Origin of the sequence: Ichthyenterobacterium magnum, assembly GCF_003610635.1 — a bacterium.
GTDB classification, from domain to species: domain Bacteria; phylum Bacteroidota; class Bacteroidia; order Flavobacteriales; family Flavobacteriaceae; genus Ichthyenterobacterium; species Ichthyenterobacterium magnum.
The window spans coordinates 1-115343 of the sequence record NZ_RAQJ01000004.1 but is presented as its reverse complement, the minus strand read 5'-3'; the positions used below and the strand labels follow the sequence as shown (position 1 = coordinate 115343).

The 115343-nt window shown below is 31.3% G+C and carries 112 protein-coding genes and 2 tRNA genes (1 of these 114 running past the window's edge); 60 read left to right on the top strand and 54 right to left on the bottom strand.

Translation table 11 applies throughout. The annotated features are described in order from the left end of the window. The 6 genes from BXY80_RS10690 to BXY80_RS10665 all read right to left on the bottom strand — a co-directional run. Positions 1-110, bottom strand: the beginning of a protein-coding gene (locus BXY80_RS10690; protein WP_120201782.1) for a DUF58 domain-containing protein. It extends 1222 nt beyond the left edge of the window; the window shows 110 of its 1332 coding nt (coding positions 1-110); its start codon is at positions 108-110; its stop codon lies beyond the left edge, outside the window. Between the two features lie 111 nt (positions 111-221). Next, on the bottom strand, positions 222-1217 hold the full coding sequence (locus tag BXY80_RS10685; protein WP_120201779.1) for an AAA family ATPase: 996 nt from the start codon (positions 1215-1217) through the stop codon (positions 222-224). Between the two features lie 9 nt (positions 1218-1226). Continuing rightward, a complete protein-coding gene (locus BXY80_RS10680) occupies positions 1227-2438 on the bottom strand; it encodes a DUF4350 domain-containing protein (RefSeq protein WP_120201777.1) in 1212 nt (403 codons plus the stop codon). Then, the gene (locus BXY80_RS10675) at positions 2435-3169 is read right to left on the bottom strand and encodes a DUF4129 domain-containing protein (protein WP_120201775.1); all 735 of its coding nucleotides are present in this window, start codon (positions 3167-3169) and stop codon (positions 2435-2437) included. Before BXY80_RS10675 ends, BXY80_RS10680 begins: the two co-directional genes overlap by 4 nt. Then, entirely contained in the window at positions 3170-4045 is an 876-nt protein-coding gene (locus tag BXY80_RS10670; protein ID WP_120201773.1) for a hypothetical protein, read from the bottom strand. Between the two features lie 18 nt (positions 4046-4063). Beyond that, positions 4064-5041 carry a stage II sporulation protein M gene (locus BXY80_RS10665; protein WP_120201771.1) on the bottom strand — a complete coding sequence of 326 codons (978 nt, stop codon included), beginning with the start codon at positions 5039-5041 and terminating at the stop codon, positions 4064-4066. A gap of 35 nt (positions 5042-5076) precedes the next feature. On the opposite strand from BXY80_RS10665, the gene BXY80_RS10660 reads away from it, so the two are divergent. Beyond that, positions 5077-5793 (top strand): RDD family protein, encoded by a 717-nt coding sequence (locus tag BXY80_RS10660; RefSeq protein WP_120202028.1) that lies wholly within the window; start codon positions 5077-5079, stop codon positions 5791-5793. 187 nt (positions 5794-5980) lie between these two features. Beyond that, the gene (locus BXY80_RS10655) at positions 5981-6586 is read left to right on the top strand and encodes a trimeric intracellular cation channel family protein (protein WP_120201769.1); all 606 of its coding nucleotides are present in this window, start codon (positions 5981-5983) and stop codon (positions 6584-6586) included. Positions 6587-6776: 190 nt separating this feature from the next. Here BXY80_RS10655 and BXY80_RS10650 read toward each other — a convergent pair whose 3' ends face one another. The 6 genes from BXY80_RS10650 to BXY80_RS10625 all read right to left on the bottom strand — a co-directional run bounded on the left by BXY80_RS10650 (position 6777) and on the right by BXY80_RS10625 (position 13442). Then, positions 6777-7412: a hypothetical protein gene (locus tag BXY80_RS10650; protein ID WP_162843306.1), complete on the bottom strand. Its 636-nt coding sequence runs from the start codon at positions 7410-7412 to the stop codon at positions 6777-6779. A 12-nt stretch (positions 7413-7424) separates the two neighbouring features. Then, on the bottom strand, positions 7425-8027 hold the full coding sequence (locus BXY80_RS10645; protein ID WP_317124932.1) for a DUF6705 family protein: 603 nt from the start codon (positions 8025-8027) through the stop codon (positions 7425-7427). 13 nt (positions 8028-8040) lie between these two features. Further along, positions 8041-8646, bottom strand: coding sequence for a DUF6705 family protein (locus BXY80_RS10640; protein ID WP_147376127.1), 606 nt, complete (start codon positions 8644-8646; stop codon positions 8041-8043). A gap of 1 nt (position 8647) precedes the next feature. Next, entirely contained in the window at positions 8648-10252 is a 1605-nt protein-coding gene (locus BXY80_RS10635; RefSeq protein ID WP_120201762.1) for a hypothetical protein, read from the bottom strand. A 261-nt stretch (positions 10253-10513) separates the two neighbouring features. Continuing rightward, the gene (locus tag BXY80_RS10630) at positions 10514-12673 is read right to left on the bottom strand and encodes a M3 family metallopeptidase (protein ID WP_120201760.1); all 2160 of its coding nucleotides are present in this window, start codon (positions 12671-12673) and stop codon (positions 10514-10516) included. A gap of 64 nt (positions 12674-12737) precedes the next feature. Next, positions 12738-13442: a peptidylprolyl isomerase gene (locus BXY80_RS10625; RefSeq protein ID WP_120202026.1), complete on the bottom strand. Its 705-nt coding sequence runs from the start codon at positions 13440-13442 to the stop codon at positions 12738-12740. Positions 13443-13444: 2 nt separating this feature from the next. Between BXY80_RS10625 and BXY80_RS10620 the strand changes: the two genes are divergently transcribed. Both BXY80_RS10620 and BXY80_RS10615 read left to right on the top strand, forming a co-directional pair. Continuing rightward, a complete protein-coding gene (locus BXY80_RS10620) occupies positions 13445-14086 on the top strand; it encodes an NUDIX hydrolase (protein ID WP_120201758.1) in 642 nt (213 codons plus the stop codon). A gap of 48 nt (positions 14087-14134) precedes the next feature. Next, the gene (locus tag BXY80_RS10615) at positions 14135-14932 is read left to right on the top strand and encodes a lysophospholipid acyltransferase family protein (protein WP_120201756.1); all 798 of its coding nucleotides are present in this window, start codon (positions 14135-14137) and stop codon (positions 14930-14932) included. A gap of 46 nt (positions 14933-14978) precedes the next feature. Here BXY80_RS10615 and BXY80_RS10610 read toward each other — a convergent pair whose 3' ends face one another. Together BXY80_RS10610 and BXY80_RS10605 are read right to left on the bottom strand one after the other, a co-directional pair. Continuing rightward, positions 14979-15590, bottom strand: a complete 612-nt coding sequence (locus tag BXY80_RS10610) for a hypothetical protein (RefSeq protein WP_120201753.1) — start codon at positions 15588-15590, stop codon at positions 14979-14981. Positions 15591-15594: 4 nt separating this feature from the next. Then, positions 15595-16089: an RNA polymerase sigma factor gene (locus BXY80_RS10605; RefSeq protein WP_120201751.1), complete on the bottom strand. Its 495-nt coding sequence runs from the start codon at positions 16087-16089 to the stop codon at positions 15595-15597. Positions 16090-16223: 134 nt separating this feature from the next. Here BXY80_RS10605 and BXY80_RS10600 point away from each other — a divergent pair, with 134 nt between their 5' ends. Beyond that, positions 16224-17495: an NAD(P)/FAD-dependent oxidoreductase gene (locus BXY80_RS10600; RefSeq protein WP_120201749.1), complete on the top strand. Its 1272-nt coding sequence runs from the start codon at positions 16224-16226 to the stop codon at positions 17493-17495. Positions 17496-17653: 158 nt separating this feature from the next. Here BXY80_RS10600 and BXY80_RS10595 read toward each other — a convergent pair whose 3' ends face one another. Next, entirely contained in the window at positions 17654-18388 is a 735-nt protein-coding gene (locus BXY80_RS10595) for a lysoplasmalogenase (protein ID WP_245977263.1), read from the bottom strand. Between the two features lie 118 nt (positions 18389-18506). Here BXY80_RS10595 and BXY80_RS10590 point away from each other — a divergent pair, with 118 nt between their 5' ends. The 3 genes from BXY80_RS10590 to BXY80_RS10580 all read left to right on the top strand — a co-directional run bounded on the left by BXY80_RS10590 (position 18507) and on the right by BXY80_RS10580 (position 22499). Continuing rightward, positions 18507-20657 carry a TonB-dependent receptor gene (locus BXY80_RS10590; RefSeq protein ID WP_120201744.1) on the top strand — a complete coding sequence of 717 codons (2151 nt, stop codon included), beginning with the start codon at positions 18507-18509 and terminating at the stop codon, positions 20655-20657. Between the two features lie 91 nt (positions 20658-20748). Further along, positions 20749-21474 carry an energy transducer TonB gene (locus BXY80_RS10585; protein ID WP_120201742.1) on the top strand — a complete coding sequence of 242 codons (726 nt, stop codon included), beginning with the start codon at positions 20749-20751 and terminating at the stop codon, positions 21472-21474. Positions 21475-21695: 221 nt separating this feature from the next. Continuing rightward, positions 21696-22499: a dienelactone hydrolase family protein gene (locus tag BXY80_RS10580; RefSeq protein ID WP_120201740.1), complete on the top strand. Its 804-nt coding sequence runs from the start codon at positions 21696-21698 to the stop codon at positions 22497-22499. A gap of 15 nt (positions 22500-22514) precedes the next feature. On the opposite strand, the gene BXY80_RS10575 is transcribed toward BXY80_RS10580, so the two are convergent. The 6 genes from BXY80_RS10575 to htpG form a co-directional block, all read right to left on the bottom strand. Beyond that, positions 22515-23150: an MOSC domain-containing protein gene (locus BXY80_RS10575; protein ID WP_120201738.1), complete on the bottom strand. Its 636-nt coding sequence runs from the start codon at positions 23148-23150 to the stop codon at positions 22515-22517. Between the two features lie 24 nt (positions 23151-23174). Continuing rightward, the gene (locus BXY80_RS10570; protein ID WP_120201736.1) at positions 23175-23867 is read right to left on the bottom strand and encodes a helix-turn-helix transcriptional regulator; all 693 of its coding nucleotides are present in this window, start codon (positions 23865-23867) and stop codon (positions 23175-23177) included. A gap of 60 nt (positions 23868-23927) precedes the next feature. Further along, entirely contained in the window at positions 23928-24305 is a 378-nt protein-coding gene (locus BXY80_RS10565; RefSeq protein ID WP_120201734.1) for a VOC family protein, read from the bottom strand. A 216-nt stretch (positions 24306-24521) separates the two neighbouring features. Next, complete coding sequence (locus BXY80_RS10560; protein ID WP_120201733.1) at positions 24522-25106, bottom strand: Crp/Fnr family transcriptional regulator; 585 nt, start codon at positions 25104-25106, stop codon at positions 24522-24524. Positions 25107-25264: 158 nt separating this feature from the next. Continuing rightward, a complete protein-coding gene (locus tag BXY80_RS10555; RefSeq protein ID WP_147376125.1) occupies positions 25265-25453 on the bottom strand; it encodes a hypothetical protein in 189 nt (62 codons plus the stop codon). 16 nt (positions 25454-25469) lie between these two features. Then, a complete protein-coding gene (gene htpG, locus BXY80_RS10550; protein ID WP_120201729.1) occupies positions 25470-27380 on the bottom strand; it encodes a molecular chaperone HtpG in 1911 nt (636 codons plus the stop codon). Between the two features lie 134 nt (positions 27381-27514). On the opposite strand from htpG, the gene BXY80_RS10545 reads away from it, so the two are divergent. Further along, positions 27515-28519 (top strand): 3-oxoacyl-ACP synthase III family protein, encoded by a 1005-nt coding sequence (locus BXY80_RS10545; RefSeq protein ID WP_120201728.1) that lies wholly within the window; start codon positions 27515-27517, stop codon positions 28517-28519. Between the two features lie 636 nt (positions 28520-29155). On the opposite strand, the gene BXY80_RS10540 is transcribed toward BXY80_RS10545, so the two are convergent. Next, a complete protein-coding gene (locus BXY80_RS10540; protein WP_120201727.1) occupies positions 29156-31627 on the bottom strand; it encodes an outer membrane beta-barrel family protein in 2472 nt (823 codons plus the stop codon). Positions 31628-31801: 174 nt separating this feature from the next. Between BXY80_RS10540 and BXY80_RS10535 the strand changes: the two genes are divergently transcribed. Next, positions 31802-32164 carry a CoA-binding protein gene (locus BXY80_RS10535; protein WP_120201726.1) on the top strand — a complete coding sequence of 121 codons (363 nt, stop codon included), beginning with the start codon at positions 31802-31804 and terminating at the stop codon, positions 32162-32164. Here the strand turns inward: BXY80_RS10535 and BXY80_RS10530 are convergent. After that, a complete protein-coding gene (locus BXY80_RS10530) occupies positions 32148-33620 on the bottom strand; it encodes a sodium:solute symporter (RefSeq protein ID WP_120201725.1) in 1473 nt (490 codons plus the stop codon). The genes BXY80_RS10535 and BXY80_RS10530 overlap by 17 nt on opposite strands. A gap of 150 nt (positions 33621-33770) precedes the next feature. On the opposite strand from BXY80_RS10530, the gene BXY80_RS10525 reads away from it, so the two are divergent. From BXY80_RS10525 to rimO, 15 genes are all read left to right on the top strand, one after another. Beyond that, entirely contained in the window at positions 33771-36773 is a 3003-nt protein-coding gene (locus tag BXY80_RS10525; protein ID WP_120201724.1) for a VPS10 domain-containing protein, read from the top strand. Positions 36774-36871: 98 nt separating this feature from the next. Further along, positions 36872-37489, top strand: a complete 618-nt coding sequence (gene recR / locus BXY80_RS10520) for a recombination mediator RecR (protein ID WP_120201722.1) — start codon at positions 36872-36874, stop codon at positions 37487-37489. Positions 37490-37496: 7 nt separating this feature from the next. Further along, positions 37497-38594: a glycosyltransferase family 2 protein gene (locus BXY80_RS10515; protein ID WP_120201720.1), complete on the top strand. Its 1098-nt coding sequence runs from the start codon at positions 37497-37499 to the stop codon at positions 38592-38594. A gap of 90 nt (positions 38595-38684) precedes the next feature. Beyond that, on the top strand, positions 38685-40019 hold the full coding sequence (locus tag BXY80_RS10510; protein ID WP_120201718.1) for a dihydrolipoamide acetyltransferase family protein: 1335 nt from the start codon (positions 38685-38687) through the stop codon (positions 40017-40019). Between the two features lie 82 nt (positions 40020-40101). Beyond that, positions 40102-40878 carry a 3'-5' exonuclease gene (locus BXY80_RS10505; RefSeq protein WP_120201717.1) on the top strand — a complete coding sequence of 259 codons (777 nt, stop codon included), beginning with the start codon at positions 40102-40104 and terminating at the stop codon, positions 40876-40878. 83 nt (positions 40879-40961) lie between these two features. After that, positions 40962-41573: a fumarylacetoacetate hydrolase family protein gene (locus BXY80_RS10500; RefSeq protein WP_120201715.1), complete on the top strand. Its 612-nt coding sequence runs from the start codon at positions 40962-40964 to the stop codon at positions 41571-41573. Then, positions 41574-41915, top strand: coding sequence for an Hpt domain-containing protein (locus BXY80_RS10495; RefSeq protein WP_120201713.1), 342 nt, complete (start codon positions 41574-41576; stop codon positions 41913-41915). It begins immediately after the preceding gene. A gap of 5 nt (positions 41916-41920) precedes the next feature. After that, positions 41921-43168 carry a competence/damage-inducible protein A gene (locus BXY80_RS10490; protein WP_120201711.1) on the top strand — a complete coding sequence of 416 codons (1248 nt, stop codon included), beginning with the start codon at positions 41921-41923 and terminating at the stop codon, positions 43166-43168. A 170-nt stretch (positions 43169-43338) separates the two neighbouring features. Further along, positions 43339-43575, top strand: a complete 237-nt coding sequence (rpmB, locus tag BXY80_RS10485) for a 50S ribosomal protein L28 (protein ID WP_120201710.1) — start codon at positions 43339-43341, stop codon at positions 43573-43575. A gap of 26 nt (positions 43576-43601) precedes the next feature. Then, on the top strand, positions 43602-43784 hold the full coding sequence (gene rpmG, locus BXY80_RS10480; protein ID WP_007648529.1) for a 50S ribosomal protein L33: 183 nt from the start codon (positions 43602-43604) through the stop codon (positions 43782-43784). Between the two features lie 44 nt (positions 43785-43828). Next, on the top strand, positions 43829-43981 hold the full coding sequence (locus BXY80_RS10475) for a DUF4295 domain-containing protein (protein ID WP_008271041.1): 153 nt from the start codon (positions 43829-43831) through the stop codon (positions 43979-43981). Between the two features lie 142 nt (positions 43982-44123). Beyond that, entirely contained in the window at positions 44124-45077 is a 954-nt protein-coding gene (gene ftsY, locus BXY80_RS10470) for a signal recognition particle-docking protein FtsY (RefSeq protein WP_120201708.1), read from the top strand. Positions 45078-45223: 146 nt separating this feature from the next. Beyond that, positions 45224-45463, top strand: coding sequence for a hypothetical protein (locus BXY80_RS14105; RefSeq protein WP_317124931.1), 240 nt, complete (start codon positions 45224-45226; stop codon positions 45461-45463). Beyond that, positions 45444-46886, top strand: coding sequence for an amidase family protein (locus BXY80_RS10465; RefSeq protein ID WP_317124930.1), 1443 nt, complete (start codon positions 45444-45446; stop codon positions 46884-46886). Before BXY80_RS14105 ends, BXY80_RS10465 begins: the two co-directional genes overlap by 20 nt. Before the next feature lie 55 nt (positions 46887-46941). After that, positions 46942-48243, top strand: coding sequence for a 30S ribosomal protein S12 methylthiotransferase RimO (gene rimO, locus BXY80_RS10460; RefSeq protein WP_120201706.1), 1302 nt, complete (start codon positions 46942-46944; stop codon positions 48241-48243). Between the two features lie 12 nt (positions 48244-48255). Here the strand turns inward: rimO and BXY80_RS10455 are convergent, their stop codons facing one another. Continuing rightward, the gene (locus BXY80_RS10455) at positions 48256-48810 is read right to left on the bottom strand and encodes a thioredoxin family protein (RefSeq protein ID WP_120201704.1); all 555 of its coding nucleotides are present in this window, start codon (positions 48808-48810) and stop codon (positions 48256-48258) included. 47 nt (positions 48811-48857) lie between these two features. On the opposite strand from BXY80_RS10455, the gene BXY80_RS10450 reads away from it, so the two are divergent. After that, positions 48858-49193: a tRNA-binding protein gene (locus tag BXY80_RS10450; RefSeq protein ID WP_120201702.1), complete on the top strand. Its 336-nt coding sequence runs from the start codon at positions 48858-48860 to the stop codon at positions 49191-49193. A 2-nt stretch (positions 49194-49195) separates the two neighbouring features. Here BXY80_RS10450 and BXY80_RS10445 read toward each other — a convergent pair whose 3' ends face one another. From BXY80_RS10445 to BXY80_RS10435, 3 genes are all read right to left on the bottom strand, one after another. Next, on the bottom strand, positions 49196-51700 hold the full coding sequence (locus BXY80_RS10445; protein WP_120201700.1) for a M14 family metallopeptidase: 2505 nt from the start codon (positions 51698-51700) through the stop codon (positions 49196-49198). A gap of 79 nt (positions 51701-51779) precedes the next feature. Then, positions 51780-52175 carry a PUR family DNA/RNA-binding protein gene (locus BXY80_RS10440; RefSeq protein WP_120201698.1) on the bottom strand — a complete coding sequence of 132 codons (396 nt, stop codon included), beginning with the start codon at positions 52173-52175 and terminating at the stop codon, positions 51780-51782. 75 nt (positions 52176-52250) lie between these two features. Next, complete coding sequence (locus BXY80_RS10435) at positions 52251-54005, bottom strand: ABC transporter ATP-binding protein (protein WP_120201696.1); 1755 nt, start codon at positions 54003-54005, stop codon at positions 52251-52253. A 135-nt stretch (positions 54006-54140) separates the two neighbouring features. On the opposite strand from BXY80_RS10435, the gene BXY80_RS10430 reads away from it, so the two are divergent. From BXY80_RS10430 to yajC, 4 genes are all read left to right on the top strand, one after another. Next, complete coding sequence (locus BXY80_RS10430; protein ID WP_120201694.1) at positions 54141-55244, top strand: Glu/Leu/Phe/Val family dehydrogenase; 1104 nt, start codon at positions 54141-54143, stop codon at positions 55242-55244. Between the two features lie 102 nt (positions 55245-55346). Further along, on the top strand, positions 55347-56291 hold the full coding sequence (nusB, locus tag BXY80_RS10425) for a transcription antitermination factor NusB (RefSeq protein WP_245977261.1): 945 nt from the start codon (positions 55347-55349) through the stop codon (positions 56289-56291). Positions 56292-56413: 122 nt separating this feature from the next. Next, the gene (locus BXY80_RS10420; protein WP_120201691.1) at positions 56414-56911 is read left to right on the top strand and encodes a DUF1573 domain-containing protein; all 498 of its coding nucleotides are present in this window, start codon (positions 56414-56416) and stop codon (positions 56909-56911) included. 9 nt (positions 56912-56920) lie between these two features. Beyond that, positions 56921-57205, top strand: a complete 285-nt coding sequence (yajC, locus tag BXY80_RS10415; protein WP_120201689.1) for a preprotein translocase subunit YajC — start codon at positions 56921-56923, stop codon at positions 57203-57205. Positions 57206-57283: 78 nt separating this feature from the next. Here yajC and BXY80_RS10410 read toward each other — a convergent pair whose 3' ends face one another. Beyond that, a complete protein-coding gene (locus BXY80_RS10410) occupies positions 57284-57880 on the bottom strand; it encodes a YdeI/OmpD-associated family protein (RefSeq protein WP_120201687.1) in 597 nt (198 codons plus the stop codon). Between the two features lies 1 nt (position 57881). After that, positions 57882-59120, bottom strand: a complete 1239-nt coding sequence (gene pepT / locus BXY80_RS10405; protein WP_120201685.1) for a peptidase T — start codon at positions 59118-59120, stop codon at positions 57882-57884. A gap of 129 nt (positions 59121-59249) precedes the next feature. Between pepT and BXY80_RS10400 the strand changes: the two genes are divergently transcribed. Further along, positions 59250-60272, top strand: coding sequence for a quinone-dependent dihydroorotate dehydrogenase (locus BXY80_RS10400; RefSeq protein WP_120201683.1), 1023 nt, complete (start codon positions 59250-59252; stop codon positions 60270-60272). A 41-nt stretch (positions 60273-60313) separates the two neighbouring features. On the opposite strand, the gene BXY80_RS10395 is transcribed toward BXY80_RS10400, so the two are convergent. Together BXY80_RS10395 and BXY80_RS10390 are read right to left on the bottom strand one after the other, a co-directional pair. After that, positions 60314-62245 (bottom strand): T9SS type A sorting domain-containing protein, encoded by a 1932-nt coding sequence (locus BXY80_RS10395; RefSeq protein ID WP_120201681.1) that lies wholly within the window; start codon positions 62243-62245, stop codon positions 60314-60316. Between the two features lie 107 nt (positions 62246-62352). Next, positions 62353-63303, bottom strand: a complete 951-nt coding sequence (locus BXY80_RS10390) for a T9SS type A sorting domain-containing protein (protein ID WP_120201679.1) — start codon at positions 63301-63303, stop codon at positions 62353-62355. A 139-nt stretch (positions 63304-63442) separates the two neighbouring features. Here BXY80_RS10390 and BXY80_RS10385 point away from each other — a divergent pair, with 139 nt between their 5' ends. The 6 genes from BXY80_RS10385 to guaB all read left to right on the top strand — a co-directional run bounded on the left by BXY80_RS10385 (position 63443) and on the right by guaB (position 69097). Beyond that, the gene (locus BXY80_RS10385) at positions 63443-64306 is read left to right on the top strand and encodes a hydroxymethylglutaryl-CoA lyase (protein WP_120201677.1); all 864 of its coding nucleotides are present in this window, start codon (positions 63443-63445) and stop codon (positions 64304-64306) included. Between the two features lie 182 nt (positions 64307-64488). Continuing rightward, positions 64489-65646, top strand: a complete 1158-nt coding sequence (locus BXY80_RS10380; RefSeq protein ID WP_120201675.1) for a porin — start codon at positions 64489-64491, stop codon at positions 65644-65646. 134 nt (positions 65647-65780) lie between these two features. After that, complete coding sequence (locus BXY80_RS10375) at positions 65781-66308, top strand: FMN-binding protein (RefSeq protein ID WP_120201673.1); 528 nt, start codon at positions 65781-65783, stop codon at positions 66306-66308. Next, the gene (locus BXY80_RS10370; RefSeq protein ID WP_120201671.1) at positions 66309-66800 is read left to right on the top strand and encodes a hypothetical protein; all 492 of its coding nucleotides are present in this window, start codon (positions 66309-66311) and stop codon (positions 66798-66800) included. It abuts the gene before it with no gap. A gap of 47 nt (positions 66801-66847) precedes the next feature. Beyond that, positions 66848-67546: an Insecticidal toxin complex protein gene (locus tag BXY80_RS10365; protein ID WP_120201669.1), complete on the top strand. Its 699-nt coding sequence runs from the start codon at positions 66848-66850 to the stop codon at positions 67544-67546. Positions 67547-67624: 78 nt separating this feature from the next. Continuing rightward, positions 67625-69097 (top strand): IMP dehydrogenase, encoded by a 1473-nt coding sequence (guaB, locus tag BXY80_RS10360; protein ID WP_120201667.1) that lies wholly within the window; start codon positions 67625-67627, stop codon positions 69095-69097. A gap of 9 nt (positions 69098-69106) precedes the next feature. On the opposite strand, the gene BXY80_RS10355 is transcribed toward guaB, so the two are convergent. From BXY80_RS10355 to BXY80_RS10340, 4 genes are all read right to left on the bottom strand, one after another. Further along, positions 69107-69694, bottom strand: a complete 588-nt coding sequence (locus tag BXY80_RS10355) for a phosphatase PAP2 family protein (RefSeq protein WP_120201665.1) — start codon at positions 69692-69694, stop codon at positions 69107-69109. Positions 69695-69757: 63 nt separating this feature from the next. Beyond that, a complete protein-coding gene (locus tag BXY80_RS10350) occupies positions 69758-71608 on the bottom strand; it encodes a M1 family metallopeptidase (protein ID WP_120201663.1) in 1851 nt (616 codons plus the stop codon). Positions 71609-71709: 101 nt separating this feature from the next. After that, positions 71710-71946: a hypothetical protein gene (locus BXY80_RS10345; RefSeq protein WP_120201661.1), complete on the bottom strand. Its 237-nt coding sequence runs from the start codon at positions 71944-71946 to the stop codon at positions 71710-71712. Beyond that, complete coding sequence (locus BXY80_RS10340) at positions 71939-72394, bottom strand: SRPBCC family protein (protein WP_120201659.1); 456 nt, start codon at positions 72392-72394, stop codon at positions 71939-71941. Before BXY80_RS10340 ends, BXY80_RS10345 begins: the two co-directional genes overlap by 8 nt. A 158-nt stretch (positions 72395-72552) precedes the next feature. Here BXY80_RS10340 and BXY80_RS10335 point away from each other — a divergent pair, with 158 nt between their 5' ends. From BXY80_RS10335 to BXY80_RS10305, 7 genes are all read left to right on the top strand, one after another. Continuing rightward, entirely contained in the window at positions 72553-74499 is a 1947-nt protein-coding gene (locus BXY80_RS10335; protein WP_120201658.1) for a peptidylprolyl isomerase, read from the top strand. 2 nt (positions 74500-74501) lie between these two features. After that, positions 74502-75356 carry a peptidyl-prolyl cis-trans isomerase gene (locus BXY80_RS10330; RefSeq protein WP_317124929.1) on the top strand — a complete coding sequence of 285 codons (855 nt, stop codon included), beginning with the start codon at positions 74502-74504 and terminating at the stop codon, positions 75354-75356. After that, complete coding sequence (locus BXY80_RS10325; protein ID WP_317124928.1) at positions 75340-76773, top strand: peptidylprolyl isomerase; 1434 nt, start codon at positions 75340-75342, stop codon at positions 76771-76773. The genes BXY80_RS10330 and BXY80_RS10325 overlap by 17 nt, the downstream gene beginning before the upstream one ends. A gap of 1 nt (position 76774) precedes the next feature. Beyond that, on the top strand, positions 76775-77728 hold the full coding sequence (locus tag BXY80_RS10320; protein WP_120201654.1) for an AAA family ATPase: 954 nt from the start codon (positions 76775-76777) through the stop codon (positions 77726-77728). A 97-nt stretch (positions 77729-77825) separates the two neighbouring features. Then, a complete protein-coding gene (locus tag BXY80_RS10315; protein ID WP_120201652.1) occupies positions 77826-78254 on the top strand; it encodes a hypothetical protein in 429 nt (142 codons plus the stop codon). Between the two features lie 97 nt (positions 78255-78351). Continuing rightward, on the top strand, positions 78352-79434 hold the full coding sequence (locus BXY80_RS10310) for a MauE/DoxX family redox-associated membrane protein (protein WP_120201651.1): 1083 nt from the start codon (positions 78352-78354) through the stop codon (positions 79432-79434). Next, positions 79434-80555, top strand: coding sequence for an acyltransferase family protein (locus tag BXY80_RS10305; RefSeq protein WP_120201649.1), 1122 nt, complete (start codon positions 79434-79436; stop codon positions 80553-80555). The genes BXY80_RS10310 and BXY80_RS10305 overlap by 1 nt, the downstream gene beginning before the upstream one ends. Here BXY80_RS10305 and BXY80_RS10300 read toward each other — a convergent pair. Both BXY80_RS10300 and BXY80_RS10295 read right to left on the bottom strand, forming a co-directional pair. Continuing rightward, positions 80547-81134, bottom strand: a complete 588-nt coding sequence (locus BXY80_RS10300) for an SCO family protein (RefSeq protein ID WP_120201647.1) — start codon at positions 81132-81134, stop codon at positions 80547-80549. The two genes, BXY80_RS10305 and BXY80_RS10300, sit on opposite strands and share 9 nt — an antisense overlap. Then, the gene (locus tag BXY80_RS10295; protein ID WP_120201645.1) at positions 81135-82283 is read right to left on the bottom strand and encodes a hypothetical protein; all 1149 of its coding nucleotides are present in this window, start codon (positions 82281-82283) and stop codon (positions 81135-81137) included. A 381-nt stretch (positions 82284-82664) separates the two neighbouring features. Between BXY80_RS10295 and BXY80_RS10290 the strand changes: the two genes are divergently transcribed. The 4 genes from BXY80_RS10290 to BXY80_RS10275 all read left to right on the top strand — a co-directional run bounded on the left by BXY80_RS10290 (position 82665) and on the right by BXY80_RS10275 (position 87289). Further along, positions 82665-84932, top strand: coding sequence for an aconitate hydratase (locus BXY80_RS10290; RefSeq protein WP_120201643.1), 2268 nt, complete (start codon positions 82665-82667; stop codon positions 84930-84932). A gap of 114 nt (positions 84933-85046) precedes the next feature. Then, positions 85047-85718: a Crp/Fnr family transcriptional regulator gene (locus BXY80_RS10285; protein WP_120201641.1), complete on the top strand. Its 672-nt coding sequence runs from the start codon at positions 85047-85049 to the stop codon at positions 85716-85718. Between the two features lie 73 nt (positions 85719-85791). Further along, positions 85792-86655, top strand: a complete 864-nt coding sequence (locus BXY80_RS10280; RefSeq protein WP_120201640.1) for an anti-sigma factor — start codon at positions 85792-85794, stop codon at positions 86653-86655. Positions 86656-86731: 76 nt separating this feature from the next. Next, positions 86732-87289 carry a TlpA family protein disulfide reductase gene (locus BXY80_RS10275; protein WP_120201638.1) on the top strand — a complete coding sequence of 186 codons (558 nt, stop codon included), beginning with the start codon at positions 86732-86734 and terminating at the stop codon, positions 87287-87289. Here BXY80_RS10275 and BXY80_RS10270 read toward each other — a convergent pair. From BXY80_RS10270 to BXY80_RS10240, 7 genes are all read right to left on the bottom strand, one after another. After that, complete coding sequence (locus BXY80_RS10270; protein WP_120201636.1) at positions 87266-87970, bottom strand: lycopene cyclase domain-containing protein; 705 nt, start codon at positions 87968-87970, stop codon at positions 87266-87268. The two genes, BXY80_RS10275 and BXY80_RS10270, sit on opposite strands and share 24 nt — an antisense overlap. Positions 87971-88041: 71 nt before the next feature. Beyond that, complete coding sequence (locus BXY80_RS10265) at positions 88042-88491, bottom strand: sterol desaturase family protein (protein WP_120201634.1); 450 nt, start codon at positions 88489-88491, stop codon at positions 88042-88044. 9 nt (positions 88492-88500) lie between these two features. Continuing rightward, positions 88501-89340: a phytoene/squalene synthase family protein gene (locus tag BXY80_RS10260; RefSeq protein ID WP_120201632.1), complete on the bottom strand. Its 840-nt coding sequence runs from the start codon at positions 89338-89340 to the stop codon at positions 88501-88503. A 5-nt stretch (positions 89341-89345) separates the two neighbouring features. After that, complete coding sequence (locus BXY80_RS10255; RefSeq protein ID WP_120201631.1) at positions 89346-90845, bottom strand: phytoene desaturase family protein; 1500 nt, start codon at positions 90843-90845, stop codon at positions 89346-89348. 50 nt (positions 90846-90895) lie between these two features. Beyond that, a complete protein-coding gene (locus BXY80_RS10250; protein WP_120201629.1) occupies positions 90896-91792 on the bottom strand; it encodes a MerR family transcriptional regulator in 897 nt (298 codons plus the stop codon). A gap of 101 nt (positions 91793-91893) precedes the next feature. Next, a tRNA-Leu gene (locus tag BXY80_RS10245) sits at positions 91894-91977 on the bottom strand. A 59-nt stretch (positions 91978-92036) separates the two neighbouring features. Further along, a tRNA-Lys gene (locus tag BXY80_RS10240) sits at positions 92037-92109 on the bottom strand. Positions 92110-92238: 129 nt separating this feature from the next. Here BXY80_RS10240 and BXY80_RS10235 point away from each other — a divergent pair. Next, complete coding sequence (locus BXY80_RS10235; protein WP_120201627.1) at positions 92239-92757, top strand: shikimate kinase; 519 nt, start codon at positions 92239-92241, stop codon at positions 92755-92757. Here BXY80_RS10235 and BXY80_RS10230 read toward each other — a convergent pair. Together BXY80_RS10230 and BXY80_RS10225 are read right to left on the bottom strand one after the other, a co-directional pair. Beyond that, positions 92749-93252, bottom strand: coding sequence for a phosphoribosyltransferase family protein (locus tag BXY80_RS10230; protein ID WP_120201625.1), 504 nt, complete (start codon positions 93250-93252; stop codon positions 92749-92751). The two genes, BXY80_RS10235 and BXY80_RS10230, sit on opposite strands and share 9 nt — an antisense overlap. Positions 93253-93304: 52 nt before the next feature. Next, entirely contained in the window at positions 93305-93676 is a 372-nt protein-coding gene (locus tag BXY80_RS10225; RefSeq protein ID WP_120201624.1) for an RNA-binding S4 domain-containing protein, read from the bottom strand. Between the two features lie 137 nt (positions 93677-93813). Here BXY80_RS10225 and BXY80_RS10220 point away from each other — a divergent pair, with 137 nt between their 5' ends. Then, the gene (locus BXY80_RS10220; protein WP_120201622.1) at positions 93814-94803 is read left to right on the top strand and encodes an FKBP-type peptidyl-prolyl cis-trans isomerase; all 990 of its coding nucleotides are present in this window, start codon (positions 93814-93816) and stop codon (positions 94801-94803) included. 76 nt (positions 94804-94879) lie between these two features. Here BXY80_RS10220 and BXY80_RS10215 read toward each other — a convergent pair whose 3' ends face one another. From BXY80_RS10215 to BXY80_RS10205, 3 genes are all read right to left on the bottom strand, one after another. Then, positions 94880-95521: an outer membrane beta-barrel protein gene (locus tag BXY80_RS10215; protein ID WP_120201620.1), complete on the bottom strand. Its 642-nt coding sequence runs from the start codon at positions 95519-95521 to the stop codon at positions 94880-94882. A gap of 133 nt (positions 95522-95654) precedes the next feature. Continuing rightward, positions 95655-96608 carry a transketolase family protein gene (locus tag BXY80_RS10210; protein WP_120201618.1) on the bottom strand — a complete coding sequence of 318 codons (954 nt, stop codon included), beginning with the start codon at positions 96606-96608 and terminating at the stop codon, positions 95655-95657. An 18-nt stretch (positions 96609-96626) separates the two neighbouring features. Continuing rightward, positions 96627-97472: a transketolase gene (locus BXY80_RS10205; RefSeq protein WP_120202022.1), complete on the bottom strand. Its 846-nt coding sequence runs from the start codon at positions 97470-97472 to the stop codon at positions 96627-96629. Between the two features lie 259 nt (positions 97473-97731). On the opposite strand from BXY80_RS10205, the gene tgt reads away from it, so the two are divergent. The 10 genes from tgt (at position 97732) to BXY80_RS10155 (ending at position 108459) form a co-directional block, all read left to right on the top strand. Next, entirely contained in the window at positions 97732-98862 is a 1131-nt protein-coding gene (gene tgt, locus BXY80_RS10200; protein ID WP_120201617.1) for a tRNA guanosine(34) transglycosylase Tgt, read from the top strand. Next, on the top strand, positions 98862-99941 hold the full coding sequence (locus tag BXY80_RS10195) for an LptF/LptG family permease (RefSeq protein ID WP_120201615.1): 1080 nt from the start codon (positions 98862-98864) through the stop codon (positions 99939-99941). The genes tgt and BXY80_RS10195 overlap by 1 nt, the downstream gene beginning before the upstream one ends. Beyond that, on the top strand, positions 99928-100827 hold the full coding sequence (locus tag BXY80_RS10190) for a DMT family transporter (protein ID WP_120201613.1): 900 nt from the start codon (positions 99928-99930) through the stop codon (positions 100825-100827). The genes BXY80_RS10195 and BXY80_RS10190 overlap by 14 nt, the downstream gene beginning before the upstream one ends. A 150-nt stretch (positions 100828-100977) precedes the next feature. Next, positions 100978-101931 (top strand): acetyl-CoA carboxylase carboxyltransferase subunit alpha, encoded by a 954-nt coding sequence (locus BXY80_RS10185; RefSeq protein WP_120201611.1) that lies wholly within the window; start codon positions 100978-100980, stop codon positions 101929-101931. Between the two features lie 168 nt (positions 101932-102099). Beyond that, positions 102100-103641, top strand: a complete 1542-nt coding sequence (gene dnaB, locus BXY80_RS10180) for a replicative DNA helicase (RefSeq protein ID WP_120201610.1) — start codon at positions 102100-102102, stop codon at positions 103639-103641. Positions 103642-103707: 66 nt separating this feature from the next. Beyond that, positions 103708-104754 (top strand): AI-2E family transporter, encoded by a 1047-nt coding sequence (locus tag BXY80_RS10175; protein WP_120201608.1) that lies wholly within the window; start codon positions 103708-103710, stop codon positions 104752-104754. A gap of 174 nt (positions 104755-104928) precedes the next feature. After that, positions 104929-106113, top strand: a complete 1185-nt coding sequence (locus BXY80_RS10170; RefSeq protein ID WP_120201606.1) for an asparagine synthetase B — start codon at positions 104929-104931, stop codon at positions 106111-106113. A gap of 101 nt (positions 106114-106214) precedes the next feature. Then, the gene (locus BXY80_RS10165; protein ID WP_120201604.1) at positions 106215-106970 is read left to right on the top strand and encodes a DUF6090 family protein; all 756 of its coding nucleotides are present in this window, start codon (positions 106215-106217) and stop codon (positions 106968-106970) included. A gap of 114 nt (positions 106971-107084) precedes the next feature. Beyond that, the gene (locus BXY80_RS10160) at positions 107085-107363 is read left to right on the top strand and encodes an EF-hand domain-containing protein (RefSeq protein ID WP_120201602.1); all 279 of its coding nucleotides are present in this window, start codon (positions 107085-107087) and stop codon (positions 107361-107363) included. Between the two features lie 10 nt (positions 107364-107373). Continuing rightward, a complete protein-coding gene (locus BXY80_RS10155; RefSeq protein ID WP_120201600.1) occupies positions 107374-108459 on the top strand; it encodes an adenylate/guanylate cyclase domain-containing protein in 1086 nt (361 codons plus the stop codon). Between the two features lie 15 nt (positions 108460-108474). On the opposite strand, the gene BXY80_RS10150 is transcribed toward BXY80_RS10155, so the two are convergent. From BXY80_RS10150 to thrS, 5 genes are all read right to left on the bottom strand, one after another. Then, positions 108475-111735 (bottom strand): amidohydrolase family protein, encoded by a 3261-nt coding sequence (locus tag BXY80_RS10150; RefSeq protein ID WP_120201598.1) that lies wholly within the window; start codon positions 111733-111735, stop codon positions 108475-108477. Positions 111736-111893: 158 nt separating this feature from the next. Beyond that, positions 111894-112238, bottom strand: coding sequence for a 50S ribosomal protein L20 (gene rplT, locus BXY80_RS10145; protein ID WP_120201596.1), 345 nt, complete (start codon positions 112236-112238; stop codon positions 111894-111896). 102 nt (positions 112239-112340) lie between these two features. Further along, positions 112341-112538: a 50S ribosomal protein L35 gene (gene rpmI / locus BXY80_RS10140; protein WP_019388182.1), complete on the bottom strand. Its 198-nt coding sequence runs from the start codon at positions 112536-112538 to the stop codon at positions 112341-112343. A gap of 66 nt (positions 112539-112604) precedes the next feature. Continuing rightward, positions 112605-113150, bottom strand: coding sequence for a translation initiation factor IF-3 (gene infC, locus BXY80_RS10135; RefSeq protein ID WP_120201594.1), 546 nt, complete (start codon positions 113148-113150; stop codon positions 112605-112607). Between the two features lie 41 nt (positions 113151-113191). Further along, complete coding sequence (thrS, locus tag BXY80_RS10130) at positions 113192-115132, bottom strand: threonine--tRNA ligase (protein WP_120201592.1); 1941 nt, start codon at positions 115130-115132, stop codon at positions 113192-113194. Between the last annotated feature and the right edge of the window lie 211 nt (positions 115133-115343).

Genomic DNA, 115343 nt, shown 5'->3' with positions numbered 1-115343 from the left:
GCAATTGGATATAACAACTTTATCCAAAATGACATAAGAAAGCATACAGATGCTACAGCCAAGTAGATGTAAAATTGTTTGTGTATATATAACGATTTAATAAATTTCACTTTATGAGTTTATGAGTTTATGAGTTTATGAGTTTATGAGTTTATGATGTTTTTTTATTTTGCCAACAGCCAACAGCCAACAGCCAACAGCCAACAGCCAACAGCCAACAGCTATCGCGGCACTTCAACAGATTGAACAATCATATTAATAACATTTTCTGTACTCATACCTTCCATTTCACGTTCTGGAGTTAGTATAATTCTGTGGTTTAAAACTGGAGCAACAGATTTTTTTACATCTTCAGGGATTACAAAATCACGACCACTAATAGCAGCAAAAGCTTTTGATGTATTTAATATTGCAATAGACGCTCTTGGCGAACCACCTAAATATAAATGAGGATGATTTCGTGTTTTAGAGACAATCTCAGCAATGTATTTTATGATTTTTTCTTCAACTAAAATAGATTGTGTTTTGTCTTTAAACTCAGCTAATTTGCTAGCATCTAATATCGGGTTTATGAGTGTTTGAGGTAATTTTCCTTTGCGTTGATGATGCGTTTCAATAATTTTAATTTCATCTTCAAGTGTTGGATAATCAACTTTTATTTTAAAAATAAATCTGTCTAATTGTGCTTCTGGCAATGCATAAGTTCCTTCTTGTTCTATTGGGTTTTGAGTTGCCAACACCATAAAAGGTGCTTCAAATTTATAGGTTGTTCCATCAATTGTAGCCTGACGTTCTTCCATAGTTTCAAATAACGCCGCTTGTGTTTTTGCAGGAGCTCTATTAATTTCATCAATTAAAACTATGTTTGAAAAAATAGGCCCTTTTTTAAACTCAAATTCAGAGGCTTTCATATTTAAAATAGAAGTCCCTAAAACATCACTTGGCATTAAATCTGGTGTAAACTGTATACGACTAAAATCTGTTTTTAAAACCTTTGCAAATAGTTTTGCAGTAATTGTTTTTGCAATTCCTGGAACACCTTCTATTAAAACATGGCCATCGGCTAATAAAGCTACAATAAGTAATTCTACAAACTTGTCTTGACCAACAATTACTTTTTGTAATTCTGATTTAATGTTTTCTACCGCGGTTTTTAAATCGTCTAATGGTATTCTGTTATTAAAATCTAAATCTTGGTTCTCTTTTTGCTCGTCCATAGTAATATATTATGCGTTATTATTTTTATAAGCTTCAATGCGTGTGTTTAAACGCTCAAGCTCTGTGATATTAAGGTTTTGTTTTTTGCTAAGCTGTTCTATAGTTGTAAACAACTGTTTTGTGTCCTCTATAGTATTATTACTTCTTGCAGCTAGATTTTTAATAAACTCATCATTTATAGTATTAGTACTTAAATGAAGCTGAGTTCTAATATAATCTAGAAAATGCTGAATTTTATGCTGTGCAATTTCATGGTGTTGTCCTTTTTCATAATACATATTTGCTACAGTTCTTGTAAAATCTACAGTTTGATTGCGTAATGGTTTTACAATAGGAATTGCACGTTGTTTACGTTTTCCTTCAAATAAAATATAAACAGCAACACCAATAAGCATAATGTAATATGCCCATTTTAGCTCTTTAGTGTTAAGTAAAATATATAAAGGTGAAGTGTAATATGATTTTCCAGATTTATAATGTGCATCTAAGTAAATTGGTTTTGTGCTGTCTATGTATGATAAAAGCCCAGAAGTATAATTTTGATTTGGGCTATTTAAAATAAAATAGTTAGTAAATGCCTGCGGAAACGTGCTTAGTATAATTTGACCATCACCAAAAGGTTGTTTGATGACATTTACAAATTCTTCATCAAAAAAAGTGTCACCATTAAAATTACCAACTGTACTTACAATAGAAGTGTTTAGTGTATCTATTTTTTTGAAATGATATAGATATCTGGCCTTATCAAAATCTACAATTGTAGTGTCTAGATTCTTGTTTTTAAGTTGAAACTGATAGTGATTATTAAAATTATCTAAAGTACTTATAACAGAAGTATCAAGATGCAATGTATCTAAAAGTTGGTCTTCAAAATCTGCTGAAGCTATTAAGAGTGTATTTCCGTTAGATGTCCAATCTAAAAGTGATTCTAATTCCTGTTCTCCAAAAGCAATATTATCGTTAATAAAAATGTAAGTCCCTTCATGTATAGTACCTTCATTTAAAGCCTCATATGGTGGACGTTCTAGGTTAATAATGTTTTCTTTAGAAAATATACGTTTTAATTGTTCGTAAAAAACAAGTGAGCCAAACGGAATTTTATGTTGCTTTACATAAGAGGGAAACCAATTAATATCTTTAGGTTTTGAGTACTCTAAGGCAACAATTCCTAAAATTGCAAGTGCAGTTAATATAATATATAGTTTTCCGCGTTTACTCACTGCGTTTTAATTGTTGTGTTTAAGGTTTCGAAAGACGATTTTAAAGTCTCAAATTTTAGCTCATCAATACTAAACTCGCCATACCAAACATAATCGTAAATTCTAGTAATTGTTTTGAAGCCTGTTTTTATAGTGTCTTTTTTAATTTCTGAAATATAATCGACATTGGTTTTTTGTTGTTCCCAATTAATGTGTTGTTTTTCTGCTAAAAACTTTAAGGATTGTAAATAATAATAGCGAATGGCTAATCTGAAGTTTTTCTGCTTTATAGCATCATTAATAAGCTTATTAATGTCTTCATTTTTTATGATTTGTTCGTCCTCAGTAAATTGAACAGTTCCCGGGTTTTGCTGCCCAGAAATAATAGATTTTGAATTTACTTTTAAGAAAAACTTAATGAGTAAAAAGATTAAAAAAGCGAGTAGTAGGTACGGCAAAATATTAAATATAAAGTATAAAATGCCACCAGCTTTTCCAACACCAAAAATGGCTTCAAATATTTTAGTTAAAATGTTTGCTAACCAACGTTTAATTCTTGAAAAAATAGATTCTTCTGTTTCAACTTCGGTATAATTAAATTCAGGATTTTCTTTGTAGCTTGATAAATCATCTTCACTTATGTCATGTTTTTCTAATTTAGATTCGTCGTAGTGTACCACAAGAGCATCTTGTTGTGCAAAAGACAACGTTGTAAATAAAAAAACAGCAAAAACAATTTTTAGTAAATGCATTTAGTTATCAGAATTACCTAATGTATTTATTCTTTCTAAAGTTCCAGAAAAGTGTTTTCTTTCATTTAAATTAAAATAGATAAAAGCAGAACCAACAACAACAACAATATTTAATGCATATTGAAAAAACGAACTTAAAACATTTAAAAATATATAAACGGGATCTACCAATGAGTCTAAATTTGACGGATCTACTTCGCCACTAAAAACACCCATTTTTAGCCAAGTATAAATTACTGTTGGTACAGCAATAATACTTCCAATAACACTTATTATAATATACAGTACAATTAGGGTTGCTAAAGTAATCCAGAACTCGTCTTTTATTAGTGTAAAACCTTCACTATAAGCATCTGTAGCATTCATACTTTTAAATACTAATATTGGTAATACAATTGCCATTGGCACTATAGCATAAAACACAGGTAAACAACAAATAAGCACTGCAACAAAAAGTGTTAGACCTTTTAAAAATGAAAGTCCTAAAAAACTCCAAAAGGTTTTGTTTACATTCTGCTTTATTTCATTTACATCAACCTGACCTTGGTTGTCAGTATACGACTTTATGTAAAACAGTGTAGCAGATGTAGTAAAGGTATAAGCTAATATAGCTGCAACTAAATAAAGTAAGTATGCTGCAACCATTGCTAATGGGTTTTGATAAGGAAATACGTCTGAGTTTAAATCAAAAGAAAATTGATCGCCTACAATGTAAATGTAAAATACTAAAGCAATTAAAAACAGTACAATGTATGGTCCAGCTATATTAGTTATGGTTTTTAAAAGCGGCTTAAACTCACTTCTCAAAAACGCAAAAGTATCTGCTAGTATGTCTCCAAATTCGCGCTGTTTTTTTAATTCTATAAATTTTTTCATATCAATTGTATTTGGCTTTTAATTTGATTTATTTGAGATTAAGTTCTGCTTTTTATGCAATTGTCTAGGATAAATTACATAGTAAAAAATAATTATAGATAGTGAACCTGCTATTATAAGTATAGCTAACCAATCTGGCATTTCTGTATGACGTGTTACAAAGCCTTCTAAAAAGCCTGCAATAATAAAAAAAGGTATTGTGCTTATTAAAATTTTTAAACCATTAATCACGCCACGTTTAAAAGATTCTAATCTAGTATAGGTTCCTGTAAATAGCATGCCATTACCTAAAACTAAACCAGAACATCCAGCAATAATAATTACCGAAATTTCAAAAGTACCATGAATCCAAATAGTTCTAACAGATTCCCATAACAATCCTTTTTCGTAAAAGAAGTATTGAAAGCTGCCAAGCATAATTCCGTTTTGTAGCATTATAAAAAGAGAACCAATGCCACATAAAATGCCATAAGCAAATGCCATAAGTGCAACTTTTATGTTGTTGATTGTAATTCCTAAAAACATATTAAACTCTCCCATTTTTTTATAAACAGCCATTGGATCGTTATTTTCAATGTTTTCTAAAGTCATATTTACATAGGCATCACCAAGAATTGAGCGCACAAAATCAACTTCGGTAGCAGCAGAATAAGCACCAACAATTACAAATAGAGAAAATACTAAAAATGAAACCAATAACTCACGTTGGTGGTAGTAAAATAGCAACGGAAACTCTGTTTTAAAAAACGAAATAAGTCTGTTTTTTGATTCTTTTTTTGTTTTATATATTTTTTGGTGTGCTTGAGATGCTAACTGATTAAGATAATGTTCTGTATTACTTTTTGCGTAAAATGTTTTAGCAAAACTTAAATGATCTGTAATTTCAATATAAAGATCTGATAATTCATCTGGATCTATTGTAGTATTATTTGAAAGAACGCTTTCAAATCTTAACCATTTATCTTTATTTTGCTTCACGAAAGCAGCTTCACGCATTGGGTAGAACTATTTGCTTTCAAAGAAAAGAAAATATGCAAGAATTTCAAATAGAAACCGCTCAAAATGTAGGCATTCAACAAAACGTTGCTAACCTTGGTGACAGAATGTTGGCCTATCTATTAGATAGCCTCATTATTATAGTATATATATTTATTTCATTCTTATTATTAATTTCACTTGACTTTGATCCAGGAGACTCTTGGGCGATATATTTACTACTCTCTTTACCTGCATTTTTATATTATGTATTACTAGAAACATTTTGGAATGGAAAAACAGTAGGGAAATTTGCTTTAAAAACTAGAGTGGTAAAGCTTGATGGTTCTAAACCTAGTTTTGCTAATTATTTTGTGCGTTGGCTTTTAAGAATTGTGGATGTTGTTTTAACAAGTGGTGGCGTTGCGGTATTATCTATTTTAATTAAAGGTAATGGACAACGTGTTGGAGATATTGCTGCTGGTACAACAGTTATTAGTGAAAGGTTAAAGGTGTCGTTTCAAGATACCATTTTAAAGCAGATTCCACAAGATTATAAACCAACTTATAGTCAGGTTACGCTTTTTAAAGATGATGAAATGCAGATGATTAAAAACCTGTATGATGATGCTAGACGTAAAGGACAACATAATATCATTGTATCTTTACATAATAAAATGATAGAAGTCATGCAGGTTGAACCATTGCAGAAACCAATAGATTTTGTAGATACAGTAATTAAAGACTATAATTATTATACACAAAACATGTAAGTAGAGAACCAATTTTGTGCGGCAAAATTGAGTGAGTCACTTATACTGAGCTTGTCGAAGTATTTATAGATATTTACCATACTTAATAAGAGAACCAATTTTTAAATCGAAAAAATGGGTGAATCACTTATGCTGAGCACAGTAGAAGTATCTTTTAAATATTAATTATACAATACGATTTAAAATTATGTTTTTTCAAATTATAGACATACTTGGTACTATTGCATTTGCAATTTCTGGTGTTTTAGTTGCGCTAGATAAAAAGATGGATCCATTTGGCGTTTTAATCATTGCTTTTGTAACTGCTGTTGGTGGAGGAACATTACGAGATGTTTTAATAGGGCAAACACCAGTGTCATGGATGACAAATATGACCTATGTTTATGTTATTTTTGCGGCTACAGTTTTTGCGGTTGTTTTTCGCAATAAAATAAATTACCTACGTAAATCTTTGTTTTTATTTGATACCATTGGTATTGGTTTATATACTGTTGTTGGTATAGAAAAAGGATTAGTTGCTGAATTGCATCCTATAATTTGTATTGCATTAGGAACCATGACTGCATGTTTTGGTGGCGTTATTCGTGATATTTTATGTAACGAAATTCCTGTGATTTTTAGAAAAGAAATTTATGCTACAGCGTGTATTTTAGGTGGCTTAACTTATTTTGGTTTGCGAGAGCTTCCAATTTTAAATAATTGGGTATTTGTTATTGCTGGTGCTGTGGTGATTATAGTAAGACTAATTGTTGTGAGATTTAAAATTAGTTTGCCAAGTTTGTATAAAGAATAAAAAAAGCTGTCTAAAAAGTGTCATTCTGAATGAAAATGAAGAATCTCTATAAAATCAAATTTCTAATTTTTAGATATTTGAGATTTTTCGACTTCGCTCAAAATGACAATAAAATCACTTTTTAGACAGCCTTTTTTTAAGTAAATATGTTGGGATTATAGTAAAAACAAAGCACGAATTTTAATCTATATTAAATTCGTATAGTTTTTAATTTCTTAATTATTCGTTTTGATAAAAATTCATGTAAAATGTTTTCATAATTTGTTCCTAAACCAAATAACATCTCTTTTCTTCTAGGAATAAATTTCCATAAATTATTTGAATCTTTTAATGCTAAAACTCTATCATACGAAACTATTGTAGCTATTTTATTAATGGAATCATAAGAAGCTATTCTTGATTGAAAGCTTTGTTTCCTATTGTATTTTTTAAAATGTTTTTTTCTATAGTAACCTTCATTGGTTGTAATATTTTTAGAGTTTAAATCTAACTTTATCTCACGAACCATTAAATAGTCAATAAAGCGGTAGTGCATATTTTTTAGCTTACCTAACTTAGAAATGTTTTTTGCTACCATGAAGCTCTTTGTAGATGTTTCTTTTCTATACTTTTTTAGCCCTTTTAAATAGGTTCTTGATATTTCTTTTCTGTTTTTTCCTTTAAAAAGCCTAGGATGAATTAAATATAAATATTCATCTAAATCCATTTCAATAATTGAATTAGAATATTCTTCAAAAGCAACTTCAATATCTGGTCTTTCGCTTTGAGCATATGGATACTTAAAAGTCAAGAACAGCAAATAGAAACAAAAAATCTTGATTTTCATTTATAAAAAAAATTATTGCTTTATTAATACCATATTCATTGGTAATTGATAGTTGTTAACTCTAATATTTGTAATATAATCAAGTACTTCACTTACTTTATTCGTCCAAATTAATTGCGCAGGACTCCCTAAGCTAAATTGATATTCTAATTTTAAGTCTGATGCCAATACATCATCTTCAATATTAGGCTCAGCAAAACTGGCTATATACATATTTACGTTTGATTCTGTATAAATAAATTCATCATTTTCGAAACCTTCTTCGTAGCTATTAAATCCACCAGGTATAAAACAGTCTTCACATATTGTGGTATAGGTATTGTATTGCTCAATACCATTAATTATTAATTTGAATTGGGCAGAAAGCTCATCGGCATAATTATCAAAAATTTGTTCTTGATTTATTAATTTACTAAATGTAATTTCAAAGACTAAATTGTTAGATGCATCTTCGTATTTCCAAGTCCCTAAAAATTTATTTAACACGTTATTTACGTCTTTAAAATAGGTGTCTCGTTCAGAAATATTTGACTGATCCCATTCAGTTTCTATTGGTTTAATGGTTTGTCCAAATCCTAAAAAATCAAAGAAAAATAGTATTGATAATATGAAAATATAGCGTTTCAGGCTATTGTTTAATTAATACCATATTCATTGGCATTTGGTATACATTCATATGTTGTCCTGTAGCTATTCTTTTTACTGTCCCTGTTTTATTCGTCCAAATTAATTGCGCTGGACTCCCTAAGCTAAATTGATATTCTAATTTTAAGTCTGATGAGAGCACATATCTCTCAATATTAGGCTCGGCAAAATTAGCGACATACATATTTACGTTTGGTTCTGTATAAACAAATTCATCATTTTCAAAACCTTCTTCGTAAGAGCAAAACCCTTTGGGTATAAAACAATCATTACAAAGAGTATTATATGTGTTATATTGCTCGACACCATTAATTATTAATTTGAATTGGGCAGAAAGCTCATCGGCATAATTATCAAAAATTTGTTCTTGATTTATTAATTTACTAAATGTAATTTCAAAGACTAAATTGTTAGATGTATCTTCGTATTTCCAAGTTCCTAAAAATTTATTAAGCACGTTATTTACGTCTTTAAAATAGGTGTTCCGCTCAGAAATGTTTGATTGGTCCCATTCTGTTTCAATAGGTTTTATTTGTGCATTACAAATAGTACTAATTAAAAGGAGTGTGATTATTATATAGTGTTTCATTTTATTCTTGTTTTTTAAGTTTACAAAATTTAGTAATGTTTCCATCACTATCGTATTCGGCTTTTAATAAATCTAAATAAGGAAATTCATCTGTCAAAAAATTTGTTATAGCGGTTTCATGTCCAGTATAATCGAGTGCATTAATTGGTTTAAGAATCTCAATTACTTTCTCCCATATTGTTGTTCTATTCTTTTTTCTATTATAGTTTTTAGTATTATTAACAATATTAAACACATTATTAGCTCGTAAAACGTATGTAATGCCTCCAGAGCCTCCAGAAATAATAAAATTAGTAACTTGGGTTGCTGCTACTGGATTTGTGGCATATACTTTTTTTATCATATTAATATGCTCAGCAATATCTGTACCACTTGGTACTTTACGAATTGGTTTACCATTAATATCAGCTGCAGGATGAAAATGTGCACCAACCAATGTGTTGTTTTGTAATGGAGGGAAATCTAAATTACTATCGTCAGCATCAATTGGCAATTGTTCATCAAAATTAGCATCGTTATAAGTATTTGGGTCGTTTATGTTTGCACCTGTATAAATAAAACGTTTACCATCTTCTTCTGTAGCAAAGCCCATATTGTTTTTTAAACGGTCTAATTCAGTTTTTATTTCTGGCGTGTTGGCAATTTCGGTCAAACCAGGTATGTTTTCTTGGCAATCTGGCTCGTTATCATTTGTGCCACCTTTAATAAGGATTCCGCCCATATCACCAACACAACTGCCAGTAGCATCTAATTGCAAGCAATCTTCATTCTCTGCTTGCGAACCATCATTAGGGTTGTCATTATTACCATTATCATCTGGATTGGTGTTTGGGTTGGTTGAGCTTCCGTCACTACTGCCACCACCTCCAATAGGGTTGCCATAATCGTCATATATTTGTCCAGCTGGGTCAGTAGGATTAAATCCTCCACCACCATCTTCTGGACACTCGATAAAACTTGACACTAGATAAGGCTGAGGAACAGTGTACCCTTGATTATCAAAACTACAATTTGCACCATTCTCAATATCTTTTGCAGTATGTTCGCCACTATATGGACATGTTGGTGTAATAGTTACCCATTCGTGACAAACACCATTATCACCTAGGCGTTGAAAAATTGTATTTGCCCAATCTTGATCTTGCAAAATGGTGTAAGTAACTTTATCATCTAAATTAATAAGTTCATTATTTTGTATTTGTGTTTTTTCTTCTTCAGTAATATCATATGCAACTAAGTAGGCTAAATAAGTGCCATCATTTTGTAAACTTAATAGTACATTCTCTGTTAGTCCATTTTCTTCAGCTCTGTTTACCAAAAAAGTATATGAATGATAGGCCCCATATTCAATATAATTAGCTACATCAGTGTCAATAGTGAAATCAAGCTCTGGGTTATAGACTTCTCTTAGTTGTATATTTGAATCAAAGGACATAGGTTGACGAACGATTGATTTAATTTTATCTGAGAGTGCTTTATTTTCAGAAATTGGAGGATTATCAATACGCTTAAGTGTAAAACTTGGTGAACTGCTTAAAACTGTTGAAGAGTTACTAGTATTAATATTTTCTTTTTCACAGTTAGTAAAAAAAAACAATAACTCCAAAGAGTAAAATACCTAGTTTGATATAGTTTTTGAAATGGTGTTTTCTCATAGTCACTTACTGGTTTAAATTTAACACAATTATTCTTTCTCAAAGTAAAGTATTATAATAATGCTAAACAATACGTAGTTCTACGTATATTTTGTCTTGCTATCCTAGTAAATGTGTTTCAATTAACAAACATTGCAAAAAAAGAATACTAAAAGTTGAAATAAAAAAGCCTCGTTTATCACGAGGCTTTTTAAATATAATATTATTTTTATTTATTCCTTAGGAATTGGGAATCCTCTGTCTCTCATTAATGCTTCAATTTTAGCATCACGACCTCTAAATAGTTTATAAGCTTTAGCTGGATCCATTGAGTTTCTTGGAGCAAATAAATACTTCACTAATTTATCAGCAACAGCTTTATCATAAAATCCGTCAGGAGCTTCAGCAAATGCTTCTGCTGCATCTGCAGTTAATACATCTGCCCACATATAACCATAGTATGCAGTTGCATAACCTTCACCAGAAAACACATGTCCAAAGTGAGGCGTTCTGTGACGCATTGGTAATGCTGCAGGCATTTTTAATTCTGCTAAAGTTTCACGTTCAAATTTATCAATATCGATATCTGTTGGATCTGCAAGGTGTAATTTCATATCCATTAAAGCAGATGCTAAATATTCAGTCGTTCCAAAACCTTGATTAAATGTAGATGCTTTTTTAATTTTTTCTACTAAATCTTCTGGTATTGGTTCTCCAGTTTTATTATGAACTAAAAATTGATTAATAACTTCGTCTGTAGATAACCAACGCTCTAATAACTGCGATTGAAACTCTGTATAATCACGAACGCCTCCATTTAATGTTGGGTATTTTACATTTGCAGAAAAGAAGTGTAATGCATGACCAAACTCATGGAAAAATGTGTTTGCATCATCCCAAGATACTAATACAGGCTCACCAGGAGCTGGTTTTACAAAGTTTGAATTGTTAGAAGCTAGTACATTTTTTTCGCCTTCAAAAGAGGTGTAACTTCTGTAAGTTGTTGCCCAAGCTCCAGAACGTTTTCCTTCTCTTGCAAAAGGGTCTAAATACCATAAACCAATATGTTTTCCTGTGTCTTTGTCTGTAACTTCCCAAACCTTAACATCTTCATGAAATACAGGAACTTTACCTTCTTCAATTGGTGTAAATTTATAATTGAATAAGCGTCCTGCTGTATAGAATAAAGCATCAGTTAATTTATCTAATTGTAAATACTGTTTTACTTCTTCGCTATCTAAATCGTATTTCTTTTTACGTACTTTTTCAGCATAAAATCTATAATCCCATGGTTCTATAGTAATTTTGTCGCCATTTTCGTCTGCAACTGTTTGCATATCTGCAACTTCTTCTGCCACACGACCTATAGCTGCTGGCCAAACTGCCATCATTAAATCCATAGCGTTTTTAGGGTTTTTAGCCATACGATCTTGTAATCTCCAATCGGCATAATTATCGTATCCTAAAAGGGCAACACGCTCCTTACGAAGTTTTAATATTTTTGCAATTAGCTCATTGTTATCATACTCATCACCATTATCTCCTCTAGAGTAATAATTACTCCATACTTTTTTACGTAATTCTCTTTCGGTAGAATACTTTAAAAAAGGATCCATAGACGAGCGCGTATTAGTAATAGCATATTTACCATCATGACCTTTATCTGTAGCAATTTTAGCCGCAGATTTTATAAATCCTTCAGATAAACCACCTAATTGGTCTTTTGTTAAATAGGTAACATAGTTTTCTTCATCATGTAAAACATTTGCAGAAAAATCGTTGTATAAGCTAGATAGTTCTTTGTTAATTTCTGCATAACGCTTTTTCTTTTCGGCGTCAAGATTAGCACCATTCATCTCAAAACGTTTATAAACTAAATCTAAAACACGTTGTTGGTCGGCTTCTAAAGGTTTTATTTGTGATGCATCATAAACAGTTTTAATACGTTTGAATAGTTTTTCGTTTTGAGAAATTTTTGAACTATAATCTGATAATTTAGGAGATAATTCTGTTCTAATATCTCTAAACTCTTGAGATGACATATTACTACTTAAAATACCATAATATGTAAAAACTCTATCAAGTTCTTTACCAGAACTTTCCATAGCAACAATAGTGTTTTCAAAAGTTGGATCATCTGTATTGTTAGCTATTTTTTCAATATCAGCTAATCCTAGTTCCATTCCTTTTTCTACAGCTTCTTTAATATCTGAAGCTTGCATTTTATCAAAAGCAGGAAGACCTTCATAAGGACCAGTCCATTCTTGTAGTAATACATTGTCTGTTGTCATTGCTACGTCATCTTTTTTTTCGTCTTGTTTACAGCTTGTAAACGCTATCAAAGCACATAAGCTTAAGCTGGCTACGTGTTTTGAAACATAGAGTGTTTTCATTAGTGTTTTTAGTTTTAATTTGAAAGGTCTCAAGGTATTAAAATTCTATAAAAGAATATCTTAATTAATTTATAATTTCTACCTTTTTAATATAGATGTTATGTAACGGCCACTCAGCATTATCTGTTTCTTGAGATGCAATTTTATCAACAACGTTCATGCCTTTTATAACTTTACCAAAAATGGTGTAATCACCATCTAAATGAGGTTGATTGCTTTGTGTGATAAAAAACTCATAAGGAGACGCTAGTTTATGTGGATTTTCATTTTCACTACTTGGCATACTAATAACACCGCGTTTATGCGTGTAACCTTGTCTTGTATCGTTTGGCAATAAGTAACGCCCTATTTGTTTACGTTTGTTAGCAATTTTGCGTTCGTCACTGTTACCACCTTGAATTATAAAGTTTTTAACCACACGATGAAACTGTGCACCATCAAAATACTTTTGCTTAGTTAAAAACACAAAATTTGCACGATGGTATTTTGTTTTGTTGTAGAGTAAAATATCTATGTCGCCATAATTTGTGGTAATACGAACCTTATTTTCTTTATTTTCTTTTTCATACTCTTGAAAAAATTCAACAGCATTTTTATCTGTTAAATATGGGTATTTACGTTGAGACTCTGCACGTGTTTCTTCTTGTTTTTGTTGCTCTTTTTTAATAGCTGCTGAATCTATAGCTATAGTATTGGTTTTCTTTTGAGATTGTTTATCTTCACAATTAAGAATAAAACAACAAAGACAAATTAATATAAAGGCTCTCATAAATGAATTTTGATACGTTTTTAAAATCAATATCAAAAATAGAAAATCTAGATCTTCCTGGAGAGGCTTCTCAAATTAAAATGTCGCCTCCATATCGTTTAGAACTTATGGAGCGAAATAGAGAAGCAATGAAAACAGCAAGAATGGCTGGTGTTATGGCTTTGTTTTATCCGAGTGTTACTAATGAAACGTATTTAATATTAATTTTAAGAAAAACCTATAAAGGCGTGCATTCTGCACAAGTAGGTTTTCCAGGTGGGAAGTTAGAAACAGACGATTCATCATTAGAATTTGCTGCACTTCGCGAAACCTATGAAGAAGTTGGTGTGCCTATAAAAATGATGAAGGTTTTGAAGGCAATGACACCAATGTATATTCCGCCAAGTAACTTTACAGTAAATCCTTTTTTGGGCGTTACACATACAACACCAAATTTTGTAAAACAGGATGAAGAGGTTGAAGATTTAATTGAAGTTTCGTTATCTCATTTTTTAGAAGAAAATAATGTGGTGAGTACTTCTGTAGCAACGTCTTATAAAGTAAAGGTTGATGTACCAGCATTTAAACTCAATAATCATATAGTTTGGGGAGCAACAGCTATGATGCTTAGTGAATTAAAAGACTTGTTAAAAACAGTGTTGTAAGTCGTTGATTTTTGTAGTTTTGTTGTTCTCTCAAAAAATTAAAAGTGAATGGGATTATTTAAAAGAAACCCTTTTGGACATATACTTTTTATAAAAAAATGGCTCATCAGAATTCTAGGTGCACTTACACACAGACGTTTTAGAGGTTTTAATGAATTGCAGATTGAAGGCTCAGATGTAATTAAAAACCTGCCAGATACACATGTATTATTTATATCTAATCATCAAACGTATTTTGCTGATGTGATAGCTATGTTTCATGTGTTTAATGCTAGTTTAAGTGGGCGTTTAGATAATATTAAAAATGTTGGCTACCTATGGAATCCAAAACTTAATATGTATTATGTTGCTGCTAAAGAAACTATGAAATCTGGGTTGTTGCCAAAAATTCTAGCTTATGTTGGTTCGGTAAGTATTGAGCGCACATGGAGAGCAGAAGGTAAAGATGTTAATCGCCAGGTGAAAATGAGTGATATTTCTAATATTGGTAAGGCATTAGATGATGGTTGGGTTGTTACGTTTCCGCAAGGTACAACAACACCTTTTAAGCCTATTAGAAAAGGAACAGCACATATTATTAAACGCTATAAACCTGTAGTGGTACCAATTGTTATTGATGGCTTTAGACGATCTTTTGATAAAAAAGGATTGCGTGTTAAAAAGAAAAACGTATATCAATCTTTTGAAATAAAAGAACCTTTACAAATTGATTATGAAAACGAATCGATAGCAGAAATAGTTGAAAAAATCGAATATGCTATTGAGCAACATCCATCATTTCTTAAAGTAATTCCTCAAAAAGAATTAGAAGAAAAAGAAGCGTTGAACAAAAAACGTGAGTGGTAAATTTGTAAGCTAAGATTTTTTTTTGCAAACAGCTAACAGCTATTATTTATGCTTCAAGTTTTTTAAGCTCTTTATAATTTCTATTAAGGCGCTTTAATAAAAGGCCATAAAGTAAATAATAGATGCCAAGTATAAATCCTATAAAAAGAGCAGTAGCTAAAATAATAGCTCCAATTAAAACTGCGTATTGTTTGGTTGATACTTCGCCGCTAAAATCAATACCACCTGGTATTGTAGTAAAGGCAATGTATAAACCTGTTGCAAAAATTATAGCAGCAAAAAAGAGGTTAAAAATTACATAATACTTTACAGTTTTACGTGTTTTTATAATATTGGCTATTAGAGATTTTACACTATCTGTAGCAGATATAGTTTTGTAGTTGGTATAAAATCTATAAATAAAAAATATAATTATGGGATACGTAGCATAAACCAAAATATTTACCCATTGCGGAAACACAACTTGGGATTCTATACTTGGGTTTATAAGCGCTAAAATTAAACCTAAGCTTAATTCAATAACACTTATTATAAAAATCCATTTTACAATGCTAGATGATTTTGCATGTATCATCTTATAAATTTCGTTGTAAGAAAGGACAGGAAAATGCACTTCTTTTTTCTGCCAATCTTTTTTTAATAATTCTAATTCATCCATAGTATCACGGATTTAATATTGTTCTTAATTTTGTTTTTACCCTATTCATTTTCACTCTAGCATTTACTTCAGTTATACCAAGGGTTTCACTTATTTCGCTATAATTTTTATCTTCTAGATATAAAAAAACCAAAGCTTTTTCAATATCATTTAATTGGTGTACTGCTTTATACATTAATTTTAATTGCTGTTCTTCAGTATCATCATATTCTACAGCTTTAATTTTAAATTGTACACTTTCAAATTCTTGCGTATTAATAGTTCGTTTTGATTTTCGATATAAGGTAATAGCAGTATTTAAACCAACACGATACATCCAGGTACTAAACTTTGCTTCGCCACGAAACTTAGGGTACGCTTTCCATAATTGTATTGTTATCTCTTGAAACAAATCATTATGCGCATCTTGATTATTGGTATATAATCGACATACTTTATGCACAATGTTTTGATGCTTTTCGAGCAATTCAACAAAACTATGTTCTAATTCTTTATTCAATTGTGATGGGTTAGTTACCTATATGTAGTTTATTAATTTAAAATGTTACATATGTGTTAAACATTAATTCAAAAATAGTGTTTTCAGGCGCTTAAATTGTATCTTTGTAAGTGTTATTTTAAGAGACTTTTCTTATGAATATTCCTGAATCAAAATTTCCTAGAGTTGTTATTGTTGGTGGTGGATTTGCTGGTGTTAATCTTGCAAAAACATTAGCAAATAAAGATGTACAAGTCGTTATGTTAGATAAACATAACTATCATACATTTCAACCCTTATTATATCAAGTATCTAGCTCAGGTTTAGAACCAGACTCAATTGCTTACCCACTTAGAAAAATAATTAAAAAGCATAAAAATTCTTTTTTTCGTTTAGCAGAAGTTGAGCAAATCAATCCTGAAACAAATGAAATAAAAACGAGTATTGGTAATTTAAGATATGATTACCTCGTAATAGCAACAGGAACAAAAACTAATTATTTTGGTAATTCTGCTATCGAGAATAATAGTATGCCAATGAAAAGTGTTCCGCAGGCATTAAATATTAGAAGTTTAATACTTCAGAATTTTGAAAAAGCTGCAATAGCAAAAACAAAAGAAGAACGTAACTCTTATTTAAACTTCGTGATAGTTGGTGGCGGTCCAACAGGTGTAGAGTTAGCTGGTGCAATAGCAGAATTAAAAAACCATATATTGCCTAGAGATTATCATGATTTAAACCCAGATGATATGCAAATTCATTTGTTAGAAGGCAATAACCGAGTATTGCCTCCAATGAGTGAACATGCTTCAAAAAAAGCTGAAGAGTTTTTAAAAGCTTTAGGTGTGCAAGTACATTGTAATACTTTTGTTAAGGATTATGATGGAAAAATAGTAGCTACAAATTCTAGTTTAGTAATGCAATCTGAAACTTTAATTTGGGCGGCAGGCGTTACTGGAGCTCCTGTAAAAGGTCTGCAAGCAAATGCTTTAATAGCACAAGCAAATCGTTATAAAGTAAATCGTTTTAACCAAATTGAAGGTTATGATAATATATTTGCGCTTGGAGACATTGCATTAATGGAAACAGAAAAGTATCCTAAAGGACATCCACAAGTAGCACAACCTGCAATTCAGCAAGGGCAACTTTTAGGTAAAAACTTAATTAAACTTATTAAGGGCAAAGCATTAAAACCTTTTACATATTATGATAAAGGCTCTATGGCAACTATTGGTCGTAATAAAGCTGTTGTAGACTTAAAACATTATAAATTTGGTGGTTTTTTTGCTTGGTTTATTTGGATGTTTATTCACCTTATGTCTTTGGTAGGTTTTAGAAATCGGGTGATTGTATTATTTAATTGGACCTACAATTATATAAATTTCGATAAAGCAGCTCGACTCATTATTAGACCTTTTAAAAAGTAGTTTTGGCGTTACCTCTCGTTGCACTCAAGGTCAGGCTGTTCATTATATCTTTTTAATTAAAAACTTTTCGTTTTGCTCAGCAAGCTATCTTCTTACAAAATATATTTTGAGCTCGATAATGCTCAAAGAGACAATTAAAAAGGATGCCATTTCCATCCTTAACGCGGAGATTCACTAAGTTTCAAAATTCCAATAACAATAAAATATTGAGCCAAAGCATAAGTTAGCATAATAGTAATATTGCTATAAGCTAAAGATTGGTAGAATTTATTTAAAGCTAAAAGACTATCAGACATCATAAATAAAACGGCTCCTAAAAACACAAAATTATAGCTTGAAGTATTTACTTCACTTTTTCTTAAAAAGGCAGTAGTTGCCATAGATAAAATAATAATCATATACACAATAACAGGAATGAGCATATCTCCTAAACCGTCTTTTAGTAAATAAAATAGCCCAGCAGCATAAATGAGTAACAAGCCAACAAAACCTATTGGGTTTTTATTTTTGTTTCTATGTTTTAAAAACACAAATGCATACATAAGATGCGCAATTAAAAAGGATACCAAACCAAGCATAAAATAGTTGGGAGAATGCTCAACAAACATTAACAGAATATCGCCAATTACAGAGAAAATTAAAGCCAAAGCTGTTGTCAATCGTAATCTGTTATTTAAATGTTGGCTTTGTTTCCAAAAAAATATAAGTAACGAAACAACTATTGCGGGTTTAGTAATATAATGTAGTTGTGAGAGGTTAGTACTGCTATCAAAAATTAGTTCAGCTAAAACGATTAAAAAGAAAATAATACTAAAGGGTTTTATGTGTTTTATTGACATAGAAATAATACTAATTGTGCATAATGTATCAAATATATTCAATTCGTCAGTCATTTTTAACAATTCGGTTAAATAGAATTTATTTAAAAGGTTTTCTAAGTCAAATTTGCGCTATCAACATGTGCTGAACTTGTTTCAGTATCAAAAACAACAGTTTTAAATTACTAGCCAAATGAAAAATTTATTATCCTTTTTAATCTTATCTATAGTTACAACATCCATTGCACAAACATCTATTAACGGAAAAGTAGTCGATGCGCAAAACCAACCATTGGTAGGCGCAAATGTATACTTAGATGGTACTTACGATGGCGCAACAACAAACGATTTAGGTGAGTTTTTATTCTCAACAGAAGAAGTAGGTACGCAAGCATTAGTGATTTCTTTTTTGTCATATGAAACTAAAACGATTACAAATGATGTTTCGCAGTTAACAAATTTGCAAATTAAGTTAAGAGAAGATGTAGATGCATTAGATACTGTTGTAATTTCTGCAGGTACATTTGAAGCAAATGATAATAGTAAAGTCTCAGTTTTAAAACCTTTAGATGTGGTAACCACAGCAAGTGCTTTAGGCGATTTTGTTGGCGCATTGCAAACACTTCCTGGTACATCAACAGTAGCAGAAGATGGGCGTTTATTTGTAAGAGGTGGCGCTGCTGATGAAACACAAATCTTTATTGATGGCATTCGAGTATTTACACCTTATGCACCAACAGCAAACAACACACCAACACGAGGTCGCTATTCACCATTTTTATTTGATGGAATTACGTTCTCAACTGGAGGTTACTCTGCTGAGTATGGTAATGCTTTATCTAGTGTGTTACTTTTAAATACAATTGATGAACCAACACAAGAAAAAACAGATATAGGAATAATGACTGTTGGAGGAAGTTTAGGTCATACAGAAAAATGGAATAAAACCTCATTAAGTGTTAATGCATCATATATAAACTTAGCACCTTATAATGCTTTGTTTCCTGATAGAAACGATTGGGAGACACCATATAGAGGTGCTCAAGGTGAAGCTGTATTTAGACAGAAGTTGAATTCTGGAATGCTTAAATTTTATGCAGCTTTTGATTCAGGAGATTTTGAACTTACTCAAGAAGATATTAATGACCCTAATGGCGCACATTTTAAGTTAAATAACAGTAACTTTTATGCAAATACATCTTACCAAGGTGTTTTAAATAACAATTGGGCGTTGCAAACAGGTTTGAGTTATACAATAGCAAATACTAAAGTTGGATTTGATGAAAGCAATGTTAAGGATAAAGAAAACTCTGCACATGTTAAGTTAAAGCTTAAAAAGAGATTCAGTAGTAGATTTAAACTTAATTTTGGAGCCGAACATTTTACAACTAAGTTTGATGAAAATTTTACTGAAGATAATTTGGATGTGTCTTATGGTTTTGCAAACTCTATAAGTGCAGCATTTGTAGAGTCAGATTTAATATTTAGTAAAAAACTAGCTTTTAAAGTAGGTCTAAGATCTGATTATTATAATTTATCTAGCGACTTTAAAATTGCACCTAGAGTTTCAGTTGCGTATAAAACTTCAAAAAATGGGCAGCTATCATTAGCATATGGTAACTTTTATCAGAATGCACCTAATACAACATTAAAGTTTAATTCAGAGGTTGAAGCGCAAAGTACATCACATTATATTATGAACTATCAGTATGTCAATAATGGTAGATTATTTAGAGCAGAAGTATATAAGAAAAACTATGATAACTTAGTTAAGTTTGATTCAGACTTTGAAAGTTTTGATGCTAACTACACAAATAATGGAGATGGATATTCTCAAGGTTTAGATTTGTTTTGGAGAGATAATAAGAGCATTAAAAATACCGATTATTGGTTAAGCTATTCATATTTAGATACCGAACGTGATTATAGAAATTATCCAGAAAAAGCAAGACCAAATTTTGCTAATACACATAATTTTTCTGCCGTTGCAAAGTATTGGATAGATGACTGGAAAAGCCAAGTCGGGTTTAGCTATAACTTTGCATCCGGACGTTCTTATACTAACCCCAATACAACTGGTTTTTTAAACGAAAAAACAAAAAGTTATAATAGTATTAGTCTTAATTGGGCTTATTTATTAAGTCCTCAAAAAATTCTATACCTATCTGTAAATAATGTTTTAGGGTTTAAAAATATAAATGGTTATCAGTATGCAAATTCGCCAGATATAAATGGTAATTTTGCTAGACAAACCTTGCAACCTGCAGCAGATCAATTTTTCTTTGTAGGGTTCTTTTGGACTATTAGCGAAGACGGTAAAGATAATCAGCTAGACAATCTATAATATAGCGATTATTAGCAGATTTTAAAATGATAATTATCATAGGAATAGTTTAATGTTTATTCTAATTTAAGGTAATAAACGCTTAATTATCATGGAATTAAAAAAGAACCCAAATATGGATATTGGTAGAAATAGCAGCCTTTATTTTGCAATTGGCTTAAATTTAATGTTGTTATTTACTTGGCAAATGTTGGAGTATAAAACTTACAACAAAAAAGAAGTTGCTTTAGAGACTTTAAATATTAATAAAATTATTGAAGATGATATTCCGATAGTAAACTTTGAAGCACCGCCACCACCGCCACCATCTCCAGTTGTTGTGCAAACTATTGTTATTGTTGAGGATCTTGAAGATGTTGAAGAAACAATTATAGAAAGTAGCGAAACTGGTCAAGATGAAGCTATTGAAGAATATATTGCAAAAGTAGAAGAAGTAGAAGTAGAAGAAGTCGAGGAATATGTTGAAATTCCGTTTGCAGCACTTGAGAGTGTGCCAATTTTTCCTGGATGTGAAGGCGGTACAAAAACAGAGGTTAAAAAATGCTTTCAGCAAAAGATACAAGAGCATGTTGCCAAAAATTTTAACTACCCAGAATCGGCATTAGAGATGGGAATTTATGGTAAGGTATATGTGTTATTTCTAATAGATAGTAATGGAGTGGTTTCAAGAATAAAATCTAGAGGACCAGATAAAGTATTAGAAAAAGAAGCAGAACGCATTATAAAACTATTGCCTAAAATGATACCTGGAAAACAACGCGGTAAACCTGTTAACGTTCCGTATAGTATACCAATAAATTTTCAAATTAAAAGTTGAGTTTAGTATTATAATTATCAGATAGATTTAGCGTGTATTATTTTAGAACAAATGCTAAGTATTTTTAAGAGTGTTTTAAAAAACCAATTCTCATTAAATAGATAGCTTTTTTGAATTTAAGACTTAAAATCTCTCCAATTTTAATGAATTACTAATCATTTTAACAGACGAGATTTTGAAGATATACTTTTTAAACATAAATTTATATAAAAATTTATGTCATGAAAAAATCTTACAAGTACTTTGGTGTTTTATTTATAGCAGTTTTATTTTTTAATTGTAGTGGTAGTGATGATGATGGAGGAACACCTATCAATCCAGGGCGAACTGAAGCAGATGTAAGAGTCGATTTTCAAAATTTAGTAGTTAATACTGGAATTAATGATTTTACTTTAGAATCAAATAATGAAAACTTTTTTTGGGATTTTAGAATAATAGCGCCAGTAGGTGCAAGTTCTACAAATAAAAGGCCTTTAATAATAAGTTTGCATGGTGATGCAACTACAGTGTCTGAAGCCTATAAAGCGACTGCTTGTTTAGCAGAACCTGGATTAGACGGATTAGGAGCATATATTATAAGTCCGAGTAGTAAAGGATTTCTTTGGTTTGATGCACCAAATCAAAATCAAATTTTGGCATTAGTCGATTTAGCGAGTAGTTATTTATCTGTTGATACAAATAAAATTGCTATTACTGGATATAGCGATGGAGGAAATGGAAGCTGGTTTTTTGCTCAATTTTACCCTAGTTTATTCTCTGCATCTATACCAATGGCTAGCTCGTATAACCCTATAAATAATGTTGGAGTTGTGCAACAAATAACAATACCAATGCGTGTTATTCATGGGTCTGACGATGCGTTGTTTCCAATTGCTACAACCGAAGGCTATGTAAATGATTCAAATGCAGCGGGTTCTAATATAGAGTTTGTCACCGCGACAGGCTTGGGTCATCTTGAACCGTGTAATTATGTGCCATACTTACTAAGTGCTTCATCTTGGTTAGAAGAAGAAGTATGGAATTAATAAAACTTTAGTTTTTTAAAGAAACTTTGCTAACTTCTCTCTTTTTTTAAGTGGCAAGGCTTCATTTTTTAGGACTAATTTTAGTAAGTTGTTATTTTTATTTTTTGCGTAAAGTAAATTAAAAAATTCCCAGGTTGTTATACTATTATTGGCACGTTCAATAAGGGTTATGGTATCTCCTTTAGAAACTAAACCTTCTTTTAAAACACGAACATAGGTTCCTGGATAGCCATGTGCTATAAATTGACTTAAAACCTCTTGTGAGCCAAACTTAACCCCAAATTTAAAACATGGTTCTCTAGGCTGCGTAATCTGAACCAGAGCATTACCCAATTTGTATATGTCTCCAATATAAATTTGTGTTTCGTCTAAACCAGATATTGTGAGGTTTTCGCCAAACATTCCATAATGCCAATCTAGGTTTGGATATAAATTTTTCCAATACGGATATTGGTCTGCAGAAAACAAATAGCATGCTTTATAAATGCCGCCATGTACTTTTCTGTCTGAAACTTCATCACCTTTTACGTTTTCTTTATCTAAATAAATTGGCTTGTTTGTTGGTTCTTTATTTATGCCAGTAGTAACTTTTTTTCCATTCCATAAAAAAGAAGTTGGCTTAGTTGCGATGTTTGTGGAAAGAATTTTCATAAAGTAAAAATAAACTAAATCTCTTTACGTTACATTATAGTGACAAGACTGAAAATAAGTTTGAAGGTTAAACTTTCGGTTTTCGAATTTTTCAATTAAAATTTTAAAATGCCTAATTCTATCAATTCTAAATGCTCTGTAATCATTTCGTAAATGACACCATGCAATTAAAATCCATTTTTTTTGTGTAGAGTATAAAGCATAAGGCTCTATCTTTCTGTAAATAGCTTTAGAGTCATCTACTTTTTGATAATTGATTTCAACATAACTAAAGTTGGTAATTGCAAGTTGTATTTCTGAAAGTATATTACTTGAAAGATTTTCATAATGATAATCAAAAACATGAATATTTTTATCTAACAATTCACTTTTCTCTTGAATTGAGGTTCTAAATACCGACTTAATTTTAGTGAGTGCTTCTTTAAAGTCTTTTAAAAAAGACATATCATTGGTTTGTTTTACTAAATGCTGTGCCGTGATTAATGCATTTGCTTGTTTTTCAGTAAATTGAATAGGAGCAATAGTGTAGCCATCCATTAGAGAATAACCTCTACCTTCAATTGTGGTTACAGGAACTCCTGCATCTTCTAATTTTCTAATATCCCTATATATGGTTCTTACACTAACATTAAACTTACTAGCTAACTCGTTAGCAGTTATAAGGCGCTTAGATTTTAATAGCGTTAGTATTGATATGAGCCTTGATAATTGTGACATAAAACAAAGATAGCGAACAGCATTGTAATTCGCTATCTTATCATTTTTTGATTGATATTATTACATATAAGAATGTAAAGCAATACGGTTGCCTTCAGTATCAATGAATTGAGCTATATAACCAAACTCACCAATATCAGTTTTTGGCATAATAATTTTACCGCCTTGAGGTTCAACTTTATTTAAAGCTGTATTTAGGTTTTCGCCTCCATTTAAATAAATGGTAGCGCCATCTGTAGTTGGGTTTTGTCCTTCGGCTTCAATAATAGCACCACCAACTCCGTTATTGTCTTCATCATAAGAAAACATTCCATATTTTGTGTTTTGTTCAGGCATATGATGGTCTTTTATTTTTGTACCCATAACAGTTTCATAAAATTGTTTTGCTCTGTTGTAGTTGTTTACTGGAATCTCAAACCAGTTGACTGCGTTTTTCATTTTAATTGATTTTATTGTTAAACTTAGTGCAAAGATATTTGAGCTAGTGACATAATATGTCAGAGGTGGTTTTTATAAACAAAAAAAAGCGCATGTTGTAAAACATGCGCTTTTAAGCTATTAATCAAAGGGATTATAATAGTATTTTACTTATCTCAGTGATAACACAAAGATAGATAGGATGTGTTTTTAAAAAATTGATGTATGATAATAAATTTAGTTAATAGACAATTCTTTTCTAATTCTGCTTAAACTTTCTGTAGTGATTCCTAAGTAAGAAGCAATATGATAATTTTTTATAGATTTCTCAATGTTAGGATACGTTTTAATAAAATTGATATAACGTTTTGATGCTGGTTGAGATAGACTTGATAAAATTCTTTCTTGAAAAGCAGCAAAAGCACGCTCTAGTTTTTTTCTAAAAAAAGATTCTATTCTTGGAATTTTGGTGTACAAATACTCTTTATGTTCTTTAGTTAATCTATATAAAGTTGCATTTTTTAGAACTTCAATATTCATAATAGCTTTTGAAGTAGAGAAGAATGCAGTGTAATCACTCATCCACCAATCTTTAATACCAAATTGAACTGTGTATTCTCGCCCATGGTTATCAATATGGTAGGACCTTAAACAGCCTTCTAGTATATAATATTGTTTGTCAACATAATCTCCTGCTTTAAGTAATACAGTTCCTTTTTTATAAACTTCTTTGAAGAAAACAGACTCAATAATTTTAATTTCTTCATTAGAGAATGAAAGACCTTTAAAAATTTCTTTGATTATAGAATTATCTGATTGCACTTTAATTTAGATTGATTTTCTTAAATTACATAAAACTATTTAAATGAGCATGTTACAATCGGTATTCTCTTTAAAAATTAGATAATCTGTTTTAATTAATAAAAAACCACCTTGAATTAACAAAGTGGTTTTTTATTAATTAAAACAGATGCCTAAGTTTAATCTCCACTAAAAGCGTAATAGGCTTCAAAATCCATATCGTCTTCAGCTGTTAATTCTACTTTAGATTTTGAATTACTCTTACTTTGATTTTTCTTGTTTTCTTGAGCTTTCTTAAAAGTTTTATTAACTCCAGATGTTCCAATATTTGGATTTTTTATATCCGCGTTATGATTTGGTTTTTTCATTTTTGTCATAGCTTGTTTACTTTATCATTTCGTAGCTACGCTTAATAAAGTTTGTTAGCTCTTCACCTTTTAATAAACCTTGAGAAAGTCGTGCTAAATCTAGACTTTGGTTTATTAAACGTTCCTGTTTTTTCTTTGTTTTTGTGTTTAAAATTTCACCAACCAATTCGGAGTTTGTGTTTACAATAAGGTTATACATTTCTGGCATGTTACCCATTCCAAACATTCCGCCGCCGCCAGTTTGTTGCATCTCTTTCATACGGCGCATAAACTCTGGTTGTGTAATAATAAATGGAGAAGCTTCACTATCCATCGCTTCTAATTGTACCATAAATTTATCTGAAGGTACAACGTCTTTCAATAATTCATCTAAAGATTTCTTTTGGTCTTCATCTAATTTAGAAATCGTTGTTTCGTCTTTCTTAATTAAATTATCAATATGATCACCATCTACACGAGCAAACGTGATATTTTCTTTAGTGGTTTCTAATTTTTGAATTAAATGCGATACAATAGGAGAATCTAATAATAAAACCTCGTAACCTTTAGCTTTTGCAGATTCTATGTAAGAGTGTTGTTCATCTTTATTAGATGCATAAAGAATTACTAATTTATCGTCTTTATCGGTTTGGTTTGCTTTTATTTTATTAAATAGCTCTTCGTAGGTATAATACTTACCATCTACTGTTGGATATAATGCAAAAGCATCTGCTTTTTCGAAGAATTTTTCTTCAGATAACATACCATATTCAATCACGATTTTTATATCATCCCATTTTGCTTCAAAATCTTCTCTGTTATTATTGAATAATGATTTTAATTTATCTGCTACTTTACGTGTGATGTAAGATGAAATCTTTTTAACAGCGCCATCAGCTTGAAGATATGAACGAGATACATTTAAAGGAATGTCTGGCGAGTCAATAACACCACGTAACATTGTTAAAAACTCAGGAACAATACCTTCTACATTATCTGTTACAAACACTTGGTTTTGGTAAAGTTGAATTTTATCTTTTTGAATGTTTAAATCATTCGTCATTTTTGGGAAATATAAAATCCCTGTTAAGTTGAACGGATAATCTACATTTAAATGTATGTTGAATAAAGGCTCTTCAAATTGCGTAGGATACAGTTCTCTATAGAAGTCTTTATAGTTTTGATCTTCTAAATCTGCTGGTTGTTTAGTCCAAGCTGGATTTGGATTATTTATGATATTATCTACAGTAATTTGTTTGTGAGGCTCAGTAGTTTCTTTACCATCTTTATCTGTAGTTGTTTCTGGGGTAAAATCTGGATCGTTTACGTCTTTAGTACCAAACTTAATTGGTACAGGCATAAACTTGTTATACTTTAATAGTAATTCGCGTATTCTTGCGTCTTCTAGAAACTCTGTAGAGTCTTCAGCTATATGAAGAATAATTTCTGTGCCTCTATCTGTTTTATTAGAAGCCTCTAAAGTAAATTCTGGTGAGCCATCACAGGTCCAATGTGCAGCTGGTTCATCTTTATGAGACTTAGTAATAATCTCAACTTTTTCTGCAACCATAAATGCAGAGTAAAAACCAAGACCAAAATGACCAATAATGCCAGAGTCTTTTGCAGAATCTTTGTATTTGTCTAAAAACTCTTCAGCTCCAGAAAATGCCACTTGATTGATGTATTTTTCAACTTCGTCAGCTGTCATTCCTAAACCTTGATCTATAATATGAAGTTTTTTCCCTTCTTTATCAATCTTAACTTCTATTTGCGGATTACCGTAATCTGCTTTAGATTCTCCAATATTGGTTAAATGTTTTAGTTTTAAAGTAGCATCAGTTCCGTTACTAATTAACTCACGTAAAAAGATTTCGTGATCGCTATATAAGAATTTTTTAATGAGAGGAAAGATATTCTCTACCGATACATTAATATTTCCTTTTGTCATGATATATGTGTTTTATTATGATTGTTATAATGATGGATTTAAGACAAAAAAAGTACCAAGAGTTAAAATGTGACAAACTGACATTTTATTAAAACTATAATTTGTAATTTTATCTTTCTTTTTAAAATAAAACTATGTACAATTCAAAAATAATAGGCTTAGGAAAGTATGTTCCTGATAATGTGGTTACCAATGACGATTTGTCTAAGTTTATGGATACTAATGACGAGTGGATTCAAGAACGAACAGGAATAAAAGAGCGTCGTTGGATTAAAGACGGCACAGATGATACTTCTGCGGTAATGGGAGCAAAAGCTTCACGTATAGCAATTGAAAGAGCCGGATTAACTAAAGATGATATAGATTTTATTGTATTTGCAACCATGACACCAGATTATTATTTCCCTGGTTGCGGTGTTCAAATTCAAGATATGTTAGACATGCCAACAATTGGAGCTATTGATATTAGAAACCAATGTTCTGGTTTTGTGTACGCGCTTTCTGTTGCAGACCAATTTATTAAAACAGGAATGTATAAAAATGTACTGGTAGTTGGTGCAGAATACCATAGTAACGGACTTGATAAAACAACAAGAGGACGTGGCGTTACCGTTATTTTTGGTGATGGCGCAGGTGCTTGCGTATTATCGAGAGAAGAAGATACTAAAAAGGGCGTTTTATCTACACACTTGCATAGTCAAGGTAAATATGCAGATAAGTTAATTGTAGAATCACCTAGTATTAAACATTGGGTTCCTGAAATTTTAGAAGGAGGAGAAGAAGATTTGTCTTATTTCCCATATATGGATGGTCAGTTTGTGTTTAAAAATGCGGTTGTTCGTTTTAGTGAAGTGATTATGGAAGGTTTGTTGAAAAATGGACTTGAAAAAGACGATATAGACATGCTCATACCACATCAGGCTAATTTGCGTATTGCACAATTTATTCAGAAAAAGTTTGCTTTAAGAGATGATCAAGTATTTAATAACATAATGACTTATGGTAATACAACTGCCGCTTCGGTTATTATTGCACTTACAGAAGCATGGGAAGAACAAAAAATTAAAGAAGATGATACTGTTGTGTTAGCTGCTTTTGGTAGTGGGTTTACTTGGGCAAGTGCTATTATTAAATGGTAGCCTAAATAATTTAAGGACACATTAAAATATTAGAAAATAAAATTTATTGAAACTACCTGATAAATCATTGTTTTTATAATGCTACTTCTTTCTGTTTTTCTTTTTATGGTTAAAAACAAAAAAAGATAAGGTATCTAATTGGGGTTGTGGAGTTTGTCTATTGTAAAGACTATTTTCGTACATAAAAAAAACCCGAAACAAAAAATGCTCCGGATTTTTTCTGCTATTAATCAACCTTTAACTAACACTAAAACTATAAAAGAGTGAATCTCTATAGGTGATTAACTTTAAACTTATCACTATATATAGACGTAAAAAGTTGTTTTTTATTTCATCAACACATAGTTTTAACTATCAATTAACATTTAAATAAATAACCCAAAGTAGAAACTTTGAGCTTTATGCTATTAATCAATTTCCTAAATATTTTGCTAAAGTTGATGGCTAATTCAAATAACAAAATTGTTATGGACTTATTAAGTCGTACTTAAAATAAACACATTACATTGATTATCAAACTTTAACAGTTTTTAATAAAATAAAAGCCCAAAACATAATTGCTTCGGGCTTTCTTATTTAATAACCAAACATTAACACTAACCATCAACTATTTATGAAGGGCTATTAAACTTTATTTTAAATGAATCCGCCGCTTCCAGATTTTTCATTTTTATCTCTGTTTTTACGCTTTAAAGCTCGGTATTTGCCGCCACCAAAACGGTAAGATAAATTAACGTTCCACGAATTACTTTCCCAGTTAAACTCACCAACAGATGGATAAGGCGATATGCCATTAAATTCAAATTTCATAGTGTTAAAAATGTCACTATAGTTAAAACTAAATGTAGCTCTATTATCTTCTAAGAAACTATAACGCATTCCTGTATTTACAAAGTACATAGGTTTTCTTTTAAATTGAATACCTTGTTCTTCGCCACGATACATTGCAAATACAGAAAAACTTAGTTTTTTTGAAGCTTTAAAATTGTTAAATACTCTAAAGTTCCAAACCACATTTTCTACTTCGCTTTTACTTGTTCTAATATCTGCAACAGTTGCGTTTTGAGGGTCTACAGCATCAATAAATTCTGTGATTCCTGTTTGAGTTTGTGAGTATAAGTCAAAACTTGCATTAAAACTCCACCATTTTGTTGGTCTGTAGTTACTAGATAATTCTATACCATAAGCAGTAGTATTATCAAAGTTATCATAAGATAAAATAGCATTTGCGGCAGATACATCTGTGCGATCGATAAACACAACTCTACTGATATTATCTTCAACTAATCTATAAAATACGCCAGCAGTTAAGCTTCCTTTTCCTAATTGTCTCGTATAGTTTGTTTCAATAGAATTAGTGAATTGAGGTTTTAATTCTGAATTTCCAAAAGACGATACTCTTGGTGTGCTCCATTCTCTAATAGGATTTACTTGTTGTAAACCAGGTCTGTCTACACGACGACTAAAACTTAATTGGTACGAATTTTTATCTGAAGGATTATATGTTAAAAAAGCTGAAGGATAAACTTGAAAGTAATCATTTTCAAAAGGAATTAATTCAGTTTCAGTAGCACTAGTTTTAAGCGCATCTGCTTTTACATTAACTTGCTCAAAACGTGCTCCAAATTGGTAACTCCACTTATCTAGCTTTTTACCATAAGTTGCATAGGCTGAGTAAATATCTCTATTATAATCAAAATCTGTACTTGGTGTTGGAATTATATTTGCATCACTATCAAAAGTAAAACCTGTTGAGTTATAATCTACTACTGTATTAAATAAACGTGCTTCAAAACCAACTTCTAGCTTAGTTTTTTCATCTAATGGGTTTACATAATCAACATTTATAGTGGTTTGGTCTCTTTCTGTATCTACCAAATCTCTATAGTTTGGAGGAAAACTAAAATTAACAAAGTTGAAATTTGCGTCTTCATCTTGATTAAAGGTGTTGTAATCTATTTCTACATCTAAGGTTTCATCTTCTTTAGTAAAGTTATGTTTATATGCTAAATTATATTGAGATGAGTTATTCTTAGAGTCATTACTGAAAAGTTGCCATTGTGCTGATCTGTTAGGAAAACTTACACGCGTATTACCAAAACCGTCACCTTCAAATATGTTTTGGTTTGTGAAAAACGAAATGGTGTTTGTATCATTCATATAGAAATCAACACCAGCTTTTATTAGGTGTGATTTATTATTGTTTCCAAATTTAAAATCTTGTCTTGAATCATCATCTAATCTATTGATGTTTCCAAAATTGTCATATTTACCAATATTGTTTCCGTAGTTACCATAAAAATTAAATTTACCGTTACGGTAGTTCATATCTACTGAACTATTAAATTTGGCGAAAATCTCTTTAGTTAAACCAAGATTAATATTTCCGTTAAAACCAAGCTTAGTATTTTTATGAAGCTTGATGTTTATAATACCACTCATGCCTTCTGGATTGTATTTTGCAGATGGATTGGTGATTAACTCAATTTGTTTTATTGAAGTAGAAGGAATCTGCTTTAATAATTGAGCAATTGGTACATTAGAGAGTTTTCCATCTACCATTACACGAACATTTTCATTACCACGAAGACTAATGTTTCCTGTTTGTTGGTCTACATTAACAGATGGTATGTTGTTCATTATATCACTAGCTGTAGCTCCAGCAGTGGTTAAATCTTTTCCAACATTAATAACTTTACGGTCAATTTTTTGTTGAATTGTAGTGACTTCTGCAACAACCGTTACTTCATCTAAACTTTCAATATCTTCTTCTAATTTAATATCCCCAAGTTTAATTTTATAATTGCCTTTACCAATAGAGATGGTTTTGTTAACCGTTTTATATCCAATGTATTGAATGCTTACGGTTGACGAACCTTGTGGAATTTTTTTAATTTCAAATGTGCCGTCATCTCCCGTAATACCACCAGTTATGGTTGTATTTGTAGCATCTTTAATTACAATTGTAACATACGGAAGTGGCTGGTTTAGCGCCGTATCAATAACTCTTCCAGAAACGGTTCCTTCTTTAGAGCTTGTGTCTGCAGTTGGGTTTGCGTACATAAATGCAGAAAATAGCATCACATACAAATAAATAAATTTGTTCATTTTTTTGATTGATTAATTGATGTTTTTAATAGGTTGTTATTACATAGACGCTTACTTTTAATTTGTGTTACTTATTTTAACATTAGTTAACACCTTTTTAACACTTGTAATAAACTAGGGTAAAATTATAAACAGATTGTTATAACATTTTGCCAATTAACTTAAAAATAACATATGACTAAAAAGACACTTGTTTTTGGAGCTTCATTAAAGCCAAATAGCTATTCTAATTTGGCAATACGCAGACTGGTTACCTTTGGAAGTGAAGTTGTAGCTTACGGATTAAAACAAGGGATAATTGCCAATGTAGGTATAGATGTAGAACTAAAGTTTTATAAAAATATTGATACAGTAACATTATATCTTAATCCAGAAAATCAAAAAGAGTACTATAATTACATTATTGGCTTAAAACCTAAGCGTGTGATTTTTAATCCTGGAACAGAAAACCCAGAGTTTTATAGAATGTTAAACAAAAATAATATCGAATTTGAGGTTGCCTGTACTTTAGTTTTGCTGTCTACAAATCAGTATTAAGGTTCTTTTTTGAAATAAGTAACAATCCAATAAAAGTGATTAGACCGTTTAATGGTAGTATTTCCCAATGAAATTGGTATTTTCCAATTACACTTTCTGGTAAATATGTAATGCCAAAACTTATAAGTAATGCTACCAATGCAACAATCCAAGCATAGTTATCTTTTATAGAACGTTTAGTTAAAATACCAAAAGCAAATAACCCTAATAAAGGACCATAAGTAAACGTGGCAAATTTAAATAGGTTTCCAACAACATTTCCGTCAAGACTATTAAAGAGTATCACAACAAATATTAGTAAAATAGAAACCGCAACATGTACTTTTTTGCGAAGCGGTTTTTGATCTTCTTTAGGCTTTTTTTCTATGTTTAAAAAATCTACCGAAAACGAAGTGGTTAATGAGGTTAAAGCACTGTCGGCACTTGAGTAAGCAGCAGCAATTAAACCAATAATAAATACAATGGCTAATGGTTTTCCGAGGCCTTGATTCATTGCAATTTCTGGGAATAATAAGTCTGTTCTTGTTCTGCCATCTACTGTTGGGATTTCAATTCCAATTTTTTCAGCATAGATAAATAATAAAGCGCCTAAAGATAAAAACACAAAATTTACAATCACTAATAATGTAGCCATAGTAAACATGTTTTTCTGCGCATCATTTTGGTTTTTACAAGTTAGATTTTTTTGCATCATATCCTGATCTAAACCTGTCATAGCAATTGTTATAAAAACACCTCCAATAAAATATTTCCAAAAATAGGTTGTGGAATTTGGATCATCAAAAAAGAAAATCTGTCCTTTTTCAGTAAATTCATTAGAATTTATAAACTCCATATATGACCAATCTAGTTTTTGATTGATTAAATATATAGCAACGCCTACAGCAGTTAGCATAGCTAGGGTTTGCAATGTGTCTGTCCATACAATAGTTTTAATACCGCCTCTAAAAGTATACACCCAAATTAATAAAATAGAAATGACTACTGTTGCCCAAAACGGAATTCCTATTTGCTCAAAAACAATATATTGCATAGCAAGAGCAACTAAAAACAAACGAAAGGAAGCACCAGTAACTCTAGACAGTAAAAAGAAAAAAGCTCCTGTTTTATAACTTACTTTACCAAAACGCTGTTCTAAATACTGATATATTGATGTTACATTGAGACGATAGTATATTGGTAATAATATAAATAGAATAAATAGATAACCTATAAAAAAACCAAAAACGCCTTGCATGTATGCAAATTGTTGACCACCAATCATTCCTGGTACAGAAATAAAAGTTACTCCAGAGAGTGAAGCACCAATCATTCCAAATGCCACAATATACCAAGGCGATTGTTTTTTTGCTTTAAAAAACACAGCATTACTATCATCCTTACCGGTTAAATAAGATATTAATATAAGAATAACAAAGTATGCTGCAATTAACAGAATGATGGATGTTGGAGACATAAAACTTAAATATTAATGGTATTATTTTGTAAAATAGTATTTTAGCGTTGTTATAACAATATTAAGTAAATAAAAATTAAATAAACAGTTTGTTTTTATTCAACTAAAAAAACTGTGTATTTAACCCCAAACGATTAATAGCTATCAAAAATGAAAAATTTTTACATCACACTCGTTCTATCATTATTTGTTATGTATTCTTGGTCACAAGAGTATAAACGAATGATTTCTACAGGTACTTATACAGTACAACAAATACAAGCATCAGCTGAAGCGCACTTTGACATTGTAGGGCGCGGACGCGGTCTCGGTTATAAGCAATACAAACGTTGGGAATACCAAGCTTTGCGTAATATGGATGATAACGGAATGCTAAAAACACCTGAGTTTTATTATAATGAACTTCAAAATTACAATGGTTACTTAAATCAAAGCAATGTCTTAGCAAGAACCACAGTTGGTACTTGGGAAGAGTTAGGGCCAACCTATTGGAATGCAACCTCTGGCTATAATCCAGGAGTTGGTAGAGTAACCTCTATTGCTTTTGAAAACGGAAATACAGATCATATGATTGTTGGAGCAAGAACAGGTGGTGTATGGAAAACTACAGATGGAGGAACAAATTGGCAAGTACTTACAGATAATTTGTCAAATTTGGTTGTTTGGTCTTTAGCCATAGATCCAACAAATTCTCAAGCCTATTTTTGGGGATCTTCTAGCGGAACAATTTTTAAATCAACTGATGCTGGAGCTACGTGGAATATATTAGCAGATATAGGAAACGGTAGTGTCAACAAAATTTTAATAGACCCAAACAATACACAAAAAATGTATTGTAGTGCTGAAAACGGAGGGATTTATAAATCCACTAATGCAGGAGTAAATTGGACTCGTATTCACGCAAGTGCTACCAATGGATTTGATATAGAGTTTAAACCTGGAGATACAAATGTAATTTATGCATCAGGTAATCAGTTTTTTAAATCAATAGATGGAGGAGCAACATTTAATGTCCCAAACAGTTTACCATTGTGGACTCAAGAATATGTTAGTGGCACAACAGATTGGTCAACTGCAAGCGTAAATGAAAACGGATCTGTAACCCCAAAAACAGGAAACTCAATGGCTATCTTATTTATAGATTCACCATCAAATCCTATCACTAAGTTGGTCTCTCCAGAATTAAATCTTTCTGGGGCTAGTAATCCACAACTAAAATTCTCTTACACTCAAGTTAATTGGTTTGGAGATTTAGACCAATTAAAAGTATATTATAAAACGTCTTTAAATGGAACTTGGCTTGAATTAGCAGATTATTCTAACGAAATTACAACATGGACAGATATTACGTTGAATTTACCTAATCCATCCTCAACTTATTATATTGCCTTTGAAGGACTAAATCATTATGGAAGAGGAACCACACTTGATGACGTTTCAGTTGAAGATACAACACTAGGAACACTATTTCAAGATGGTTTTGAAAGCACTCCAAATGCATTTGGTAGTGGTGCTAAAATGATGGGTGTATCTGCAGATGATGACTCCGTTATCTATGTTGTAGAAGAGTCTGGAGGAACATATGGAGGCTTACACAAATCTACAGATAGCGGAGAAACATTTACAAAATTTAATCATGGTAATGATAACTATTTTGGGTATGAATCTGCTGCCGATGATGCTAGAGGACAAGCACCTAGAGATATGGATGTTGCTGTGAATCCAAATGATGCTGATGATGTGCATATTGCTGGAATAAATACTTGGCGCTCAACAGATGGCGGTGCTAATTTTAATATAACATCACAATGGACACCAGATGATGCAGCTTTTGAAAACATTGGGTATTGCCATGCCGATGTTGATTTTCTAGAATATCTAGACGGAAAATTATATGCAGCAACAGATGGCGGTGTGTATGTAGCAAATAATCCATTAAATGTAAATAGTAATTATTATACCGATTTAACGTCAGGTTTAGGAATACGTCAGTTTTATAGAATTGGGATAAGCCAAACAAACCCATCAATAGTTACAGGTGGTTCTCAAGATAACGGAACATCAATAATGGACACTAATGGAGATTGGACAGATTGGTATGGAGCCGATGGCATGGAGTCTTTTATTGATAAAAATAACAGTAACATTATTTATGGTACTGCACAAAACGGATGGCTAGTTAAATCCTTTGATAGCGGTCAAAATGTTTCAGTAATAACACCTTTAGATAACTTAGGCGAACCAAAATCTGGAAATTGGATAACACCTTTTGAGCAAGACCCAATACTTCAAAATGTTATTTATGCAGGTTATACCCAAGTGAATAAATCTATAGACGGCGGAAATACTTGGTCAGTAATATCTCAAAATTTCGGAAATAATTTAGATGAACTTAAAATTGCACCATCTAATAATAGTGTGATGTATGCATCTGTTGGAGGTAACCTTTACAGAACAACAAATGGAGGATTGACAAATTGGACAAACTTATCGCCTTCTAATCCAGCGATTTCAACAGATTATGCAGGATTCATAAATTACATTGCAGTACATCCAACTAATCCTAATAAGTTAGCAATAGCAACAACAAGTAGCTCTAAAGTTTATGTGTCATCTGATGCAGGAAACACTTGGGCTCCGTACAGGTTTAACTTGCCAAACTTTAGTGCCAGAGCTTTAGCATGGCATGATAACGGAAATGATGGGCTGTATTTAGGCATGAATTATGGCGTTTTCTATATAGACAACACAACCAATAATACATGGCAACCTTTCAGTAATAATTTGCCAAATGTTAGTATTAATGAGTTAGAGATTAATACAGTTACTAACCAAATTTATGCTGGAACTTATGGTCGTGGTTTGTGGAGGTCTAATGTATATGATTCTAGCTTAAGTGTAAATGAGTTTGAATTAAATTCACTTGTGTTATATCCTAATCCAGCATCAAAAGAAATTAATTTATCATGGAATAAAAGTGAACAAGTATCAATTAGAATTTATAATGCTATAGGTAAACTGATGTATTTTGTTAAGAATAAGAGTTTAATCAATACTATGAGTGTTGATATCTCTAATTATGCTTCAGGATTATATTTTGTAAAAATCAATAATATAAATGGTGTTATTACCAAAAAACTAATTATTGATTAGATTATACATTTAAAATACATAGGAGTCCAAAATTGACATTTCAGTTTTGGACTTTTTTATACTATAAATAGTTAGTAAATTATACTAAATTCGCAACTATGGAATTTTCTTCAAAATTATTAGAAAATGCAGTTAATGAAATGTCACAATTGCCAGGGATTGGTAAACGTACTGCATTACGTCTAGTATTAAATTTATTGCGTCAACCAAAAGAACAAACACTAAATCTAGCAAAAGCATTAAGTACAATGCGGAGCGATATTAAATTTTGTAAAAGTTGTCATAATATAAGTGATAATGACCTTTGTGAAATATGTATTAATCCACACAGAACAGATAGTCTTATTTGTGTAGTAGAAGATATAAGAGATGTTATGGCAATAGAAAATACAAGCTCATTTAGAGGCTTGTATCATGTGTTAGGAGGAAAAATATCACCTATGGATGGTGTTGGACCAAACGAGTTAAATATCCAATCGTTAGTAGATAAAGTTGAACAAGGAAAAATAAAAGAAATCATTTTTGCCTTAGGTTCTACCATGGAAGGCGATACAACCAATTTCTATATTTATAAGCAAATACAAGATTTTGATGTAGTTACGTCAACAATCTCAAGAGGTATTTCAGTAGGAAATGAACTAGAGTATACAGATGAGGTTACTCTTGGTCGAAGTATTATTAATAGAATTCCGTTTGAAATATCATTAAAATCTTAACACTATTTTGAAGCTATCTGTTATCATATTAAACTATAATGTGCGCTACTTCTTAGAGTTGTGTCTTAAAAGTGTCGCAGCTGCTACTAGTAATTTAGAAGCAGAAATTATAGTGGTTGATAATAATTCTAATGACGATAGTTGCGAAATGGTTAAACGCTTATTTCCAAATGTTGTTTTAATTGAAAACAAAGAAAATTTAGGTTTTTCTAAAGCTAATAATCAAGGCGTATCTATTGCAAAAGGTGAGTATGTATGCATATTAAATCCAGATACTGTTGTAACAGAAGATACATTTGTAACCTTGTTAAGTTATGCCGAAGGACTAAATAATTTAGGAATTTTAAGCTGTAAGTTAATTGATGGTCAAGGCAACTTCTTGCCAGAAAGCAAACGTAATATTCCAAAACCAGCTGTAGCAATAAAAAAGATTTTAGGATTTTCTAAATCATACTATGCAAATCATTTAGATAAAAATGAAGTAGGTAAAGTAGATGTTTTTGTTGGAGCATTTATGCTTATAAAGCGATCAATATATAATGAAGTTAAAGGTTTTGATGAAGCCTATTTTATGTATGGAGAAGATATAGACTTATCATACAAAATACGTAAAGCTGGTTATGATAATACATATTATGGAAAAACTACAATAATTCATTATAAAGGCGAAAGTACTTTAAAAGACAAAACCTATGCTAAACGTTTTTATGGAGCGATGCAGGTATTTTACGACAAGCATTTTAAGTCTAATATAATATTTGATGTCTTAGTTTGGCTAGGTATTCAGTTTGCAAAATGGGCTAGTGTTAAAGAGTTAACTAAAATAAAACCAATTAAACAGAGTATATTAATATCTCATAAGAGCTATCCAGCATTAGAAAAAAAACTAGGCAAAAACGTTCAAAGAGTATCTAAGTTATCTAAAATGTTACCAAATACTCAGCTTGTTTTTGATGCTAATTATTTAAGTTTCAAGTCAATTGTAAACATAATTGAAGCTTCAGAAAATAACAGTAATACATCTTTCAAAATTCTGCCTAATAATTCTAATTTTATTATTGGTAGTAATTCTTCAAAAAGTAGAGGAGAAGTAATAAATTTCTAAAAAGAATTAATTAATAAAACTGCAATAAATTAGATGTTTTTTCTTTAATTTTGCAATCATAAAATCAAAAAAACCTTTTGCACTAAGAATATGGCAAAATTTGAACTAAAACTTCCTAAAATGGGAGAAAGTGTTGCAGAAGCAACAATTACATCTTGGTTAAAAAATGTAGGCGATACTATTGAAGCAGACGAAGCTGTTTTAGAAATTGCTACAGATAAAGTTGATAGTGAAGTGCCTAGTGAAGTAGACGGTGTTTTAACAGAAATACTTTTTAATGTTGATGATGTTGTTCAAGTAGGACAAACTATTGCTGTTATTGAAACAGAAGCAGATGTTGCGTCAAGTGCATCAACACCAGTTGCAGAACCAGTTAAGCAAGACGTAGCAGCCTCTCCAGAAGTAGTACAAATTGCTCAAACAGTTGAGGTTGCTAAACAGCAAGTAGCAGCTCCAGTAATCAACTCTGGTGAACGTTTTTACTCGCCTTTAGTTAAAAATATTGCAAAACAAGAAGGTATTCAGCAAGCAGAATTAGATACTGTTCCAGGAACAGGAAAAGAAGGACGCGTTACTAAACATGATATTTTATCTTATATAGAAAATAGAGGCTCTCAATCTAATGTTGAAGCAACTAAAACTCAAGAAGCACCAAAAGTTGCTCCAGCACAATCAAACGGAACAGCAAAAGAATCTGCTCCAGTTGTAGCTTCTGGTGATGATGAAATTATAGAGATGTCTAGAATGGGGAAACTCATAGCACATCATATGGTAGAGTCTGTTCAAACGTCTGCTCATGTACAGAGTTTTATTGAAGCAGATGTTACTAAAATATGGAATTGGAGAAATAAAGTTAAGAAAGAGTTTGCACAACGTGAAGGTGAAAACTTAACCTTTACGCCAATATTTATGGAAGCCGTTGCAAAAGCATTACGCGACTATCCTATGATGAATATCTCTGTTCAAGGCGATAAAATTATTAAAAAGAAACATATTAATCTTGGTATGGCAGCAGCTTTAGGAGATGGTAATTTAATCGTTCCAGTAATTAAAGATGCAGACCAATTAAACCTTGTTGGTATGACTAAAAAAGTTAATGATTTAGCTAGTCGTGCTCGCGAAAACAAACTAAAACCAGACGATATACAAGGCGGAACATATACCGTTACCAATGTTGGTACATTTGGTAGTATCATGGGAACACCAATAATTAACCAGCCTCAGGTCGGTATTTTAGCTTTAGGCGCCATACGTAAAGTGCCGGCTGTAGTAGAAACACCAGAAGGAGATTTTATTGGTATTCGTTACAGAATGTTTATGTCACATTCTTACGATCATAGAGTTGTTAATGGTGCTTTGGGAGGTCAATTTGTAAAAGCGGTTAAAGATTATTTAGAAGCTTGGGATTCTAATAGGGAGATTTAACTAACAATTATATAATATTAAAAGCCTTAATTTTTATTAAGGCTTTTTTTATTCTTATATCTTTGTGTAAAATATATTATAAATGAATCTCAACCTTACAAAGCCCATCTGTTTTTTTGATTTAGAAACTACAGGAATTAATATTTCAAAAGACCGAATCGTAGAAATTTCAATCTTAAAAGTATTTCCGTCAGGCAAAGAAGAACGACATACATGGAAAGTAAATCCAGAAATGCCAATTCCTACCGAAGTAACAGCAATACATGGTATATCTGATGCAGATGTTGCAGGCAAACCAACATTTAGAGAGCTTGCAAAAGAGGTTCATAACTTAATTAAAGATTCAGATTTAGGTGGTTTTAATTCCAACCGATTCGATATTCCTTTATTAGCTGAAGAAATGCTGCGTGCAGATGTAGATTTTGATATAAAAAACAGACATGCAGTAGATGTACAAACTATTTTTCATAAAATGGAACAGCGTACATTAAGTGCAGCATATAAGTTTTATTGTGATAAAGATTTAGAAGGAGCGCATAGTGCAGAAGCAGATACAAATGCAACCTACGAAGTTTTAAAAGCACAAATAGAAAAGTATGACGACTTAGAAAATGACACCAAGTTTTTAGCAGAATTTAGTTCACGTAAAAAGTTTGCAGATTTTGCAGGTTTTATTAGTTATAATAAAGAAGGTGTAGAATGTTTTTCTTTTGGTAAGCATAAAGGTAAATTAGTGACCGAAGTTTTAGAAAAAGAACCTGGTTATTTTGGCTGGTTGCTTAATGCAGACTTTCCTTTATATACTAAAAAAGTGCTAACAGCTATTAAGCTAAGAGCCTTTAATAATAAGTTATCATAATTGTCATTCCTGCGAAGGCAGGAATCCACTAAGAAATTAAAATGTTTAATTAATAAAGATTCCTGTCTTTTCAGGAAATGAATATGAAATTAATCTGCATTGGTCGTAACTATACAGATCATATTAAAGAGTTAGAAAATGATAAGCCAACAGATCCAGTTGTGTTTTTAAAACCAGACACATCTATTTTGTTGAAAAAACAACCGTTTTTTATTCCAGATTTTTCAGATGATGTGCACCATGAAGTTGAGGTTTTGGTGAAGATTAATAAAGTAGGAAAGCATATCGCTAAAAAGTTTGCTCATAAATATTATGACGAAATAGGATTAGGTATAGATTTTACAGCTCGCGATTTGCAATCCCAATTAAAAGCCAAAAGCTTACCATGGGAAAAAGCGAAAGCTTTTGATGGCGCAGCAGTAATTGGTAAATGGTTACCAAAGTCTGATTTTGAAAATATAAATGAAATTAATTTCTCTTTAGAAAAAAACGGAAGCCTTGTGCAACAGGGAAATACAAATTTAATGCTCTGGAAAATTGATGAATTGATAGAATATGTTTCAAAATATTTTACTTTAAAGATTGGAGATATTATATTTACAGGAACGCCATCAGGAGTTGGCAAGGTACTTGCTAATGATAAATTAAATGGATACATAGAAGACAAACAATTGTTTTCAGTTACAGTAAAATAAATGGAACAACATTATAAACTACATAGAGTAAGAGAGTTAGCAGACAACGACGAAGACTTCATTGCAGCATTAGCAGCAGCATTTTTAGAAGAAGTACCAGTTGATGCTGAGCGACTAAAAAAAGCTGTTGCAGAAACAGACTATTATAACACATATCAAGCTGCACATAAAATGAAACCTACAATCGATTTGTTTGAGTTGGGTGTTTTGCAAGATTTAATCGTCGTTCAAGATTGGGGTAAATTTGAAAAAGCAGGAGAAGATGTTTCTAGCCAATTAGAACTTGTTCTTACCGCTGTCGAAAATGCTACAGCAGAACTTAAAAACGATTTCAACCTTTAGTTGTAATGCAGGCAGAAATAATTACAATAGGTGATGAGATTCTCATTGGTCAAATTGTAGATACTAATTCTGCATTTATAAGTAAAGCACTAAATAAAATTGGTGTTTCTGTATATCAAATCACTTCAATTCAAGATGATAAAGCGCATATTTTAAAAGCTCTAAAAGAAGCCGAAAATAATGTGGATATTATTATTGTTACTGGAGGTTTAGGTCCTACAAAAGACGATATTACAAAAAAAACTATTGCAGAATATTTTAATGATACTTTAGTGCAAAGTGAGGCCGTACTTAAAAACATTAAATTTCTTTGGCAGAAGTATATCAAGCAAGAGTTAACACAAGTTAATATTGATCAAGCTTTGATACCATCTAAAGCCCAAGTTTTGATGAATAGCGTTGGTAGTGCTCCAGGTATGTGGTTAGAAAAAAACAATAAAGTATTTGTATCTCTTCCAGGCGTGCCTTTTGAAATGAAAGCACTAATTGAAAATGAAGTAATACCTAAGTTAAGAGCAACATTTAATTTTCCTTATATTCAACACAAAACAATATTGACTTACGGTTTAGGAGAAAGTGCACTTGCAGCAAGAATTGAAGCTTGGGAAGATGCATTACCAGATTTTGTGAAATTGGCTTACTTACCTAATTTGGGTAGAGTGCGATTAAGGCTATCTGCCAAGCATGAAAACAAACAAATAGTAAAAACAGAAATAGAACAGCAAATACAAAAGTTATTACCACAAATTGAAGATATATTTGTTGGGTTTGAAGATGATATATCTATTGAAGCTGTTTTAGGAAAACAATTAACAACTTTAGGAAAAACAATAGCAACAGCAGAAAGTTGTACAGGAGGAAAGATTGCAGAGTCGTTTACAGCAAATGCAGGCGCATCCAAGTATTTTAAAGGAAGTATTGTTAGCTATACTAGAGAAGCAAAGCAAGAACTTCTTAATGTGCCAGAAGAGTTAATTAATAAGCATTCTGTAGTTAGTTCTCAAGTAGCAGAAGCAATGGCGGTTTCAGTTTTGCAAAAGTTTAATTCAGATTATGCAATTGCTACAACAGGTAATGCAGGACCAACAAAGGATGATACAGCAGAAGATGTTGGCATAGTTTACATTGCTATTGCTAGTAAATTTGGAGTTTTTTCAGAAAAATTTAGCCTTGGTAACCATCGAATAAAAGTTATAAATAAGGCAACAAATAAAGCCTTAATAATGCTACAAAAAGAAATTTTAAAAAAGTAGTAATTTTAGTTTGTAGGTATTGTAAAGTTTTACTAAATTTGCAGCCTGTTTTGAAATATCTATGTTTGGTTTTTAAAATTAAAGAAGAATTGCAATTTAGGATATTCTTTCTGACATTGAAAAACAATAGGAATTATCAGAAAGAAATAACATAATTAAAGTTAAGAAGAATGTCAAGAGTTTGTGAACTTACTGGAAAGAAAGCGATGGTTGGAAACAACGTATCTCACGCGATGAATAAAACAAAACGTAAATTCAATGCGAATTTAATCAAAAAGCGTTTTTATATTCCTGAAGAAGATAATTGGGTAACTTTAAAAGTTTCTACATCTGCATTAAAAACGATTAACAAAATTGGAATTTCTGCAGCAATCAAAGAAGCAAAATCTAAAGGATTTTTAAAATAATAGCGTAACGCTTAAAGATACGTACAATGGCAAAGAAAGGTAATAGAATACAAGTTATATTAGAATGTACTGAGCATAAAGAATCTGGACAACCAGGAACTTCTCGTTACATCACAACAAAAAACAAAAAGAATACGCCAGACAGAATGGAGATTAAAAAATTTAATCCAATTCTTAAGCGTATGACAGTTCATAAAGAAATTAAATAATTAGAGATTTTCGTAAGAAAGTCTCAAATAAACACATTTGAGTCATGGCAAAGAAATCAGTAGCATCATTACAAACAGGATCTAAAAGACTTACTAAAGCTATTAAAATGGTAAAATCACCAAAAACAGGAGCTTACATGTTTGTTGAGTCAGTAATGGCACCAGAGTTTGTCAATGATTTTTTAAACAAAAAATAAATTAAATTATCATATTTAATTACAACTGCTTTCAATTTGAAAGCAGTTTTTTTATGTCTATATTTGGGCAAAACTATGACAAAATTACAGTTAAAATTTTCGGCTCGACATTTGACTTAGTTATTCAAAATAAGGATTACAAATGAGTTTTTTTAAAAAAATATTTTCTTCAGAAAAAAAGGAAACCTTAGACAAAGGTTTAGAGAAATCTAAAACTTCTTTTTTTACAAAATTAAATAAAGCTGTTGCAGGTAAATCTAAAGTTGATGATGAAGTTTTAGATAATCTTGAAGAAATATTAGTTACTAGTGATGTTGGTGTAAATACAACATTAAAAGTTATTGAACGTATTGAAGAGCGTGTCTCTAATGATAAATATTTAGGCACTTCTGAGTTAAATAGAATTCTTCGCGAAGAGATAGCCGGTTTATTGTCTGAAACAAATAGTGGAGAAGATACAGAGTTTAGCATTCCTAAAACTCATAAACCACATGTTATTATGGTTGTTGGCGTTAATGGTGTTGGTAAAACAACAACTATAGGTAAATTAGCATATCAATTTAAAAAGCAAGGTTTAAACGTTGTTTTAGGCGCTGCAGATACATTTAGAGCAGCAGCAATAGATCAATTACAAGTTTGGGCAGATCGTGTAGATATTCCTATTGTTAAACAATCTATGGGAAGTGATCCAGCTTCTGTTGCTTTTGATACTTTAGAAAGTGCTGTAACGAGTAATGCAGATGTTGTTATAATAGATACTGCAGGACGTTTACATAATAAGGTTAACTTAATGAATGAGTTAACTAAAGTAAAACGTGTGATGCAAAAAGTGGTCGATAACTCACCGCATGATGTGTTGTTAGTTTTAGATGGTTCTACTGGACAGAATGCTTTTGAACAAGCCAAACAATTTACTGCAGCTACAGAGGTAACTTCGTTAGCTGTTACTAAATTAGATGGCACAGCAAAAGGAGGCGTTGTTATTGGTATTTCTGATCAATTTCAAATTCCTGTTAAATATATTGGTGTTGGCGAAGGCATTGAAGACCTACAAGTCTTCAACAAATTTGAATTTGTAGATTCGTTCTTTAAGTAAAACGTCATAATTTTTAAGTAAAGTGTTTTTATTAGTATTTTTAGTAAAAATACTAACCATGAACCGAGCATGTTTAAAATATTGTTTTTTTCGGAATAATTAATTGCGAACAACATGTGACCGTTAAAAGATAATAAACACTACACATGAAATATTTTTACTATTTATTAATTATAGTATTTGTTTTTTCTTGTAAAAAGGAAACTCAAAAAACAACAACTTCAGATATAGAAGATAAAGCTGTTGAAGTTGATTCTTCTAATACAGATATTAGCGCGATTTCTACTAAAGACTTTACAGAGTTTAAAGTGCTAGATTCTAAATACATTAACGTAGATAATTTTTGGAAGCCTTTTAATAAAGACCTTGAAAAGTATATACAATAATTTAAAGCCGTTTGTTTTAGAACAAGATATTCCTACGTTGCAGAAACATATCACTTCTGGGGAACTATCCTATGAAAAGCTAACAAAATTCTATCTCTACCGCATAAGAAAGTTTGATAGAGCAAATAATCTTTCATTAAATTCAGTTATTGCACTTAATCCTAATGTGATTCAACAAGCTAGGCAAAAAGATAAAGAGTTTTTGAATAAAAAAATGAAGCATCCAATTTTTGGAATGCCAATTCTTCTCAAAGATAATGTCAATGCATCAGATATGCCTACAACAGCAGGAGCAGTTGCGTTACAAGATAATAATGCAGAAGATGCATTTATTGTAAAACAACTAAAAAAACAAGGCGCTCTTATTTTAGGAAAAGCTAATTTGAGCGAATGGGCTTATTTCTTTTGTGGTGAATGTCCAAGTGGCTATTCTGCAATTGGAGGCCAAACGCTTAATCCATATGGTCGCAAGATTATAGATACAGGTGGTTCTAGTTCTGGTAGTGGTGTAGCCACATCAGCTAATTTTTGTGCAGCTTCAATTGGTAGTGAAACTTCTGGTTCAATATTATCTCCAGCTAGCCAGAATTCTGTAGTTGGACTAAAACCAACCATTGGTTTGGTAAGTAGAAGTGGTATTATACCAATTTCATCAACTTTAGATACTGCAGGACCAATAACAAAAAATGTTATAGATAATGCAATTCTTTTAGATGCAATTTTTGGAGAAGATAAATCAGATTCTAAATCTATTTTCGCGCTTTGGGGTAACGGTTTTTATGTTGACGAATTAGTTTCAGAAGGATTAAAAGGGAAACGTTTTGGTGCTTATAAAGAAATGCTTGAAAAAGAACCATTATATGTTTCTGCTATAGAACAGCTTAAAAAACGCGGTGCTGAAATTGTTGTGATAGAAGAAAACGAAGACATTAAATTACCAGATTTTCTTAGACTCTTAAATTTAGACATGCAAAAGGATTTGCCTATTTACCTTTCTAAATATGCAGATGATAAGGTTGCTCTTAAATCTGTTGAAGATGTTATAGATTTCAATTTAAAAGATTCAATACATATAATGCCTTATGGACAAGCACTTTTTAAAGGAATTGTGGCAGATAAAGCTACAGATGAAGAGTTCACCTTAATTAAAGAAATACTTAAAACAAACGGAAAGCACTATTTTGATGATTTTATTAAAACTAATCAGTTAGATGGTGTATTATCAATAAATAATTATCACGCTGGTTATGCAGCAGTAGCAGAATATCCAGCAATTACTGTTCCGATGGGTTATAAAGAAAATGGAGCTCCAATGGGATTAACATTTATAGGAAAACGTCTATCAGAAAAACAACTTTTGCAATGGGCTTATAATTATGAGCAAGCTACAAAAATGAGAAAAGCACCTGTGAATTATAATTAGATTAAACTCAAAAACATAGCTATAAGGTTGTATCTTTGCATCCTGAAATTTTAGTATGAGAACAAAATCACTTAAAAAGAATAAAATCAATGTAGTTACACTTGGCTGTAGTAAAAATGTTTACGACAGTGAAGTATTAATGGGACAGCTTAAAGCTAGCGGCAAAGATGTTGTGCATGAAGAAGAAGGCAATATAGTTGTTGTAAATACATGTGGTTTTATTAATAATGCTAAAGAAGAAAGTGTGAATACTATTTTAGAATTCATGCAGAAAAAAGAAGCAGGAGAAGTTGATAAAGTGTTTGTTACGGGATGCCTTTCAGAACGCTATAAACCAGACTTACAAAAAGAGATTCCTAATGTCGATGCTTATTTTGGTACAACAGAACTTCCAGGTTTATTAAAAGCATTAGGGGCAGATTATAAGCATGAATTAATTGGAGAACGTTTAACAACAACACCTAAAAATTATGCGTATTTAAAAATTGCGGAAGGTTGTGATAGACCTTGCAGTTTTTGTGCAATTCCGTTAATGCGAGGAAAACATAAATCTACTCCAATTGAAGAGGTTGTTATTGAAGCAGAAAAATTAGCAGCTAATGGTGTTAAAGAATTGATTTTAATTGCTCAAGATTTAACTTATTACGGACTCGATTTATATAAAAAGAGAAATTTAGCAGAATTACTTGAAGCTTTAGTAAAGGTTGAAGGTATTGAATGGATTCGTTTGCATTATGCATTTCCAACTGGTTTCCCAATGGATGTACTTGATGTCATGAATAGAGAACCAAAAATTTGTAATTATTTAGATATTCCGTTACAACATATTAGTGATTCAATTCTTAAAAGTATGCGTCGCGGAACAACTAAAGAAAAAACGACAAAACTGCTTAAACAATTTAGAGCTGCAGTTCCAGAAATGACCATTCGTACAACATTAATTGTTGGTTATCCAGGTGAAACAGAAGAAGATTTTGAAACACTTAGAGATTGGGTAAAAGACATGCGTTTTGAACGTTTAGGATGTTTTACGTATTCTCATGAAGAAAACACACATGCTTATAATTTAGAAGATGATGTTCCTGAAGATGTAAAGATTGATAGAGCAAATCAAATTATGGAAATTCAATCTCAAATTTCATGGGAGTTGAATCAAGCTAAAATAGGTCAGGAGTTTAAAGTAGTTATAGATAGAAAAGAAGGTAACTATTTTGTTGGTCGTACAGAATATGATTCGCCAGATGTAGATAACGAAGTGCTTATTGATGCTACAAAAACCTACTTAAAAACAGGAGAATTTACAAATGTAAAGATTATTGAAGCAGAAGATTTCGATTTGTATGCTGAAGTATGTTAAGTTGCTAAGATTTTACAACCATTTAATATTACAGCCTATACTAGGTTTTTGTAATGCATTAATAGGTTTGTTATGTAATAAAGCTTCTAGTGCATCACGTATGTCTTTTCCTGTTACTGGTATTCCATTTCCTGGTCTAGAATCATCAAGTTGACCTCTATAAATAAGTTCCAAATTATCATTAAACACATAAAAATCTGGTGTGCAAGCAGCGTCATAGGCTTTGGCTACTTCTTGAGATTTATCATATAAATACGGAAATGTAAAGTCTTCGTCAATAGCATTTTGTTTCATTAAATGCGGCGCATCTTGCGGATAATTGTCTGTATCATTACTAGAAATGGCAATGCAGTTTATTCCTTTAGATAAATAATCTTTAGCTAATTGTGAAATCTGTTCGTTTACATGTTTTACAAAAGGGCAATGATTACAAATAAACATTATAACTGTTCCTTTGGCTCCTTTTAGTTCATTTAAAGATAAATAAGAATCACTAACAGTGTCTAATAATTTAAAACCTGGAGCTTTTGTCCCTAAAGCAATCATGTTTGAAGGTGTACGTGCCATTTAATTTTCTTTTTTTCAAATATCGTAATTAATTGTACTTTTATAGCATGAGCGATACAATAACTTTTGAAGACTTTACAAAAGTAGATTTACGTATAGGAACTATTATTGAAGTTAATGATTTTCCTGAAGCTAGACATCCAGCTTATCAACTTACAATTGACTTTGGAGATTTAGGTATAAAAAAATCCTCAGCTCAAATTACTACCTTATATACTGAAGACGCCTTACTTGGCAAGCAAGTTGTAGCAGTGGTTAACTTTCCTAAAAAGCAGATTGCCAAATTTATGAGCGAATGCTTAATTCTTGGCGCAGTTAACGGAAAAGATGTAATTCTTTTAAACCCAGAAAATAAGGTAAAAAATGGTACTATTGTAAGCTAGTTTTATAGCTCTTCTCTAAAAAATATAGCATTCATAAGTAACTTATTTGTGCCATACCAAAAGGCTCTAAAATTGGTGTTATCTGTAAACGCAATAACTCTTCCAGCTTTTAATTTTTTTGTTTTAAAAGGAACAGATAATGACAAACTATCTAGGTTTGGTTTAGAGATATAACCACTCAGTAAAGGGTTTTTAGTATACCTAATTGGGTTATTATAACTTTGTTTATCTGCTTTCATAAACATAGTATTGTTTCTAAATAATGATATTTTATCATTTTTATATCCAAAATTTATTGGATGCGAACGATCTTGTTTGGCTTCAAAAATAGCACCTCCAATTACTTGAGCACCACGATAATCACTTCGTTGTTCAAATGAAATATCTTCGGCAGTATGCTCCATTTTTTTAAAATCAATCTTTATAAATTCATTTTTATTTAACCAATTTAGCGCACTTCTATAGCCAATTAATGTGCCTCCATTTTCAACCCAAGTTTTTATTTTTTTTGTACCATCAGCTGCTAATGAGCCACTAGGCATAATAATAGTATTATAGCGACTTAAATCTTTTCTATTTAATGATTTAGTGTCTAATTTTGTTACAAGTATGTCATAGCGTTGGTCTAATAAATGCCATATTTCACCTGCATCATAGCTTCTAATGCCATCACCTACAAGAAGAGCAATCTTAGGTAATGTTAATGCTCTAAATTGACTACTTCCTAAGTCTATACCTTGAGTTAATCCGGTATTTGCTGTATTAATTGCTATATGATTTTCTTTAGCGATATTTTGCAGGAAATCATATAACTTGTCTGATGATTTGTTTTGATTTTGTACAGGAATTAAAATAGTACCATAATCGTAATCTGTTCCATTTAAGTTGAACTGTTTCATGGCTACTTTAGCTCTTAAACCACTACTTAAAATTTGGTTTAATGCTTTTGGTGTGTAATATTCATGCCATTCTATTAAATAAGCATAATTACTTTTTCCTGTAATATGACCAGATTTTGGTTTAAGGTTTTCGATTTTGTCTCCTACATTTGACGTAGAAACATTTTCTGCATAGTCTAAATTAAATGCTAAAGGAAAAGTCCACGCTGATACATCATAAAATAAGCTGTCTTGAAACTTTGTGCGTTTCTCAAACATGGCATCAATTAGTCTTGTATTCTTTTGATTTTTAGGAACGATAAAACTATTGCCTTTCTTAAACTGTTTTCCATTGACACTAAAATCATTTTTTATGTTATGAATAGTAATATTTTGACGCTCTAAAATTTCTGCTAAATGATACGCTTTTGCTGCGTCTTTTTCATCGCCAAATACTATAGCTTTACCGTTTTGTTTTGCGGCTTCAGTTCTAGCATTTTTATAGAAATCATGTTGGTATTGTAAAATGTCTTCACGCATAGTCTCAGCAGCTTCTAAAGTAGATAAGGCAGCTGTAAATTGATTACGAATTGTAAATGGAAAAGTTAAAATACCATTATCACTTTCTTGTATGTGACCACGTGAGCTACCTTGTTCAAATAAAATACCAATACTTCCATTTATATCTGGAAACGTAGAGCCTTTTCCGTAGTAAAAATCATCAAAATTTTCTTCAGTATAGTATAATGAGCCAATTTTATCAAAAGCTTTAGCATGAAAATCACCAATGCGTTTTGTTAGCTTTTGATTTAATTTTGGGGTTAATGGATGCGTTCTCGATGGTATTCCTGGTTGAAAGAAAAAGGTTGAGTTTGTTCCCATTTCATGATGGTCTGTTAAAATATTAGGTAACCATTTATGAAAACTAGCAATGCGAGCTCTAGATTCTGGTAATTGTACTGGTAGCCAATCTCTGTTCATGTCAAACCAATAGTGATTTGTGCGACCACCTGGCCAAGCCTCACGATATTCCCTGTCGTTTGGATCTGGATTTAAGTTTTTACTTTTATTGGTGTTTGCCCAGTATGCAAATCGTTGTAAACCGTCTGGATTTAATGATGGGTCTAATAAAACTACAGTATTGTTAAGTAAGTTTTTTACTTCAGAGCTTTCGGCAGCAGCCAAATAATAGGCAAGTAATAATGCAGCATTTGATCCACTAGCTTCGTTGCCATGAATTGAAAACCCTTGGTAAACAACTATTGGCATGTTACTATTATTTACAGTGCTATTATTAGTTGCAGTAATATGTTTATCTCGTATGGTATCAATATTAGCTTGATTTTCTGGAGATGTTATTGTGAGTAGAAGCAAAGGTCTATCTTCAAACGTGTGGCCTCTATCTTCAATAGTTATTCTATCTGAAGCATTTGCTAACGCATACATATAATGAACAAGTTTGTCATGCGTAATATGCCACTCGCCAACGTGATGCCTTATTACAGACTCTGGCGTAGGAATGTTTTGATTGTATGTTGTGTTTTGAGGCAGATAATAGTTTAAGTCTGTTTTGGTTTGCGCAGTTACGTTAGTAATTACTATAACCAGAATAAGGAAGATTAATCTCATAAAGTATTAGTTAAGGTATAAAAATAAAAAAACCGTTACTGTAATGTAACGGTTTTGTATAATTTAACAAAAGTTAGATTTATATATCTTCAAAGTTTACATCTGTAAAGCTTTCAGGAGATGCAGGTGTATCATTAGTTTCTGTAGTTTCATTATTTGAAGTATACATGTCTTCTTTTTTGAAATCTTTTTGATGACGTTCGCTTATAACTTCATTGCCTTTTTCGTCAATGATATAATCTGTCATTTCTCTTAAAATCTCATTAAACTCAGAAAAATCTTCTTTGTATAAATAGATTTTGTGTTTTTTGTAGTGAAAAGAACCATCATCATTAGTAAATTTTTTACTTTCAGTAATTGTGAGGTAATAATCACCAGCTTTAGTTGCTCTTACGTCGAAGAAGTAAGTTCGTCTTCCTGCTCGCAATACTTTTGAGAAAATTTCCTCTTTCTCCATCATTCCGTGGTCACTCATAGCTAATTAAATGTTTTTTTGTGTTGTTTTCTTGTACCAAAAATCTAAAAAAAAAGATTACTAACCAACAAATAACTATATTTCTTTTTGGCTAAGTTGTTTGTTGTATAATTCTTTATAATAACCATCGGTATTTACTAGTGTTTCATGAGATCCACTTTGTGTGATTTTACCATCTTCAAGTACAATTATTTTATCTGCATCTTTGGCTGAAGAAATTCTATGGCTAACAATTATTGTTGTTTTTCCTTTAGAAACCTGTCTGAGGTTTTTTAGTATTTTTTCTTCGGTTTCTGTGTCTACTGCAGATAAACAGTCGTCAAATAAAAGAATCTCTGGAGATTTAATTATTGCTCTAGCAATAGAAATACGTTGTTTTTGGCCACCAGAAAGTGTAATACCACGTTCGCCTAATTTGGTATCGTAACCATTAGTGAATGCTATGATGTTTTTGTGAACATCGGCATTTTTAGCAGCTTTAATGACTTCATTTTCAGTAGCATCTTCTTTACCAAACATAATATTGTTTTTGATGCTATCTGAAAATAAAAAGGCATCTTGAGGCACGTATCCTATGCTATTTCTTAAGCTGTTAAGATGTATTTGATCTATCTGTTTTCCGTCAATTTCAATCACACCTTCTTGTACATCATAAAGTCTACCTATTAAATCTAATATTGTAGACTTACCAGAGCCAGTTTTACCTAAAATGGCTAGAGTTTCTCCTTTTTTAATTGAAAAACTAACCTTGTTTAATGCTTGTATATTGGTATCAGGATACGCAAATGAAACATTTTTAAAATCTACATTTCCATTTATTATTGATGGCGTATTATTATTGTTTTTAATATCTGGTTCTTGTTTTAAAAACTCATTAATACGTTTCTGAGATGCTTCGGCTTGTTGAACTAAATTTGTAACCCAACCAACAGTAGCTACAGGCCATGTTAGCATGTTTACGTATATTAAAAATTCTGCAATTGTACCAATATCTTTTATTTCTCCATTTATATATTGCATGCCACCAACATAAGCTACTAGTATGTTACTTATACCTATTAACAAAATCATAGACGGAAAAAATAAGGCTTGCACTTTAGTGAGATTGATTTGCTTTTGTTTACTCTCATTAGAAAGTGAGTTAAAAGCATTAATATTTTCTTCTTCAATACCATAAGACTTTATAACAGAAATACCGCTAAAAGATTCTTGAGTATAAGTAGAAAGGTGTGATAAATATTGTTGAACAATAGTGCTACGTTTATTAATAACCGTACTTAGTTTATATATAATTACAGATAGAATTGGTAGCGGAAGCATTACGTATAACGTTAATGTTGGAGCAATATTTAACATGTAAATTAAGGCAACAATAAAAAGTGTTATCATGTTTATAGTATACATTATTGCTGGTCCTGTATACATTCGTACTTTGCCTACATCTTCACTTATTCGGTTCATTAAATCTCCAGTTCTATTAGATTTATAGAAACTCAATGACAGGTTTTGGTATTGTTTATAGACTTCATTTTTTAAGTCATATTCTATATGTCTAGATACATTAATAATAGTTTGGCGCATTAAAAAAGTAAAAAGACCAGCAATTAATGCAGCTACAATTAGATATATAATATTTAAACTTAAATCATTTTTAAATGCCTCATGGGTAATCTCATCATTAAGCCTTTTTGAAATTACAGTAACAGACTTACCTATTAGGCGAGGTGTAAATAATGCAAATATTTTCGCACAAATTGTAATGAGTATTCCAAATAGTAGGCGATATCTGTATTTATAAAAATACTTGTTTATATGTTGTAAGGCATTCATTTAAAATATACTATGTATTTAGTTTTTAACAATCTGCTATTTTAACAATCATAATTTTGCGAAAACTCTAATATTAATTTATTTTTGCTCGCTGTTTTTACTGATTTAATAAAACTGCAGATTAAATTTTATTTTATGGTTTCAGACGTAATAAGTTCAAAAGAACTTTCTAAAATAGACCCAGTTTTTGGGCAAAATTCATTCGATAATCACGAACAAATCGTTTTTTGCAACGACAAAGATACTGGTTTAAAAGCAATAATTGGTATACATAACACAGTTTTAGGACCTGCTCTTGGAGGCACAAGAATGTGGCAATATAATAACGAATGGGAAGCTTTAAACGATGTTTTGCGTTTATCTCGAGGTATGTCTTTTAAGTCTGCAATTACAGGATTAAACTTAGGTGGAGGAAAAGCTGTTATTATTGGTGATGCTAAAACTCAAAAAACACCTGAGCTTATGAAAAAGTTTGGTGAATTTGTTCATTCTTTAAGCGGTCGTTATATAACTGCTGAAGATGTTGGAATGGATACAGCAGACATGGATTTAGTACGTGAAGTAACACCTTATGTTACTGGTATATCAGAAGATAAAGGTGGTGCAGGTAATCCATCTCCAATTACTGCTTATGGTGTGTTTATGGGCATGAAAGCCGCTGCAAATTTTAAATTTGGAAGTGATGTATTAGAAGATAAATCAATATTTGTTCAAGGTATTGGTCATGTTGGTGAAGCGCTAGTAGAGCATCTTGTTAATGAAGGCGCAAATGTTACAATTGCAGATATTAACCAAGAACGATTAGAAAGTATTAAATCTAAGTATGGCGTTACCATTTATGAAGGTAATGATATTTATAGTGAGCCTATGGATATTTATGCACCTTGTGCACTTGGCGCAACAATAAATGATGAAACTGTATATAAGTTAAAAGCAAAAGTTGTTGCTGGAGCAGCTAATAATCAATTAGCAGATGAGACTGTTCATGGTAAATTATTACAAGACAGAGGTATCGTTTATGCACCAGACTTTTTAATTAATGCAGGCGGAATCATCAATGTATATGCAGAGTTAGAAAACTACGGAAAACAAGAGATTATCCGTAAAACAGAAAACATATACAATACAACTTTAGAGATATTAGATTATGCTAAAGCTCACGATATAACAACAAATTCTGCAGCTTTAAATATTGCTAAAGAGCGTATTGAAACTAGACGAAAAGAAAATTTAAAATAGTTAAAGCTTCGGCTTAAATTATTTTTGTACTCATAAAATTATAGTATTTTTGCAAAGCGAAAGTGATTAAACTTTCGCTTTCTTAATTAAAAAGTTCTTTACATGTTAAATAGAAGACATATACGTATAAAAGTCATGCAAACCTTATATGCCTTTAAGGGGACTGAAAGTGATGATTTTAAGAAGGATGAAAAATTTCTTCTTCACAGTTTAGATAGTATGTACGATTTGTATTTAAGCATGTTAACTTTACTTGTAGAGGTGCATAAAAAAGCCGAAGACAAACAAGAAAAGAAGCAGAAGAAGTTTTTAGCAACTCACGAAGAAAAAAATCCCAATTCAAAGTTTATAAATAATGAAGTATTACGTTCATTAAGAAATAATACGGTACTTAAAAATGAACTTGAAAAACGAAAACTAAACCTTTGGTATTTAGATTTTGAGTATGTTGATATTATATATAAAGCTTTACTAGAAAGCGATATTTATAAAACATATATGGCTACTGAAGTTTCAGATTTTAATGAGGATAAACAGTTTGTTGTAGACATGTTTACTCAAATTATAGCACCTAATGATAAGCTATACGATTATTTTGAAGACAAAAAATTAACTTGGTTAGATGATCTTCCTGTAGTTAATACTAATATCTTAAGACTATTAAACGCTGTAAAACCAAATTCTTCAGAAACTCATTTTACGCCTAAATTGCTTAAAAATAGCGAAGACAGAGATTTTGCAGTTGATTTGTTTAAAAAGACACTGCTTAATCGTTCAAAATTAAATGAAGAAATAGCAAAACGTACTACAAATTGGGATTCAGAAAGAATAGCAAGCTTAGACTCTATTTTATTGCAAATGGCAATATGCGAAATTCAAAAATTCCCTTCAATACCTACCAAAGTTACAATAAATGAATATTTAGAAGTAGCTAAAGAATATTCTACACCTAAAAGTAGTATGTTTATAAACGGTATTCTAGATAAAATAGTGAAAGAATATACTGCGCAAGGCACTTTAAACAAAATAGGAAGAGGCTTAATGTAGTAGAAGTTGGTATTACTGTTAATTTTTTGTTCAATTATCGAAAAAATTTTAATTAGAACAAATAATTAGTACTTTTAACGCCTTGAATGAAAAATAAAAATTAATAATTAAAATTTATAGTAATGAAAAAAGTGATTTTAGGTTTAAGCGCACTATGTATGGTAGCTTTTACATCATGTAAAGAAGATGCATCTAGCAAGATTAATTCAGAAAATGTAGCTGCAGCAGCTGAGAGAGATGCAACATCTGGAGATTTCCCAACAATTACATTTGAAGAGACTGAACACGATTTTGGTACTATTGTAAATGGTACTCCAGTTGAAACTAAGTTTAAATATAAAAATACAGGTAATTCTCCTTTAGTAGTAAGTAACATTAAGAGTACTTGTGGATGTACAGTGCCTTCAGATTGGAACAGAGAGCCTTTAGCTCCAGGAGAGTCTGCTGAGTTTACAGTTAAATTTAACGGTAAAGGAAAAGGAGCGGTTACTAAATCGATTACATTAACTACAAATACAGAAAAAGGTTCTGAAGTGGTTAAAATTAAATCATTTGTAGAGGCAGATCCTAACGCTCCAGCAAAGACTCCAGCTAAGCCGGTTATTAAACAAGTTCAATAAATAGTTTAGATGGAAGGATTAGGAAGTATGTTACCATTTGTAGCCATGTTTGCTGTGGTTTACTTTTTTATGATTGCACCACAAATGAAACGTGCAAAACAAGAAAAAAAGTTTGCTAGCGAGCTTAAAAGAGGCGACAAGGTTATCACTAAAAGTGGTATGCATGGTAAAGTCGTAGACCTTAACGATAAAGATAGTAGTTGTGTTATTGAAACATTAGCTGGAAAAATTAAGTTTGACCGTTCTGCAATTTCTATGGAAATGAGCAGAAAAATGAATGCTCCTGCTAAATAAAGCAATCTTTATATAAACTAAAAAAGCTTCAAGTTAATACTTGAAGCTTTTTTAGTTACACTAGTTTTTTAGTAATGGCTAGCAGTTTTTATACTTATCATGTAAACCAACACCTTGCATAATCATTGGTTTAATTTTATCTAACCTCGCCAGTTTTGTAGCATCGCGTTTAGCGGTAGAAATATACTCGCAATACTCACGCTGTTTTGATGGCGTTAGTGCTTCAAAGCTTGTTTTTAGCTTCGCATCTCTTTCTAATTCATTTTGTAATTCTGTAGGAATAATAGTTTCCTTTTTTGTTCTGGTTGGTTTTATTTCTCTTCCTAATTTCTGATTCTCAATAGCTTCCTTTACATAAGACAATACAATATATTTATTAATATCATCTATTGATTTAAAACGCATTTGTCGTAACGCTTTTGTTTTTTCTTGAGCATTTGTTAAAAGGTTTTGTTCATCTTTTAAAAAGACACCATTAAAAAACCAAATCCCAAAATGGTTTTTAAATGCACCAAGGCCTACTACGTTTTTACCATTTAGAGCATAAACAGGAGCACTCCATTTGACAGTTTCTTCTAATTCGGTTGAATTTATTATACGACGTAAAAGCGTTAAAGCTTCCTCGAAATGTGCATTAGTTTCTATATACTCTTCAACTGAATAGACTTTTTTCATCTTAAGATTTTTTAGCAGTTAGCTCAGCAATTTTACAAATGACTTCTGTAGCCTTAATCATGCTTTCAACAGGAACGTACTCATAACGCCCATGAAAGTTATGTCCGCCAGCAAAAATATTTGGACAAGGTAATCCCATATATGATAATTGAGAACCATCTGTGCCACCTCTAATTGGTTTTATAAGCGGTGTAATATTGAGTTGTTTCATAGCGTCTTCTGCTATATTTACAATATGCATTACAGGTTCTACCTTTTCTTTCATATTAAAATATTGGTCGCTAATTTCTATAGTAACCACTTCACGTCCATATTGTGTGTTTATATCATTAGTAAGTTTTTGTAAGACTTCTTTTCTTGCTTCAAAATGGTCTTTGTCATGATCTCTAATAATATATTGCAGCGTTGTTTCGTCTACTTTACCATCTATACTATATAAATGGAAGAACCCTTGGTAATCTTCTGTGTGCTCTGGAGTTTCCATTCTTGGTAAAGCATTAATAAACTCTGTAGCGATATACATTGAGTTTACCATTTTTCCTTTGGCATAACCAGGATGTACAATTTTGCCTTTAATTTTTACTTTAGCTCCAGCTGCATTAAAGTTTTCGTATTCTAGCTCGCCAATTTGACTTCCATCCATAGTATAAGCCCAATCTGCACCAAATCTTTCTACATCAAATTTATGAGCACCACGACCAATTTCTTCATCAGGAGTAAATCCAACACGAATAGTACCATGTTTAATTTCTGGATGCTGAATTAAATATTCCATTGCCGAAATAATTTCACAAATTCCTGCTTTATCATCAGCACCAAGTAATGTTGTGCCATCTGTAGTAATTAATGTTTGTCCTTTATAGAGTAATAAATCTTCGAAATAATCAGGAGAAAGTATAATATTTTCAGCTTCATTTAAAATAATATCTTTTCCATCATAGTTCTCAATAATTTGAGGCTTAACATTAGCGCCTGTAAAATCTGGAGTTGTATCAAAATGAGAAATATAACCAATGGTTGGTACGTCATGGTCTACATTGCTTGGTAGCGTAGCCATAATGTATGCATTTTCATCAATGCTCACATCTTGCATTCCAATAGCTTTTAGCTCGTTTACTAAAGCGTTTGCTAAATCCCATTGTTTTGCAGTACTTGGTGTTGTATCACTTTCTGGATCAGATTCTGTATCTACAGTCACGTAACTTACAAACCGTTTTATTATGTCTTCTTTTGAAATCATTTTAATGCTTTTAAAATATCTATAAGGAATATATTACTACTTAGACTTCAAAAATACCACTAATTTCTAAATTGAATGTTAGCATTTTTAATCAAATGAATAGTATTTTTGCAGCTCAATATCTTTTTCATGTACAAGTTAATTATAAGACCATTGTTTTTTCTGTTTGACCCAGAAAAGATTCATCATTTTACATTCTCTGCAATTAGAAATTTAAGTAAAATTCCTGGATTTTCATTTTTATTTAGAAAGCTATATCTAATTGAAGACAAAAGATTAGAACGCAAACTTTTTGGTTTAACGTTTAAAAACCCAGTTGGGTTAGCAGCGGGTTTTGATAAAGATGCTAAGTTGTATAGCGAGTTAAGTAACTTTGGATTTGGTTTTATAGAGATAGGAACTTTAACGCCAAAACCTCAATCGGGAAATCCAAAAAAGAGACTATTTCGTTTAAAAGAAGACTCAGCAATTATTAATAGAATGGGGTTTAATAATGGAGGAGTTACAGAAGCAATTGAGCGTTTAAAGAAAAATAAAGATGTTCTTATAGGCGGAAATATTGGAAAAAATAAAGTAACGCCAAATGAAAAAGCTGTTGAAGATTATAAAATTTGTTTTCATGCATTGTATGATTATGTAAACTATTTTGTAGTTAATGTTAGCTCACCAAACACGCCAAACTTGAGAGCTTTGCAAGACAAAGAGCCACTTACTGAGCTTTTGCAGGTATTAAAAAATGAAAACTCAAAGAAAGATAACCCAAAACCAATTTTATTGAAGATTGCTCCAGACTTAACTAATGAGCAATTATTAGATATTATTGATATTGTTTCTGAAACAAAAATTGATGGTGTTATAGCAACAAATACAACTATCTCTAGAGATGGTTTACAATCTAATAATAAATCTGAAACTGGCGGATTAAGTGGAAAACCATTAACCAGTAGATCTACAGAAGTAATTCGGTTTTTAGCAACAGAAAGCAAAAAAGCTTTTCCTATAATTGGAGTAGGAGGTATTCATACAGCTAAAGAGGCTTTAGAAAAATTTGAAGCTGGTGCAGATTTAGTTCAGCTTTATACTGGTTTTATTTATGAAGGACCAAAGCTTATTAAAGACATTAATAAAGCATTAATAAAAAAAGCGAATTGAAATATCAATTCGCTTTTTTACTTTTTTATAAACTATAACTTTTATAGTTTTACAAATTTCTTAATTACTTTCTGTCCATTAGAATCAAGAATTAATAAATAGCTTCCTGAAGCAATATTAGACACATCTATTTGGTTGTTTTTTAAATTTCCGTTCAAAATATTTTGACCTAGTAGATTAACAATTCTATAGGTTAAACTTTCGTTAGATTCTTTCAGTTTAACATTAATAATAGTATTGTTTACTGGGTTAGGATAAATACGAATTGAATCAGCTGTAAACGTTTCGGTAGATAATGTTGTTGTACCCGTAAGGTTAATATCATCAATTGCTATATCACTATTAAAATTACTTCCTCTAATAGCTCTAAAGCGTATATTAATGGTTTGTCCTGCATAACCAGATAAATCTATTTGTCTAGTTAAGTAAGCATCACTTTGATTAGACTGTTGAGACCCAACAATAGCCTGAGTTACGTCGTTAGTATATCCTGAGCCAGAGTCAATATCAACATGCAGTTCTCCCATAGTGCTACCGTACATATGATATGCAAATTCAAACATAGCATCTGTGTAATTTATATTTATACAAGGTGAAATGAATTCGGCAACATCACCAGGATTAGAACCTGAAGCCTCAGTATATAAAAATACTCCAGAAGTATTTCCTGTGGTATTGTCGTTAAAAGGACCAGTATCGGTTGATGTCGTTGGTCCAGAAGTTGCATACCAAATAAAAGATGATCCAGCTTCGTTAGTTGCTGTCCAACCGTCTGTACTTGCTTGTAAAAAGCCTTCAAATCCTTCAACTAAGGGAACAGATTTTTGAGCGCCTACTTTTATGTATTCTAAGTTTGATTTAGAAATTGTGTTTTGTGCATTTGATATGGTTAATGTTACATCATAAATCCCACTAGTTGCATATGTGTGTGAAGGGTTTTGAGATGTGTAATCAATAATATCATCACCATCAACATCCCATTGCCATGACGTTGCTCCTGTACTATTATCGGTGAAATTTACAGTAAGAGAGTTACTACAAGAGCTTGTATTGTCTGCAACAAAATCTGCATCAATACTGGCACAATCAAAATAGTTTCTTGCTAATTGTTGCGTTGCATAAATTCTAGCTAACTGTTGGGGTGTAAAAGAGTTTCTACAAGATTTTCTGGAGTAAGACATTACATTACTAGTGTCTGGTACGTAACTATCTCCATTTGCATCAGTATCAGTTCCAGTATAAACACAAGATGAGTTTACATTACTGTAAGATAATCTAGGATCTGCTGGTGTGTCACAAATATAATCTCCTTCTGTTGTACAATTAGATCCATCAACTAACTCGTTTGCGGTACCACCATGTGTATGACGTAAAGAGAAAAAGTGTCCCATTTCGTGAGCTAGTGTACTACCATTTAATGCACAAGAATTATCCATTAAAATAGTATCTGCTCCACCAGGATAATAAGCATAACCACAAATAGCATAATTTCCATCTACAGTATCTACTCGAGTTACCGAATTTGCAAAATATATGTTTATAAGGTTTGGAACATTATTAGCAGTTAAAGCTGCTTCTTGATCATCTAGATAATCATAATAGGTATCATCATCTATATAGTTAATCCCATCACATAGGTAAAACTCAAGATTAGCACCAGCATAAAATGCATTCATTACATCCATTGCGTTATTTAAATCTGAAACAGATAAACCACCAGTACCTGCAGACGTCCTTAAAACATGTGCTTTAATAGGTACAGAAGTTACAGCATTTGCAGATCGAAACTCATTGTTTAAAAACGTTTGTTCTATTTGCAGAATTCGTTCTTTATTATCATTAAAAAACTCAATAGATTCTGCTGATTCTTTAGTGCCACAGCTTACATCTTGAGCTTGTGTGTTTAAGCTAAAAAAAGCTAATATAACTAGTGACAACTTTGTAATTTTTACTCTAGTATTTTTTATTACCATAATAGTGTAGGTTAATATTTAGGCGATAAAAATATACAATTTATCGTAATTATAAGCATTTAATCGAGGAATTGTTGATTTGCTAAATAATTTACTTTGCTCATCATTTAGTTTATAACTATTTTTTTTGTCGAAGTTACATTGTTTTCAAGTAATGTTTTTAAAAGATAAACTCCTTTATTTAGAGCAGTTAAGTTTAAAGTTATGTTTTCTTCTTTTTGTGTATTTCTAAGTGCGTAAACCTGTTTCCCTAATATATCATAAACAACTGCTTCTTTTATTGTATTTGTTGTACTAGTAGCAATATTAAAAACTCCTTTTGATGGGTTTGGAGATAATTGAAAACTATTAATGTCTAAAAATTCATCTTCTAAGCCTAATGTAGTCGAATTAAGAGTAAACGTAATTTCGGCCATTTTATTTCCGCCCACAGGAGAACTATTTAGCATGGATACTGCTACTGGGCTTATAGGGTTATCTGATGAACCATAATTTGCGCCTCCATCGGTTCCTGCATCATAAACAAAAACATCCATTGTAAATGTCTCTTTCCAACCATTATTAGAGTTGTCACCTGACCTTAGATTTAAACTATTAACAGCAATAAACCAATCTGGACTTGGTGCCACCATAGACACTAAAGTAATTAACGGAAAATCCTCACTAACGGTAATATTAGTAAAACCTGCTACTGAATCGTTACCAGCAAATGGCGAAAAATCGTCTCGAAGTAATTGGTCTGCTCGAGGTGGAACTGCATCAATTACATTGTTAATTTCGATTATAAATTCATCGTTATTTCCTCTTTCTGCAACATCTTTAATACCAGTTGTTGCATTAGTTCCTAAACTAACAAACTCATTTGGTGTATTATGTGTAGCTCCAATTAAATTTGACCAATGTGCATTACCTGGAACAGAAGAATGTTGCATACTATTCCAAATAGTAGTTACAGAAATATTGTAATTAGCTGTAGATTGAGCTTGAGCAGATAATGAAAATAATAAAACCAGTACGGCTAAATTATATTTTAAGAAAAGAGAAGTAAAGTTTTTCATAGTTGAATATTTTTCATATTTATATAGTTACGTCGATAAATGCTTGTACTTCCTTACAAAATTTTTTCATTTTTTTATTAAATTCTACTTAATACGTTATTAAAAATAATAGTACTTTTATCCTTTAATAATTTACTGAATGTCTTCCAAAATTAAGATTATAGAATGCCCTAGAGATGCTATGCAAGGCATAAAAGATTTTATTCCAACTGCGGAAAAAGTTCAGTATATTCAATCTTTATTAAGAGTAGGTTTTGATACTATTGACTTTGGGAGTTTTGTATCTCCTAAAGCGATACCTCAAATGGTCGATACAGCCCAAGTATTATCTCAATTAGATTTATCCAACACAACAAGTAAGCTCTTAGCTATTATTGCAAACACAAGAGGTGCTGTAGATGCATCACAACATCCAGAAATTAATTATTTAGGTTATCCATTTTCTATTTCTGAAAATTTTCAAATGCGTAATACACATAAAACAATTGCTCAATCAGTAGTAACGCTTTCTGAAATATTAGAGATTGCTAATAAAACAAATAAAGAAGTTGTGGTTTATATATCTATGGGATTTGGTAACCCTTATGGAGATCCTTGGAATGTTGATATAGTTGCAGAGTGGACAGAACGACTTAGTAAAATGGGAATTAAAATACTTTCTTTAAGTGATACCGTAGGTACTTCTAACCCAGAAAATATTGATTATTTGTTTTCTAACTTAATTCATAAATACCCAAATATTGAGTTTGGTGCTCACCTGCATACGACACCAAATACATGGTTTGAAAAAGTTGATGCGGCTTATAAAGCTGGTTGCAAGCGTTTTGATGGTGCAATACAAGGCTTTGGTGGTTGTCCTATGGCAAAGGATGAGCTAACAGGTAACATGCCAACAGAAAAGCTATTATCGTACTTTACTTCTAATAAAAATAATGATTTAAACGCCTTGAGTTTTGAAAGTGCTTACAACGAAGCATCAAAAATCTTCAATGCTTATCATTAATTATTCTTTTAAATTAATTTTATATTAAGCTTATTATTAGTCAATTATTAATCGTTTTTCTTTTTTATTTAAAATTAATCTAAATAAACTTTGTGTAATTCATTATCTGTTTTAAATTTGCAACTGCAAATAAACATTTATTTATATCAAGTCTAAATAAGAATAATAATTAATCAATAAAAATGAAAAAATTAACCTTACTAATTTCAATTTTAACAACATCATTTGTTGTTGCGCAAACAGTCCCAGATTCATTGAGTATTAATCCTCAAACTCAGCAAAATGCTGCACAACGTATCTTATCTGGTAATATTAATACAGGAGTTACTGTTGGTGGTTACGGTGAGATAACTTATAATCAACCAGAAGGTGATAATGGCGAGTTAGATGTACAACGTTTAGTATTACTTTTTGGATATAAGTTTAACGATAGAGTACAATTTGTAACAGAAGTAGAGTTAGAACATGTAGAAGAAGTATTTGTAGAACAAGCCTTTATACAATATAGTTTAAACGATAATGTTAATCTTCGTGGTGGTTTAATGTTAGTGCCAATGGGAATTGTAAATGAGTTTCATGAACCAACAACATTTAATGGTGTTGAAAGACCAAGTATTGACGGAAGTATTGTGCCTACAACATGGAGGGAAATTGGTGTTGGTGTGTCTGGTAAGTTTAATGAAGCTTCATTACGTTACCAAGCGTATATCTTTAATGGGTTTCAGTCTGTAAATGGATCTAAAGTTTTAGGCGGTAAAAATGGATTAAGAAACGGAAGACAAAAAGGAATTAAGTCTACTATAGATTCTCCAAATTTAGCTGCTAAGTTAGATTATTATGGAGTTCCTGGATTACGTTTGGGATTATCAGGATATTTTGGACGTACGCAAGCTGAAGATGATGTTGAAAAGATTGACGGAACTTCTGTAGGCATATCTATGGTTGGTTTAGATGCTCGTTATGCTAAAAAACGTTTTACAGCAAGAGGCCAGTTTATTCATGCAAGTATTAGTGATACTGAAGATTATAATACGCTCAATAATGCAGATTTAGGTAGTGCTTTACAAGGTTGGTATTTAGAAACTGCTTATAATTTATTACCATTAAATAAAGAACAACAACTTTATGCTTTTGCACGCTACGAAGACTTTGATACTCACGCATCTGTTGATGGCGGTTTAATGAAAAATGATAGCTACAACAGAAACGAATGGACCTTTGGTTTAAGCTACAAAATTGCTCCCGGAGCTGTTGTAAAAGCAGATTACCAAATTAAAGACAATGCAACAAGTGCAGATACTCCTAACCAATTAAATGTAGGTTTAGGTGTTTGGTTCTAAAAACATAAAATGAATACAACGATTTGAATTAGTTTTTAATTGTCCGATAGCTAAAGCTGAAACTTTATTTTTCACTTTAGCTATTTGGCATTTAAATTGTGTATTAACATTTTAAAATAAATTATCTTTGCAGCATGAATTTTAAACACATAGTTTTTACACTTCTAGCTTTGGCTTTATTGTCTTTTGGCTTACCAAAAAACATTCAAAAAAAAGTAGACAAGCAAATAAAAGCTACTTTTGAAGTTGAGCATTTTTCGCTTAATCCTATTGTTATAGATTCAGAACTGGCTAAAACTTTGCCTTCAAAATTTGGACTTGATAATTTATTTGAAATAAAAACTGATTCTACTTTTCTTGCTTATGCATATATATCTAAAGCAGCAAGTAAAACAGATAACTTTGATTATCTTGTACTTTTAGATAAAGATTTAATTGTTATTAAAGCCAAAGTTTTAGTGTATCGCGAAGATTATGGCGGTGAAATTGGTAGCAAACGCTGGCTTAAACAATTTATTGGTAAAACTCAAAATGACGAGTTAAGATATCAAGATAATATTATTGCCATTTCAGGAGCTACAATTTCAGTTAGGTCAATGACAAATGCAATGAATGATTTACTAAAGTCACTAAAAATTCTTCATTCAAAACAAGTGTTATAAATGCAGATAAACGGATTACTTCATACATTTCCTAAAGAATTAAAACTACTCATTGGTGCATTTATTATAGTATTAAGTATAGGTTTTTATACGGGTTTGTTGTTTGTAGGCCAAACATCATCTGCTAATCCTAATGGGATTGAAGAGCAGTATCTTGGTAACGAAACAGATGAAGATGCTGAGGTTATGAAGTTTAAAAAGAGCAATCAAGAGATGCTCACTTTGGTTCATAATCATATACTGTCTATGTCTATTATTTTCTTTTTAGTAGGCTTAATTTTAAGTACCACTAAATTAAAAAGAAAGCTTAAACTGTTTTTAATGATTGAGCCTTTTGTATCTGTTGTACTAACTTTTGGAGGAATTTATTTGCTCTGGAAAGGAATGCTATGGGTGAAGTATATTGTAATGTTTTCAGGAAGTTTAATGACCATTACTTTTTTGGCGTCAACAGCTATTATTTTTATTCAATTATTTCATAAAAAACAATAGAAGGTTTTATTTCTTGTATATTTAAGTGCTATGATTGTTACACTTAAATGAAAAATTACTTATTACTGTTTGCAATACTTTTCTCTATTTCTATTCATGCAAAAGAATGGAAAAGCCTACGAGCGTATCAAAAAGAAACACAAACAAAATTATTATCGCCTTCAGATTGGTTGTCATCAGATAGAAGAAACAACACACGTACTTGGCAAAAGGCAAATGCCTATAACCTTGGTAATAATAATGTACAAGCTTATAAAACCATTAGGCAACGTAGAGATTTTTATAGATGGCTAAATGCTGAGCTAAGAATAAAAGGACATGAAGTTGTATGGCTTTCTATGGCGCAATATATCTCGCATAAGTTAAGGTTAGTAGACGCATTTCCTTATAGTCTTTTTACAACCAAGCAATTTAAAAATTATACCAGAAATGGGAGCAAAGTTGTATTCAACAATGTGTTTGATGTATTAAAACAGTTATATGATTCTGAAATTATATTAAAAGGAAACGAGGCACTTGCTTGGGATAAATCTATTTTAAAAAAAGAACAGTACAAATGGATACAAAGTATTTATAATACTATGGATTCAAGAAGTTTAAATCAAATAGAGCGCGTTGCAAAAGGGAAGTTTTTATATGGTTTATTAGTCCCAAAAGCTATTCGTTTTAAAGGTGATATTTCTAAAGCAGAAGAACGCTATAATTATGCTTTAAATACATTAAGAGACTATTGCAAGAGTTTATAAAATTAATTTAACGATAGCATAAAACTAAATTCATAATTTTAGTCGTATCTTTGCATGCAATTATATCTTAATTGCATCATGACAGCACACGAAAACAAAATTGTTGGAGAAGGTTTAACCTACGACGACGTTCTATTAGTTCCAGCTTTTTCAGAAGTACTTCCACGCGAAGTAAATATTCAAACAAAATTTACACGTAACATTACTATTAATATTCCTGTTGTTTCTGCGGCTATGGATACTGTTACCGAGAGTAAAATGGCAATTGCTATGGCTCGAGAAGGTGGTATTGGCGTATTACACAAAAACATGACTATTGAGCAGCAAGCAGCTAAAGTTAGAAAAGTAAAGCGTGCAGAAAGCGGAATGATTATAGATCCAGTAACATTACCTTTAACAGCTAAAGTTAGTGACGCTAAACAATACATGAAAGAATATAGTATTGGAGGCATTCCTATAGTTGATAAAAACGGAATTTTAAACGGAATTGTAACGAATAGAGATTTACGTTTTGAACATAATAATGACAGACCAATTGTTGAGGTTATGACTAGCGAAAATTTGGTAACTGCTGCTGTAGGAACATCTTTAAAAGACGCTGAAACAATTCTTCAAGAAAATAAAATTGAAAAACTTTTAATTGTAGATGATAATTACAAATTAGAAGGTTTAATCACTTTTAGAGATATAACTAAGGTGACTCAAAAACCTATTGCAAATAAAGATACTTACGGAAGATTGCGTGTTGCTGCTGCACTTGGCGTAACAGCAGATGCTGTAGATAGAGCAGAAGCTTTGGTAAAATCTGGTGTTGATGCTGTAATTATAGATACAGCACATGGTCATACAAAAGGTGTGGTTACCATTTTAAAAGCTATAAAACAGCAGTTTCCAAAATTAGAAGTTATTGTTGGTAATATTGCTACTGGAGCCGCTGCTAAATATTTAGTTGAAGCTGGAGCTGATGCTGTAAAAGTTGGAATTGGACCTGGTTCAATATGCACAACAAGAGTAGTTGCAGGAGTTGGGTTTCCTCAATTTTCTGCGGTATTAGAAGTAGCAGCAGCTATAAAAGGCTCAGGAGTTCCTGTGATTGCTGATGGCGGAATACGCTATACTGGAGATATACCTAAAGCTATTGCTGCTGGAGCAGATTGTGTGATGCTTGGTTCTCTATTAGCTGGAACAAAAGAAAGTCCTGGAGAAACTATTATTTACGAAGGACGTAAGTTTAAGTCGTATCGCGGAATGGGTTCTGTAGAAGCCATGAAACAAGGAAGTAAAGACCGTTACTTTCAAGATGTAGAAGATGATATTAAAAAATTAGTACCAGAAGGTATTGTAGGTCGTGTGCCATATAAAGGTGAATTGTTTGAAAGTATTCACCAGTTTGTTGGAGGTTTACGTGCAGGAATGGGATATTGTGGTGCCAAAGATATTGTTTCGCTTCAAGACAAAGGTCAGTTTGTAAAAATTACAGCTTCAGGAATTAATGAAAGTCATCCTCACGATGTTACCATTACTAAAGAAGCGCCTAATTATTCGAGATAGAATTTGGATTTAAAATTTATATTTTAAGGTTAAAACATAAGTCTCTTTACCATCAGAAAAAAAGCCAACATCAATTTTCTTTTTTTCGTATGGTGCTGTAAAAAGATAAGTGCTTCCAATTCCAACAGTTGCTCCAGCAAGAACATCCCAAATGTCATGCCAACCATTTGGACCTTCCATCCTGCTAACACCAACAATGCCTGCTAGTAAGTAAGCCCATTTGCCATATTGCCAACCATAACGCCTTTGTATAAAGGAAGCTCCAGAAAAAGCAGATGTTGTATGACCAGACGGAAATGCATCAAATAAATTTCTGCCTTCAGGACGTTCTTTTTTAACTATTTTTTTTAGTGAGTGTGTTATAATAAAACTTGTTGAATATGATAAGGCAAATTGTTTTGTGCCTTTCCAATCGCCTTTTATTATTGTAGTTAATCCAGCTCCAATTGGTAAAGCAAGCTGAAGTATATCACCTGTGTCTTCTAATATAAATTCCCATTTTTCATGAGATTGATCATCAGGTTCTGGAGTTTGAGCTATTAAAATTTGATATGAACCTACAATGAAACAAATTGAAAAAAGAAAATACTTTTTCATTAGGTTGGTTTTTATTAAGTTAGTTACATATTTAACTCAAAAACACGTATGTTTATTGTTTTATCAAGGTTTATAGTCTAACAAAACATCAATAGTATTAGCTGTAACCGAATGATAATTTGGTCTAGATTTTTTATAAATAACTAGCGCTTCATCTATTTTATCATTTTTCTCATAAGCTTTAAATAATGTCTCTACATACCAACGTCTACCTACGCTAATAAGAAAATCTTCAATTTTAGAATCAACATTATTACCACGATAATCATTATTAATTGCTTGCTCAAACCAAACCATTGCAATATGTGAGTTGGTAGCGTTTGTAAAGTCAAAAGCATTATCTAGTAAAGCCATTTGCTCTTTAGTCATTGTTTTTGGAAAGTTTCTAATAAAATGAACCCATTCTTGAGTCGTCCAATCTTTTGTAAGTGAAATATCAACACTATTATTCTTTAAAAACTGAAGCATTGTTTTTTCAGCATTTTCAAATTTATCAGATGTAATAATGGCTTGATTGCTTGGGACACCAGGATTAAAAATCCACTCTTCTGTGTTAAATGTTACTTGATTTTTGTCTAATAAGTTTTCATTTAAATAGGCTATAAAATCTCCAGTTGTTATTGTAGAAAACGCATGCTTTTTAAAATACCCTTTTAAAAATGCATCAAACTTTTCACGACCAACAGTTTCTTCTAAAGTTCTTAAAAACAAATAGCCTTTATCGTATGCAATGCTATTCATACCATCGTCTGGGTTATGACCTTTTAAATCGAGTTTTAGTTTTGTTGCTTCAGGTGTTGCTTTTAAGGCTTCAATTTCTTCATCTAAATCTTGTCTGCCTATTAAAGCAATCATGTTAGCTCTATCTTTTCCGTAAAGGGCTTCCATAATTCGTATTTCAAAATAAACAGTAAAACCTTCATTAAGCCAAAAGTCATTCCAAGTCGCATTGGTTACTAAGTTACCAGACCAAGAGTGTGCTAACTCATGAGCAATAAGAGATGTCAAACTTTTATCTCCAGCTATAACTGTAGGCGTTGCAAATGTTAGTCTTGGGTTTTCCATACCACCAAAAGGAAAACTAGGAGGCAAGACAATTACATCAAATTGATCCCAGTCATAATCACCATAAAGGTTTTCTGCTGCTGCAACCATATTTTCCATATCAGAAAATTCATTCTTAACCTTGTCAATCATCGATTTTTCTGCATAAACACCTGTGCGTTCACTAATGCTTTTATACTCTATATCTCCAATAGCTAAAGCAATTAAATACGGAGAAATGGGTTGTTTCATTTTAAAATGATATACGCCATCTTTGCTTTTTTGCTTCGGATTTTCTGCACTCATAACGGCCATTAAATCTTTAGGTACTTTAACCGTAGCATTATAAGTAATACGAATTTGCGGACTATCTTGAATAGGGATCCATGTTCTAGTTAAAATCGCTTGACCTTGTGTAAATAAAAAGGGATGGTCTTTGTCTGCAGTTTGTTGAGGATTTAGCCATTGTAAAGCTTCAGTTTTTGAAGTTGTTTTATAAAAAACGGTAATGGTTTTTGTGTTTTCTTTTATATCTATTGTTAAAGACTGACCTAGCATTTCGTTAAATTCACCTAAAGAAAATGGTGTGTCTTTACCATCTGCTTGTGCTTTTTCGATATCTAAAAATTTAGAATCTAAAATGATTTTTGTAGCATTATTGTTTTCTATGGTATAGGTAGCACTTCCAGAAATGACTTTATCTTCAAAGTCTGCTTCAATGTTGAGGTCTAAATGTTTTATTACTGCTTTATTAGGTTGTGCATACGAGTGTGATTCTTCTACATAAGATTCAACCAATATATCTTCTTTTTCTTTTTGACAATTGGTTATAGCCAATACTAATGCAAATAATACTGTTAGTTTTTTCATGTGTATATGTATATTACTTTTTATAGGTCACATCGAATATCCTTATAATTATATCCTTTAAGGATTAAAATTTCAGTTACAGGATGTTTCATATTTAATTTTTATTCTGAATAGATTTGACCACGATGTGGTTTAAGCGCATCTCTTAAAGGTTTCATTTCATTTTCATCAACAACAAGAAAGGCAATTGCATGCATATCTGTAATGGCTTCAAAACCAGTAATGCTAACGTTAGATTTCTGAATTGTTATATATTCTTTTAAATGAATCTCATGATGCTGAGCAGTTTTTAGGGCGACTTCACCTCTAAAGTCCCAAATAAGTTTGAGTTTACGCATTGGCTACTGATGTTCCTTTTTCTGCAAAGTTTTTAAAATCATGCATGTATTTAAGAGTTTGTTTTTTAAAAGCGCGAGGCATTAAAAACGTCATAACCTTCATAGAGAAGTTAAGAGGCGTGAACTCGGCTTTAGATGTCCATTTAGTATAACCTTCTGGTGTTTGTGTAAAAAAGTTGACTTGTGCATTGTGCATGCCTTTTGTACTGTAAATTGCATGAAACTCATCAGGGAAATTACTTTTAGTAACAGTTTCTATAAGTTCCATTTTGCGTTTGCCTAACTGGTAATTAAGTTTCATTTTAGCACCAAACTCACCAGGTGTTCCAGAAATATGCTCGGTTGCAATAAGTCCTCTTTGCCAGTGTTTCATATTCTCAGCATTATTCATTTTTTTAACGAATTCATCCAAAGGTACTTTTACAATGATTTCTGATGTATACTTCATTTGTATATGAAAGGGATTTAATGCAATAAATATAATGAGTTTTTTTTATTTAACTTTTTTTTTAACACTAAGTATGCAACTTTTACGTTTCAAAAAAACTAGCTTGTATAATGTTTGAATTATACTATTTTTGCTGAAATGACAATATTAAATTAGTTATGAAGATTAAATTATTTTTGAGCACACTCTTCGTGTGTTTTACTGTACTTGCATTTGCCCAAACCAACAATGATGACGTTTTATTTACCGTAGATGATGAACCAGTAATGGCTTCAGAATTTGTTAGGGTTTATAGTAAAAACTTAGATTTAGTAAAAGACGAAACACAAAAAGATATTGATGCCTATTTAAAGCTATTTGTTAGTTACCAATTAAAAGTAAAAGAAGCTAAACGTTTAGGGTTAGATAAAGATGCTAAATACATTAGAGAGTTTGGTAATTATAAAAAGCAATTAACAACTAATTTTTTGGCTGATAATAAAGTTACAGACGCATTGGTTAAAGAAGCTTATGATAGAGTTTCTAACGATGTAAAAGCATCACACGTATTAATTAGAATAGATGAGTCTGAAAAAGATACTACAGCTGTTTATAATAGACTTTTAAAGTTACGTAATCAAATTGCTAAAGAAGGCTTTGATAAGGTAAAGAGTGCTGTGCATAATGGAAGTACAGTTTTTGCTGAAGACTTAGGTTATTTTTCAGGTTTTAAAATGGTTTATAGCTTTGAAAATGTTGCTTACAATACTAAAGTAGGAGAAATCTCTATGCCTTTTAGAACGCGTTTTGGGTATCACATCGTTAAGGTTTTTGATAAAAGACCATCATTAGGTCAAGTAAACGTTGCGCATATCATGGTGTCTAATAAACAAAAAGATAGTTTACTAAATCCAGAAACGCGTATCAATGAGATTTATAAAAAAATACAACAAGGCGAAAAATTTGAATCTCTTGCAAAACAGTTTTCAGACGATAACAGCTCGGCAAGTAAAGGCGGCGTTTTAGCTCCATTTACAGGAGGTCAATTAAGCTCTCAAGAGTTTGAAAATGTTGCTTTTAGTTTAAATGAAAAAGGAGAAATTTCAAAACCATTTAAAACAAATTACGGTTGGCATATTGTTAAGCTACTTGGCAAAAAAGGTGTTGAGCCTTTTGAGAATATGAAAGGAGAATTAGAAAATAAAGTTAAAAGAGATTCGCGTTCAAAACTTATAAATTCTGCACTTACAAAAAAGCTAAAAGCGCAATACAACGTTAGTAATAATGAAACTGCAATAAACTATTTTAAAACACTTATTGATGATTCGTTTTTTAAGAAATCATGGGTAATACCTGAAAACTTAAATAAAGAAGAAGTAGCACTTGCCATAGATAAAGCATCATTGTCTTATGGAGATTTTGCAAAGTATTTAATGAATAGTCAGCGTAATTACTTTAATAAGAAAACTGCGCCTGAAGTTGTTATAGAAAAAGAATATCAAACCTATTTAGAAAAAGAGCTTTTAAAATATCACGAGGCAAATTTAGAATTTGTAAATCCAGATTTCGCTCACGTTTTAAAAGAATATAGAGATGGTTTACTTCTTTTTGATTTAATGGAAAAAGAGGTTTGGAATGCAGCAACAAAAGATAGCGTTGGGCTTGAAGCATTTTACGAAAAGAATAAAAGCAATTACGTTTGGCAAGATAGAGTTGATGCTAAAGTATTTTCGTCATCAAAAAAGGAAGTTGTTTCTGAGGCTATAAAACTATTAGAAAAAGGTAAAACTGCCGAAGAGATAGCTACAGTTTTAAATGCCAATGGAGCGCAAAACATAATCGTAACAAGTGATGTTATGGAAAAAGGGCATAGAGCTTTACCAATAGCATTTGAGTTTAAAAAAGGTGTTTCTAAAATCTATAATTATAACGATGCCTATCACGTTATAGATGTAAGTAAAGTAATGCCACAAGGTATTAAAACATTTGATGAAGCTCGAGGTAAGGTAATTAGCGATTACCAAAATAGTATAGAAACAAATTGGCTCGATACATTAGGTAAACGCTATAATGTTAAAATAAACGATGCGGTTTTAGCTAAAGTTAAAACTCAAATAGCAAATTAAAGGTGATTAAAAAATCGGTTTTCATATTAATTCTGTCTATTTGTTTATCATCTTGTGATTTTTTTAAAACCATAGATGATAGAGTTCCTATTGCCAGAGTTAATGATAATTACCTTTACAAAGAAGATTTAAAAGATTTAATTGCTGAAGGTACTTCTGTAGAAGACAGCACACTTATAACAAACGGATTTATTAATCGTTGGGCTACACAATTACTTTTGGTAGAAGGCTCAGAAAGAAATTTATCTGAAGACAAACAAGATGAGTTTAATAAGTTAGTAGACCAATACAAAAAAGACTTATTTACAACAGCTTATTTAGAAGCCTTAGTAAACAAGAGTATCGACACAGTAGTTGTAGATGATGAAGCTCAAAAAGTGTACGAAGCTAATCGAGAAACCTTTAAGCTTAATGAAGAGTTAGTAAAGTTTAGATACATTACTATACCAGTAAATGCAATAGATAAAAAAGACATTGAAGAGCACTTTAAAAACTTCAATTTAGAAGACCAAAAGTATTTAGATTCTATATCTGTTCAATTTAAAACATACTCTTTAAATGATTCTATTTGGATTAAAGCTTCTCAGATTATAGAAAAGATTCCAGTACTCAATGCAAAAAATAAGAAAGAACTGTTAAAAAAATCTAATTTTATACAACTCAAAGATTCATTAGACCTATATTTGGTGCAAATTAAAGATGTGCTTTTTCAAAACGATTTTGCACCTCTAGAATTTGTTAAACCTACAGTAAATCAGATTATAATAAACAAAAGAAAGCTTGAGTTAATTAAGCAACTCGAAAAAGATATTACCAAAGATGCAATTAAAAACAATCAATTTGAAATATATAATTAATAAAAAAACAACGCTTTTATTTATCTTACTACTAGGTGTTTATAGTTCTTATTCTCAAGAAATAATTGAAGAGGAAGAAGCTAAACCAAAAACAGAGACTAATGCAACAAATGATAATAGCCGTGTTAAAGTTGATGGTGTAGTAGCCGTTGTTGGAGACTATGTAGTTTTAGATTCAGATATAGATAAAGAATTTATTCAATTACAAGCAAGAGGCGTTTCTACTGCAGAGATTACCAGATGTCAATTATTTGGGAAATTACTTGAAGACAAACTTTATGCGCATCATGCCATACAAGATAGTATTGTTGTTAATGAGTTGGAAATACGATCAAATATTGAGCAACAAATTAGTGCTTTTCTTGAGCAAAAAGGCGGTTCTATGGCAGAGTTGTTAGAGTTTTATAATAAAGACTCAGAGGAAAGCCTTAGAGAAGAAATGTTCGAAATCAACAAAAACCAAAAACTGGCTATGGATATGAAACGTAAAATTGTTGAAGACATAGAAGTGACTCCAGAAGAAGTAAGAGAGTATTTTAATAACATACCAAAAGACGAACGTCCAACATTCGGGACCGAGTTAAAAGTGGCTCAAATTATTGTGATACCTAAAGTATCCGAAGAAGAAAAACAACGTGTAATAAACAAATTAAAAGAGTTTAAAGCCGATGTTATAGAAAATGGTGCAAGCTTTACAACTAAAGCAGTGTTTTATTCTGACGATACAGAATCTAAAAAAACAGGAGGAAAGTATGTTTTAAACAGAAAACGCCCTAGAATGGTAAAAGAGTTTAGAGACGTTGCATTTTCATTACAAGAAGGTGAAATATCTGAACCTTTTGAAACTGATTTTGGATACCATATCGTGTATTTAGAAAAAATTAGAGGTCAAGAATATGATGTAAGGCACATTTTATTACGTCCAGAGCTAAGTGAAGAGGCTATACAAGAAGCAAAAGACAAAATAAATAAAATTAGAGAGCATATTGTAAATGGTGAAATCTCATTTGCAGATGCTGCTAAGGAATCTAGTGACGAGAAAGAAACTAGAAATGATGGCGGACAATTAATTAATCCTTACACACAAGATTATAGTTTTGAGTTAACTAAAATGGATCCAGAATTATATGGTCAAATTCAAGAGCTAAAAGATGGTGAAGTAAGTTTGGTATTACGTGATCAAGACAGAGTAAATAGAATCAAGTATAAATTACTTACAGTTACTGATAGAATTGATGAACACGAGGCAGATTTTGCAAAAGATTACTTAAAAATTAAAAGTTTGACTGAACAGGACAAGCAACTTAAAGTGATTGAAAAGTGGCAAAACGAAAAAATCAATGATACCTACATTAAAATTAACGGAGATTATAGAGACTGTGAGTTTAATAGTAACTGGTTAAAAACACAAAAATAATATGTCTGATGTTGCTGCTGTAGAACAGTTTGTAAAAAAATATAATGCCTTAAAGCAGGAAGTTGCCAAAGTTATAGTTGGTCAAGACGATGTTGTAAATCAAATACTAATTTCAATATTTTCTGGAGGTCACGCATTACTTATTGGTGTGCCAGGTTTAGCAAAAACCTTAATGGTAAACACCATTGCTCAAGCTTTAGGATTAGATTTTAAACGCATTCAGTTTACACCAGATTTAATGCCTAGTGATATTTTAGGCAGTGAAATATTAGACGAGAACAGACATTTTAAGTTTATAAAAGGACCAATATTTGCTAATATTATTTTAGCAGATGAAATAAACAGAACACCACCAAAAACGCAATCAGCTTTGTTAGAAGCTATGCAAGAAAGAGCTGTTACTGTTTCTGGTCATCATTATAAACTAAGCTTACCATATTTTGTTTTAGCAACACAAAACCCAATTGAGCAAGAAGGAACATACCCTTTGCCAGAAGCGCAGTTAGACCGTTTTATGTTTGCTATAAATTTAGATTATCCAACATTTGACGAAGAAGTACAGGTTGTTAAAGCAACCACAACAGATATACAAGCCACTGTAAATGCTTTGTTTTCTGCACAAGAGATTATAGATTTTCAAAACTTAATTCGTCGTATTCCTGTGGCGGATAATGTCATAGAGTATGCGGTTACTATGGTAAGTAAAACGAGACCAAAAGCATCTACAGCTTCAGATTTAGTAAAAGAGTTTGTAGATTGGGGCGCAGGACCAAGAGCATCACAAAACTTAATACTAGCAGCAAAAACACATGCAGCAATTCACGGTAAGTTTTCTCCAGATATAGAAAATGTACAAGCAGTTGCTCAAGGTATTCTTCGTCACAGAATTATTAAAAACTACAAAGCCGAAGCCGAAGGCGTTACAGATGAGCAAATTATTAAGAGTTTGTTTTAATTGTTTTATTACTTTTTTAATTGGATAGATTTATAGTATCTTAATATTAAACTTATTAAGTAACTATAAGATATATTGTTCATAATTAAAGCTGCACATGAAATTAAAATATATTCTTGTTTCCTTTTTAGTTATTACGTTAACAACCAGTTGTAACTCTAAAAGAATTCAGCATTCTAAAACTAAACAATTAGATAAAAGACTACTTGGAAGCTGGAAAGGATTTGAAGAAAATCAGATTATTGAAGGTGTTCAGTCTACATGGATTCAACATAGATTTGATGATGGAAAGTTTATTCTCCTAGCAGTTTATAATGGTGATTGTGATATAGAAACTGGCGCAGAAAAAGGCGAATGGTGGATTGAGAATAATCTATTTTATGAATTGCATTATTCTAGTGGTTTGACTGACATTTATGAGTACAAAGTTTTAGATGAGAATACGGTAAGATTTACAGCCAAAAAGATGTCTTTTAAAACCAATGCTAAAGTCTATCAGTTTACAGATTCTAGATTAAAAGAATAAATTTGCTAGCTATAAGATCAATAGTTGATTATAGTCGACTACTCATTTTCTTTTATTAATTTAGTCCTAGCCAATACAACTAGCCATAAAGCACTAAATGAATACTAATGTTACTCTAAAACCTTTTAAAGGAGACAAGCTGTTTTGGGTAAGGCTTTTTGCATTTTTTGCATTTTTAATACCATTAATTATTTCTCCTAGAGTTTGGATTTCTGAGCGATTATTTCCTTTGGTTTCCGTTTTTGAAAACTTACCAATACCAAGTTTAAGTGTAGATATTGCATTGATTTTAATTTTTTTAGTAAGCTTTATAATATTTGTATTTAAACCTAGTTGGAAGTTTGGGCTACCAATTGTACTTATATATGTGTTTTGGGTATTGCTAGACCAAAACAGAATTCAGCCTTTTTATTTTGAAATTATATTTATGGTTTTGGCACTTACCATGTTTCGAGAAAATCCAAAAGTAGCTAAGCAATGTATACTTTTAATATTGGTTGGTACTTATTTTTGGAGCGGAATGCATAAGTGCAATACTGTGTTTTTTGAAAAATGGGCTAACGGACTTACTAAACGTATTCCGTTTGTGCCTTCATGGATGCGACTCACATTTACGTATGCAGTACCATTTTTAGAAGCTTCATTTGGTGTTTTTTTAGTGTTTACCAAAACAAGAAAATTTGGGATTTGGCTTATAACTATTATGCATGCTATTATTCTCACTACATTCCTTATTGAAGGTTATGGCTATGTGGTATTCCCGATGACGCTATTTAATGTGTTTGTGTTATTCTATTTGTTTTATAACAAATCATTTTCGCCTAAAGAATTATTCAGCTTAAAACACCCTAAAGCTGTATTGTTTTTTTTGATTGCCATAATTTTTCCTTTTTTTAATTTTTTCGGATTATATGATCACATATTAGCATTTAGTTATTTTTCTGGTAAACCCAAGTATTGCAAAGTTTATTTCTCTGCAAATAAAGATATTGAAGCCTTACCAAGTCATATACGTTATAACGTTAGAAATGACCAAGGTAAATATTATATAGATTTAAATGAATGGTCTGGAAGAACCATAGGTTTGTTAGTATATCCTGAAGAAAGAGTATACAGAAACATACAAAAACATATTAATGGCTATCTTGATGCACCTAATACATATTTAGAATTTTATTAATGACAACTAAGCTTTCTAGATTATTTGGTTTAGACCTATTGCGCGCAATAGCAATTAGCTTAGTCGTGATTTCTCATTGTACTTTTTTGTTGTTTCCTAATACTACTTCTATTGTTTTAGATGTGATACGCCTTTTTGGTGCTGTTGGTGTAGACTTATTCTTTGTACTTAGTGGTTATTTAATTGGTGGCATATTACTCAAGCAAATTGCTTCTAACAAAACAAAGTTTAAAGACCTTTTTGTGTTTTGGAAACGTAGATGGCTTCGTACACTGCCAAACTATTTTTTGGTTTTAATACTTAACGTTTTACTCTTATCAGCTCTTGGGAAAGGATTAGTTAGCGATATATGGTTATATGTTCCTTTTTTGCAAAATTTTGTGACACAACATCCAGATTTTTTTACTGAAGCTTGGAGTCTTTCTATTGAAGAATATGCATATTTAATACTACCATTTTTAATGTATTGTAGTTTTACCGTATTTAAAAAAGTAAAACCCAAAAAACTGTTTTTAATTGTAACACTTGTAACAATAGTAGTTTTGTTTGGGCTTAAGTTATACTATGGTTTAACTACTGATGTTACTAGTTATAAGACATGGAGTTTAACATTTAGAAAAGTTGTAGTTTATAGATTAGATAGTATTTACTATGGCTTTTTGCTAATATATGTCTCAAAACAATTCCCTAACTGGGTTGCTAAGTGCAAAACGTATTTATTGTTATTAGGGATTGCTTTATTTGGTCTTTTGCACATAGCCATTTTTTGGTTTAAAATTATGCCTGAAACACATCTTATGTTCTATACGTTGTTTTATTTGCAAGTACTAATTTTAAGTTTGGGGCTAATGTTTCCTTATTTTTCTAGTCTTAATTACAAAGGTATTTGGCAACCTTTAGTGTATTTTATAAGCACGCGTTCTTATACTATTTATTTGGTTAACTACTCATTGGTACTATTAACGTTTCAGCATTTTTTTGAAATAGAACAGTTTTCTGTATTTCAAAAATGTTTCGCATTAATTGGATATTTAATAACGACTTTACTGATCTCTGAATTGATTTACAGATGGTTTGAACAACCAATTTTAAAGTTTAGAGATAAAAAATATTCACGATAAAAGATTGGAGATATCCCTTTTTAACCGCGCAACATCTTCATTTGCTAAAATATTATAAAAACCTCTTATCATTTGGTTTTTGTCAACCAATGCTACATAACTGCTATGATAGAAATCGGTACCATCTTCATTGGGTTTAAAATTGGTCATAAATTGATTGGCTTGTAGGCGCGTATTTTCTTCAGACGACCTAACAAACTGCCATTTTTGAGCTTTTATTCCAGTAGTTTCAGCATAACCTTTAAGTGTAACACTAGTATCATGTTTTGGGTCGATAGTATGAGAGATGATAACAAAGTCTGAATCGTTTTTAAATGCATCTGCAATAGCAGCAAGCTGTGCTTTCATTGGCGGACAAATACTTGGGCACTTAGTAAAAAAGAAATTGGCAATAAATATTTTGTCTTTTATTGTTTCGGTTGAAAATGATTCGCCTAATTGGTTTTCAAAACCCTTATAAGTAATTGTGTAGTTTTCTCTTTCGCCCAAGTCATTTATCTTATAACTTAAAATTGGAAGTTCTTTGGTGTTATTACAACCAATTAATAGAACAAAAAGAAAAAATGTAAAGCGTTTCATTTATAGGTTGGCGTTATATGTATTTAACTTCTCATCCATTTCTTTGTCGTATAAAAACACAAATATACTTGCCATCATATCTTGATTCGTGCCGCTTGTATTGTTAGTATTTAACACCAATTCGTATTCATGATTAGCATATAACATGATACCTTTTTCACTTGAAAACACAGGAATGTTTTTTAAACCTATTCTGTCTTTATGATTTTCTGCTTTAGATATAAATATTGTGGAGTCTATAGTTTTATCTCTAAAAGCTAGCGATTCGGCAAAAGGATGCAAATGTGTAATAATTTGATGCATGCTTGTGCTATCCTTGAGTTGTAATTGGTGTGTAATATTAGAACTGTATGTGGCCTTGCCAGGAAATATTACCCAATGTCCAGATAAGCTTTCACCATTACTGTTTTTGTAACTATGGTTTTTTATTTCAATAGGTAAACACATATTTGGATTTGCTTCTGTAGGACCTTTAAATGGGTTGTTAGAATCATAAGGCAACATCACAAAACAGTTTTTACTCATTAATGGTTTCATTGAAATATTGTGTGGTTGAAAACCAATATTTACTTTGTGTTTGACTGAAAATGCGTCAGATTTAATATTATGATTTAGGGTTTGAGTAGTTAAAAATAAATTTTCATTACTAAATACAGGGTATCCAAACCCATTAGGAAACTTAAAAGATTCCAGACCATTACTTAGAGATGTTAATCTTGGGTATTGTTCACCAATTCTGTGATTAAGATTCCAACGCGAATAATGTTCGCCATCGTAAATATTAATATTGGTATGACAAATAAAATCGTTGGAAAGTTGATTGGTTTCATTGGTGTCTAAAACTTGAGTCTTAAAAGAGGTAAGCCATATTAACTCATCTTTAGAGTTATCTACTTGAAAAGGGCTTATAGCTTGCGGACCTTCCATAGATTTGTAGATATTATCTATTATCAAAGTAGGAGAAATTAATGAAATGTGACTATCTTGGGTTGAAATGTTCCAAGTGTTATCTACTAAAGCAAGCTTGTGATAAATATGTTTTTTAACTATCGCTTTGTGTCTGTTAGATAGGTTAAAATAATAAATACCACCAATAATTATAAGTATTAGTATTGTAAAAAATGAATATTTTAACGCTTTATATTTCATTATAACGATGAGCTACTAAAACAAAATTAACTCTTTTTTTATGCAAATGGATTATTGTAAATGCATTTTTGGTTTAAACTAAGAGGTATTTATTACAATGCATTATGATTATATTGGTTAATAGGTTTTTTGAAAAACCAATAACAGATTTAAGAGATCTATCTCTAATAAAGCAAAAATTTGATTAAATAAGTTTTGTTAATTTATTATTTTATAATGTAAAATATTAACGATTATTCATTTTATTGTTAAAAAAAAGCTATTCTTATGAATTATATTTAGTTTTTGTTAGTTTTCGTTACATATTTTTTAAATATGTTGTAAAATTTGTACTTTTGCATGACTTTTAAAAACTAATATTCAACCTTAAACAATTTATATATGGCTTTTGACATAGACATGATAAAAAAAGTGTATTCAACTATGGTAGAACGTGTAGATAAAGCACGTGATATTGTAGGTAAACCACTAACGCTTTCTGAAAAGATTTTATATGCTCACCTTTGGGATGGAAATCCTAATAAAGCATTTATACGAGGAAAAGATTATGTCGATTTTGCACCAGACAGAATTGCTTGTCAAGATGCAACAGCTCAAATGGCTTTATTACAATTCATGCAAGCAGGAAAAAGCAAAGTTGCAGTTCCTACAACAGTACATTGTGATCACTTAATTCAAGCAAAACAAGGCGCTTCTCAAGATTTAAAACGTGCAAACGATGTAAGTAGCGAAGTGTTTGATTTTTTAGAATCGGTTTCAAATAAATACGGAATTGGTTTCTGGAAACCAGGAGCAGGAATTATTCATCAAGTAGTATTAGAAAATTATGCGTTCCCTGGAGGAATGATGATTGGTACAGATTCTCATACAGTAAATGCCGGCGGTTTAGGAATGGTTGCCATAGGTGTTGGTGGCGCAGATGCTGTAGATGTTATGGCAGGAATGGCTTGGGAACTAAAATTCCCTAAACTAATAGGTGTAAAATTAACAGGTAAGTTATCTGGTTGGACTGCACCAAAAGATGTAATTTTAAAAGTTGCCGGAATTGTTTCTGCTAAAGGAGGAACTGGAGCCATAGTAGAATATTTTGGACCTGGAGCTACAGCAATGTCATGTACTGGAAAAGGAACCATCTGTAATATGGGAGCAGAAATTGGAGCTACTACATCAACATTTGGTTATGATGAATCTATGGAGCGTTACTTACGTGCAACAGATAGAGCTGACGTTGCAGATGCTGCAAACCAAGTTAAAGATTATTTAACAGGAGATGCAGAGGTTTATGCTAATCCAGAGCAATATTTTGATCAAGTTATTGAAATTAACTTATCAGAATTAGGACCATTATTAAATGGCCCTTTTACTCCAGATTTATCAACACAAGTTGGTAGTGAAATGACTGAAAGAGCAAAAACCAATGATTGGCCTGTTCAAGTAGAATGGGGATTAATAGGTTCATGTACTAACTCGTCTTACGAAGATTTATCAAGAGCATCTTCTATTGCGCAACAAGCTTTAGATAAAGGTTTGAAAATGAAAGCTGAATTAGGAATTAATCCAGGATCAGAGCAAGTACGATACACAGCTGAGCGTGATGGTATTCTTGAAGTGTTTGAGAATTTAGATGCAAAAATATTTACAAATGCTTGTGGACCATGTATTGGGCAATGGGCAAGATATAATGACCCTAAAAATGCACCAAAAAATAGTATAGTGCATTCATTTAATAGAAACTTTGCAAAACGTGCCGATGGTAACCCTAATACACATGCTTTTGTTGCTTCACCAGAAATAACAGCAGCAATAGCAATAGCTGGACGTTTAGATTTTAATCCTTTAAAAGATAAATTAATCAATGAAGATGGTCAAGAAGTTATGTTTGATGAGCCAACAGGATGGGAATTACCACCAAAAGGATTTGATGTAAAGGACAATGGATATATTGAGCCAGTTGCAGATGGAAGCGGTGTTGATGTTTCTGTAAGCCCAACTTCAGAAAGATTACAACTTTTAACACCATTTAAACCAATTGGAAATACAATCTCTGGAGCTAAACTATTAATTAAAGCTTTTGGTAAATGTACTACTGATCATATCTCTATGGCTGGTCCATGGTTACGTTTTAGAGGACATTTAGATAACATTTCTAATAACTGTTTAATTGGAGCCGTAAATGCATTTGGTAAGAAAACAAACTTTGTAAAGAACCAGTTAACAGGTGAATTTGGAGGCGTTCCAGATACAGCAAGAGCATATAAAGCTGCAGGCGTTAGAACAGTCGTTGTTGGTGATCATAATTACGGAGAAGGATCGTCTAGAGAGCATGCAGCAATGGAACCAAGACATTTAGGTGTAGCAGCTGTAATTGTAAAATCGTTTGCTAGAATACATGAAACAAACCTAAAAAAACAAGGAATGTTAGGATTAACTTTTGCTAATGAAAGTGATTACGATTTAATACAAGAAGATGATACATTCAACTTTGTAGATTTAAATGAGTTTGCTCCAGGAAAACAGTTAACATTAGAAACTGTTCATGCAGATGGAAGCAAAGATACTATCATGTTAAATCATACTTATAATCAATCACAGATAGATTGGTATAATGAAGGCTCTGCATTAAATCTAATAAAGAAAGAAAACGCATAATTTTTTTATTTAATAAGCTAAAACTCCTGAATAATTCAGGAGTTTTTTTGTGCTTCTTTGTAAGGATGTAACTTGTTTAACGACAATCAATTCATCTAACAAAACAATAAAAAAATGAATTCACTTTGGTTTTTTGATGATGTCAATTTATTTAAAGTGCTTTGCCCTCATAAGTTTAAAGCTTATAAGCAAGATCACGATTTTGATGCCTATAAAAAGAAAGATTACATCTACTTTGAAGAAGACTCATCTAATAAGATTTATTTAATTGAAAAAGGTAAAGTAAAAATCGGTTACTACTCTGAAGATGGAGGAGAAGTCGTTAAGGCGATTTTAACTAAAGGAGAATTGTTTGGGGAGAAAGCCATTCTTGGTGAAAGCAAAAGAGATGAGTTTGCCCAATCTGTTGATGATAAAACCTCAATATGTCCAATTGGTGTGCAAACTATGCATGACCTAATGAGAGATAATCAAACCTTTAGTTTTAAGGTATATAAATTTATTGGACTTAAATTTAAAAAGTTAGAAAGACGACTTCAACTACTTTTATTTAAAGATACTAAAACGCGTCTTGTAGAATTTTTAGATGAGCTGTGTGAAGAATATGGTTACAACTGTGAAAACACAGGAGATCATGTTATAAAGCATCCATATACACAAAAAGATATTGCTTCTTTAATAGGTACTTCTAGACCAACACTTAATATTCTTTTAAACGAATTAAAAGAAGAAAGTTATATCGATTTTAGTAGAAAAGAAATAAGAATTTTGAAAAAAGTTGGCTAGTGTTAGGTAGCTAACATTTAATGTGTCAATCATTAAATAATTTTGAAGTATAGAAATTTTAAAATTATAAGTGATGATAAAAAAAATGTGTTTAGCAGTATTAGCAATAGGAGTTTTTGCTATGTCTTGCAGTAGTGACGATGATAATAATGGTCCTACAACCTCAAGTTTGACATTAAATCTTAGTGGTTTAGAAGATTTAGGAAGTGATTTTGTTTATGAAGGATGGATTATTGTTGATGGTTCTCCTGTATCTACAGGAACATTTTCTAGTATTACGTTTCCGCAAACATTTCAAGTAAATACAAATCAATTAAATACTGCAACAGCTTTTGTGTTGTCTATTGAACCAGCTGTAGATCCAGATCCATTACCAAGTGCAATTAAAATTTTAGCTGGTGATTTTGCTGGAGGTTCGGCAAGTGTAAATACTGATCTTATTGCTGACTTCTCTACAATAGCAGGAGACTATGTTTTAGTTACACCTTCTACTAATGATACAACAGATAATAATAAAGGTGTTTGGTTTTTAGACCCAACAGCTGGACCAGCAGCAACTTTAGAACTTCCTATGTTACCTACTGGTTGGAAGTATGAAGGCTGGGCAATTATTGATGGTACTCCAGTTTCATCAGGTCGCTTTAGTACAGCAGCAGGAGCAGATGAAGACGGTAATCCTTTTGCAGGTACAGATAATACGATGTTGCCTCCTTTTCCTGGAGAAGATTTTATTATGGGAATGGCAAATGGTGTAGATTTAGCAGCAGCAACCCATATTTCTAGAGTTGTTGTGTCTATAGAACCAGAACCAGACAATAGTCCAAATCCATTTTTACTTAAACCATTAGTTGGTGAAGCATTAGATGAAAATTCTGCAACAGCACCAACGTTACATTCTTTATCAGGAACGCTACCAACAGGTACAGCAACTCGATAACTAATAGATTAAATTTTGTTTTTTGTTAGATTTATAGCATAGTTTCGACTCAGAAACTATGCTATAATTATTTAAAATGAAATTAAAAAAAATGAAACGCAGTAATATTATTTTTTTAATAGTTATTGCACTTTTATTAATACCTCAAACACGATTACCTATTCAGGTTTTTATTCATAAAGGATTGGCAATGTTTAGTCCATCTATAAAAAGTGAGCTTAAAGATAAAATCACTTTTTCTAATTGGGAATTAAAGAGCCTAGATGGAAAACGTATCAATTTTAAAAACTTAGAAGGCAAGGTTGTCTTTTTGAATTTTTGGGCAACTTGGTGTCCGCCTTGCATTGCAGAGTTACCTCAAATTCAAGAATTGTATAATGATTATAATGATAAAGTCGAGTTTGTTATTGTATCTAATGAAAAGAGAGAAACTATTCAGAAGTTTTTAGATAGAAAAGGGTATGAACTAGAGACTTATATTTCACTTAGTATTTATCCAGAAAAATTAACTATTTCGAGTATTCCAAGAACATTTTTAATTGATAAAGAGGGAACTATTGTAATTGATAAGAATGGTGCAGCAAATTGGAATAGTGATGAAGTTAGAAGCTTAATTGACAAGCTTCTGTTTTGAAAACCTTTTATAGAAAAAGTCTGTAAGTGCTAAATTTATTAAAATAAGTGAAAAAGCATAAACAGTATCCTCAATAGGTATTGTAAATAAGCGAAGGTTCAAATTCTCGTTATTGTTATACCATACAATTTCGTTATCTATAAAACTCCCAGTTAAAATACCATTAACTATAAAAAAAGGAATAAGCATCACTAAAAATGTAAGATAGTAACTGTGTAAAATAGAACTATTAAATAGTCTTACTAATAGCAATGTTATTATTGTTACAATAAAATTGACAAGTGTATACCATTTATCATAATATATAAAGCTTAGTAAAAGTAGTATTGCTATTATAATGTGGGTTATTATTGTTGAGTTTTTTGGCCGCAAACCTAGATTTGGAAAATAATGAAGTAATGCATAATGTGTAAATACACAAGCGTAAGGGATACAAATAAAAAACAACCATTCTTCTATAGGTAATGATAATAATTTTGTTCCTATAAAATAGTCACTATTAAAACCCCAAATGCCATTAAGGGTAAAAATAATATCCCAAGAAATGAATAGAATGGAACTTATTATAATTGAAAGAAACAAAGCTTTCCAGTATCTATAAAATTTAAGTTTAGGATGAAAGCTAAACAAAAAAGGAATTAATAAAGAACCAAAATTTAATATTAAGTAAAGGCTTTTCATTTTACTGACTTACGAAGTAGTTTTTTCTTTTATTAGTTAAATAAAGAAATTAGTTTAAAAAAAGCAATTAATCACCTTTTAAAGTATTTAAATGGGACTAACAGCATTCCAAAGCATTCGCCTTCAGTTTTTCCTAAATGTTTATGATGAATCTTATGAGCACGTCTTACACCTTTTGCATACCAATTATTAGCCTTTCTGAAAAACTTAAAACGTTGATGAATGAATATATCATGAACAACAAAATAAGCTAAACCATAAGCAAAAATCCCCAAACCAATAGGTAGGCAAAACCAAACATCATTAATGTTCCATTGGTAAAAACAAATAATGCTTATCACTGCATAAAATAAGAAAAAAGCATCATTGCGTTCAAACCAACTATCGTGGTCTTTAAGATGATGATCTTTATGCAAACTCCATAAAAAACCATGCATAACATATTTATGAGTAAACCAAGCCATAAATTCCATAATTGAAAATGTACTCAAAAAAATAAATATCCAAAGTGTTATGCGCATACTATAAAATTACATTAAATTAAGTTGATACTTTACATAACTTCTCGTTAAGAGCTCAAATTTTTTGTGATTTGGAATTCTTATACGCGTATTTTTTATTTCTAAAGCAGGTGTTTTTTTTAGTTTTTGTAATAGTTGTCTATAGTATCTATAAGCCATGAATACTCCAAATTTTGCTTCAATAGGTAGTTTTTTAATTCCTAATACCCCTTTAGTGAAATCAGCTTCAATATCATTTATAATAGCTTCTTTAGTATTTTCATCAAGGTTGTTTAGGTCTGTGTTAGGAAAGTAAGTGCGCTCTAAATCATCATGATCCGCTTTAAGGTCTCTAAGGAAGTTTACCTTTTGAAAGGCAGAACCCAAAGCCATAGCTGTGTCTTTAAGTTCTTCAAATTTATCTGGATTACCTTTTACAAACACCTTTAAACACATAAGACCAACTACATCAGCTGAACCATAAATATATAATTTGTATTCTTCAGAAGTTAGGTATTCTTTCTTGTGTAAATCTAAACGCATACTATTCATAAATGCATTTACATAAGCTATATCTAAATTATATTTATGAAAGGTGTGTTGAAATGCATTAAGAATTGGGTTTAAGCTTATTTTATATTCTATAGCACGTTTTAAATCTTCTTCAAATAGATTAAATAAGGTTTCTTTATCATAATCATGAAATGAATCTACAATTTCATCTGCAGCTCTAACAAATCCATATATGTTATAAATATCTTGTCTAATTGATTTTGAAAGCATTTTTGTTGCTAAAGAAAAAGATGTGCTATAAGTGTTTGTAATAGATTTAGAACATTGATATGAAACGGAGTCAAAAATTACTTTCATAAAAATTAATTTGAAGTATTAACGGTAACTTTAGTCTTTTGATTTGCAAGTTGTTTAGTAATAAGTTCAGCGGCCAATTTTCCCGAAACTAATGATGGAGGAACTCCTGGTCCAGGCACTGTAAGTTGTCCTGTAAAAAATAAATTCTTTACTTTTTTGCTTCTTAGTTTAGGTCTTAAAAATGCAGTTTGCATTAAAGTGTTTGCCATACCATATGCATTTCCTTTATAGGAGTTGTAGTCTTTTATAAAGTCATTTATACAAAAACTTTCCTTAAATAAAATATTTGAACTCACACTTTGCGAGGTTAGTTTTTCAAAACGTTCAATGATGATATTAAAATAGCGTTCTCTTATTTCTGTAGTATCTTTTATCCCTGGCGCTAATGGTATAAGAAAAATACCAGCTTCTTTATCTTGTGGAGCTAAATTGCTATCTGTTGTACTTGGAAAACTAGCATAGAATAATGGGTTTTTTGGCCACTTTGGATTATCATAAATTGCTTTAGCATGTTCATCAAAATCAACATCAAAAAAGAGTGTATGATGGTTTACATTCTTTAATTTCTTGTCAAAACCAATATAAAATAGTAGAGAAGATGGAGCAAAGGTTTTCTTTTCCCAATAGGTATTTGAATATTGACGATATTTTTTATTTAATAGAGTTTCAGAATGATGGTAATCTGCACCACTTAATACAATGTCAGAATAATATGTTTTACCATTTGAGATTACTCCTGTAGCGGTGCCATCATTAACAAGTATTTGTTCAATAGGAGCGTTTGTATTTATGCTTACTCCTAGTTCTTCAGCTAAATTTCTCATCGCCAAAATCACTTGGTACATGCCTCCTTTAGGGTGAAATGTTCCTAAGCCAAAATCGGCATAATTCATAAAACTATAGAAAGAAGGTGTATTACTAGGCTTTGCACCTAAAAACAATACTGGAAATTCTAAAATTTGTGCTAGTCGTTTATTTTTAAATTCTTTACGGACATCACGTTTAATATTACCAAAAAACTGATTAATTTTTGTTGCCGTTTTTAGAGTTATCAGCTCTAATGGTGAAACTCCAGGATTATAAACCAAATCTTTAATAGCGATATTGTAATTGTTTTGTGCTTGGTTTATAAACTTTTTTAATTTTTTAGAGCTTCCTTTTTCTTCTTTTTCAAATGCAATACAGATTTTATCTAAAGTATCTTCTATTGTGATAAAATCATTTTTCCCAAAGTATACACTATATGCAGGATTGAGTTTTTCTAAATTATAATAGTCTGATGAGCTTTTATCAAAATCATTAAAGAAACGCTCAAATACATCTGGCATCCAATACCATGTTGGGCCAATATCAAATGTGAAGCCTTCTCTTTTTAATTGCCTTGCACGTCCACCAATTGTGTTATTCTTTTCAAAAACAGAGACATTATAGCCAGCTTTAGCTAAATAACAAGATGCTGCTAGAGACGAAAAACCAGAGCCAATTATAGAGATAGAATATTTCATTTGTTTAACAAATATACAAAAAAATTAAACAAAATAAAATTTACCTAATTTTATAATTCATCAACTAGTTTTTGAATAGAATTAAAAGCTTTAAATTGAGAAGAAAGAGTTTTAGTGTCTATATTTTGAATCATTTTACCTAGCACCCAAAATTTAGAATCTGAGCTATTTAGTATTTTTAGTTCAACATCTTTTAAATATTGAGGTAAATCTTCTTTATTAGGTTTTACGGTAAAATATGAAATAAAAGTAATGTCGTTATAATAATTTAAAACATCAACTAAACTATTTAAAGGTACGCTCTGCCCTAAAAGTATAGCATGATGACCATGAGCTACAATTTCATAATTAATAAAAAGCAAACCAAGTTCGTGCACTTCATTGTCTGGAAGATATAATACAAATGTGCGATTTGTTGTAGAGGCTGTAGTCTTAATATTTTCGGTATTAATAAGTATTTTTTGACGAATTAAATTTGTTAAAAAATGCTCATGAGCAGGCGTAATTGTATCTGTTTGCCATAGCATACCAATTTCTGACATTAGTGGAATAAAAACTTCATAAAATATAGCTCTAAAAGGTTTTTCTCTAATTAGGCTGTTATAAGTATTGTAAAATAGTACTTGATCAAAATTAAGCATAGATAGCTTAAAAGAGTTTATAGCATGGTTTTCAAGATTGCTTTGATTGGCTATGGATCTAACTAATTCTGGAATTTCTACTTCCTCAAGCTTAGCTATTTTAGATATTTTATAACCATTTTCATTAAGATAACTTACATTAAGTAGCTTTTGAAAGTTAGATAAATCGTAGTACCTAATGTTGGTGTTTGTACGTTTGGGTTTAAGTAGATTATAGCGTTTTTCCCAAATCCTTATGGTATGTGCCTTGATACCAGTTAAGTTTTCAAGGTCTTTTATACTGAACTTATTTTTTACGTTGTTCATTCATTTTTAATAAATGGTAAACAAAAATAGTGTTTTTTGTTTTATCTATTAAAATAGTTTGTGATATTCAATTTGTTATATTTCATTATAGAAGTTAAAAGTGCGCACGAGAAGACTCGAACTTCCACGAACTAATGTCCACCAACCCCTCAAGCTGGCGCGTCTACCAATTCCGCCACGTGCGCAATAATGAAGTCATCAAAAATAAAAAAAGTTAAGCAATATAGCTTAACTTTTTTTGTTGTGACCAGTCTGGGGCTCGAACCCAGGACCCTCTCCTTAAAAGGGAGATGCTCTACCAACTGAGCTAACTGGTCAATAAGTTTCTCTAACGAGGGTGCAAATATAAAATGTTTAATTAAAAAAACAATACTTTTTTTATATAAATTTTTGTTTTTTTGCATGTGTATTATGTATGTTTTTAATAATCAATTTGTAAGCGTTTTATGGTTATAGTCTTAATGGGTTATATGGGTTCGGGTAAATCGATAATTTCGAATAAATTATCTCAGATTTTGAATTTCGAACATCTGGATTTAGATAATTATATTGAAATTAAGGAAGACATGTCTGTTTCCGATATTTTTAAGTCTAAAGGTGAGATTTATTTCAGAAAAAAAGAAAATGAATACTTAAATGAGGTTATTACTAAAGAAAATACTGTAATTGCCTTAGGTGGAGGCACACCATGTTATGGTAGTAATATGAACTTGATTTTGCAGTCTGATAATGTTATCAGCATATATTTAAAAACATCAATTAAAAATTTAGCTAATAGATTAATTACAGAAACTTCAAAACGCCCTTTAATTTCACATATTGAAACAATTGATGAACTAAGTGAATATATAGGAAAGCATTTATTTGAACGTTCGTTTTATTACAATCAATCAAAAATCTTAATTAATACAGACGAAAAGTCAATTGATGATATTGTAGAAGCTATTTTATTTCAATTACTTTAAATAAGCTTCAAACTGTTTCCCCTTTAAAATAACTTCTACATGTTCATGTAAAGATGTTGACAAAGAAATTCCTTTAAAATCAGCTTTTACAGGGTATTTTTTATGATTTCTATTTACCAAAACAGCAGTTTTAAATTGTTTTAGAGGCACATCTAAAAAATACTTGACGCCATAGATTAGTGTACTACCAGAATTTAGTACATCATCAATTAAAACAACAGATTTGTTTTTATAATCTTCGGCATCTAAACTTGTACTAATTTCAGAAAGCGGATTTTTTTTATCAATAACCACTTTACAGAGTACAGACTTTAAATCTGAAATTTCATCTAAAATAGATTTGAGCTTTTTAGCTAAAATAAAACCGTTGCTTTCTATTCCTGCTAGAATTATTTCACTTTCATTTACATTGCTTTCGTAAATTTGGTATGCAATACGCTTTATTTTGTGGTTAATTTCTTGATGGTTTAGAATATGATTTTTAGTATCAGCCATAACGATTAGTTTTTTCAAAGATAAAAAGACTTATTTGTTTTGTTGTATAGAATTATTCAGATTCGTCTGTATATTCATCAATATCTCTTCTATCTTTTTTTGTAGGTCTACCAGTTCCTTTTTTTCGATAATAATCTTTAGCATATTTTAAAAGTTCTTTAGTTTCAAAAGCTTCTTTTGGCGTCGTATCAATTCTATAAATATCAACAAGTTTAGCACCAACGCGATTTGGTGGTATTTCATTGACTGTTAGTTTATAGTTGATTTGGTCTTTACGTAACTCAATTTTATCAGTGATGTAAATATCTCTGCTTGGCTTTGCTGTTAGACCATTTACCTTTACATGACCTTTTTTGCATGCATTGGTTGCAATGCTCCTAGTTTTATAGTATCTAATGCACCAAAGAAATTTATCTATTCGCATATTAAAGTTGTGAAATTGACGTTAATTGTGTTGTGCAAAAGTATTATATTATTGTATCTTGCGCCTTAAAAATAGACAATATTGATCTTTGTAAATTAAATATTGTTTTGTGTATATGAAAGAAAAAGTGAATTGAAATGAAAATTAAAAATTTTAGTCTATTACTCTTAGTATTTATATTGTCTTTTACATCGTGTAAAAAAGATGACGATGGTTCAAATGTTAGTTTGGTGCCAGAGAGAGATAGAGCAGAACAGCAAATTGAAGATAAAGCAAATTTATTAGAGTATCTAGAAACTCATTATTATAATGCTTCAACTTTTTCTACGCCAGGAAATTATACAATATCTGATATTATAATTACCGAGTTACCTGAAGATGGTGTTTTACCAGACCCAAGTAATAATACCTTACTTATAGATGCTGTAGAAATAAAAACGTCAACTTTTGCTGATGTACAATATGAATATTATATACTAAAACTAAATCAAGGTGGTGGTGACACACCTAACTTTACAGATGATGTTAAGGTTAATTACGAGGGGAGTTTATTAGACGAAGATGTTTTTGATTTTACAATAAATTCTACAGTCTTTGATTTGCTTAGTTTAGTTGAGGGATGGAATAAAGTTATGCCAGAGTTTAATACTGCAACATCGTTTATTATTAATGAAGACGGAACAGAACAATATGATGATTACGGTTTGGGTGTTATGTTTTTACCTTCGGGGTTAGGTTATTTTTCTTCTCCTCCTTTTGGATCTTCAATACCAGCCTATTCTAACCTTATTTTTAAGTTTGAACTGTATCAAACTGAAGCTAATGATCATGATAACGATGGTGTTTTTTCTCATTTAGAAGACTTAAACATGAATAGTGATTTACTAGATGATAATACAGATGGAGACAATTTATCTAATTTTATAGATGCTGATGATGATGGTGACGGAACATTAACTATAAATGAAGATTTAGAACCTGACAGTGATTTACTTGTAGATAGAAACAATGATGGTGACCCAACAAATGATATTGGTGATGGAGACCCAACCAATGATGATACAGATGGTGACGGAATACCAAATTATCTTGATACAGATAATACAGAGTCTAGATTGGATGAATAATATATAGATTAGATATAAAATAAAAGCCCACATTTATTAAATGTGGGCTTTTATTTTTAAGTTTAATTATTTCTGTCTATAAGGCAACAGATAAACTTAAAATAAGTTGGTCTGGCCTTGTGTCAATTCTGCTAACAACACTAGTTCCTAAATTATTATCAATAAAGTTGGCTTCATTATTACTAAAGCCTCTCTCATATCTTAAATCGATACCAATTTTATTTAAACTTAAACCAATACCAAAGTTTAAGCCTATAGAAAAATCATTGTCTATATTGCTTATATCAACACCATCAAATTCTGTATCTAATATATATTGTAATGATGGACCACCAAACACGCTTACAGGACCCAGAACCTTAATACCTACCAAAAGTGGTGCATCAATTTTTTTCATATTAAAATCATCATTATTATAATCACTTTTTGTGCTTGTATACACAAGCTCAGGTCTAAAATAGAGTTGGTTTCCTATCTTTCCAAAAAAGCCTAAATGATACCCAATATTTCTATCTGGATTTTGCGCATTATCTCCAATAGATTGAAAATAATCTCCATTGGCATTGTAGTTTAATCCGCCTTTAATTCCAAAAGAGCTTCCTTTTTGAGCATAAATACTAACACAAAATAATGATAGTATAAGTGTACTAATAACTAAATTTTTACTCACGTCATTTTTGTTGAATAAGTATTCGTGAAATTTTTTTAAAATTTTCATAATATTCGTTTTTTGTGATTTTGATGTATAGTATCAAAAACGCTGCCAAACAGATATTATTTCCTACAGCTTACTCTATTTTTTAATAAAGGTGTATAGTAAATTATTTGAAAATTAGTGGTTTATGGCTCTTTTATTTTCTTTTCATGACTGTTTCTGAAGCTTTAATGATGGCATTTGCATTAAGACCATATTTTTCCATGAGCTGAGCTGGAGTTCCAGACTCACCAAAAGTATCATTTGTTGCAACAAATTCTTGAGGTGTTGGTTTATGCTGTGCTAAAACGCGAGCTACACTTTCTCCTAAACCACCAAGATAATTATGCTCTTCTGCAGTAACTATGCATCCAGTTTTAGATACAGAATCGATAATAGCTTTATCATCTAAAGGTTTAATAGTATGAATATTTATGACTTCTGCAGAAATTCCTTTACTTTCTAATGTTGTAGCAGCTTCAAGCGCTTCCCAAACTAAATGGCCAGTTGCAACTATAGTTACATCTGTTCCTTCTGTTAAATGAAGAGCTTTTCCAATCTCAAATTTTTGATTTTCAGGAGTGAAATTAGCTACTTTTGGTCTTCCAAAACGCAAGTAAACTGGACCATGATGCTCGGCAATTGCAATGGTTGCAGCTTTAGTTTGATTATAATCACATGGGTTTATAACTACCATTCCTGGTAACATTTTCATGAGCCCAATGTCTTCTAAAATTTGATGTGTTGCACCATCTTCTCCTAATGTTAATCCAGCGTGTGATGCACAGATTTTCACATTCTTGTCTGAGTATGCTACACTTTGCCTTATTTGATCATAAACACGACCAGTAGAAAAATTAGCAAAAGTTCCTGTAAATGGAATTTTACCACCAATTGTCATTCCCGCTGCTAGACCAATCATATTTGCTTCAGCAATTCCAACTTGAAAAAAGCGTTCAGGATGATTTTTTTTAAAATCATCCATTTTTAATGAGCCAATTAAATCTGCACAAAGTGCAACAACATTTTCATTAGTTTGTCCTAACTCTGTTAATCCAGCTCCAAAACCTGAGCGTGTATCTTTATTTCCTGTGTTTGTATATGTTTTCATTGTTTTCTTGATTGATGATTAATAATCTCCTAAAGTTTCTGCATTTTGAGCCAATCCTATTTCTAATTGCTCATCATTAGGAGCTTTACCGTGCCATGCGTGTGTATGCATCATAAAGTCAACACCATTTCCCATAACTGTTTTTAGTAAAACACATACGGGTTTACCTTTTCCTGTTAGTGATTTTGCTTCAGCCATTCCTTTTAAAATGGCATCCATATTATTTCCTTCTTCAATATCAACAACAGTCCAACCAAAAGCTTCAAATTTACTTCTTATACTTCCCATGGCTAAAACATCATCTGTAGAGCCATCAATTTGCTGACCATTTAAATCAATCGTAGAAATAATATTATCTACGTTATTTGCAGCAGCATACATAATGCCTTCCCAGTTTTGACCTTCTTGTAACTCGCCATCACCATGCAAACTGTATACCAAGTGATTATCATTGTTAAGTTTCTTGGTTGCTGCAGCACCTAAGGCAACACTAAAACCTTGACCAAGCGAACCTGATGCAACTCTTACACCTGGTAAACCTTCATGGGTTGTTGGGTGTCCTTGTAGTCTAGAATTTATAAGTCTAAATGTATTTAGTTCATCAACAGGAAAATAACCAGATCTTGCTAGAACACTATAAAAAACTGGAGATATATGGCCATTAGATAAGAAGAAAAGATCTTCGCCAATTCCATCCATATCAAATGAATCATTTCTGTTCATTATCTCTTGATAAAGTGCTACAAAAAATTCTGCACATCCTAGTGATCCACCTGGATGACCAGAATTTACTTTATGTACCATTCTAAGTATATCTCTTCTTACTTGAGTGGTTAAATCTTCTAATTGTTGTGTGTTTGGCATGTTAAAATTGTAAGTTGTTTTCAGCATCAAAAGTAAAATATTAAACAAGCTAAACAAAAGGAGATTAAAAGCACTTATTAACGAATTTTAGTCATTTGCTAACAATTTCGATTTTATTAAGAAGTTAATGCAGTTTAGTTATTTATCTTTACTCAGTTATTTTTATTTTATTATAAATGACTTCGTGAACCTTTATGAAATTTCTAAGAAATTAAAATAAAAAAAATGTGTAGGTTTGCCGACTGATGATTTCTTGAATATGACTTTCGAATTAAAGAATAAAGATACACAAAGCAGTGCTAGAGCTGGAGTTATTACTACAGATCACGGTAAGATAGAGACACCTATATTTATGCCTGTAGGTACTGTTGCTTCTGTAAAAGGCGTACACCAACGTGAACTTAAAAACGATATTAATCCTGATATAATTTTGGGCAATACATATCATTTGTATTTAAGGCCGCAAACACCAATTTTAGAACAAGCAGGTGGTTTGCATAAATTCATGAACTGGGACAGAAATATTTTAACCGATTCTGGAGGCTATCAAGTGTATTCTTTGTCTGCTAATCGAAAAATTAAAGAAGAAGGTGTTAAATTTAAATCTCATATTGATGGAAGTTATCATACTTTTACGCCAGAGAATGTAATGGAAATCCAAAGAAGTATTGGAGCTGACATTATCATGGCTTTTGATGAATGTACACCATATCCTTGCGATTATAATTATGCTAAGCGTTCTATGCACATGACACATCGTTGGTTAGAGCGTTGTCTAACACATTTAGATAAAACCCCTTTTAAGTATGATTATGAGCAAACATTTTTCCCAATAGTTCAAGGTAGTACTTATAAGGATTTAAGAAAGCAATCTGCAGAATATATTGCAAATGCAGGAGCACAAGGTAATGCCATTGGAGGCTTGTCTGTTGGTGAGCCAGCAGAAGAAATGTATGCGATGACCGAAGTTGTGACAGATATTTTACCAGAAGACAAACCACGTTATTTAATGGGCGTTGGTACACCAATCAATATATTAGAAAATATAGCGTTAGGTGTAGATATGTTTGACTGTGTTATGCCAACTAGAAATGCTAGAAATGGAATGTTATTTACAGCTCACGGTACAATAAATATGAAGAATGCAAAATGGAAAGATGATTTCTCTCCTATTGATGACATGGGAATTACTTTTGTAGATACAGAATATAGTAAAGCGTATTTAAAACATTTATTTTCTGTGAATGAATTATTAGGAAAGCAAATTGCTACCATACATAATTTAGGATTCTATATGTGGTTGGTAAGAGAAGCAAGAAAGCATATATTAGCAGGAGATTTTAGAACATGGAAAGATATGATGGTTAAACAAATGGATAAACGTCTATAATGTTAAAAATATTAGATTGGTACATATTAAAACGTTACTTGTTTACATTTTTAATGATGTTACTTTTGTTTATACCAATTGGAATAACAGTAAACCTAGCTGAAAAAATAGGTAAGATTCTTGAAAAAGAAGTGCCTTTTCCAGCTGTTGCTCAATATTATTTAGATTTCACAATTAACTTTGCCAATCTTCTGTTTCCAATTTTATTATTTCTATCTGTTATTTGGTTTACTTCAAAACTAGCCAATAATACAGAGATTGTTGCTTTTTTAAGTTCAGGTGTTTCTTTTTCTAGATTTTTGAGACCATATATGATTGGTGCTTCTATAATTGCGGCGTTTGCCTTAGTGCTTGGTTTGTATTTAGCCCCAAAAGCTAGTAAAGGGTTTAATCAATTTAAGTATAAGTATCTTAAAAGTAGTCGGGATGTTATGCAAACTCAAAATATATATAGACAGATTAATGATAATGATTATATCTATGTAAGTAATTTTGATACAAGATCTAAGCGAGGAAATAATTTTACATTAGAACATTTTGACGGCAATAAGCTTAAGTACAAAATATCTGCGACAACCATTAAATATGTTGAAGAAGATTCTACATACAACCTAATTAATTACGTAAAACGAACCATTGGAGACCATGACGAAATTATTGAATCACAACGTAGGTTTGATACTGTTTTTTCATTTGATTTAGAAGATTTAACACCTGTAAAATACATTGCAGAAACTTTGCAGTATAATGAATTAAATAGATTCATAGAAAAAGAAAAACAAAGAGGATCTTCAAATATTGGTAGATATGAAGTTGTAAAGTATAAAAAATGGAGTCTTCCGGTTTCAGTATTTATACTAACCATAATTGCTGTTGCTGTGTCTTCAATTAAGCGTCGTGGTGGTATGGGAGTCAATCTTGCAATAGGGATTACTATTGCTATGATTTATGTATTCTTTGACAAAGTTTTTGGGGTGATGGCAGAGCAATCAGACTTTTCACCTATAATAGCGGTTTGGTTTCCAAATGTTGTTTTTGGTATACTGGCTTTATTCCTTTTACGTAATGCCAAACGCTAAGCTTAACAACTATTTTCATCTTCATTTTTTAGTATTTATTGCTGGTTTTACAGCCATTCTTGGTAAACTAATCTCTATTGGATCAATTCCTCTCGTATGGTATAGAATGTTAATTGCTGGGCTTTTAATGTTTGGCTACATCAAGCTTATCAAACTAAAAATTAAGGTAGATATAAAGGCAATGCTCAAATTTTTTGGAGCAGGTATTTTTATTGCCTTGCATTGGATTACTTTTTTTGAATCCATTAATCAATCTAATATATCTATAGCTTTAGCAATGTTTTCTATAGGCGCTTTTTTTGCATCCTTTATTGAACCATTAATCTATAGAAGACAAATAATTTGGTATGAAATCATCTTTGGAATTATTGTTATTATAGGCGTGGTTCTTATAACACAAAGTGAAATAAAATACATTAACGGTATACTATTAGGTATTTCATCGGCTTTGTTCTCAACACTTTTTGCAGTAATTAATGGTAAGTTTATTGAAAAATATAATGCAACTGTAATTTCATTTTATGAGTTTATAAGTGGTGTTGTTTTTATAACACTATTTCTTTTGCTTTTTCAAGATGGGTTTAGTGCCGATTTTTTTATGTTGTCTACATCAGATTGGGTTTGGCTTTTAATTTTGGCATCAGTATGCACAGCCTATGCATTTATAGGTGCAGTGCATGTTATGAAGTACTTAAGTCCTTATACAGTAATTCTAACTTATAATTTAGAACCCATATATGGTGTTTTAATGGCTTTAATTGTATTTCCAAAATCTGAAACAATGAGTTCTCAGTTTTATTATGGCGCCATACTTATTATAGTTACAGTGTTATTGGATGGTATTTTAAAAAACTACAAAAACATGAAAAAGAAAACGAGTACGTAAGCCAAATCAATTAAAGTTTTATATTTTCTTTGATAATAATTACCTTTGTTTTATGGATAAAGAGAACCTATATTTAGTGTTTTTCGTTCCTTATAAGAGAAAAAAAATATGTAGGTTTGCATACTAACTAAAAACTAAACTTAAGTTTAAATGGAATATTTAGATTTTGAGCTCCCAATAAAAGAATTACAAGACCAATTAGAAAAGTGTCAAGTTATAGGAAAAGAAAGTGATGTAGATGTTACTGAAACCTGTGAGAAGATTGAAAAAAAACTAGTTGAGACTAAAAAGGATATTTATAAAAACCTTACGGCTTGGCAACGCGTACAGTTATCACGTCATCCAAACAGACCTTATACATTAGATCATATTACTGCACTTTGTGGTGATTCATTTTTAGAACTTCATGGTGATAGAAATGTAAAAGATGACAAAGCAATGATTGGCGGTCTTGGTAAAATTGGAGACCAAAGTTATATGTTTATAGGTCAACAAAAAGGATACAATACAAAAACAAGGCAGTACAGAAATTTTGGAATGTCTAACCCAGAAGGTTACAGAAAAGCATTACGCTTAATGAAGTCTGCTGAAAAATTTGGAATTCCTGTTGTAACCCTTATAGATACTCCTGGGGCATACCCTGGTTTAGAAGCAGAAGAACGTGGGCAAGGCGAAGCTATTGCTAGAAATATTCTAGAAATGACACGTTTAAAAGTGCCCATTATTACTGTTATTATTGGCGAAGGTGCTTCTGGTGGAGCTTTAGGTATTGGAGTAGGAGACAAAGTGTTAATGTTAGAGAACACATGGTATTCAGTAATTTCTCCTGAGTCTTGTTCATCTATTTTGTGGCGTAGTTGGGAATATAAAGAACAAGCTGCAGAAGCTTTAAAACTAACTGCTCCAGATATGAAAAAACTGCATTTAGTTGATGATATTATAAAAGAACCTCTTGGTGGAGCTCATACAGATAGAGAGAAAACATTTTTAGCTGTAAAAAAAGCAATTGAAGCTAATTATGACGAACTTAAAAACTTATCACCAAAAGATTTGATAAATCAGCGTATGGATAAATACGCAAAAATGGGTGTCTTTAAAGGCTAAACCTTATTACATAAAGGATTAAAAAAACTGAAACTTTATGTTTCGGTTTTTTTTATCACTATTAACAATATATTTAAGTTATTAACAGTTAAATTGTTCATTACCTGTTGAGATTGAGAAGATTAAAAAAAGAAGTTCTTCTTTGCAATTTATTTACATTCGCATTCTATGAAACAACCCAACCAGATACAAGGCTATAAAGTTGATAAAAGCACAATTATTAGCTTAGAAAAAGGCAAAATACCGCCGCAAGCAATTGATTTAGAAGAAGTTGTGTTGGGTGCAATGATGATTGATAAAAAAGGGGTTGATGAGGTAATTGACATTTTAAGCCCAGACGCTTTTTATAAAGAATCTCATAAACATATCTTTGAAGCAATTTTCAAATTATTTGAAAACAGTGAGCCAGTCGACTTATTAACCGTTTCTAGTCAACTTAAAAAGGACGCTAAGTTAGATTTGGTAGGAGGTGATTTTTACCTTATTTCGCTTACCCAACGCGTCTCATCTTCAGCTCACATTGAATTTCATGCACGTATCATTCTTCAAAAATATATTCAGCGTAGTTTAATAAAAATTTCAAACGAAATTATAGAAGAAGCTTACGACGAAACAAAAGATGTTTTCGATTTATTAGACAATGCAGAAGCTAAACTATATGAAGTTACTCAAGGTAACGTTAAGAAATCTACAGAGACAGCTCAAAGTTTAGTAATTCAAGCCAAAAAGAAAATTGAAGAAATTTCTAATAAAGAGGGTTTAAGTGGTATTCCTTCAGGTTTTACAAAATTAGATAAGCTAACTTCTGGTTGGCAAGAGAGTGATTTAATTATTGTTGCGGCGCGTCCAGGTATGGGTAAAACTGCATTAACTCTAACTATGGCAAGAAACATTGCTGTAGAACAAAATATACCTGTCGCTTTTTTCTCTTTAGAGATGGCTTCGGTACAATTAATTACACGTTTAATTTCTAGTGAAACTGGTTTGTCTTCAGAAAAACTTAGAACCGGAAAACTTGAAAAACACGAATGGGAACAGCTTAATGTAAAAGTAAAAACATTAGAAAAAGCACCATTATTTATTGATGATACACCTTCGTTATCTATTTTTGATTTAAGAGCAAAAGCGAGGCGTTTGGCATCTCAGCATGGTATTAAGATGATTATTATTGATTATTTACAGCTAATGACTGGTGGTGGAAGTCAAAAAGGAGGAAACAGAGAGCAAGAAATATCTATGATTTCTCGTAACCTTAAAGCCTTAGCTAAAGAATTAAGTGTACCGGTAATAGCTTTATCTCAATTATCGCGTGCTGTAGAAACTCGTGGCGGAAGCAAAAGGCCATTATTATCAGATTTACGTGAATCTGGAGCTATTGAGCAAGATGCAGATATTGTATCATTTATTTATAGACCAGAATATTATAAGATTGACGAATGGGATGATGACGAGCGTTCACCAACCGAAGGTCAAGGAGAGTTTATTGTTGCAAAGCATAGAAATGGAGGCTTAGAAAACATACGTTTAAAATTTATTGGGCATTTAGGTAAGTTTGATAATTTAGATGATTTTGATACGCCATTTGGTGAATTTCATTCTAAAATGAATGCAGCTGCAAATGACGATACGTTTAAACCAGATAATTTCCCTTCTGCTTCTGATGCTTTTGGTGCTCCAGAAGAACCAGACGATAATGATGTTCCATTTTAAAATTTTTTAAGCATTTGTGAAAGCATTTTAGCTTAACTTTGACTTATAGAAAAGAAAACTTGCCTCATGTTAAATCAAAGACGTACTACTAATATTTTGCTACTACTTATTGTAGTTCCATTAGTGTTTTATTTATTAAAAACGCTGTCGTTTATATTTATCCCATTAATTTCTTCAATGTTCATCGCTTTATTGTTTTTACCATTAATGCGTTGGTTAGGAAAACGAAACGTACCTCGGTTATTGAGTATTATAATCGTGGTAGCTCTAATTGTTATTGGTGTTTTTATAGGTGTTGAGTTAGTGCAACTTTCGAGTAAGCAAATTTTATCAAATGACACTGGTTTTTTTGGTAAGGCTGAAATTAAAATTAACGATTTAATGCTTTACATGCAAGATAAGGTTGGCATGGAGTATAATCCTGACGGTAATTTTTTAGCACAATTCTTTCAGAAAGAAACCATTGGATCAACTTTTGATTTTGTTAGAAAGTTTTTAACTAACATCTTAATGATTACCTTTTTTACAATTTTATGGTTGTCTGAGTCTATTAATATGCATAAGGTTTTAAATAATACAATTTTAAAGCAAAGACATGCATCGATAAAAGCATTCATGAAAATTGAAAAAGATTTAATTACCTTTATAAAAGTTAAGTTTTTAGTGAGTTTACTTACAGGTATTGGTACAGGTTTAGCATGCGTATTTTTTGATGTAAGTTTTCCTATTTTTTGGGGATTATTTGCGTTCTTAATTAATTTTGTTCAAATGGTAGGTTCGTTTATTTCTGTAATATTATTATCAATTTTTGCCTTTGTTGAGTTAGATCCAACAAGTACATTATTCTTTTTTATTCTTTCAATTACAGGAGTGCAAGTATTATTTGGAGCTATTTTAGAACCTATTTTTATGGGGAAATCATTTTCTATTAACGTCATTACAGTTTTAATAATGTTAATGCTTTGGGGATATATATGGGGAATTCCAGGACTTATTATGGCAATACCTATAACAGTGTTTTTAAAAATAATTTTAGAGCAGTTTCCTAGCACCAAAGTTATTGCATCGCTACTTTCTGGACCAGAACCAAAGATTAAACCCATAAAAAAATAAGGATTCTCTCTTATCTTATAAAATCGTAATTAGGCTAAAAAATTATAAAACTATATTAAAGCCTTTAGTTTAGCGTTAATTTTTAAGTATCTTTCGATTATGAAGAAGACCTTAACTTTATTAATATTCCTGATTATAGTTGCAAATACGTATGCATCTTATATTCTAATACCTATGAATGCTGATGAGCAACAGAATCATTTAAAAGCATATGGCGTAACCTATTGGACACTAGAAAAACAGTTAAAAGTAAAATGGCTACTTAATTATAAAGGTGGTTCTTTTCTATTACCAGATGCAGAAGAAATTCAGCGCGAATGTCAGATTAGAGGTGTAAGTTTCGAAGTGATTTCTAATGCTAAAGCCGAAGAGATTTTAGAGTTAATAAGTAGTCCTTCACAAAACATGGAAGCTGTTGTTCTAGAAAAAGCGCCAAAAATAGCAGTGTATTCTCCGCATGGTCAACAACCTTGGGATGATGCCGTAACCATGGTATTAACCTATGCCGAGATTCCTTATGAAACGGTTTATGACGAAGAAGTTTTAAACGATGCCTTAATTTTATACGATTGGTTGCATTTGCACCATGAAGATTTTACAGGACAATACGGTAAATTTTATAGATCATTTAGATCTGCTGCTTGGTATATTGAAGAAAAAAAAGCGGCAGAAGCTTTAGCAACCAAACTTGGATATAATAAAGTATCTGAAGAAAAACTAGCCGTGGCACAAAAAATAAGAGATTATGTTATTGGTGGCGGATTTATGTTTGCTATGTGTAGTGCAACAGACAGTTTTGATATTGCATTATCAGCTTCTGGTGTAGATATTTGCGAACCAATGTTTGATGGCGACGGAAGTGATCCTAGCTACCAAAGTAAAATAGACTACTCTAAAACCTTTGCATTTAAAGATTATATTTTAGAACGCAACCCAAATGTATATGAGTTTTCGTCTATAGATATGACACAAAAGCGTAGAATCCCTAAAACTACAGATTACTTTTCGCTTATGGAATTTTCTGCAAAATGGGATCCAATTCCATCAATGCTTTGCCAAAACCATACAGCTTTAGTAAAAGGTTTTATGGGACAAACCACATCATTTACTAGAGAGCAAATTAAATCTAATGTATTGGTTATGGGAGAAAATAAAACCAATAACGAGGCCAAATATATACATGGTATAAAAGGAAAGGGCTTTTTTACGTTTTATGGCGGCCATGATCCAGAAGATTATACACATAAAGTTGGTGATCCCAAAACCGAACTCGATTTGCACCCAACGTCTCCAGGATATCGTTTAATACTTAATAACGTTTTGTTTCCTGCAGCTAAAAAGAAGAAGCAGAAAACGTGATTTAAGAATCTAATGTTTATTTATATACACTAGTTGTGCTTCATTATTCTAACTTGATTGGAATAGAATAATTATCCTAACTTTCGAGAAATAACTAACCAATGATAAAATTCTTTAGAAAAATTAGACAAAAAATGCTGATTGAAAGTAAATTCAGTAAGTATTTGTTATATGCTATTGGTGAAATTGTACTTGTAGTTATTGGAATTTTAATTGCACTTCAAATAAACAATTCAAATAATAAAAAAATAGAAACCCAAAGAGAGTTTAAATACCTGACAAATATTAAGCTTGATTTAAAAAAAGATGTTGAAAATCTTGAATACAGTATAGATTTCAGGCAAAAAAAATCATTAGGAATTGAAAAAATAATACGTCAAATAAACGGACAACCTATTCAAGATTTAAACGAAACAACTTATAATGTAATAAACACTTTAAACCAGGAAAGGTTTCAACCTAGCAATGTTACATACAATGATTTAGTAAACTCTGGTAATATGAACCTTATTTCTAACGATTCAATAAAAATATATTTGTTTGAATTATCACTTCATTATCAACAAAATTTATTCAATATTGAACATGAAACTGCGGAATATGAAGAAAACACATCTAAATCAATTTTGAAATTAGTTGATATCGAACGAATGAAGCCTGTGTTTTTAGGAAAAAAAACTGCAGAACAAGTAAATATTTCAGAAAAAGACTTCAAGACTCTTTTTGAAAGTCTTGAATATAAAAATGGATGTGTTGTAGCAAAATGGACTTCTGAAGGAATGATTGAGCTTTATCAAAATATCAAAAAAAAATCAGAGCATGTCATAGAATTAATTAATACAGAACTGAAAAAATAACGAAAGCACAACAACGTATATAATTAATTGTTAGTTCTGTGTATTCTAAAACCCATAGGATTTCTTAAGTTCATTTTCTTTTTATTATTTTAGATAATATAACAATGCTTTATTATGGCAACAAAAGAGATTATACTTAACAAAATTCAAATTTTAATTACTAACCATTTTGGTTCTCCAGAAGAAGCCTTTAGTTTTTTTGATAAAAATAGTAATGGTAAACTAACAAAAAAGGAAATTGTAAAGCTTTTAAAACAAGCCAAAATTAGTGGTTTTATAAGAGGTATTGTTGCTAACAGACTTATTGATGGCTACGATAAAGATGGTGACGGATTAATAGATTGGGAAGAGTTTAAATTTGCAATAGATGACATAAGTGATAAATCTAGATAACCTATAATTAATGCAAACTAGCTTAAAGCAATTTGGCGTATTACTAATTCAATCTTTAGTTTTTTGGGTATTAGCATTTTTATTATTTGCGCTTATAAGGTATAATGGTCAAAAAGAAGAATTAGCCATTTTTATTGACGAGCCTTTAAGTTTGCCTACATATTTTTGGTACCATTATGCACTCCTTATTGGTTTGATTATTGGTGTTTTTTATGCCATAATCGAATTTTTGTTTGAGACATTTTTAAATAAAAGGCTGATATTAGGTTTAAATGTCATTATTAAAACTATTATCTATTTTATTTTTATCATTGCTTCGTTGAGTATAATTTCAATATTTGTAGAAGACCAATTAGATATCAATCTTTCAAACGATATGGGTTGGTGGAGAGAAAGCAAATTGTTTTGGAATATTGTTATCTACTTTTTAGTTGCTTCTATTGTGTTCTCGTTTATTAAGATTGCTAACGATAAATTTGGACGAGGCACTTTTTTTAATATGCTTATTGGTAAGTATAGAAAACCACAAGAAGAAGAGCGTATTTTAATGTTTTTAGACCTTAAAGATTCTACAACTATTGCCGAAAGTTTAGGACATACCATTTACAGTCAGTTTATTCAAGACTGTTTTTTAGATTTAAATAGAATCCTTAATAAATTTGATGCCGAAGTCTATCAATATGTTGGTGACGAAGCTGTGTTAAGTTGGAATTATAAAAACGGACTTAAAAATAGCAAGTGTATTGAGTTGTTTTTTGCATTTCAAAATCAATTACAAAAACGTAACCAATTTTATAATGCAACTTATGAGTTTATGCCAGAATTTAAAGCAGGTTTACATGCCGGAAAACTTATGATTGCAGAAGTTGGTTTAATAAAAAAGGAATTAGCTTATCATGGTGATGTGATTAATACAACAGCTAGAATTCAAGGTGAATGTAATGTGTATAACGAATCGCTTTTAATTTCTGAAGTACTGTTAAATATGATAAAACTGAACAGTTTTTTTATAACCAATCATCTTGGAGAGATCCTTTTAAAAGGTAAGCAATCTAAGATTAATATTTATTCTATAAAAAAAGCCTATTCAATTTGAATAGACTTTTTGATTTTAATGTGAAGACCCTATATGACAACCACAAGTTTCTTGCATGAAACTTTGGCTTTCTTCATGCCAAGGAAAAGCTTCGTTGTATTTTGAGTTTTCCCAATAGAATTTTGAACGTTCTTTTGGTTCGTTGCCAATTTCATTCATAGTATCTGTGTCATACAAACGACCATTAATCATAGTGTAAACAATACTTTCAGAATTTTTAATATCATCTAATGGGTTCTTGTCCATAATAATTAAATCGGCAAGCTTACCTTTTTTTAAAGAACCAATATCATTACTAGCTCCAATATAATTTGCGCCATTAATTGTAGCAGCTTTTAAAGCTTCGTGATTTGTCATTCCGCCTTGTTGTAGTAGCCATAACTCCCAATGTGCACCAAGACCTTGTAATTGACCATGAGCACCAAGATTTACTTTTACACCAGCATCGCTTAGAGATTTAGCCGTTTTAGAAACCAATATATGACCATTAGTATATTCTTCATCAGGGATCATTGTACGATGTCTTGAGCGAGAATCAATAATACCTCTTGGTGTGTATTTTAATAGCTTTTTATTTTCCCACACATTGCTGTTTTGATACCAATAAAATTCACCATTTACGCCACCATAATTTACAATAAGTGTAGGTGTATAGCCAACATTGCTATTTCCCCAAAGTTCTAGTACATCTTTATAAACAGGAGCAACAGGAATATTATGTTCTACGCCAGTATGTCCATCCATAATCATAGTAATATTATGGTAAAAGTTTGAACCACCTTCTGGTACTACAAAAATACCTTCTTCGCGTGCAGCTTGCAATACTTGTTGACGTTGTTCACGTCTAGGTTGGTTATAACTTTTAACAGATAAAGCTCCAAAAGCTTTAGTTCGTCTAATAGAAGAACGCGCATCATCAAGATTATTAATAACAGCTTTAAAATCTCCATCTGCACCATAAAGGATAAAACCAGTAGAGTAGAGACGTGGTCCTACAAGAGTTCCGTTTTTTTGAAGCTCTGAAAGTGCAAAAACTGTTTCAGAATGTGCAGATGGATCATGAGCCGTAGTTACACCATAAGCTAAATTTGCATAAAATTGCCAATGTTTTTGTGTTGTTAATCCATAACGGAAACCTCCAATATGCGCATGTACATCTATAAGTCCCGGCATAATAGTTTTTCCAGATACATCGTACACTTTTGCGTTTGAAGGAATTGTAATATCTGAAGCTTTACCAATAGATTCAATAACATTGTTTTTAACTATTATGGTACCATTCTCAATAATTTCGTCGCCTTCCATTGTGATAATACGAGCACCTTTTAAAGCAATAGTTCCTTGAGGTTTATCAGTTTTAGCTTCAAGATTAATTTTAATTCCGGTTTCTACAAGTTTGGTGTCTTCTGCTGCTTTTGTAGAAAAGTATTGGTTGCCTAATGTCCAATGTATTGTTTTGCTGTCTTTAGACCAATGCAAGTTTATACCAGCATCTTTTGATAATTGTGTAACAGGTACAAATTTTGTTTTATCTGTTATATCTAATGTTTGTCCGGCTTTTGGCATTGGAGCCATGTATACTTTATGTAGGTGTACAAAGGCAATCCAATTTCCGTCAGGACTAACAACTAACCTGTTACCATGCTTAGATTTTACTAATATTTTTTCGTCAAAACCATTAAGGTCTACGCTTTTTAGTTCTTTAGTTAATGCACCAAAAAACAAACCTCCTTTTTGGTAAATAATTTTAGTGTCATTAGCATTAAAAACTGGTAAGTCGCCTTCTTTAGTTATAAACTTAGTATTAGAGCCGTCAGCATTCATTACATATAATCCTGATTTTTTTGCATAGGTTCGTCCTTGTTCATTATTACCAGATTCTTTTTTGTAAACGATTTTGTTTCCGCTTTGCGAATAAGAAGGATTTCTAAAAATACCTTTGTTAGAGTTTAGTTTTGTTGGAGTTCCTCCATTTACAGAAATTTTATAAATACCACCAAGGTTTTGGTCGTTCCATGTTACGTACACTATATGTTTTCCGTCTGGAGAAAAAGAAGGTTCAAATTCAAAATCTGTACTAGAAGTTAAACGCTTAGGCGTTCCATTAGGAAGCTTTTGAGTCCATAAATAACCCAAAGCGTTAAAGGCTAAAGTCTTTCCATCTGGTGAAGTTACCGCATGACGAATAACATTAACATCAAACTTCTCAGGTGCAACAGGCGTATCTACTTCAATAGCTTCGGCAATTTTAATAGTAGCATCAACTTGAAAAGGAATTTCTGTAGCTTTTAATGAGTTAATATTAATACGATTTATTTTTCCGCCAGACCAAAAAATGATATCCTCATTATTTGGTAGCCAATTGTAGTTAGTATATACACCAAAAATAGCCCAAGCTTCTTGTTGGTCTTTATTAAGTTGGTCGTAAATTGGCCATTCTTCGCCAGTTTCTAAATCATGTATATAGAGCACTGTTTTTGTACGCACACGTTTTACAAATGCTAATTTTTTTCCGTCTTTAGAGATTTGTGGTCGTGCTGCGCCTCCTGGTCCACCTGTAATTCTATCTATTTCGCCAGTCTCCATATTATATCTATTTATAACATAAATTTGACTGTTTGGGTTTTTGTTATATTGAAAAAATCCTCCAGGATACATATCTTCACTATAATATAAATATTTACCATCAGATGATAAACTAGGTTCGTTTACATCTTGCTGGTCGTTTTTCTTTTTTGTGAGTTGTACACCACTTCCTCCAGATTTATGATACATCCATAATTCTCCAGCTCCTGCAGAACGTGTTGATGTAAAATGTTTTCTAGCTATAAGGTAGTTGCTATCTGTGGTCCAAATGGCATTGTTAAGTAATCTAAAGTTTTCTTTAGTTACTTGTTTTGCATCACTACCATCACTATTCATAATCCAAATATTATCGCCACCACCAGCATCACTAGTAAATGATATGGATTTGCCATCTGGACTAAAACGAGGTTGAATTTCAAAAGCTAATCCTTGTCTAAGTACTTTTGCTTTTCCGCCATTAATATCTAATTTATAGATATCGCCTAGCAAATCAAAAACAATAGATTTACCGTCTGGGCTTACATCTAGATTCATCCATGTGCCTTCGTTGGTAGAAAGTTTTAATTCTTTAAAGTTCCAATTGCCTTCTGGGTTTGAAACATTCCAAGTTTTTTTATCGTCTTTATCTTGACTAAATGCATTTGAGAAAATAAGTAAAAGTAGGAGTGTAGTTAGTTTTATAGGATTCATTATGATAAATTTTTTGAAAGCGAAAGATAATTATAATTAACTAAAATAAATGTTAATGATTAGCTAAGCTTAGAGTTGAAAATTGAACAAAAAAAATCCGATTCAATTAAGAATCGGATTTTTATAAGCGAATTGTTGTTATTATTTAGGCGAACGCCTTACTTTACTTTATTTACTATAGCTTCAAAAGCTTCTGGGTTGTTCATCGCTAAATCTGCAAGAACCTTACGATTTAATTCGATATTGTTAGCTTTAAGTTTCCCCATAAATCTTGAATAGCTCATTCCATGTAATCTTGCACCTGCATTAATACGCATAATCCATAATGCACGGAATGTTCTTTTTTTGTTTCTACGATCTCTATACGAATATTGCATCGCTTTGTCAACCGCATTTTTTGCTACTGTCCAAACGTTTTTACGTCTTCCAAAGTAACCTTTTGCTTGCTTAAGAACCTTTTTTCTTCTGGCTCTTTTTGCTACTGAATTTACTGATCTTGGCATTTCTTAATTGTTTTTTGTAGTAGGCGGTCAATACATGACACTTGCTAAATTTTTTTGCCTAACTCCAGGGTTTATAAATTGTTTTAACCGATTAAAACGTTATTACTTTAAACGTAACATTGTTTTAATATTGTCCTCATCTGCTTTGTGTACCAAAGTGTCATGAGTTAAAGCTAGCTTACGCTTTTTAGATTTTTTTGTCAATATATGACTCTTAAAAGCGTGCTTTCTTTTAATCTTACCAGTGCCAGTTAGTTTAAAACGTTTCTTAGCACTTGATTTAGTTTTCATTTTAGGCATTATTTCTCCTAGTTTTAATTTACGTTTCGCTTATTATTGTTATCTGCTGAAGTTTTAACTCAGCGGTTATTTTGCTTTTTTGGGAGCTATGAACATAATCATTCGCTTTCCCTCAAGTTTTGGCATTTGTTCTACTTTACCAAACTCTTCTAAATCTTGAGCCAATTTTAATAATAAAATGTGGCCTTTCTCTTTAAAAATGATAGAACGTCCTTTAAAAAACACAAAGGCTTTAAGTTTAGCTCCATCTTTTAAAAATTTTTCAGCATGTTTCTTTTTAAACTCATAATCGTGGTCATCTGTATTTGGACCAAATCGAATTTCTTTGACGATTACTTTAGTTGCTTTAGATTTTAATGCCTTGTCTCTTTTCTTCTGCTCGTAAAGAAACTTTTTATAGTCCATTACCTTACATACAGGAGGATCAGCCTTTGGCGAAATTTCAACAAGATCTAAACCCTGCTCATCTGCAATAGATAATGCTTCTCTTGTTGAATAAATACCAACTTCTACATTATCACCTACAAGTCTTACCTTTTCGGCTCTAATTTTTGAATTAATATTGTGTTGATCTTCTTTTACTACTCGCTTAGAGTAACTTCTTCTACGTATTGCTATGGCTTATATATTTTAGTTAAACTTAATGTTCTATTTTAAAATGTCTTTAATGTTTTTTTAATTTCATCATCAACAATTTTTGAGAATGCATCTACACTAATCATGCCTAAATCTTCTCCTCCATGTTGACGAACAGAAATCATGTTTTCTTTCTCTTCATTCTCGCCAATAATAATCATATATGGGATTTTATTCATTTCCGCTTCACGGATTTTCTTCCCAATAGTTTCATTTCTATTATCTACGAGGGCGCGAATTTCGTGATTTTCTAACAAATTTAAAACTTTTTCAGCGTATTTTTCATATTTCTCACTTAATGACAAGATAATTACTTGTTCTGGCATGAGCCATAATGGGAAATTTCCGCCTGTATGTTCTAAAAGAATAGCAATAAAACGTTCCATACTTCCAAATGGAGCTCTATGTATCATTACTGGTCTATGAAGCTCATTATCACTGCCTTTATAGGTTAAGTCAAACCGCTCTGGTAAGGTGTAATCTACCTGAATTGTACCTAATTGCCATTGTCTGCCTAAAGCATCTTTTACCATGAAATCTAACTTAGGACCATAAAAAGCTGCTTCACCAGTTTCTATAACATAATTTAGGTTTTTGTCTTTTGCAGCATTAATTATGGCTTGTTCTGCTTTTTCCCATAATGCATTATCGCCAATATATTTATCCGGATTTTCAGGATCTCTTAAAGAAACTTGAGCAGTAAAGTTTTCAAAACCTAAAGAACCAAAAACATATAATACTAAATCTATTACGCTTTTAAATTCTTGATCTAACTGATCTGGTGTGCAAAATATATGTGCGTCATCTTGAGTAAAACCTCTAACACGAGTTAAGCCATGAAGTTCGCCGCTTTGTTCATATCTATATACTGTGCCAAATTCTGCATATCGTTTAGGTAGTTCTTTGTACGAAAATGGTTTGGCATTATATACCTCGCAATGATGAGGACAGTTCATTGGTTTTAATAAAAACTCTTCATCTGCTTTAGGTGTATGAATGGGTTGAAAGCTATCTTCTCCATATTTAGCATAATGTCCAGAAGTTACATATAATTCTTTTTGACCTATATGAGGTGTTACTACCATTTCGTAACCAGCTTTTTTCTGAGCTTTTTTTAGGAAATTTTCTAAACGCTCGCGAAGAGCAGCACCTTTAGGAAGCCATAAAGGAAGTCCTTGACCTACTTTTTGAGAGAAAGTAAATAACTCAAGTTCTTTGCCAAGTTTCCTGTGGTCTCTCTTTTTAGCCTCTTCTAGTAAATTTAAGTATTCGGTTAACTCTTTTTGTTTTGGAAAAGAGATGCCGTATATTCTAGTTAGTTGTTTATTATTTTCGTCTCCTCTCCAATATGCCCCAGCTACAGAAAGAATTTTCACAGCTTTAATAATACTAGTATTTGGAATATGACCGCCTCTACATAAATCTGTAAATGTTGAATGGTCACAGAATGTTATAGTACCATCTTCAAGGTTTTCAATTAACTCAACTTTATAGTCGTTGTTTTGAGACTTATATAATGATAAAGCATCTTGTTTTGTAACGGAACGCATTTTAAAATCATGTTTTCCTCTCGCAATCTCGATCATTTTAGTTTCAATTGCTTTAAAATCTTTATCAGAAATTGATTGATCTCCAAAATCTACATCGTAATAGAAGCCATTCTCAATTGCAGGGCCAATTGAAAGTTTTGCGTTAGGATAAATATCTTCAATAGCCTGAGCTAATACGTGAGCAGAAGAATGCCAGAACGCTTTTTTACCTTCAGGATTGTTCCAAGTATATAATATTAATGAACCATTAGTAGTTAATGGTGTAGATGTTTCTATTGTGATATTATTAAAGTTTGCTGAAATAACATTTCTAGCAAAACCCTCACTGATGCTTTTAGCAACGTCTAATGAAGTAATTCCGCTTTCAAATTTTTTTACTGTTCCGTCTGGTAGAGTAATATCAATCATTTATTAAGTATGTAATAATTTAAGTTGACAAAGATACTGTGATAAATATTTACATACAATACATATATATGTATAATTTCTTTCTAGGGAGATATTAAAGAAGTAAGGTGTTTAAGATCTCTAAAGTCTTTATTACAAGGGTTGTAAGAATGCGGTAAAAAAATAAATAAAAAAAAGATAAAAAAAGGGTTGTGAATAAAGAAAAGGGTTT

Bases quoted from the DNA above. Each gene is read 5' to 3' on its own strand.
- BXY80_RS10685 (WP_120201779.1), bottom strand. From the start codon at position 1,217: ATGGACGAGCAAAAAGAGAACCAAGATTTAGATTTTAATAACAGAATA.
- BXY80_RS10675 (WP_120201775.1), bottom strand. From the start codon at position 3,169: ATGCATTTACTAAAAATTGTTTTTGCTGTTTTTTTATTTACAACGTTG.
- BXY80_RS10670 (WP_120201773.1), bottom strand. From the start codon at position 4,045: ATGAAAAAATTTATAGAATTAAAAAAACAGCGCGAATTTGGAGACATA.
- BXY80_RS10665 (WP_120201771.1), bottom strand. From the start codon at position 5,041: ATGCGTGAAGCTGCTTTCGTGAAGCAAAATAAAGATAAATGGTTAAGA.
- BXY80_RS10660 (WP_120202028.1), top strand. From the start codon at position 5,077: ATGCAAGAATTTCAAATAGAAACCGCTCAAAATGTAGGCATTCAACAA.
- BXY80_RS10655 (WP_120201769.1), top strand. From the start codon at position 5,981: ATGTTTTTTCAAATTATAGACATACTTGGTACTATTGCATTTGCAATT.
- BXY80_RS10650 (WP_162843306.1), bottom strand. From the start codon at position 7,412: ATGAAAATCAAGATTTTTTGTTTCTATTTGCTGTTCTTGACTTTTAAG.
- BXY80_RS10640 (WP_147376127.1), bottom strand. From the start codon at position 8,646: ATGAAACACTATATAATAATCACACTCCTTTTAATTAGTACTATTTGT.
- BXY80_RS10630 (WP_120201760.1), bottom strand. From the start codon at position 12,673: ATGAAAACACTCTATGTTTCAAAACACGTAGCCAGCTTAAGCTTATGT.
- BXY80_RS10625 (WP_120202026.1), bottom strand. From the start codon at position 13,442: ATGAGAGCCTTTATATTAATTTGTCTTTGTTGTTTTATTCTTAATTGT.
- BXY80_RS10620 (WP_120201758.1), top strand. From the start codon at position 13,445: ATGAATTTTGATACGTTTTTAAAATCAATATCAAAAATAGAAAATCTA.
- BXY80_RS10615 (WP_120201756.1), top strand. From the start codon at position 14,135: ATGGGATTATTTAAAAGAAACCCTTTTGGACATATACTTTTTATAAAA.
- BXY80_RS10610 (WP_120201753.1), bottom strand. From the start codon at position 15,590: ATGGATGAATTAGAATTATTAAAAAAAGATTGGCAGAAAAAAGAAGTG.
- BXY80_RS10600 (WP_120201749.1), top strand. From the start codon at position 16,224: ATGAATATTCCTGAATCAAAATTTCCTAGAGTTGTTATTGTTGGTGGT.
- BXY80_RS10595 (WP_245977263.1), bottom strand. From the start codon at position 18,388: ATGACTGACGAATTGAATATATTTGATACATTATGCACAATTAGTATT.
- BXY80_RS10590 (WP_120201744.1), top strand. From the start codon at position 18,507: ATGAAAAATTTATTATCCTTTTTAATCTTATCTATAGTTACAACATCC.
- BXY80_RS10585 (WP_120201742.1), top strand. From the start codon at position 20,749: ATGGAATTAAAAAAGAACCCAAATATGGATATTGGTAGAAATAGCAGC.
- BXY80_RS10580 (WP_120201740.1), top strand. From the start codon at position 21,696: ATGAAAAAATCTTACAAGTACTTTGGTGTTTTATTTATAGCAGTTTTA.
- BXY80_RS10575 (WP_120201738.1), bottom strand. From the start codon at position 23,150: ATGAAAATTCTTTCCACAAACATCGCAACTAAGCCAACTTCTTTTTTA.
- BXY80_RS10570 (WP_120201736.1), bottom strand. From the start codon at position 23,867: ATGTCACAATTATCAAGGCTCATATCAATACTAACGCTATTAAAATCT.
- BXY80_RS10565 (WP_120201734.1), bottom strand. From the start codon at position 24,305: ATGAAAAACGCAGTCAACTGGTTTGAGATTCCAGTAAACAACTACAAC.
- BXY80_RS10555 (WP_147376125.1), bottom strand. From the start codon at position 25,453: ATGAAAAAACCAAATCATAACGCGGATATAAAAAATCCAAATATTGGA.
- htpG (WP_120201729.1), bottom strand. From the start codon at position 27,380: ATGACAAAAGGAAATATTAATGTATCGGTAGAGAATATCTTTCCTCTC.
- BXY80_RS10545 (WP_120201728.1), top strand. From the start codon at position 27,515: ATGTACAATTCAAAAATAATAGGCTTAGGAAAGTATGTTCCTGATAAT.
- BXY80_RS10540 (WP_120201727.1), bottom strand. From the start codon at position 31,627: ATGAACAAATTTATTTATTTGTATGTGATGCTATTTTCTGCATTTATG.
- BXY80_RS10535 (WP_120201726.1), top strand. From the start codon at position 31,802: ATGACTAAAAAGACACTTGTTTTTGGAGCTTCATTAAAGCCAAATAGC.
- BXY80_RS10530 (WP_120201725.1), bottom strand. From the start codon at position 33,620: ATGTCTCCAACATCCATCATTCTGTTAATTGCAGCATACTTTGTTATT.
- BXY80_RS10525 (WP_120201724.1), top strand. From the start codon at position 33,771: ATGAAAAATTTTTACATCACACTCGTTCTATCATTATTTGTTATGTAT.
- recR (WP_120201722.1), top strand. From the start codon at position 36,872: ATGGAATTTTCTTCAAAATTATTAGAAAATGCAGTTAATGAAATGTCA.
- BXY80_RS10510 (WP_120201718.1), top strand. From the start codon at position 38,685: ATGGCAAAATTTGAACTAAAACTTCCTAAAATGGGAGAAAGTGTTGCA.
- BXY80_RS10505 (WP_120201717.1), top strand. From the start codon at position 40,102: ATGAATCTCAACCTTACAAAGCCCATCTGTTTTTTTGATTTAGAAACT.
- BXY80_RS10500 (WP_120201715.1), top strand. From the start codon at position 40,962: ATGAAATTAATCTGCATTGGTCGTAACTATACAGATCATATTAAAGAG.
- BXY80_RS10495 (WP_120201713.1), top strand. From the start codon at position 41,574: ATGGAACAACATTATAAACTACATAGAGTAAGAGAGTTAGCAGACAAC.
- BXY80_RS10490 (WP_120201711.1), top strand. From the start codon at position 41,921: ATGCAGGCAGAAATAATTACAATAGGTGATGAGATTCTCATTGGTCAA.
- rpmB (WP_120201710.1), top strand. From the start codon at position 43,339: ATGTCAAGAGTTTGTGAACTTACTGGAAAGAAAGCGATGGTTGGAAAC.
- rpmG (WP_007648529.1), top strand. From the start codon at position 43,602: ATGGCAAAGAAAGGTAATAGAATACAAGTTATATTAGAATGTACTGAG.
- BXY80_RS10475 (WP_008271041.1), top strand. From the start codon at position 43,829: ATGGCAAAGAAATCAGTAGCATCATTACAAACAGGATCTAAAAGACTT.
- ftsY (WP_120201708.1), top strand. From the start codon at position 44,124: ATGAGTTTTTTTAAAAAAATATTTTCTTCAGAAAAAAAGGAAACCTTA.
- BXY80_RS14105 (WP_317124931.1), top strand. From the start codon at position 45,224: ATGAAATATTTTTACTATTTATTAATTATAGTATTTGTTTTTTCTTGT.
- rimO (WP_120201706.1), top strand. From the start codon at position 46,942: ATGAGAACAAAATCACTTAAAAAGAATAAAATCAATGTAGTTACACTT.
- BXY80_RS10455 (WP_120201704.1), bottom strand. From the start codon at position 48,810: ATGGCACGTACACCTTCAAACATGATTGCTTTAGGGACAAAAGCTCCA.
- BXY80_RS10450 (WP_120201702.1), top strand. From the start codon at position 48,858: ATGAGCGATACAATAACTTTTGAAGACTTTACAAAAGTAGATTTACGT.
- BXY80_RS10445 (WP_120201700.1), bottom strand. From the start codon at position 51,700: ATGAGATTAATCTTCCTTATTCTGGTTATAGTAATTACTAACGTAACT.
- BXY80_RS10440 (WP_120201698.1), bottom strand. From the start codon at position 52,175: ATGAGTGACCACGGAATGATGGAGAAAGAGGAAATTTTCTCAAAAGTA.
- BXY80_RS10435 (WP_120201696.1), bottom strand. From the start codon at position 54,005: ATGAATGCCTTACAACATATAAACAAGTATTTTTATAAATACAGATAT.
- BXY80_RS10430 (WP_120201694.1), top strand. From the start codon at position 54,141: ATGGTTTCAGACGTAATAAGTTCAAAAGAACTTTCTAAAATAGACCCA.
- nusB (WP_245977261.1), top strand. From the start codon at position 55,347: ATGTTAAATAGAAGACATATACGTATAAAAGTCATGCAAACCTTATAT.
- BXY80_RS10420 (WP_120201691.1), top strand. From the start codon at position 56,414: ATGAAAAAAGTGATTTTAGGTTTAAGCGCACTATGTATGGTAGCTTTT.
- yajC (WP_120201689.1), top strand. From the start codon at position 56,921: ATGGAAGGATTAGGAAGTATGTTACCATTTGTAGCCATGTTTGCTGTG.
- BXY80_RS10410 (WP_120201687.1), bottom strand. From the start codon at position 57,880: ATGAAAAAAGTCTATTCAGTTGAAGAGTATATAGAAACTAATGCACAT.
- pepT (WP_120201685.1), bottom strand. From the start codon at position 59,120: ATGATTTCAAAAGAAGACATAATAAAACGGTTTGTAAGTTACGTGACT.
- BXY80_RS10400 (WP_120201683.1), top strand. From the start codon at position 59,250: ATGTACAAGTTAATTATAAGACCATTGTTTTTTCTGTTTGACCCAGAA.
- BXY80_RS10395 (WP_120201681.1), bottom strand. From the start codon at position 62,245: ATGGTAATAAAAAATACTAGAGTAAAAATTACAAAGTTGTCACTAGTT.
- BXY80_RS10390 (WP_120201679.1), bottom strand. From the start codon at position 63,303: ATGAAAAACTTTACTTCTCTTTTCTTAAAATATAATTTAGCCGTACTG.
- BXY80_RS10385 (WP_120201677.1), top strand. From the start codon at position 63,443: ATGTCTTCCAAAATTAAGATTATAGAATGCCCTAGAGATGCTATGCAA.
- BXY80_RS10380 (WP_120201675.1), top strand. From the start codon at position 64,489: ATGAAAAAATTAACCTTACTAATTTCAATTTTAACAACATCATTTGTT.
- BXY80_RS10375 (WP_120201673.1), top strand. From the start codon at position 65,781: ATGAATTTTAAACACATAGTTTTTACACTTCTAGCTTTGGCTTTATTG.
- BXY80_RS10370 (WP_120201671.1), top strand. From the start codon at position 66,309: ATGCAGATAAACGGATTACTTCATACATTTCCTAAAGAATTAAAACTA.
- BXY80_RS10365 (WP_120201669.1), top strand. From the start codon at position 66,848: ATGAAAAATTACTTATTACTGTTTGCAATACTTTTCTCTATTTCTATT.
- guaB (WP_120201667.1), top strand. From the start codon at position 67,625: ATGACAGCACACGAAAACAAAATTGTTGGAGAAGGTTTAACCTACGAC.
- BXY80_RS10355 (WP_120201665.1), bottom strand. From the start codon at position 69,694: ATGAAAAAGTATTTTCTTTTTTCAATTTGTTTCATTGTAGGTTCATAT.
- BXY80_RS10350 (WP_120201663.1), bottom strand. From the start codon at position 71,608: ATGAAAAAACTAACAGTATTATTTGCATTAGTATTGGCTATAACCAAT.
- BXY80_RS10345 (WP_120201661.1), bottom strand. From the start codon at position 71,946: ATGCGTAAACTCAAACTTATTTGGGACTTTAGAGGTGAAGTCGCCCTA.
- BXY80_RS10340 (WP_120201659.1), bottom strand. From the start codon at position 72,394: ATGAAGTATACATCAGAAATCATTGTAAAAGTACCTTTGGATGAATTC.
- BXY80_RS10335 (WP_120201658.1), top strand. From the start codon at position 72,553: ATGAAGATTAAATTATTTTTGAGCACACTCTTCGTGTGTTTTACTGTA.
- BXY80_RS10320 (WP_120201654.1), top strand. From the start codon at position 76,775: ATGTCTGATGTTGCTGCTGTAGAACAGTTTGTAAAAAAATATAATGCC.
- BXY80_RS10315 (WP_120201652.1), top strand. From the start codon at position 77,826: ATGAAATTAAAATATATTCTTGTTTCCTTTTTAGTTATTACGTTAACA.
- BXY80_RS10310 (WP_120201651.1), top strand. From the start codon at position 78,352: ATGAATACTAATGTTACTCTAAAACCTTTTAAAGGAGACAAGCTGTTT.
- BXY80_RS10305 (WP_120201649.1), top strand. From the start codon at position 79,434: ATGACAACTAAGCTTTCTAGATTATTTGGTTTAGACCTATTGCGCGCA.
- BXY80_RS10300 (WP_120201647.1), bottom strand. From the start codon at position 81,134: ATGAAACGCTTTACATTTTTTCTTTTTGTTCTATTAATTGGTTGTAAT.
- BXY80_RS10295 (WP_120201645.1), bottom strand. From the start codon at position 82,283: ATGAAATATAAAGCGTTAAAATATTCATTTTTTACAATACTAATACTT.
- BXY80_RS10290 (WP_120201643.1), top strand. From the start codon at position 82,665: ATGGCTTTTGACATAGACATGATAAAAAAAGTGTATTCAACTATGGTA.
- BXY80_RS10285 (WP_120201641.1), top strand. From the start codon at position 85,047: ATGAATTCACTTTGGTTTTTTGATGATGTCAATTTATTTAAAGTGCTT.
- BXY80_RS10280 (WP_120201640.1), top strand. From the start codon at position 85,792: ATGATAAAAAAAATGTGTTTAGCAGTATTAGCAATAGGAGTTTTTGCT.
- BXY80_RS10275 (WP_120201638.1), top strand. From the start codon at position 86,732: ATGAAATTAAAAAAAATGAAACGCAGTAATATTATTTTTTTAATAGTT.
- BXY80_RS10270 (WP_120201636.1), bottom strand. From the start codon at position 87,970: ATGAAAAGCCTTTACTTAATATTAAATTTTGGTTCTTTATTAATTCCT.
- BXY80_RS10265 (WP_120201634.1), bottom strand. From the start codon at position 88,491: ATGCGCATAACACTTTGGATATTTATTTTTTTGAGTACATTTTCAATT.
- BXY80_RS10260 (WP_120201632.1), bottom strand. From the start codon at position 89,340: ATGAAAGTAATTTTTGACTCCGTTTCATATCAATGTTCTAAATCTATT.
- BXY80_RS10255 (WP_120201631.1), bottom strand. From the start codon at position 90,845: ATGAAATATTCTATCTCTATAATTGGCTCTGGTTTTTCGTCTCTAGCA.
- BXY80_RS10250 (WP_120201629.1), bottom strand. From the start codon at position 91,792: ATGAACAACGTAAAAAATAAGTTCAGTATAAAAGACCTTGAAAACTTA.
- BXY80_RS10235 (WP_120201627.1), top strand. From the start codon at position 92,239: ATGGTTATAGTCTTAATGGGTTATATGGGTTCGGGTAAATCGATAATT.
- BXY80_RS10230 (WP_120201625.1), bottom strand. From the start codon at position 93,252: ATGGCTGATACTAAAAATCATATTCTAAACCATCAAGAAATTAACCAC.
- BXY80_RS10225 (WP_120201624.1), bottom strand. From the start codon at position 93,676: ATGCGAATAGATAAATTTCTTTGGTGCATTAGATACTATAAAACTAGG.
- BXY80_RS10220 (WP_120201622.1), top strand. From the start codon at position 93,814: ATGAAAATTAAAAATTTTAGTCTATTACTCTTAGTATTTATATTGTCT.
- BXY80_RS10215 (WP_120201620.1), bottom strand. From the start codon at position 95,521: ATGAAAATTTTAAAAAAATTTCACGAATACTTATTCAACAAAAATGAC.
- BXY80_RS10210 (WP_120201618.1), bottom strand. From the start codon at position 96,608: ATGAAAACATATACAAACACAGGAAATAAAGATACACGCTCAGGTTTT.
- BXY80_RS10205 (WP_120202022.1), bottom strand. From the start codon at position 97,472: ATGCCAAACACACAACAATTAGAAGATTTAACCACTCAAGTAAGAAGA.
- tgt (WP_120201617.1), top strand. From the start codon at position 97,732: ATGACTTTCGAATTAAAGAATAAAGATACACAAAGCAGTGCTAGAGCT.
- BXY80_RS10195 (WP_120201615.1), top strand. From the start codon at position 98,862: ATGTTAAAAATATTAGATTGGTACATATTAAAACGTTACTTGTTTACA.
- BXY80_RS10190 (WP_120201613.1), top strand. From the start codon at position 99,928: ATGCCAAACGCTAAGCTTAACAACTATTTTCATCTTCATTTTTTAGTA.
- BXY80_RS10185 (WP_120201611.1), top strand. From the start codon at position 100,978: ATGGAATATTTAGATTTTGAGCTCCCAATAAAAGAATTACAAGACCAA.
- dnaB (WP_120201610.1), top strand. From the start codon at position 102,100: ATGAAACAACCCAACCAGATACAAGGCTATAAAGTTGATAAAAGCACA.
- BXY80_RS10175 (WP_120201608.1), top strand. From the start codon at position 103,708: ATGTTAAATCAAAGACGTACTACTAATATTTTGCTACTACTTATTGTA.
- BXY80_RS10170 (WP_120201606.1), top strand. From the start codon at position 104,929: ATGAATGCTGATGAGCAACAGAATCATTTAAAAGCATATGGCGTAACC.
- BXY80_RS10165 (WP_120201604.1), top strand. From the start codon at position 106,215: ATGATAAAATTCTTTAGAAAAATTAGACAAAAAATGCTGATTGAAAGT.
- BXY80_RS10160 (WP_120201602.1), top strand. From the start codon at position 107,085: ATGGCAACAAAAGAGATTATACTTAACAAAATTCAAATTTTAATTACT.
- BXY80_RS10155 (WP_120201600.1), top strand. From the start codon at position 107,374: ATGCAAACTAGCTTAAAGCAATTTGGCGTATTACTAATTCAATCTTTA.
- BXY80_RS10150 (WP_120201598.1), bottom strand. From the start codon at position 111,735: ATGAATCCTATAAAACTAACTACACTCCTACTTTTACTTATTTTCTCA.
- rplT (WP_120201596.1), bottom strand. From the start codon at position 112,238: ATGCCAAGATCAGTAAATTCAGTAGCAAAAAGAGCCAGAAGAAAAAAG.
- rpmI (WP_019388182.1), bottom strand. From the start codon at position 112,538: ATGCCTAAAATGAAAACTAAATCAAGTGCTAAGAAACGTTTTAAACTA.
- thrS (WP_120201592.1), bottom strand. From the start codon at position 115,132: ATGATTGATATTACTCTACCAGACGGAACAGTAAAAAAATTTGAAAGC.